Here is a 115343-nt window from a genome sequence, read left to right as displayed (position 1 = left end):
GGCCCGGGCGAAGGGATTTTTACGATGTACCCGCCGGCGTGGCGTCCCGGCCTTGAAGAAACCAGAATGGTATTGTGAACAGCGGGCTGGATCGCCATTTGCATGGCGCCTCACAAGCCCAAAGCAAAGCTCCAGCAAGAAGGCCAGCCTATCCATGCGGAAAAACCTGCTGTTCCCCCTGGGCGCACTCACGGGAGCGTGTCTAACCCTTCTGGTCGCCAGCCCGCACGGTGGAGTATGGGCGGCACGGGCGGCAGCGAGCGCGGATGATGCCTATTCCCGTCTCAATCTGTTCGGCGAAGTGTTCGAGCGGGTGAAGGCGAGCTATGTCGAGAAGCCCGACAATTCCAAGCTGATCGAAGGCGCGATCACCGGCATGGTGACCTCGCTCGATCCGCATTCACGCTACATGAACGACAAGGCCTGGACCGAGATGCAGGAGACCACCTCCGGCGAGTTCGGCGGGCTCGGCATCGAGGTCACGATGGAGGACGGCCTGGTCAAGGTCGTCTCGCCGATCGACGACACGCCGGCGTCCAAGGCCGGGATCATGTCCGGCGACCTCATCAGCAAGATCGACGGCGATGCCGTGCAGGGCATGACGCTCGAGCAGGCCGTCAACAAGATGAAGGGGCCGGTCGATACCCAGACCAAGCTCACCATCGTGCGCAAGGGCGCCGACGCTCCGCTCGACGTCGCGATCAAGCGCGAGATCATCCATGTGCGTCCGGTGCGCTTCCACGTCGAGAACGGCGACATCGGCTATATCCGCGTCACCTCGTTCAACGAGCAGACCACCGACGGCCTGAAGAAGGCGATCGCGTCGATCTCCAAGGAGGTCCCGCCGGAGAAGCTGGTCGGCTACGTGATGGACCTGCGCAACAATCCGGGCGGCTTGCTCGACCAGGCCGTGTCGGTGTCGAGCGCGTTCCTCCAGCGTGGCGAGGTCGTCTCGACCCGCGGCCGCAATCCCGAAGAGACCCAGCGCTTCACCGCGCATGGCGGCGACCTCACCAAAGGCAAGCCGCTGGTGATTCTGGTCAATGGCGGCTCGGCTTCGGCCTCGGAGATCGTCGCAGGCGCGCTGCATGACCACAAGCGTGCCACGATCATCGGCACGCGCTCGTTCGGCAAGGGCTCGGTGCAGACCATCATTCCGCTCGGCGCCGGCAATGGCGCGCTGGCGCTGACCACGGCGCGCTACTACACGCCGTCGGGCCGCTCGATCCAGGCCCAGGGCATCGCGCCCGACATCGAGATCCTCCAGGATGTGCCGCCCGAGCTGAAGGGCCGGATGGACACCATGGCGGAGTCCCAGATGCGCGGCCATCTGCAGGCCGCCGACGGCACCGAGCAGACCGGATCGCAGTCCTATGTCCCGCCGGAAGAGAAGGACGACAAGGCCCTGCATGCGGCCTACGACTTCCTGCACGGCGTGACCGCGAATGCGGTCGCCGCCAAGCCTGCGCCGAAGGCGGCGGTACCGAACTAAGCCTTACGACGTTCAGATATCGCCCGGGAGCGGATGACCGCTCCCGGGCGAATTCGTGCGGTGACGCTTCCAATTGTTGGGAAGACCGCCCTAGCTGGCCTCGCGGCGCCGGCTTCCTTCGCCACCGCGCTGGGCGAGGCGGCTGCGATGCAGCGCGAACAGCTCCAGCACCTTGCCGGCCGGTTTTGCGGCACTGAACAGGTAGCCCTGCATCTCGGAGCAGCCGAGCGCGCGGAGCAAGCGCTGCTGCTCCTCGGTCTCGACGCCCTCGGCCGTTGTGGTCATGCGGCGGGCGGCAGCCAGGTTAACGACGGCCTGCACGATGCTGGCGGAGCCGTCGGGACCGGCGATGTCGCTGACGAAGCAGCGGTCGATCTTGATCTTGTCGAACGGGAAGCGGTGCAGATAGCTCAGCGAGGAGTAGCCGGTGCCGAAATCGTCGAGTGCGATCCGCACGCCGATGGCGCGGAGCTGATGCAGGATCGCAAGCGCGGTGTCGTCGTCGCGGATCAGCACGGCCTCGGTGATCTCGAGCTCGAGCCGGCTCGCCGGCAAATTGGAGGCGGCAAGGGCCGCCATGATCTTCAGCGCCAGCGTGCCGCTCTTGAACTGCACCGGCGAGACGTTGACGGCGAGGCGGATGTCGTCGGGCCAGTTGGCGGCATCGCGGCAGGCGGTGGCCAGCACCCATTCGCCGATCTCGTTGATCAGGCCGGTGTCTTCGGCGATCGGGATGAACTCGGCGGGCGAGACCATGCCGCGCTCGGGATGGCGCCAGCGCACCAGCGCCTCGCAGCCGGTGATGCGGTCGTCCTTCAGGGCGAGACAGGGCTGGTAGTAGACCTCGAGCCCGCCTTCGAGCCCACCTTGGGCGATGGCATGGCGCAGATCGATCTCGAGCTGCCGGCGCTCCTGGACCTTGGCGTCCATCTCCGGCTCGAAGAAGCGATAGGTGCGGCGTCCGGCGGCCTTGGCGGCATACATCGCCATGTCCGCGTTCTTCAGGATCTGGTCCAGCGCGGTGCCGTGTCGTGGCGCCAGCGCGATGCCGATACTGGCGTCCGTGGTGAGATGATGGCCCATGCAGTCGAACGGCGCGCGGATGGCCTGGAAGATCCGCGCGACGAGCTCGTTGACCTGCTCCAGCGACGTCACCGCGCTCTGTACGATGGCGAATTCGTCGCCGCCGAGCCGCGCCACGAAGTCCTGCGGACCCTCGCAGCGGCTGAGGCTCGTCGCGATCGATTTCAACAGCTCGTCGCCGACGAGATGGCCGAGCGCGTCGTTGACGCCCTTGAACTCGTCGATGTCGATGTAATGCACCGCGATCTCTTCGCCACCGGCGATGGCGGCGAGCTCCGCGCGCAGGTGCTCGTGGAACATGGTGCGGTTGGGCAGGTCGGTCAGCGCGTCGTAATGGGCGAGGTGGGTGATGCGCTCTTCGATGCGCCGGCGCTCGGTGACGTCTTCGTGGGTCGCCACCCAGCCTCCGTCCGCGAGCGGCTCGTTGAGGATGTGGATCGAGCGCCCGTCGGAGGTGTCGACCACCATGGAGTTACGCACATGGATGTCGCGCAGCACACGGACGACATAGTCGCCGATGTCGCCAGTGAACGAGCCGGTCGCCTTGCGGTGGGCGATGATGTCGTGGAAGCTTGAGCCGGGCTTCACCACCTCGGCCGACAGGCCGTACATCTCGATGTAGCGCTGGTTGCAGATCACCAGCCGCCGCTCGGCATCGAACAGCAGCAGGCCCTGCGTCATGTTGTTGACGGCGCGGTCGAGGCGCTGCTTCTCCAGCGTCAGCCGCTCGCGGGAGGCGCGGTGCTGCTCCAGCAGCTTGCGCACGATCGCGATCAGCACGCCCGCGATGGCGAGCGCGGAGGCGCCCGCAACCGAGATCAGGATGCCGATCTGCTCGCGCCAGTCCGTTAGCGCCGCCGCGCGCGTCGTGGTGGCCATCATCAGGATTGGGAAGTGGGGCAGGGCACGCGAGGAGATCAGACGGTCTTCTCCGTCGACGGGGCTCATGATGCGGCCGGCGAAGTGATCGAGCCCGAATATCCTCTGCTGCTCGAACGGGCCGGTCTTGAAATTCCTGCCCATCTGCTCGCTGGAATGGGGATAGCGAGCGAGCAGCGTGCCGTCGCGATGCAGCATCGAGATCGTGGCGCCTTCGCCGAGCACGACGGAGGCGAAGAACTTCTCGAAATTGGCCGGTTCGATGCCGCGTCCGACCACGCCCATGAACTCGCCGTTCGGTCCCACGATCTTGCGCACGATCAGGATGGTCCAGGCGCCGGAGACGCGGCTGTGCACCGGCTCGATCAGCACGTTCGGCGAGTAAGGATCGTATTTGAAAGTACGAAAATAGGCGCGATCGGCGACGTTCACTTTGGGGGCCGGCCACGCCGTCGAGGAGTTGATGAGATTGCCTTCGGCATCGATGATGTTGACGCCGCCCATGTAGGGCAGCGCCTCGATCTTCGAGCGCAGCATCCGGTGGACGTCCTGGCCGGAGAGGCGCTTGCGATAGTCCTCGGCGCTTGCGATGCCGGTCGCGCGGACGTGGTCGACGAAATCCTTCTGGATGACCGCGAAATCCTGCAACTGCTGATCGAAATGATGAGCGAGCAGAAGGACGGTGTTTTCCAGCTCGCGCCCGCTGTTGCGCAGCGCGCGCTCTCGGAAATTCTGCGCCATCAGGACCGAGCCAATGGCGATGGCCGCGATCAGCAACGTGCCGCCCACGACCAGCCAGCGGATCGGTCCGCTGCGCACGAAGACCTGGTCAAAGAGGCGACTGCCGTATTTCGTCATCATGTCGATCGTTGCCGCGCACACGTCAGGATCGCTTCTTGATCCCGAGAACATCCATTGGTTTACGGAAACGATATGGAGGCGAAGTTAGGAAGCGCGGTTAATGCGACATGAACGGCCGCGCACAAAAGCAATCGATGCGCGCGACGCAAGACGTGCAGGAATTGCCGCAAGCTCTCGCGATGCCGGTCAATTCCTGCCGGTCGTGCCACGGTCAACCAAGGCTTAACCATCTAAGATGTTGGCGATCCTCGAGTCGGCATTGGCACGTGATTTGCGAACATGCCTGCCGACGACACAGAGAGGACACGAACGATGACAAACACCTTGAAGAACTTCCTGGCCGACGAGCGTGGTGCGACCGCGATCGAATACGGCCTGATTGCCGCCGGCATCGCGCTGGCCATCATTTCCGTCGTGAACGGCATGGGCTCCAAGCTTAACGCCAAATTCGGGTCGATCAGCTCTTCGCTGCGCTGATCGCGTGGGCTCCGCTGCGCGCCAGTATCGCCGCCACGATCAGCGCCGCGACGACGTTCGCGGCGGCGCTGATCAGGATCGGCAACGTATAGCTGTGGTTGACGTCATAGGCGAAGCCGGCCGCACTCGGACCAACCAGCGTGCCGAACGCCACGCTGGTGTAGAGAATACCGATGATTCCGCTGACGTTGCGTCCGCCAAAATAGTCCATGACCACCGCGGGCAGCACCGCGACCCAGCCGCCGTAGAACACGCCGTAGACGAAGGCAAAAGCGGCGAGGGTCCAGACATCGGCGGCGATGGCCCAGATCGCCATCGCGAACGCCATTCCGACCAGGACCATGATGAGCGAGCGATCGCGGCCCATCCGGTCGGCGAGCGCGCCGAGAAAGAAGCGGCCAGCGGTGCTGCCGGCCCCGATCACGCCGAGCAGCAGCACCGCAGAAGACGCCGCGACCCCGTGGTCGCGCGCGTAAGGCACGAGATGGACGAACGGGACGAAGGCGCCGAACGAGCAGACCAGACACGATGCGTAGAGGGCGATGAACCGCGTCGACCGGACGGCCTCGCGCACCGAAGCGCCGCCGGCATTGCTTGCGCCCGCGGCCTCGCGAGGCGGATCACCGTCGGGTCCGAGGCCGCGGTGCTTCGGATCGTTCTCGATCAGCAGCGACGCTCCGCCGCCCAGCACCAGCGCGATCGCGCCCAGCACCAGATAGGCGCCGCGCCAGCCCACCGATGCGATCAACAATGAGGCGAGCGGCGGCATCGCCAGCGTACCGAGCCCGATGCCGCTCACCGCGAGCCCGGAGGCGAAGCCGCGGCGCTTGACGAACCAGCGCTGCACCGCGCCGATCGCGGGAACATAGGCGCAGCCGAGGCCGAGGCCGACGCCCAGCCCGTAGGCGAGATAGACCTCGACAAGGGAACGTGCCGCGCTCGCGGCCGCAAGTCCGACCGCGATCAGGATCATGCCGGCTATGGCCAGCGGACGCGAGCCGAACCGGTCGGCGAGGGGACCGCTGACGAGTCCGAGCGCGAAGTACAGAAAGCCCGCAATCGAAAACACGAGCGAGATTGAACCGCGCGAGGCGCCGAAATCGCGCTGGAGCGGCTCCAGAAATGCGCTGAACGTGTAGGCGGAGCCGAAGCCGACAAACATGACGGCAAATGCCGCCGCGACGACGAACCAGCCATGGAAAATGCCTCGCTGAGCGAGCGTGGATTGAATGGTCAATGCTGCCTCCGCGAGGTGAGGGAAGGATGGCGACGGTGCCAGGACGTGGCACGCTGGAACGCCGCGCCGGCGCGCACGAGCATGGCCTCGCCGAGATGAGCGGCGACGAGCTGGAACGCGATCGGCAGTCCGTCTGCCGATGCACCACCCGGTAGCGTGATCGTGGGATGACCGGTCATGTCGAACGGACAGGTGTAGCGCTGCAGCTTCGCGATCAGATCCGGCTGCTCGCCGAGCGTCTGGATCATGGCGAGCGTCACCGGCGGGAACGGGTGTACCGGGATCAGCAGCAGGTCAATGGTCTCGAACAGCGCGGTGACGCGGCCGCGCAGCGCCAGCCGCCGCAGCAGGATCTTCTGATAATCGAGAGCGGACAGCGCGCGGCCGGCCTCGATCAGCGAGGCGAGCATCGGGCCGTACTCGTTCTTGCGGGCAGGATAGGTCGTCTCGTGCGCGACCGCAGCCTCCACCGCACAATTCGGTGTCCAGTCGGCAATCGCCTGCACTACGTCAGGAAATCTGACATCGACGATGTCGGCGCCTAGCGCGCGGAACGCGTCGATGGCGTCTGCCAGCACGTGCTGTGTCGTAACGTCCACGTCGTCGCTGTTCCAGGCGGCATCGACGCCGATCCGCAAGCCCCGCACGTCCTGTGCGGCCGCGGCCAGATAGTCGGGCACCGGATTGAACACCGAGGTGGGGTCGTTGGGGTCGTGTCCGGCAATGACGCCGAGCAGCGCGCCCGCATCGGCCGCGCTGCGGCCGATCGGTCCGACATGGTCGAGCGTCGCGGCCAGCTCGAAGGCGCCGTGTCGGCTGACGCGACCCCAGCTCGGCTTCAATCCGGTCAGCCCGTTGGCGGCGCAGGGCCAGCGGATCGAACCGCCGGTGTCGGAGCCGAGCGAGCCGAGGCAAAGCCCGGCAGCGGTTGCGACCGCCGAGCCACTGGACGAAATGCCCGGCCAGTAACTCGCATTCCACGGATTCTTCGGCGGCGTCACCAATGGATGGTGATCGGAATAGGCGCCCTCGGTGAGTTGCAGCTTGCCGAGTATCACGGCGCCTGCGTCCTTGAGCCGGCGCACGACGGTTGCGTCTTCGTGGGGACGAAAGTCGCGATGAAGCATGGTGCCGGCCGCCGTCGGAATGCCCTTGGTCCAGAACAGGTCCTTGAGCGCAATCGGCACGCCATGCAGCGGTCCGCGATACCGGCCCTGTGCGATTTCGGCGTCCGCGGCTTTTGCCTCTGCGATGGCGGTTTCCGCCATCACATGAACGTAGCTGCCGAGATCCCGGTCCATGGCGTCGATACGGTCGAGTTGCGCGCGCGTCACGTCCAGCGCGGAGATGTCGCGCGCCCTGAGGCGCGCTGCGAGCGCGGTGAGTTCGAGATAGTGCAGGGCATCGGCCATCGGCTCGGGGTCTCCGTTCTGGTGATCGCAATGGGCGCTCGATCCCGAAGGATTCGACACCAGTATAATTAGGATACAGGTGTCGCTTGCTGTCAACCAGTAAATCTGTTTTACTGGTGTTCCAATCTTTGGTGTTCCGATGTCGAAAGAGTCGCGCAAATTCCAGGTTCCCGACACGCTGGCGAACGTCTACGATTTCGCCAACACGCTCGATGTTCGCCACTTCATGCATTTCGGCGTGGAGCACCCGGAGAGCGATGAGCTCGGCGGGCCGAAGGAACTTGCGGACTGGATGCGGGAACGCGGCCTTGGCGCCGAGGGCGGGCGTGTCACGCCCGCGATGTTTGAGACCGCGCTACGACTGCGCGGCGCCTTGCGCGCCTATCTGCAATGCGAGCCCGCCGAGCGGTCCCGGAACAGGAGCGTTCTCGGCACGCTCAACGAGGCGCTCGCGCCGCTTCCGTTGCGGGTGGAGGCGCGCGCAGGCCGTGGCGCGATGCTGTCGGCAGCGCGCGAGGATGCGCTCGCAGGCCTGTCGGCCATCGCGATCGAGCTCCATGACGCGACGCTTGTGGGAACGCTGGACCGGCTGAAGATGTGTGCGTCGGAAGAATGCCGCCGGGTGTTCTTCGACCGCTCGAAACCATCGACGCGGCGGTGGTGCATGTCGACGCTGTGCGGCAACCGGATGAAGACGCGCGCCTATCGCGAGCGGCAGCGCGAGGCGAAATAGATCACGCGGCGCTCAGGCGCGGTAGTGGCCCGACTTGCCGCCGAGCTTCTCGACCAGATGGATGCCCTCGATGCGCACGCCGCGTTCGACCGCCTTGATCATGTCGTAGATGGTGAGGCAGGCGACCGACACCGCCGTGAGCGCCTCCATCTCGACGCCGGTCGGGCCCGTCACCTTCACGCTGGCGCGGACGAGGCAGCCTGGCAGTTTCGGGTCGGGCTCGATGTCGACCGTGACCTTCGACAGCGCGAGGGGATGACACAGCGGGATCAGCTCCGAGGTGCGTTTGGCGGCCATGATGCCGGCGATGCGCGCGGTGCCGAGCACGTCGCCTTTCTTGGCGTTGCCCGAGACGATGAGATCAAGGGTCGCCTTGGTCATGATGACGTGGCCTTCGGCGACCGCGAGCCGCTCGGTCGCGGGCTTGTCCGACACGTCCACCATCCGCGCCTCGCCGGAGGCGCCAATATGGGTGAGGGCAGGGCCGGCTTTCGCTTTGGATTGCCTGGCCTTGGCGGGCTTGCGCGCCATGTCAGCGCGTACCCGTCGCGCGCGGCGCGTTCTCGCGCGCGAGCAGCGTGCGCGTGGCGGCGGTCACGTCGGCCTGGCGCATCAGGCTCTCGCCGACCAGGAAGGTCGACATGCCGACGCGCTCAAGCCGGGCGAGATCGGCGGGCGTGAAGATGCCACTCTCGCCCACCATCAGCCGTTCCGCAGGGATCAGCGGCGCCAGCGTCTCGCTGGTCGCGAGCGTGGTCTCAAAGGTGCGCAAATTGCGGTTGTTGACGCCGATCATCGGCGAACGCAGCTTCAGCGCGCGGTCGAGCTCGGCGCGGTCGTGGATTTCGATCAGTACGTCCATGCCGTAGGTGAGGGCGGCGTCCTCGAGATCTTTGGCTGTGGCATCGTCGAGCGCGGCCATGATGATCAGGATGCAGTCGGCGCCGTGCGCGCGCGCCTCAATCACCTGATAGGTGTCGAACATGAAATCCTTGCGCAGCACCGGGAGCGACGTCGCCGCGCGCGCCGCCACCATGAAGTCGAGATGGCCCTGGAACGAGGGTGTGTCGGTCAGGACCGACAGACAGGCCGCACCGCCGGCCTCATAGGCCTTGGCGAGCAGCGGCGGATCGAAATCGGCACGGATCAGCCCCTTCGACGGCGAGGCCTTCTTGACCTCGGCAATCAGCGCGTAGTCGCCATTGGCGTGCTTGGCCTTGATCGCGCGGACGAAGCCGCGTGGGGCTCCCTGCGCCTTGGCCTTGGCCTCGACTTCCGAGAGCGGCTGCGCGCGCTTGGCGGCTGCGATCTCTTCGCGCTTGTAGGCTTCGATCTTGGTCAGGATGTCCGACATGTCAGGCTCAGCCGTTCGAGACCGCGATCAGATGCTTCAGCCGCGCGCTCGCCGCGCCGCTGTCGAGCGACTTCGCGCCGATCGCAACGCCCTCCTTGAGGTCCTTGGCGCGGCCGGCCACGACCAGCGCGGCGGCGGCGTTGATCAGCGCGACGTCACGATAGGGGCTCGGCTTGCCGTCGAGCACGCTTTGCAAGGCGATCGCATTGGCGTCGGCGTCGCCGCCCCTGAGCGCACCGGGATCGCAGCGCGGCAGGCCGGCGTCCTCCGGCGTCACCTCGAAATTCCGGATCTCGCCATTGTGGAGCGCGGAGACGAAGGTCGGGCCGGTGAGGGTGATCTCGTCGAGACCGTCGGAGCCATGCACCACCCAGGCGGATTCCGAGCCGAGGTTTTTCAGCACCTGCGCAAGCGGCTGCACCCATTGCCGCGAGAACACGCCGACCATCTGGCGCTTGACGCCGGCCGGGTTCGACAAGGGGCCGAGCAGATTGAAGATCGTGCGTGTCGCAAGCTCGACCCGGGTCGGGCCGACGTTCTTCATCGCCGGATGGTGGGCAGGGGCGAACATGAAGCCGATGCCGCATTCGCGCACACAGCGGCCGACCTGCTCGGGCCTGAGGTCGATCTTCACGCCGAGCGACGCCAGCACGTCGGCGGCGCCCGAGCGCGACGACAGCGCACGGTTGCCGTGCTTGGCCACCGGCAGGCCGGTGCCCGAGACGATGAAGGATGCGCAGGTCGAGACGTTGACCGAGCCGGAGCCGTCACCACCGGTGCCGACAATGTCGACGGCGTCCGCGGGCGCGTCGACCGTGAGCATCTTGGAGCGCATCGCCGAGACCGCGCCGGTGATTTCGTCCACGGTCTCGCCGCGCACCCGCAGCGCCATCAGCAGGCCACCCATCTGCGAGGGCGTGGCCTCGCCGGACATCATGGCGTCGAAGGCGGAAGCCGCTTCGTCACGCGACAGGCTGGCGCCGGTCGCCACTTTTCCAATGATCGATTTCAGGTCGTCCATCGCGTGCTTTCAACTCACTGGTTCGCGCCGGTCACCTGCGCGAAGGCGGCCTGATTAATGGTGGTCCCGATGTCGGTTTCAAGCTTGTTGACGTAGGAGGCGACCTGCTCGTCGGTCAGCGCGCGGTCGAGGCTGTCCTTCAGCTTCTTCACCGCGTCGGACGCGGCGTCGACCGCGGGTTCGACGATGTCGGTGACGCGGAAGACGATTACCTCGCTGCCGCCGCTCACGGCGGTCTGTCCGACCCCGTCCTTGGCGGTGCGGAAGGCGGCCGCAACGACGTTGGCGGGCACGCCGGCGGGCGAGTCGTCGCGCTTGAAGCCGGAGGCGGTCTCGACCTTGGCGTTGATCGCGGCGGCCTCGTCAGCGAGCTTGCCGCCCTGTTCGAGCTTCTGCACCATCTCGGTCGCCTTGGTCTTCAGCTTGGCGGCGATCTGGTCCTGGCGCCAGCGCGCCTCGACCTGGTCGCGGACCTCGTCGAGATTGCGGTCGCGCGAGGGCGTGATGGCGAGCACGTCGTACCAGACATAGCCGCCCTTGAACGAGATCGCGTCGTTGTCGACGCCGACATCGGTGTTGAAGGCCTGCGACACCACGTCGAGGCCCTGCGGGATGCTGGTGACGGGCTGGCCGTTCGGGGTACGGCCGGAGCGGTCGACGGCGTCGATGGTCACGGCCGTGAGGCCGAGCTTCTGCGCCGCATCGATCACGCTGGCGCCGCCGCCGCGCTCGTCTTCCATCTTGTCGCGGAGATCGTTGACCTTGACGCGGGCGCGCTCGGTGGCGATCTCGCGCTTGATGTCGCCGACAAGGCTGGCGTAGTTCGCTTCACTGCCCGGCTCGATCTTGTCGACCTTGACGATGGACGTGCCGAGACGGCCCTGGATCGGCTGGCTGATCTCGCCCGCGGGAAGCGCGAAGGCGGCATCGCCGACCGCGGGGTCGAGCGACGATTTGGTCACGAGCCCGAGGTCGACATCGGAGCTGCTCAGCCCGCGCTCCTTGCCGAGGTCCTCGAACGACATTCCGCCGGCGAGGCGCTCGCGTGCGGCCTGCGCCTCGGCGACGTTGGGGAATACGATCTGATGGATCTGGCGCTTCTCCGGCGTGCCGAGCCGGTCCTTGCGCTGGTCGAACACCTTCTTGGCGTCCTCGTCGGAGACCTCGCTCCATTTGCCGATCTCTTCCGGCGAGACCACGACGAAGGAAATCTTGCGATATTCGGGCGCGCGGAACTGGACCTTGTGATCCTCGAAATAGGCGGCGAGGGCTTCGGGCGAGGGAGCGTCGATGGTGCCAGCCTGCGCGGCGTCGAGCCTGACGAATTCGATCGCTCGCTGCTCGTTCTGGAAGCGCGTCAGTACGTCGATCATGGCCTTCGGCGGTTCGAGGCCGGCACCGATCGTGCCGGTGATCTGCCGGCGCAGTGACACCTTGCGCTGCTCGGAGACGTAGCGCTGCTCGGTATAGCCGAAATTGCGGATCACGGCCTGGAAGCGGTTCGGATCGAAGCTGCCGCCGACGCCCTTGAAGTTGGGGTCGTTCATGATGACCTGGCGGATCTGTTCGTCGGACTGGCCGAGCCCGAGCCGGCGGGCTTCTTCGTCGAGGGCGGCTTCCGCGATCGTCTGCTGAAGCACCTGGCGGTCGAGGCCGAAGGCACGCGCCTGGTCAGGCGTCAGCGGGCGGCCGAACTGGCGGCTGATCTGTTGCAGCCGGTCGGTATAGGTCTGCCGGAACTCGTTCAACGAAATCTCGGTGCTGCCGACCTTGGCCACCGTCGACTGCCCGAAGCCTTTGAAGATATCGGCGATGCCCCAAACGCCGAAACTGATGATCAACACGCCCATCACCACGGCCATAATGGACTTGCCGAGCCAGTTTGATGAGGCCTTGCGCATTCCTCGAAGCATTTGGTCCAACTTGTTTGGCAGGAGGGGAACGGGAGCGCGTCTTAATGCAGATTCCGCAAAAGCGCGTCACCAAATTGATCAATCATCATAAAGTGGCGGCTTTCCCCCCGCAACCTCGGGCCACGCGGTCCCTCGACGCTGCGGTTAAAAGCCTTAGCTCTCTGGAACTGCCGCGACAGCTCTGCTAGCGCATGCACAAACCTCATTTTGCTGGAAATTGACATGACCGACGCCATCCGACCGCTGATCGCCGGCAATTGGAAAATGAACGGCCTCAAGGGCTCGGCTGCCGAATTCGACGCCATGCTCAAAGGCGCGGCAGAGGTGGCCGCCAAGGCCGACCTGCTGGTCTGCCCGCCCGCGACCCTGATCGCGGCCTTCGCCGACAAGGCGCGCGGCAGCAAGGTCGCGGTGGGGGCGCAGGATTGCCACCCCAAGGCCTCCGGCGCCAATACCGGCGATATCGCTGCCGAAATGCTGGCCGATGCCGGTGCGACCGCCATCATCGTCGGCCATTCCGAGCGTCGCGCCGACCACGGCGAGGGCGATGCCCTGATCCGGCAGAAGGCCGAGGCCGCCTGGCGCGCCGGCGTCACCGCGATCGTCTGCATCGGTGAGACGCAAGGCCAGCGCGATGCCGGCCAGACACTGGACATCCTGCGCGGCCAGCTCGGCGGCTCGCTGCCGGACGGCTCGACCGCCGCCAACTTGGTCGTGGCCTATGAGCCGGTCTGGGCGATCGGCACCGGCCTGACCCCGACGGCCCAGGATGTCGAGCAGATTCATGGCTTTATCCGGGAACTCCTGACCTCCCGGTTCAGGGCGGACGGGGCCAGGATGCGGATCCTCTATGGCGGCTCGGTCAAGCCGTCGAACGCGGCCGAGCTGATGTCCGTGAAAAACGTCAACGGCGCGCTGGTCGGCGGCGCCAGCCTGAAGGCGGCCGATTTCCTTGCGATTGCGAAGGGCTGCCCCTAGCTAATCTCAAAGCGCGGCCGTGGCCGATCGGGGGGTGGCAATGCCTCTTCTGATCGTGTAACACCGCGCAACTTCAGGAAAACCCGCGAAGCGCGATCGGCCGCCGTCTCGGCGCTGTCGGCTTGTGACGGAAGGACACTATGCAGACTGTTGTCATCGTCATTCACCTCATGATCGTCGCCGTCATGATCGGCGCCGTCCTGCTCCAGAAGTCGGAAGGCGGCGGCCTCGGCATGGGCGGGGGCGCGGGCTTCATGTCCAGCCGCGGCACCGCGAACCTTTTGACGCGGACCACCGCGATCCTGGCTGGGGGCTTCTTCCTCACCAGCCTGTTCCTGTCCTGGCATGCCGGCTACAACCGGGCGCCTTCGTCGATCATCGGCGCGCCGGCGTCCCAGACCCAGCCGGCCGGAGGCGCCCCGATCGCGCCGCCGACCTCGGGCGGCATCCTGGATTCGCTGAAGAAGGCCGACGAACAGCAGCAGAACCAGGCGCCAGCCGGCCCGCAGGTGCCGCGCTCGCAATAAAGCAGGGGGGCCATGCAGGGCGGCTTCTACCGTCCTGCATCAAAAATCCCCATCAAGGCTCTGTCACCACTCTTAGTTTTGGCTCACCCACAGGCCCGCAAATTATTTGGGGCGGAATACGAATCGCTTTGGCGAATCGAATTCGAGGGATTAGAGGTTAAGTCCCATGGCGCGGTACATATTCATCACCGGCGGCGTGGTCTCTTCGCTCGGCAAGGGTCTGGCTTCAGCGGCACTGGGTGCCCTGTTGCAAGCCCGGGGCTACAAGGTCCGCCTCCGCAAGCTCGACCCCTATCTCAACCTCGATCCCGGAACGATGTCGCCGTATCAGCACGGCGAAGTGTTCGTGACCGATGACGGCGCGGAGACCGATCTCGATCTCGGTCACTACGAGCGCTTCACCGGCCGGCCTGCGACCAAGCAGGACAACATCACCACTGGGCGCATCTACCAGGACATCATCTCCAAGGAGCGGCGCGGCGATTATCTCGGTGCGACGATCCAGGTGGTTCCGCACGTCACCAACGCCATCAAGGAATTCGTCCTCTCCGGCAATGACGATTACGACTTCGTGCTGGTCGAGATCGGCGGCACCGTCGGCGACATCGAGGGTCTGCCTTTCTTCGAGGCGATTCGTCAGCTCAAGAACGAGCTGCCGCGCGATCATGCCGTCTACATCCATCTGACGCTGCTGCCTTACATCCCGAGTGCGGGCGAGCTGAAGACCAAGCCGACGCAGCACTCGGTGAAGGAGCTGCGCTCGATCGGCATCCAGCCGGACATCCTGCTCTGCCGCACCGACCGCGAGATCCCGAAGGAAGAGCGGCGCAAGCTCGGGCTGTTCTGCAACGTGCGCGAAAGCGCCGTGATCGAGGCGCGCGACGTCGACAACATCTACGCCGTGCCCGAGGCCTATCACAATGCGGGCCTGGACGACGAAGTGCTCGCCGCCTTCGGCATCGGCTCGCGGATTCCGCCGGAGCTGCGAAGCTGGCAGCAGATCAACGAGCGCGTCCGCAATCCCGAAGGCAACGTCACCATCGCCATCGTCGGCAAATATACCGGCATGAAGGATGCGTATAAGTCGCTGATCGAGGCGCTCTCGCATGGCGGCATCGCCAACAAGGTGAAGGTCAATCTCGACTGGATCGAGAGCGAGATCTTCGAGAAGGAAGATCCCGCGCCGTTCCTCGAACACGTCAACGGCATCCTGGTGCCGGGCGGCTTCGGCCAGCGCGGCGCCGAAGGCAAGATCCGCGCGGCGCAGTTCGCGCGTGAGCGCGACGTGCCGTATTTCGGCATCTGCTTCGGCATGCAGATGGCGGTGATCGAAGCCGCACGAAACCTCGTCGGCATCGAGGACGCCAACTCCACCGAGTTCGGCCCGACCAAGGAGCCGCTGGTCGGCCTGATGACAGAATGGCTGCGCGGCAACGAGCTCGAGAAGCGCTCCAAGGCCGGCGATCTCGGCGGCACGATGCGTCTCGGCGCCTATCCCGCGGCGCTCAATCGCGGCAGCCGCGTCTCGCAGGTCTATGGCGGCGCGACCGAGATTTCCGAGCGCCACCGCCACCGCTACGAGGTCAACACCGCCTACAAGGACCGCCTCGAGCAGCATGGGCTGAAATTCTCCGGCCTATCGCCCGACGGCGTGCTGCCGGAGATCGTCGAGTACGAGGATCATCCCTGGTTCATCGGCGTCCAGTTCCACCCCGAGCTGAAGTCGCGGCCTTTTGAGCCTCATCCTCTCTTCGCCTCGTTCATTCAGGCGGCGATGGTGCAGTCGCGGCTGGTGTGATGCCTCAGGGCGCGGCGGTGTAGTCGCGCACGAGGTGCATCGGCGCCGGCGCGACCGGCATTGAGGCATCAGGCGCAAGCGTTTCCGTGACGATCTTCATCTGCGGCCGTCGCGTCAGCTTGTAGACGGCGGCCGGCGGCATGTTCAGCAAGGCGCGATCCACCAGCTTTGCCCGCAAGCCCAGCCGGTCGAGCACCGGCCGCGGCACGGGGCAGCTCATCCCGTAGGTGAACTGATAGAACGCGCCTCCCGGGCGGACGTAACGGAACGCGCCGCCGATGATGGAGACGACCTTGCGCGTCGACATATTGAGCAGCGGCAGGCCGCTGACCACGGCGCCGACCGGCGCGCCGTCATAGAGCCGTTCCGTCGTGAGCCGTCCTGCATCCATCCACAACACGCGCGCGCCGGGAAAACGGATTTGCAGGAGCTTGGTGAAGTCCGAACCGTATTCGATCAGCGTGAGGTCCTGCTGGCGCACGCCGCGCTTCAGAAGCTTGTAGGTGAAAGCGCCGGTGCCGGGGCCGAGCTCGAGGATCGGGCCGGTCGTTGCGGTGATCTCGCGGGTGATGAGATCGGCTAGGGCAGCGCCCGAAGGCGCGATCGCGCCGACCCGCCGCGGGGCCGACATCCAGGACAGGAAGAATGAGAGGAAATCGTTGGGCATGCGCACTCCGGCATTTCGATTGCGCCTCGCAAATAAGAGGTGAGGCGGTCGAAGAGTCGCCTGAGCGCATTGCGACAGCATTGCGCTTGAGACGCAGAGACGAATTGAATCAGCCCTGTTGCAGGGGCGGCAGCGTCATCCTGAAGCACGCACCGCCGTTCGGTCCGTCCAGGACCGAAACGTGACCGCCATGGAGGAGCATGATCTCGTGCACCATGTTGAGGCCGAGGCCGGCGCCGCGATCGAGCGGCGTGAGCCGGTAGAACGGCTCGAAGATCAGCTCGCGCTGATCGGCCGGAATGCCCGCGCCCTCGTCGGTGACCTCGATGCTGGCGGGACGGCTGACGCGAATGACGATCGTGCCGCGGCGAGGGCCGTGCTGGATGGCATTCTGCACGAGGTTGGTCAGCGCGCGTTCGAGCGCGGCCGCGTCGCCGAGTACGTCGATCCGCGCCGCCGGTGCGTCGAAGGACAGCTCATAGCCAGCCGCGATCGCCAGTGGTGCGAGGTCGGCGGCAACGCCTTGCGCGACGGAGACCAGGTCGACCGACACGAATGGATGCCCGCAACGGTCGAGCCGCTGGATATCCAGCAATTGCTCGGCAAGTGTCGCGAGCCGCGCCGCATCCTCGATCAGGCGGGTCTTGTCCGGTCCCGACGGCAGCGATTCCAGCCGCGTGTTCAGGATCGCGATCGGCGTGCGCAGCTCGTGCGCGGCGTCGGCAACGAAGCGTTTGTGGCGGGCGTAACCCTGATCGAGCCGCGCGAGAGCGTCATTGACCGCGGCCACGAGCGGCACCACCTCGAGCGGAATCTGCTCCACCGACAGCCGCGCGCCGCGCTGATGGATATCGATCCGCCGGGCCTGGTCTGCGGTCGCGTCCAATCCTCTGAAAGCGCGCTGCACGACCATCGGCGTCGCGATGAACGTCGCGGTCCCCATCAACAGCAGGCCGGGGAGCGCGATGCCCAGCAACACGAGCGACGTCGTGAACACCGCCTTGGCGCCGCTGAGCTTCCCCTGCGTCGCCGTGATGACCTGCACGTTGCCGGCGGCCGTGTCGATGCGTTTCAACCGCGCCGCCGGCTTGCGTGGATCGTCCTCGAAGAGCTGCCAGCCGAGCCGCGCCTGGCTGATCTGGTCGAGGGCGCCGCCGATCCCGGCGAATTCGGCCGGCACGGAGCCTTCACTGAGCGAATTCCCCTGTCTGTCGCGAACCAGCAACCAGAGGTCGGGGGTCTCCTCGCGCAAGGCTTTCAGCTCCGCCGTCGGCCGCAGCGTCAGGCCGCCGGCTGCGTCGCGCGCGAGCGCGCTCTGCACGACGTCGATCACGCGGTCTTCGTCCCGTTGGACCAGCACGAAGCCTGTAGCGCACAGCGCGCCGATGATGACGACGACCAAAGCGACGAACAGCGCGGCCTGGAGCGAAAGCAGGCGCCAGCTCAGCCGAGAGCGCAGGCAATATGGGTCGGCGTGCCTGCTCACGGCAGTTTCTTCAGAAGATAGCCGACGCCGCGGATGCCGTGGATCTCCACGTACGCGTCGGCTTCGGCAAGCTTGCGGCGCAGTCGCGAGACATGCGTATCGAGTGCGTTCGACTGGATCTCGTCGTCGAAACTGTAGACCGCTTCCTCCAGCGCCGATCGCAGCACGGTCCGGCCCATACGGCGGACCAGGGCTTCCAGCACGAGGAGCTCCCGCCGAGGCAGTTCGAGCGGAGCCCCGTCGACGCTCGCCTCGCGATGGCCGAAGTCGAAGGCGAGGCGGCCGGCGCGAATGATGTCGGGCTGAACCCCGGCGGGCCGGCGCAACACCGCGCGCAGGCGCGCCAGCAATTCCTCCACCGCGAATGGTTTTGCCAGATAATCATCCGCCCCGCTGTCGAGCCCGGCGACGCGATCGGCGAGCTCGCCGCGTGCCGTCAACACGATGATCGGCACACCGTCGGCGCGCGCTCTCAGTTTCGGAATCAGGGCAAGACCGTCGCCGTCGGGCAGCTGGCGATCGAGCAGCACGGCGGCGTGCACGTCGGCGGAAATGGCCTCTTCGGCCTCGGCAAGCGTTGGCACGTGATCGACGATCATGTCGTACCGCTTGAGCGCCGAGGCCAGCGCCCCGGCCATCTCCGCTTCATCCTCGACGAGCAAAATCCGCATGATCCGCACCTGAGCCTCAACCGAAGCGTTGTAGCGGCAGTATCATTGCGGCAGCATTACGGGAACCGGGTGCGATCGGGGCCGGCAAGCCATGCGCCAGACGCCGCGGGCGGTATCGGGCGGGGCCGAAGACACCGTCACGGCCAGCCGTTATAACCCCCGACGTCATCAGGGAGGAACCAGAATGATCTATGAAATGCGCATCTACCGTTGCGTGCCCGGCCGCCTGCCGGCGCTCCTGAAGCGGTTCGAGACGGTCACGCTGAAGCTCTGGGAGAAGCACGGCATCAAGCAGGCCGGGTTCTTCACCACGCTGATCGGCGAATCCAACCAGGAGCTGACCTATTTCCTGGCGTGGGATTCGCTCGCCGACCGCGAAGCGAAGTGGGGCAAGTTCATGACCGACCCGGACTGGATGAAGGCGCGTGCCGAGAGCGAAGCGGACGGCCAGATCGTCGGCAACATCGTCAGCCAGCTCCTGACGCCGACCGCCTTCTCGGCGGTGAAGTAAGGGGCCGCCGGCGCAAGGGCCTCGCACGGAACCCCGGCGCAACCCTGATATTCGGGTGGCCCGGGGCGAATGGGGTTGATCCGACCCTGATGGCGGCTATGGTCGCGCCGAAACGAGGGACATTGGCCTTGAGCTCTTCGAATTCAGCGGCGCCGGTCGTCACCATTGGCACAGTCAGGTTCGGCAACGATCTGCCGATCTCGATCATTGCCGGGCCGTGCCAGCTCGAAAGCCGCCAGCATGCGCTGGAGGTGGCCTCTGCGCTGAGGGAGATCGCCGCGCGGCTGAAGATCGGGCTCGTCTACAAGACCTCGTTCGACAAGGCCAACCGCACCAGCGCGTCGGCGGCACGCGGTCTCGGGCTCGCACAGTCGCTGCCGATCTTCGCCGAGATACGCGCCTCTCTCGGCTTGCCGGTCCTGACCGACGTGCATGACGCCGCGCAGTGCGCCGAGGTGGCGCAAGCCGTGGACATCCTCCAGATCCCGGCCTTCCTGTGCCGGCAGACCGATCTGCTGCTGGCGGCTGCCGCGACGGGCAAGGTCGTCAACGTCAAGAAGGGGCAATTCCTCGCGCCCTGGGACATGGCCAATGTCGTGACCAAGATCACGACCGCAAGCAATCCCAACGTGCTCGTCACCGAGCGCGGCGCCTCGTTCGGCTACAACACACTGGTCTCCGACATGCGCGCGCTGCCGATCCTGGCGCGCACCACCGGCGCGCCCGTGATCTTCGACGCCACCCATTCAGTGCAGCAGCCGGGCGGGAAGGGGACGTCCTCGGGCGGCGAGCGTGAATTCGTGCCGGTGCTGGCCCGTGCAGCCGTCGCGGTCGGCGTTGCCGGCGTCTTCATCGAGACCCATCCCGACCCTGATCGCGCGCCATCGGACGGGCCCAACATGGTGCCGCTGCGCGAGTTCGAAGGGCTGATCCGCACGCTGATGGCATTCGACGCGGTGACGAAAAGCACAACGCGCTGATGTCCCCGCCTGCGACCGGGCCGTCGTCCGACCAGAAGTTTCCGCCCGCGATCAATATCATCGCGCTCGCTAGCTTCTCGGCGGCGTTATCCACGCGCGCGCTCGATCCCGTCCTGCCGCATGTCGCGGAAGATTTTTCGATCAGTATCACGACGGCCGCCAGCATCGCGGCCGGCTACGCCTTGATCTACGCGCTGGTTCAGCCGGTGATCGGAGCGGCTGCCGATCTGTTCGGCAAGGCGCGGTTGATGACGCTGTGCCTGGCGCTGCTTGGCGTCTCCTGCATTCTTGGCGCGGTCGCGACCACCTTCTCGGGCCTGTTCGCGAGCCGCATCCTCGCCGGGATCGCCTCCGGTGGCGTGTTTCCGGTCGCCCTCGGCCTGACCGCCGACCTCGTTGCACCCGCCAAGCGGCAGGTCGCGATCGGCCGCACGCTTGCAGGTTCGATGACCGGCAATCTGCTCGGTGCGACCGCCTCCGGCATCATCGGTGAACTCATCGGCTGGCGCGGTGTGCTCATGATGCTCGGCGCGCTCGGCCTGATCGCGGCCGTTGCGGTGGCCGCGGGCTTTCGCGGTGCCGCGCTGACGGCGCCGCCGAAGACGGATATGAAGGCCTTGCGGCAGGGCTACCGGACCATCTTCGCCAACCCCAACACGCGCTACTGCTACTCGGCGGTCTTCGTCGAGGGCTGCTGCGTATTCGGCCTGTTTCCGTTCATCGCCGCGCTGCTGTTCGATCTCGGCGAGAAGTCGCCGTCGATCGCGGGCATCGTGATCGCGGGCTTTGCGATCGGCGGACTGTTCTACACTTTCACGGTCTCACGCTTCCTGCCGTGGCTCGGCGTCAGGGGCATGATGATTGCGGGCGCGGGCCTCGTCGGACTGCAGCTCGGCGTGCTCGCCTTCGGTCCCGCATGGAAGCTGCAATTCGCCAGCATGCTGGCGATGGGCTGGGGGTTCTACATGATCCACGGCTGCCTGCAGGTGTTTGCCAGCGAGCTGTCGATCGGGGCGCGGGCGACGGCGATGTCGCTGCATTCGTTCTTCTTCTTCATGGGGCAGACCGTTGGCCCGATCGCCTATGGGCTTGGCCTCCAGCACGGTGGCAAGGTCTCGACCCTGCTCACGAGCGCCGCGATCATGGTGGCGCTTGGTCTCGTCTGCGCCCGGCTGCTCAAGCAGCGGGCACCCTCGGACGCACGGGTCTGAGGGGAGTATCGAACTACCGGTTTCCGTATTTTCCCGGAAGAGATTGGTAGCCAAAGCCGTTCAATCTTAAACCAAATCTCATCGTTCGCTCCGTAGATTGCCCGCGAACCGCGTCTTGGCGGCAATATGGATCAGTCGATGCAAAAGCAGCGTTCGGTCGCCCGCATCCTCGGGGCGGTGGTTGGATCTCTCGGTCTCGTCCTCGTCGTCATCTGCGCCTATGCGCTGAAGCTCGCGGTCACCCGCTACTCGGACAGCAACCGCATCGTCTCGCTCGCGGTCGCCAGCCGCGACCTGACCAATACGCTCGTGATTTTCCGCCTGGAGCGCGGTGACACGCTGAGCTATCTGGCGTCGGCTGCCCCCGCGCCCGACAGCGTCATGAGCAGTCTCGCCGACCAGCGAGCCACGGTGCAGAAGAATTACGCGCAGGCCTTGCAGAGCCTCGCCTCTGCTGAAGCGCCCGGTCTTGCCGAAAAGCTCGACAAGCTCCGCGGCATCTGGGCGCAGCTCGAGGAGCTGCGGCCGCGCGCGGTCACTGCGCTGAAGCAGGAGAAGGCGGCGCGCGACGCGAACCTGCAACCGAGCTGGGCCAAGATCAGCGACGCCTATATGGATGCGATCGGCGACGTCACCGCCCATGTCGACAACGCGATGACGCTGATCGATCCCGTGGTCGATCGCCTCTTGATCGCCAAGCAGGCCTCCTGGCAGGCCCGCGCCAACGCAGGTCAGACCATTCTCGTCCAGTTCTCCTCGATCCTCGCCAACAAGACCTGGACCGCCGCCGATGGCGTAACCTTCGCCGATCTGCGCGGCCGCATCCAGCAGTCCTGGGTGGTCGTGCGCGATCTCAGCCCGAATGTGGCCTCGCCCGAGCTGTTGCAGGCGATCCGTAACGCCGAGCCGGAAATCTCCGGCGCGCTCAGCGACGAACGCAATGCCATTGCGACCAAGCTGCTCGCCGGCGAGCCCGCCGGCGTCGCAGGCATCGACTACCGCGATCGTCAGCTTGTCGGCGCCAACAATGTTGTCATCGTCACGCAAACCGCGCTCGCCAACATGATCTCGCGGGCCGAAGACGGCGCCTCGCGCGCCCGCGTCAGCCTGATCCTGTTCGGCCTGCTGGTGCCGGCCTCGCTGGCGCTGACCATCGGCGGGCTGACGCTGATGCGCAACCGCGTCACCCGGCCGCTGACCGCGATCACCGGTGTCATGACCCGTTTCGCGGCGCATGATTTCGCCGGCGAGGTGCCGGGCCTCGGCCGCAATGACGAGATCGGCCGCATGGCCGCGGCGCTCCAGGTGTTCAAGGAAGCCATGATCAACGCCGAGCGCCTGTCCGGCGACCAGGCCGCCGAGCGCGTCGACAAGGAGAAGCGTGCATCCGAATTGTCCAGCCTCGTGCGGCAATTCGAGAGCCGCATCGGCCAGATGGTACAGACGTTGTCGAGCGCCTCGGGCGAGCTGGAGACGACCGCGCGCTCGATGTCGGGCACGGCAGCCGAGGCCCAGACCCAGGCCGGCTCGGCCTCGACGCTCGCCGACCAGGTCGGCGGCGGCGTGCAGACCGTGGCGGCTGCGGCGGAGGAGCTCAACGCCTCGATCCGCGAGATCAACCGTCAGGTCGAGCAGGCGACGCGCGCCACCGAGCAGGCGGTTGTCACCGTCAAGGAAACCGACAGCACCATGCGCGCGCTTGCCGACGGCGCCGATCGCATCGGCGAGGTCATCGGCCTCATCACCTCGATCGCCGGCCAGACCAACCTGCTGGCGCTGAACGCGACGATCGAGGCAGCCCGAGCCGGCGAGTCCGGTAGAGGTTTTGCGGTGGTGGCGAGCGAGGTGAAGAACCTGGCCTCCCAGACGGCGAAGGCGACCGAAGAGATCAGCGCCCAGATCACGGAGATCCAGGGGGCGACGCAGAAGGCGGTCTCGGCGATCGACGGCATCGTCAAGACCATCGAGGAGGTCTCGAGCATCAACCGCGTCATCGCCGCCGCCATCGAGGAGCAGAACAAGGCCACCGCCGAGATCGCAAACACCGTGCAGCACACGGCGGAAGCGACCTCGACCGTCACCCGCAACATCGCAACCGTGTCGTCAGCGGCGAACGAGACCGGCCGCGCCGCTTCCGGCGTGTTGAAGGCCGCCGCCAACCTGTCGAGCCAGTCGACCTCGCTGACGTCGGAGGTCGACGGCTTCATCAGCAAGGTGAGGGCGGTGGCGTAAGGGCTGCCGCGCGCTCTATCGAATGTCCTTGGCCCCCAGAGACGGCGCTTCGCGCCGCGCTGGGGTGGCACAATCAACGAGGGCGATGCGCGCGGGCGGCGATTGCTTGCGCGCGTTCGAGCAGCGCTTCGGCGCGCTGCACGATCGGAATATCAATCATCTTGCCGTCGATGGCGAAGGATGCGCGGCCCTCGGCAGCCGCCTGCTTGTTGAGCGCAACGACGCGCTCGGCGTCCGCTACCTCCTTGGCGGAGGGGCTGAAACCCTCGTTCAGGATCGGCACCAGCGACGGATGGATACAGGCAGAGCCCACGAAGCCAAAGTCCGCAGAGCGCCTGACGATCCTTGTGTATCCTTCCAGATCGGAGAAATCGGCGACTGAGCCGATGGTGCCGAGCGGCATGATGCCGGCGGCGCGGGCTGCCTGCACGACCTGTTGCTTCGGCATCAACAGGGTTTCTTCCGTCGGCTTGGCGCCGATGGCGGTGGCATAATCTTCCGCACCCAGTGAAATGCCGGCCAGCCGCGGGATCGATCGCGCGATCTCGTGAGCCCTAGAGAGAGGACCGGGCGCCTCGATCAGGCCGACAAACCAGATATTGCCGATGGGCAATCCGCGCTCGATCTCCAGTCTGGTCACCATCTCGTCGAGCAGGCGCAGATGCTCGGCGCCTTCGACCTTGGTGATCTTGATCGCGTCCACGCCGGCGATGACAGCCGCTTCCAGATCGGGCACCGCCAATTCGAGCGGCTGGTTGATCCGCACCATGACATCCGAACTTCCGGTGTCGCGAAAGCGCTTCACGATGCCCGGGATCAGCTTTCGAGCGTTGGCCTTTTCAGCCAGCGGCACGCTGTCCTCGAGATCGATGATCAGCGCGTCCGCGCCGCGCTCGACGGCCTTGACCACGAACCGCTCGACGTTCGCGGGTACGAACAGCGCAGAGCGCCAGACCGGGAATTTTCGTTCAACTGTCATGTGCTGGTTTCCTTCACAACGCCCGAGGCGAGGGCGGCATCGATGTCGTCAGGGCTGAGGCCGGCTTCGGCCAGGATGGTGCGGCTGTGCTGACCGAGGCGTGGCGCAGGCGTCCGGATGCTTCCGGGCGTCTCGGACAGGCGAACCGGGACGGCGTGCATCGGGAACGTTCCCATGTCCTCGTCGGGATAGTCGGCCAGCAGTCCCCGGGCCTGCACGTGGCGATCGTTCATCAAGCGGACGGTGTCGTTGACCGGACCGATCGTGACCTCGGCCGCCTCGAAGAAGGCGACGTTGTCGTCGACCGTTCGTGTCGCGATGAAATCGCCGATGATCTTGTCGAGTTCGGCGACATGGACGAGCCTCTGCTCGTTGGTCTTGAACTTTGGATCCTCGCAGAGCTCCGGGCGGCCGATCGAACGCAGCACCCGCATCGCCATGCCTTGCGTGGATGCCGACAGGCAAACCCAGCCGCCATCGAGCGTGCGGTAGACATTGCGCGGTACCGAGCCGCTCGAGCGGCTCCCGCTGCGCGGTTTGACCACGCCGGTCAAACGGTAATTTGCCGCCTGAGGCCCGAGCGAGTTGACGATCGGGTCGAGCAGCGGCAGGTCGATCACCTGTCCCTTTCCGCCGTTGATCTCGACCTCCCGAAGGGCCGCCATCGCGGCGAACGCTCCGGTGAGACCGGACAGGGCATCGGCCAGATACATAGGCGGCAATACCGGCTCTCGATCGGGGAAGCCGTTCATCTCGGCGAAGCCCGAAAAGCCTTCCACCAATGTCCCGAAGCCGGGCCGGCGATGATAGGGGCCGGTCTGCCCCCATCCCGATATGCGAACGATCACAAGCTTGGGCTCCAGCCGCAGCAGTTCCTCCGGCGAGAGCCCCATCTGCTCGAGCGTGCCGGGACGGAAACTCTCGACCAGCATCGCGGCGCCGGGAATCATCTTGCGGATCAGCGGCACCGCTTCGTCGTGACGGAATTCCAGGCAGATGCTGCGCTTGTTGCGCGAATGGATCTTCCAGTTGGTTTCGACACCCTTGGTGCGCCAGCCGCGCAGCGTATCGCCTTCGCGCGGCTCGACCTTGATAACGTCGGCGCCGAAGTCGGCGAGATGCTGGGTGAGCAGATTGCCTGCGACCAGCCTCGAGAGGTCGATGACGCGGAGCCCTGTCAGCGGGCCGCGGACACCGGGGGTGTAGTCGGCCTGATGCAGTCCGCTTTCGGGAGAGGTGGCGTCAGTGGGATTTGCCATGGTTCCGTTCTGTAAACAGGATGCCGCCGGTGACAGGCAGCCACAGGCGCAACTGGCGGTCAGTCATTGCCTCCTGGGTTTCGATGCGGATCTGATTTCCGCCGACGCTCAATCCGATTTGCCATCGGCCGCCAACATAGGAATGGCTGACCACGTCGGCTTCAACGATCGAACCTCCGATCGCCTGATCGTTGGCCGCCGCCAGGCGCATCTGCTCGGGGCGATAGGCAAACGTGACCTTGTCGCCCAGGGATGGACGTTTGTCGGACTTGATCAGAACGCGCTGACCATCGGCGAGACTGACCAGTGTCTGTCCATCGCCGTCGGGCGCCCCGACCACGTCGCCGTTGAGGAAATTGGTCGTTCCGATGAAGTCGGCGACGAAACTGTCTGCCGGCCGCGTGTAGATCTCTTGGGGCGAGCCGATCTGGCTGATGCGGCCGCCATTCATGACCACGATGCGGTCGGACAGAGCCAGCGCTTCGACCTGGTCGTGTGTCACGTAGATCGTCGTCAGGCCGAGGCGCGTGCGCAGTTCGGCAAGCCAGGTCCGGGCGCGATCGCGCAGCTTTGCGTCGAGATTCGACAGGGGCTCGTCGAGCAGGAGGATTTCGGGCTGGTAGACCAACGTTCGCGCGAGCGCGACACGCTGCTGCTGGCCGCCCGAGAGCTGATGCGGATAGCGGTCCTGAAAGCGCTCCATCTCGACGAGAGCGAGACTCTCCTCGACGCGGCGCTTGCAGTCGGCGGTCGATACCTTGCGCAGCTTGAGCGGAAACGCGACGTTGTCATAGACCGTCATGTGTGGCCACAAAGCGTAGCTCTGGAACACGAGCCCGCAATGGCGCGCTTCCGGCGGCAGGAAGATTCCCTTTTCTCTGTCGAAATAGGTCTTGTTGCCGACGCGGATGCGTCCGCTCGTCGGCTGATCCAGTCCGGCAATGGCGCCGAGCGTTGTTGACTTGCCGCACCCTGACGGCCCCAGCAGCGTGACGAACTCGCCATCGGCAACGTGGATGTTGACGTCGTCGATCGCTTTGACCGGTCCGTACCGCTTGTGCAGGTTCTCGATCAGCAACTCAGCCATAAAGCTTCACTCCGAGAAAAGCGCGCGCCGCCGTGACACAGACGCCGATCACCAGGATCTGGATGGTCGCCAGCGCGGACACCAGACCGACCTCGCCCTGCGTCCATGCCTGGAGCAGCGTGGTCCCGATCACTTCGCTGCCGGGAGCGAACAGGAAGATCGCGGTCGTGTATTCCTTGAAGAACGTGATGAAGAGGATGATGAAGCAGGCTACCAGCGCCGGGCGCAGCAAGGGCAAAACGATGCGCCGGCTCGTCGTCCACCAGTCCGCGCCCTGCGTACGGGCGGCGCGATCGAAATCCGGGCTCATCTGCAACAACATCGGAGCAACCGCACCGAGCCCCACAGGAATGAAGTGCATCGTGAAGGCGGCAACCAGAATCCAGATCGTGTTTCGGAGGCCGCCCAGGCCAGGCACGAGCGCAAACGCGTAGAAGAAACCGATGCCGGCGACGACGCCGGGCACGGCACGGGGAAACAGCGCGACGTAGTGTAGCGCGCCACGCCAGCGGAAGTCGGACCGCAGCACGATGATGGCGATCAGGGCGACCATCGCAGTGGCGACGACGCCACCGACCGAACTGACGATCAGCGAGTTCCAGATCGAACGCGGGTAGACCGGGTATTCGAGCATGTTGGCGAAGTTGCCGAGCGTCAGCACCTCGCTGATCGGCACCATCGGCGACAGCAGGCTCGTGAAGGCGCGCAGCAGCAGCGCGCCGATCGGCATCACGACAGTTGCGGTGATGTAGATCGCCGAGACGATGCAAAGCGGCCAGCGCAGGTTGTTCAGGCGGAAAGGGCGCGGTCGCGTGGCCTTGCCGCCGAGCGTGACGAAGCGCCTTGTATTGCCGAGCAGGCGTCCTTGTAGCCACACCAACACGCAGACGACGGCAAGCATCAGCACGGCAGCCGTTGCCACCAGCCCGTGATCGGGGCGGGCCGACGCCACGCCGTTGTTGTAGAGGAACGTGGTCAGCACAGTGATGCCGGCGGGATCTCCGAACACCAGCGGAATCGCGAGGAGCTCCAGTCCCACAGTGAAGTTCAGCACGGCACTATAGGCGATCGCCGGCATGAGGAGCGGCAGCGTGATCCGCCACAAGGTCCTCAAGGTGCCGGCGCCGGTCACGCGCGCGGCTTCCTCCAAAGTCGGATCGGTGATCGAGGCCGACGACATGCAGTAGATGTAGGCGACCGGTGCTTGCGAGACGCCCGCGATCATCGCCATGCCCGGCAGCGAGTAGAGATTCCAGGGCGCGCCGTCGAAGATCGACTGAACCAGAAGCGTGAGGTAGCCGGCCGGTCCGTAGATTGTGTACCAGCCGAACGACAGTACCAGCGCCGAGAGATAGATCGGCCACAGGAAGAGCTCGCCAAACAACCGCGCAAACGGCATGTCGGTGCGGCCGAACAGCACCGCCGCCAGCGTGCCCAGCGTCTGCGAAATCACGGTGGTGAGGGTGGCGAACACGAACGTGTTCCAGATGACGAGCGCGAAGCCGTCGGTGCGAAGCAGGCGCCCGAAATTGCCCAGCGTCAGTTGCTGGCCGGAATCGTAGAGCGCACGATCCAGGAAGGATTGATAGAGAACGGGCAGGAGAGGCGCTGCGATCAGGACAATTGTCAGCAGCGCCATTCCGTACTGGATGACGGTATCGCGGCCGGGCAGCGGCTTCGGCAAGGCGTCCGCGGCCGATGACCCCAGTGCGCTGCTTGCGTCAAGCGACATTGAAGGTCTTTTTCCAGCGCGCGAGGAAGCTGTCGTAGTCCCGCACCGCGTCCCGATCGTAGCCGATGTAGCAGATGTTCTGCTCGCCGACGGCTTCCACGATCGACGAGTAGGTGTGGCGGATTCCGTCGCCCGGCTTCACACCGGGGCGTGCCGGCGTCAGGCCGCCCCGTCCGAATGCGCGCTGACCGTCCTCCGAGACGACGTAGTCGAGCATCAGTTTTGCTGCGTTGACGTTCTTCGATCCCTTCGGAATCGCGATGCCACGCAGCACGACCGGCTGACCGTCTCCGATGAAGCTCCAGCCGAGGATCTTTGCCCGCGCCGGATCGTTCAGGCGCGGCCAGAAGGTGATGGCCGAAACGAAGAAGCCCATGGTGTATTCGCCGGAGGTGACCTTCTCGGTCATTGGGCCGCCGGAGCGCTCGAATCGGGGCGAGAGCTTTGCAAGTTGGGCGAACCAGTCCCAGGCCTTTTCGCCGTGCTGCTTCACGAACGCGTAGCTGATGCCGTAGCCGAAAGTTGTCTGATGCACGCCGTAGCTGGTGATGCGGTTGCGCCAGGTCTTCTCGTTTGCGACCGCAAGCTCGACGAACTCGGCAAGTGTCTTGGGACGCTTGCCGTCGGCCACCAGCGTGTTGTTCCAGATCAGCGCCATGGGGTCGGACGAGACGGTGTAGACGCCGGGAAACGGCTTTGACCAATCCGGCCAGGCCTTCGCTTCAGGCGATAGGTAGTCGAGGACTTCACCGCGCTCCTGGAAATCGATCCATCCGCCCGGATCGGCCGTCGCGATGAGGTCGCAGGTGCGGCTGTTGGTGCTCCGCTCGGCCAGATATCGCTCGAAGCTCTCGCGGGAGGCGGGGAGATCCAGGGTCTCGACCTTGATCTTCGGGTAGAGCTTGTTGAAGCCCTCGATCACGGGACGCCAGTTTTCCGGCGACATAATCGAGTAAATGAGGAGGCTGCCCTCGTTATGGGCGTCGTCGATGATCTTCTGATAGTTCTCGGGATACCCGTTCGGCGCCGCCTGGGCCGTGCCCCGGAGCCCCATCGTGGCGCCGAGAACCGACATCACCATTAAGCTTCTACGATCGATGCCCGACATCTACTGTTCCTCCGGCCGCCGCGATTTGTTATGCACATTTATTGGCGCCAATTTGTGCGCAATAGTTGCCGTGAGTCAAGCGCTCCAAAAAGGGAAGCAGCCATGAAAGTACGGAAGGAGCAGAAGAGGCTGTTGGCGGCGGAAATCGGTGCCGCCATCCTGCAAGGCGACTACCGGCCAGGCGAATGGTTGCGCCAGATCGACCTGGAAGAAGCCTTCGCTGCCAAACGGTTTGACGTCCGGAGTGCGCTGACCCAGCTTGCCGCAAGCGGGATGGTGACGCATGTCGAAAATCGTGGATACCGGGTCGCGCAACCCGACTTGAACGTCGTTCGCGAGATATTGGCGATCCGCACGCTGCTCGAAGTTGAAGCGGCAAGGCAGGCGCTACCGAATATCGGCCCCGACGAACTCAAGAAGATCAAGCAGGCTCAGCAAATCTTCGAAGATGCTGTGGCGCGCGGCAGCAAGGCGGATCAGGCAAATACCAACGCAGCCTTTCACGACGAGATCTATCGTCATGCAGCGAACCAATCGCTCGCCAGCCTCATCGTGGAAATCAGAAATCGCGCCAGACCAGGGCCGATTGCTTTGTGGCCCTCGAACGCCGAGCTGCAGAGAAGTGCTGCACACCATGTCGAGATCGTCGATGCGATCGAGTCTCGCGATCTCGCCGCGCTCGTTGCAGCAGTGCGACGACACATCGTCGAATCCGGCGCCAACTATCCGGCGCGCGATCTCGGTCCGGTCAAGAAGACCTCAGCAGCCTCCGATTGACTAAGAGTGGCGAAGCCAATCTGTTGAGGGCGTATCAGGAGCAGCGCCTGGAGAAGGCCTGCCTCAATTCGCGCTCCCCGCCGGGATCGGCTCCATCCCGCTTGCGATGATCGCTTCGCGCGCGGCGGGCGAGGCGAGGAATTTTATGAGGGCACGGCCGGCTTCGGGCTCCTTCGAACCGGCCGCGACCCCGGCCGAGAAGATCGTGATCTTCTGCAATTCGTTCGGCAGCGGTCCGACGATGTCGATGCCCTTCACGGGCTTCAGCTCGCTGATCTGCTGGAAGCCGAGCTCGGCCTCGCCGTGCGCGACGATCTCGCCGACCGGCGTTGCCGGAATCTTTCGTGCCTTGTCCCTCATGACGTCGGCGATGCCGAGCTTGTCAAACATCTCGGTCGAAACGTAGACGCCGCTGGCGCTGTCGGAATAGGCGATCGTCTTCGCCGCCAGCAGCGCGCGCTTGACCGCCTCCACCGAGCCGATGTCCGGCTTCGGCGCACCCGATTTCACGGCAACGCCGATCGGCGATCTGGTGAGGTCGACCTGGCTGCCGGCCACGACCTTGCCCTTGCCGGCGAGGTCAGTGAGGGCATAGCCCACCATGATCAGGACATCGGCGGGTTCGCCGCGCTCCAGCCGGACCGGGATCGCATTGGTGGTCGTCCCCATCGACGGCCCATATTCCGTCAGCACTTTGTTGCCGGTGGCCTTCTCGAATTCCGGCACGAGCGCCTTGTAGGCAGCCGTCAATCCGCCCGAGATCATCACATGGACCTCGGCAGCTTCGGCCGCGCCGGTCAGCCACAGGACGGTTAGAACGCCGAAGGCAATGTTGCGGAATGTTGCTGATATCGATGTCATCGTCATTCTCTCCAACTAACCCCGTCCGCGATACGGCGCGACGCCTTGCTCCGGCACCCACAATCCCTTCGGCACGCTGCCGGTCTGCCAGAACACGTCGATCGGGATGCCGCCGCGCGGATACCAGTAGCCGCCGATGCGCAAGAACTTCGGCTTGATCTCGCTCGCGATGCGCTTGCCGATCATGACGGTGCAATCCTCGTGGAATGCGCCGTGATTGCGGAAGCTCGCGATGTAGAGCTTGAGCGACTTCGACTCCAGCAGCCAAGGGCCGGGCGCGTAGTCGATCATCAGATGCGCGAAATCCGGTTGTCCCGTGACGGGGCAAAGCGAGGTGAATTCCGGCACGGTGAAGCGCACCAGATAGTCCGTGCCCTTTTGCGGATTGGGCACGCGGTCGAGCTGGGCTTCTTCCGGTGTGTGCGGCCACTCGACCGCGCGGCCGAGCTGGAGGGATTTCTTCGCCATCGTCGTCACATCCTGTTCGAGCATGATCCGGAAAAGTGGGCACCGGTTTCCGAAAGATCATGCTCAACTAAAAAACCGGAGCGCGATAAGATCGCGCTCCAGAGGGTGCCGGGATGGACGCAAATGTCGCCGTCGTCAACCAGCCGCGATCGTCTGGATCATGACGATCCGGTCGTTGCCGGACTCGCAGCCCCAGAGCTCGCCCGGGCGGCCGTCGAGCTGGCGCACATTGGCATTGGCCTTGTCGCTGGCGAAAACGTTGAACCGCTCGGTCGTGGGATCGAAGCGGACGATGGCATTGGCGGAGAAATCGGTCAGCCAGACCTTGTCCTTGTCGTCGACATAGACGGCATAGGTGCGAGGGCGATCGCCCGGCAGCTTCCAGGTTTTCCAGGAGCCGTTGGCGGGATCGTGCACCGAGACGTGACCGCTGTTCCACTCGCTGACCCAGATCCGGCTTTGCGAATCTGACCAGACCCGCCGCGACCCCTGGCTCGGCGTCGGCGGCTCGACAATGGCGGCATTGCCGGTCGCACGATCAATCCTCGCGATATGGCTCCCAGCCAGCGAGGCGTACCAGACCTCACCCTTGGGCGTCACCGCGATGCCGTAGGGTCCAACACCCTTGGGCGCCCTGAACACGTCCATCTCGCCCGATCCCGGCTTGAGCCGGCCGTAATAGCCGGACTGGCCGGTGAACCAGTAGGTACCGTCCTTGTCGAACACGCCGGTGTTGAGATTGGCGGAGGCGAATTTTTCGGGCAGGCGGAACAGCGTGACCTTGAGATCGCCGGGATCGACCCGGGCGATCGCGTTCTGGCCGCCCTCGGTGATCCAGGGGGCACCGTCGGGGCCGATCGTCACGCCGTGCGGTGCGGCGCCCTGGCCGAGGCTGACTGTCTTGAAACTGCCATCCCGGGGGTCGAGCCTGCCCAGCATGCCCTTGCCCTGCGCCGTGAACCAGACTGTGCCGTCGCGAGCGGGGGCGAGGTCGTGCAGGCCGATGCCGGCGCTGATGGGGAAATATTTTGTCCGGAACAGGCCCTCCTGCGCAAAACTTGGGCGGACGGCGAGGAGGGCAGCGCTCGAGGCAAGAAACTGGCGGCGGTTCATGGCGTTACCCCGACTGTTTCAGATTGAGGTTGGACGCGCAGAGCAGGCGACTTCAAGGATAGTCCGAGCCTGCTCACGCGTCAGTCGAAGCACGCCGTCCAAGCGTTCACATTTGCTTGCGGCCCGTGTAAGACCCCCGGCACCGATCAGCCCTAACGAACGGAAGTGCACATCATGACCGCCATCATCGACATCATCGGCCGCGAAATTCTCGACAGCCGTGGCAATCCCACCGTCGAGGTCGACGTCGTGCTGGAAGATGGTGCGCTCGGCCGTGCCGCGGTGCCGTCCGGCGCCTCCACCGGCGCCCATGAGGCGGTGGAACTGCGCGATGGCGACAAGGCCCGCTATCTCGGCAAGGGCGTCACCAAGGCGGTCGGCGCCGTCAATGGCGAGATCTTCGAGGCCCTGAGCGGCCTCGATGCCGAGCAGCAGGCCCAGATCGACCAGATCATGATCGACCTGGACGGCACGCCGAACAAGAGCCGGCTGGGCGCCAATGCCATCCTCGGCGTCTCGCTTGCCTGCGCCAAGGCTGCCGCAAACTCGCTCGACATGCCGCTCTATCGTTACGTCGGCGGCACCTCGGCGCGTCTGTTGCCGGTGCCGATGATGAACATCATCAATGGCGGCGTGCATGCCGACAATCCGATCGACTTCCAGGAGTTCATGATCCTTCCCGTCGGCGCGTCGTCCTTTGCCGAGGGCCTGCGCTACGGCGCGGAGGTGTTCCACACCCTGAAGTCGGAATTGAAGAAGGCCGGCCACAACACCAATGTCGGCGACGAGGGCGGTTTCGCCCCGAACCTGCCGTCGGCGGACGCCGCGCTCGAATTCGTCATGAACGCGATCGGCAAGGCCGGCTACAAGGCCGGCACCGACATCGTGATCGGCCTCGACTGCGCCTCGACCGAGTTCTTCAAGGACGGCAAATACGTCTATGAAGGCGAGGGCAAGACCCGCTCGATCTCCGAGCAGGCCAAGTACCTCGCAGACCTGGTGTCGCGCTATCCGATCGTGACCATCGAGGACGGCATGTCGGAAGACGACATGGACGGCTGGAAGGAGCTCACCGACCTCATCGGCAAGAAGTGCCAGCTCGTCGGCGACGATCTCTTCGTCACCAACGTCAAGCGCCTGGCCGAAGGCATCAAGGCCGGCCGCGCCAATTCGATCCTGATCAAGGTCAACCAGATCGGTACGCTGACCGAGACGCTCGCTGCCGTCGAGATGGCGCACAAGGCCGGCTATACCTCGGTGATGTCGCACCGCTCCGGCGAGACCGAGGATTCCACCATCGCCGACCTCGCGGTCGCCACCAATTGCGGGCAGATCAAGACCGGCTCCCTTGCGCGTTCGGACCGCACCGCCAAATACAATCAGCTCCTGCGCATCGAGCAACAGCTCGGCAAGCAGGCGCTCTACGGCGGCAAGGCGGCATTGAAGGCGCTGGCATAAGCCGGCGCTCCAGCTAGGACAGGGGAGGATCGACATGAGCGACGGCAAGACCGGACTGCAACTGCGTTCGCTGATCAAGAAGAGCGGTGAACTGGAAATCTCGCTCGTCGACGTGCCGACTCCCGAGCCCGCCGCGGACGAGGTCGTCGTCCGCGTCGAGGCGGCGCCGATCAACCCGTCCGACCTCGGCCTTCTCGTCGGCGCGGCCGATATGAGCACGGCGAAGGCGTCCGGCAGCAAGGACGCTCCCGTCATCACCGCGAAGGTGCCGGAGGGCGCGATGCGGGCGATGGCCGGCCGGCTCGACGAAGCCATGCCGGTCGGTAACGAAGGCGCGGGCGTCGTCATCAAGACCGGCTCGTCGGATGCCGCGAAGGCATTGATGGGCAAGACCGTCGCCATGATCGGCGGCGCGATGTACGCGCAGTACCGCACGCTGAAAGTGCGCGAGTGCCTGCCGCTGCCGGCGGGCACCACGCCGGCTGAAGGCGCCTCCTGCTTCGTCAATCCGCTCACGGCGCTCGGCATGACCGAGACCATGCGGCGCGAGGGGCACAAGGCGCTGGTGCACACCGCGGCCGCCTCCAATCTCGGCCAGATGCTGAACAAGATCTGCATCAAGGACGGCATTCCGCTGGTCAACATCGTGCGCAGCAAGGAGCAGGCCGACATCCTGCACAAGATCGGCGCCAAATACGTCGTCGATTCCACCGCACCGAGCTTCCTCGGCGATCTCACCAATGCGCTGGTCGAGACCGGCGCCACCATCGCCTTCGATGCCATCGGCGGCGGCAAGCTGGCCGGCGACATCCTCAACTGCATGGAAGCTGCGATCAACAAGACCGCCAAGGAATACAGCCGCTACGGCTCCAACGTGCACAAGCAGGTCTACGTCTACGGCGCGCTCGATATCCGCCCGATCGAGCTGCCGCGCGGCTTCGGCATGGCCTGGGGCGTCGGCGGCTGGCTGCTGTTTCCGTTCCTGATGAAGATCGGGCAGGCGGACGGAGCCAGGCTGCGCCAGCGCGTCGTCGACGAATTGAAGACGACCTTCGCCAGCCACTACACCAAGGTGGTGTCGCTTCAGGAGGCGCTCGATCCCGCCAACATCGCGGTCTACGCCAAACGGGCCACCGGCGAAAAATTCCTCATCAACCCAAATAAATCTTCGTGATGTGCCACGGCACACCATCCAAAGAAGGACTTGCCTTCTGAGCGAAGCGGGGGAACATTTGCGCCGCAATTGAAAGCGGGGCAACCGCAAGCAAAGAAGGGGACACTTCCATGACTGATCTGAATCGCCGCGACCTGCTCGCGGGCGCTGCCGCTATGGGCGCGGCGGCCGTAACCGGACTTGGACCGACCACCGCCAGTGCCTCGGTGCCGCAAAGCGGGGCACAGGCGCCCGGCTTCTATCGCTACAAGGTCGGCAGCTACGAGTGCACCTCGATCAACGACGGCGCGCGCACCTTCCCGATGCCGGACAAGTTCGTCGTCAACCTGCCGAAGGAGGAAGCGCTGGCCGCGGGCGAGGCGGCGTACATGCCGAAGGGCATGGTCACGGTGCCGTTCAATCCGCAGCTCATCAACACCGGCTCGAAGCTGGTCCTGATCGACACCGGCAACGGTGTTGCCAATCTCGAGCCGAGCAAGGGCGCGGTCGGCCGTACGCTGCAGAACCTCGCCGCTGCCGGCGTCGACCCGAAGCACATCGACGTCGTGCTGCTGTCGCATCTCCATCCTGATCACACCAACGGTATTCGTCTGGCCGACGGCGCGCTCGCGTTCCCGAATGCGGAGATCATGGTGCCGGCGAAGGATTGGGAGTTCTGGGCGAGCGACGAGAACGCGGCCAAGGCGCCGAACGACATGACGAAGAACTACTTCGCCAACGTGAAGAAGACCTTTGCCGGCCTCGAATCCAAGGTCACGAAATACGAGTGGGGCAAGGAGGTCGCGCCGGGCATCACCTCGATCGCGACGCCCGGCCATACGCCGGGTCATACCTCGTTCGCGGTGGCCTCCGGCGACAAGAAGGTGCTGATCCAGTCTGACGTCACCAACATTCCGGAGTTCTTCCTGCGCAATCCGGATTGGCACGTGGCGTTCGACAACGACGGCGCGATGGCGCAGGCGACGCGCCACAAATTCTACGACATGGCGGCAGCCGAGAAGGCGACCGTGATCGGCTTCCACTTCACCTTCCCCTCGGTGGGGCATGTCGAGAAGGACGGCGCGAAATACCGCCTGATCCCGTCGGCCTGGAATCCGACGATCTGAACCGAGCCAGGGGTTTGCGAGAAACGTCAGGCCGCCTTCGGGCGGCCTGATTGTTTTTGGATCGTAGCGACCATCTGCTTTCGAGAAACTCAGCGTTTCCAAACAAAACCGGTTCATGCACTTGCATCCATCGACCCGGATCGCTTAAGTGCCGCCCCGGAACTTCCGCTCAAGCCCCCAAGGACAATCCATGGCCTACAACATCGTCGTGATCGCCGGCAGCCTGCGCAAGGACAGCTTCTCGCTGAAGGTCGCCAACGCGCTCGCAAAGCTCGCGCCGGCCTCGCTCAAGCTCGAGGTCATCACGCTGGCAGGCATCTCGTTCTTCAACCAGGACCTCGAGGGCGCGCCGCCCGCGGACTGGCTGGCCTTCCGCGAGAAGCTGCAGAAGTCGGACGGCGTCATTTTCGTCACCCCCGAATACAACCGCGCCATCCCGGGTGTGCTGAAGAACGCCATCGACGTCGCCTCGCGCCCCTACGGCAAGAGCTCGTTCAACGGCAAGCCGGTCGGCATCATCTCGAACTCGCCGGGCCCGCTCGGCGGCGTCAGCGCCGCCAAGACGCTGCAGAACATCCTGCCGGGCATTGCCGGACCGATCCTGCAGCAGCCGGAGATCTATCTGAACGCGGTCGGCGATGCCTTCGATGCGGAGGGGAACCTGACCAAGGAATCTCTGAAGGCCGTCCTCCAGGCCTATATCGACGCGTTTGCTGCGCACGTGGCCAAACACCACGGCTGACGTCTTTCTTCGTCATGGCCGGGCTTGTCCCGGCCATCCACGTCTTGGCTCGTGGTGACGAAAAACGTGGATGCCCGGCACAAGGCCGAGCATGACGGCTGGGGGTAGGGACTGGAACGCGAAGGGGGAAGCGATTAGCACTCCCTTAACCAACCTGCCGCATCTTCCCAAGATGGTCTCCCGCGCGCGCCTGAAATCGATCCTGACCGGCCTTGCCCTCTATGCGATGGCGGCCGCTATCGTCGGCTATTTCGGCGTCAACGCCTACACCGGCAAATACGGCCTCAACGCCCGTCAGGAACTCGACCAGGAGATCATCGCGCTGACGAGCGAGCTGGCCCAGCTCAAGCGCGAGCGCGCGAAGAGCGAGCAGCGGGTGTCGCTGCTGCGGACGTCGCGGATCGATCCTGACATGCTGGACGAGCGGGCGCGCTATCAGCTCGACTATGTCAATCCACACGATCTCGTTCGGATGATCCCGGCGAAGTAGCGTTTGCCGCTGCATTCGAAACCGGCATCGAAAGCCGCTGCCGAAATCCGACAATCGTGTAGCAATTCTACCGAAAGTCTTAGGCTTGGAACCGGGCTGCCGCCTTGACGGCAACGCAGCAACGGCCCCATGGCTTCTGCCGCCGTCTGCCTGAGTTGACGCAGATCAACCGGGCCATGCCGGCGCAGCCTAGACTGCCACCCGGAGGAAACAGTGATGAATGGGCCAATGTCCCGGCATCACGCGGCCCGCGTCGAGGCCGCCATTGCGTCAGGCCAGGCCGCGCGCTCCGCGCTGGTGGCCTCATGGCGCCGTTCGTCCCGATTGCATCATCTCGATCCCGCCGGTCGTAGCGCGCCGATGCGGCTGAGCGATGTCGAGTTGCGGCAGGCGCGCGAGCGCGTCGCGCCGCTGCTCGCCGCCGCGCAAGGCGCGATGGACCGGCTCTATCAGGCGGTCGGCGCGAGCGGCTGCTGCGTGCTGCTCGCCGACGGCGCGGGCGTGCCGGTCGACCGCCGCGGCACAGCGGTGGACGATGCGACGTTCCAATCCTGGGGCCTGTGGACCGGCGCGCTCTGGAGCGAGGATCATGAAGGCACCAACGGCATCGGCACCTGCGTCGTCGAGCAGCGCCCGCTGACGATCGACCGCGACCAGCATTTCTTCACCCGCAACACGCTTCTGAGCTGCACCGCCGTTCCGATCTACGACCACGAGGCGGCGTTTGCGGGCGTGCTCGACGTCTCCTCCTGCCGCGCCGACCGGACCGATACGTTTTCCAATCTGATCGCGCTCGCGGCAGGTGAGGCGGCGAGGCGCATCGAGGCCGATCTGTTTCGCCGCGCCTTCGCCCATGCCCGCATTGTGCTGACGCAAGGCGCGGACGGCCAGGCCGGCGGCCTCGTCGCGGTCGATGCAGATGATCTCGTGATCGGCGCGACCCGGTCCGCGCGGGTGGGACTCGGGATTGCGCCCGGCCGTCCCTTGCAGCCGGTGCCCGCGGCTGACCTCCTCGGCGGCGAACCCGCGCATGACCATCTTGCCGGCGGCCAGCGCGCGGTGTTGCAGCGGGCGCTGCTGCGCGCGGACGGCAATGTTTCGGCCGCCGCCAAGGCCCTCGGCATCAGCCGTGCCACGCTGCACAGGAAGCTCAAGCGGTTCGAGCTGAAGCACTGAGGGCCCTTGCCTTGCCCACGACTGTCGCAGAACTGCGACAGGTTACCCCGGCCATCGCTGACGCCCGGGCTGACAGGAAAACGCTCCCGCGACATCGTTGGCGCAAGTCGTGAACACGCGACGAATTGCGCAAACAGCAAACATCGGGAGTGATCAATGAACAAGGTGGAATTCCTCGGCGTCACCCAGGTTCTGTTCGCCGAACGCTATGACAATTTCATCGGCGGCAAATTCGTCGCGCCAATCTCCGGCAAGTACTTTGACAACGCCTCGCCGGTGAACGGCCAGATCGTCTGCAAGATCGCGCGTTCCGATGCGCAGGATGTCGAGGCCGCCCTCGATGCGGCGCACGCCGCCAAGGCCGCCTGGGGACGCACCAGCGTCGCCGAGCGCGCCGCGATCCTGAACCGGATCGCCGACCGGATGGAAGAGAATCTGGAGCGCCTTGCGGTTGCGGAGACCTGGGACAACGGTAAGCCGATCCGCGAGACCCGCGCTGCCGACCTGCCACTCGCGATCGATCATTTTCGCTATTTCGCCGGCGTGGTGCGCGCACAGGAAGGCTCGATCGGCGAGATCGACCACGACACCATCGCCTATCATTTCCACGAACCGCTCGGCGTGGTCGGCCAGATCATCCCCTGGAACTTCCCGCTGCTGATGGCATGCTGGAAGCTCGCGCCGGCGCTTGCCGCCGGCAATTGCGTCGTGCTCAAGCCGGCCGAGCAGACGCCGGCCTCGATCATGGTCTGGGCCGAGATCATCGGCGATCTCCTGCCGCCCGGTGTCCTCAACATCGTCAACGGCTTTGGCCTCGAGGCCGGCAAGCCGCTCGCCTCCAGCCCGCGGATCGCGAAAATCGCCTTCACCGGCGAGACCTCCACGGGCCGGCTGATCATGCAATATGCCAGCCAGAACCTGATCCCGGTCACGCTGGAGCTCGGCGGCAAGTCGCCGAACATCTTCTTCAACGACGTCACCGCCGAGGACGACGACTTCTTCGACAAGGCGATCGAAGGCTTTGTGATGTTCGCGCTGAACCAGGGCGAGGTCTGCACCTGTCCGAGCCGGGCGCTGGTCCACGCCGATATCTATGACCGCTTCATGGAGCGGGCGCTGAAGCGCGTCGCCGCGATCAAGCAGGGCGACCCGCGTGCGGCCGACACCATGATCGGCGCGCAGGCATCTAGCGAACAGCTCGCCAAGATCCTCTCCTATATCGACATCGGCAAGCAGGAGGGCGCCAAGGTGCTGGCCGGCGGCGGTCGTGCCGAGCTCGGCGGCGATCTTTCCGGCGGCTTCTACGTCCAGCCGACGGTGTTCGAGGGCCACAACAAGATGCGAATCTTCCAGGAGGAGATCTTTGGTCCCGTCGTCTCGGTCACGACCTTCAAGACCGATGACGAAGCGCTCGCGATCGCCAACGACACGCTCTATGGCCTGGGAGCCGGCGTCTGGAGTCGCGATGCCAACCGCTGCTACCGCTTCGGCCGGGCCATCCAGGCCGGACGGGTCTGGACCAACTGCTACCATGCGTATCCTGCGCATGCCGCGTTCGGCGGCTACAAGCAGTCGGGCGTCGGTCGCGAGACCCACAAGATGATGCTCGATCACTACCAGCAGACCAAGAATCTGCTGGTCAGCTACAGCCCGAAGAAGCTTGGCTTCTTCTGATCGGGCAAGATCTGATTGGGCAAGATCTGATGGGGCAAGATCTGATCGGGCAGGAGAGGGCGGCGCAATCTTGCGCTGCCCTCTCCGTCGTCATCCGTCTGTCAGAGTCTTGAGACAAGACGACAGAGCCGACCGTATCCGGTTCGGCGCCCGCGGCATTCGAAGCGATGCCGGGCAAAGACGGAGGCTTGGTGATGCGGAACAGTCGTTCAGGACGGACAATGGGTGTCGCAGCGATGCTGTTCGGCGCGGCGGTGCTGCCGCTGTCGATGGCCTTTGCACAGTCCGGCGCGGCGCCAGCTGGCGCCAAGCCCTTCCTGACCGTCGATGGAAAGGCGCCACTGGTCCTTGGACATCGCGGCCTGCCGGGCCTGGTACCTGAAGAGACCGAGGCGTCGTACGACCTCGCCGCGGCGCTCGGGACCGATGCGCTCGAAGAGGATTTGCACCTGACCAAGGATTGCGTTCTGGTCGTGCGTCATAACCCCTGGCTGAGCGACAACACCAACATTGCCGAGGTGGCGAAGACCAATGCGGCCGTCGCCGCCCGCAAGCGAACCGTGCCCGGTGTGCGCGTCAAGGCCCCGTCGGCCACCGGCGTGCCTGCCGACTACCTGACGGATCTGAGCGATCCGGCCGATCCCAAATCGGTGCTGAAGTCGCTGATCGTCGACGGCGAGGATCATACCAACGACTGGTCGATCAGCGATTTCACCATGGCCGAGCTGAAGCAATGGATCGGCGGCACCACCTATGACGCGGCCAACGAGCGGCCGAAAGTCTTCAACGGCAAGCTCCCGATCATCAGCTTCCAGGACGTCATCGACATCGCCAAGGTCAAGAGCAAGGAGACCGGGCGGTCCATCCTCGTCTATCCCGAAACCAAGAACCCGACCTGGAACAATGCCCAGGCGATCGCCAATGGCTGCGGCGCGGCCGGCAGCCGTCCGCTCGAGGATGCCCTGATCAAGATCATCAGGGATAACGGCCTCAACACCAAGGACGCTCCCATCCTGGTCCAGAGCTTCGAACCCGGCAGCCTGAAATATATGCGCAGCCACGGCCTCCAGACGCGGCAGGTCCAACTCGTCGACGGCAACGGAATCGACTTCAAAACCGGCAAGGTTCTCCTCAACAACATCACGAATTCGCGCCCGTTCGACTGGACGGTTGCAGGCGATGCGCGCCTGTACGATGCGATGCTGACGGCCGAGGGGCTTGCCGAGATCAAGACCTACGCCGACGGCATCGGCCCGTGGAAGGCCTATATCGTTCCGCTCAAGATCGCGCCGTGGAAGGACGCAAATGCCGACGGCACGCCCTACAAGGGATCGACGCCGGAGGCTTCGACCCAGGACGCGACCAGCCTTGTCGCGGACGCGCACAAGCTCGGTCTTTTCGTGCATGTCTTCACGTTTCGGAACGAGAAGAAATATCTTGCCGCCGACTATCGCGGCGACCCGAGCCTTGAATATCTCAAATTCTACCGGCTCGGCGTCGATGGGGTCTTCAGCGACTTCACGCACACCGGCGTTGCCGCCCGTGCGGCGTATTTGCGCGAGTTGGGCTGGTAAGGCTGGCACGGCGAATCGGACGCGCGTGGGATTTCGGATACAAAACGGCGCGTCCGATTTCTCTGCGTTGGCTGCCCACGTTCCCTTCGCTGACCGGTGAGCTAAAGTTGCCCGATCGGCGGCAAAGGTTTTGCAAAGTTTCGGCCACGTTGCAGTGCGGCATAATGAAAGTCGCGCCATGCCGCCGCGGTCCTTTCCAAGGGCGTTTGACTTGGGTTAGAGAGGGCTGAAGTTTTCTCTGACCCGGAATTCCCATGGCCGCACCCAAGAAAGCCGCCGCAAGCACTCCACAGGACAAGACCGACGGCGGTTCGCCCCCGGAATTCACCAGAGAGCAGGAGCTCAAAGCGCTCCGCGACATGCTCCTGATCCGGCGGTTCGAGGAAAAGGCCGGCCAGCTCTACGGCATGGGCGCGATCGGCGGCTTCTGCCACCTCTATATCGGCCAGGAAGCCGTGGTGGTCGGCATGCAGATGGCCCTGAAGCAGGGCGATCAGGTCATCACCGGCTATCGCGATCACGGTCATATGCTTGCCACCGGCATGGAGGCCAACGGCGTCATGGCCGAGCTCACCGGCCGGCGCGGTGGCTATTCCAAGGGCAAGGGCGGCTCCATGCACATGTTCAGCAAGGAGAAGCACTTCTACGGCGGCCACGGCATCGTCGGCGCCCAGGTCTCGCTCGGCACGGGTCTGGCCTTCGCCAACCACTATCGTGGTAACGACAATGTCAGCGTCACCTATTTCGGCGACGGCGCGGCCAACCAGGGCCAGGTCTATGAGAGCTTCAACATGGCGGAGCTCTGGAAGCTGCCGGTGATCTACGTCATCGAGAACAACCGCTACGCCATGGGCACCTCGGTGTCGCGCGCTTCGGCGCAGCAGGATTTCTCCAAGCGCGGTGCGTCCTTCAACATCCCCGGGATGCAGGTCGACGGCATGGACGTCCGCGCCGTGAAGGCCGCGGGCGAGGAGGCGGCGGCCTGGTGCCGTGCCGGCAAGGGCCCCTTCATCCTGGAGATGCAGACCTACCGCTATCGCGGCCACTCGATGTCCGACCCCGCAAAGTACAGAACGCGCGAAGAGGTCGAAAAAGTCCGCCACGACCAGGACCCGATCGAGCAGGTGCGCAACCGCCTGCTCGCGGCCAAGGTGAGCGAGGCCGATCTCAAGGCGATCGACGCCGAGGTCCGCGACATCGTCAATGCGTCCGCCGACTTCGCCCAGCATGATCCCGAGCCGGATGCCGCCGAGCTCTGGACCGACATTTATCGCTGAACGCGCGCAAGCTTTCTTTTGGAGTCGATATGCCAATTCAAGTGCTGATGCCCGCGTTGTCGCCCACGATGGAGAAGGGCAACCTTGCCAAGTGGCTGAAGAAAGAGGGCGAGACGATCAAGTCCGGCGACGTCATCGCCGAGATCGAGACCGACAAGGCGACCATGGAGGTCGAGGCGACCGATGAAGGTACGCTCGGCAAGATCCTGATCCCCGAGGGCACCGCCGACGTTGCCGTCAACACGCCGATCGCGACCATCCTCGCCGATGGCGAGACGGCCGCCGATCTCGCCAAGGCGCCGGCCGCGCCCGCGCCGAGCGTCGCGCAGGAAGTCGCCGAATCCCGCTCGCCGGTCGGCGAAGGCAAGCCGATGATCTCGGCGCCGAAGGCTGCGGCTGCCCCTCAGGTCGTTGCCGAGCCCGATCCGGAAGTGCCCGCCGGCACCGCGATGGTGACGCAGACTATCCGCGAGGCGTTGCGCGATGCCATGGCCGAAGAAATGCGCCGCGACGCCGACGTCTTCGTGATGGGCGAGGAAGTCGCTGAATATCAGGGCGCCTACAAGGTGACCCAGGGCCTGTTGCAGGAATTTGGCGCCAAGCGCGTCATCGACACGCCGATCACCGAGCACGGCTTTGCCGGCATCGGCGTCGGCGCTGCCATGACCGGGCTGAAGCCGATCGTCGAGTTCATGACCTTCAACTTCGCCATGCAGGCGATCGACCAGATCATCAACTCAGCGGCCAAGACGCTCTACATGTCCGGCGGTCAGATGGGCTGCTCGATCGTGTTCCGCGGCCCGAACGGCGCCGCCGCGCGCGTCGCCGCCCAGCACAGCCAGGACTACTCGTCCTGGTATTCCAACGTCCCGGGTCTCAAGGTGGTCGCGCCGTTCTCCGCAGCGGACTACAAGGGCCTGCTCAAGGCCGCGATCCGCGATCCCAATCCGGTGATCTTCCTCGAGAACGAGGTGCTCTACGGCCATACCGGCGAAGTGCCGAAGCTCGATGACTTCGTGATCCCGATCGGCAAGGCCCGCATCGTGCGTTCGGGCAGCCATGTCACCATCATCTCCTGGTCGAACGGCATGACCTATGCGCTGAAAGCCGCCGACGAGCTCTCCAAGGACGGTATCGAGGCCGAGGTGATCGACCTGCGCACGCTGCGGCCGATGGATACCGAGACCATCGTCAACTCGGTCAAGAAGACCGGTCGTGCGGTCACGGTGGAAGAGGGCTGGGCGCAGAGCGGCGTCGGCGCCGAGATCGCCGCGCGCATCATGGAGAACGCCTTCGACTATCTCGATGCGCCGGTTGCGCGCGTCTCCGGCAAGGACGTCCCGATGCCCTATGCCGCGAACCTGGAGAAGCTCGCGCTGCCGTCGGCAGCCGAAGTGGTCGAGGCCGCCAAAGCCGTCTGCTACAGGTAAATCATGGCGGGCCCGAAGGAGCAGCCATTGCCACCCGACGTCCTCGCCCGCGACGATGCGGTCGAGATCCTGCGCGTATTCGTGCTGGACGGCGGGCTGTCGATGGCGTTCCAGCGCGCCTTCGAGGAGCCCGATATGTGGGGCCTCCTGCTCGTCGATCTCGCCCGTCACGCGGCGCGCGCCTATGCGCGCGAGAGCGAATACACCGAGGAGGATGCGCTGAGCCGGATCCTCGAGATGTTCCAGGCGGAGATTGAACGGCCAACCGATACGGGCACGACGACACCGCGCGGGAAGGGGCACTGATCGTGGCGATCGAAGCCCATCATTTCGATTTCATGCTGGAGGCGATCCGCGAGGCGGAGGCCTCGATCGCGCAGGGCGGCCTGCCGATCGGCGCCGTGCTGACGCGCGGCAACGAGATCATCGCCCGCGGCCACAACAACCGTGTGCAGGAAAAGAACGTCATCCTCCACGGCGAGATGAGCTGCCTGCGCGAGGCCGGCGTGATCTCGTTCCACGACACCGTCATGTACACCACACTGTCGCCATGCTCGATGTGCGCCGGCGCACTCGCTCTGTTCAAGGTGAAGCTGGTGGTGATCGGAGAATCCGTCACCTTCCCGGGCTCCAAGGACATCCTCGACAAGTTCGGCATCCCCTGGATCGACCTTGCCGACGACCGCTCCATCACCATGATGAAGAATTGGCGTTCCATCCCTGCCAACGAGCGCCTGTGGCAGGGCGACATCGGCAACTAAACCTGGTCGTCTTCGCTGTCGGAGACGACGTATTGCAAAGTTCTTCTTGAGGTCAGCATGCCCATCAACATCCTGATGCCCGCTCTCTCGCCGACAATGGAGAAGGGCAACCTCGCCAAGTGGCTGAAGAAGGAAGGCGACAAGGTCAAATCCGGCGACGTCATCGCCGAGATCGAGACCGACAAGGCGACCATGGAGGTCGAGGCGATCGACGAAGGCACGATCGCCAAGATCCTCGTGCCCGAGGGCACGCAGGACGTCCCGGTCAACGACGTGATCGCCGTGCTCGCCGGCGAGGGCGAGGACGTGAAGGCGGCTGGTGCCGCCAAGCCCAGTGCCTCGGCCGCACCTCCGAAAGCTGCTGAAGCGCCCACCGCCGCGCCGGCTCCCGCAGCCGCGCCCAAGGCTGCGCCGCCTGCCGCCGCACCGGCGCCGCAGGCCGCAGTTCCGGCCGCGCAGAGCAACGGCCATGGCGGCCGCGTGTTCTCATCGCCGCTGGCGCGCCGTCTCGCCAAGGATGCAGGCATCGACGTGTCGATGGTGACGGGCACCGGCCCGCGCGGCCGCGTGGTGGCGCGTGACGTCGAGCAGGCCAAGTCCGGCAAGGGTCTGAAGGCGCCTGCCGCTGCGCCGTCCGGCGCGCCCTCGATCGCACCGACCATGTCGGACAAGCAGATCCTGTCGCTGTTCGAGCCCGGCTCCTACGAGATCGTGCCGCATGACGGCATGCGCCGCACGATCGCGCAGCGCCTGACCGCGTCGATCCAGAACGTCCCGCACTTCTACCTCACCATCGACTGCGACATCGGCAAGCTGCTCGCCGCGCGCGAGGAGATCAATGCGGCTGCTCCCAAGGACAAGGAGAAGAAGCCGCTCTACAAGATCTCGGTCAACGACTTCGTGATCAAGGCGATGGCCGTTGCGCTCCAGAGGATCCCGAACTGCAACGTCAGCTGGACTGAAAGCGGCATGGTCAAGCACCACCATTCCGACGTCGGTGTTGCCGTGGCGATGCCCGGTGGCCTGATCACGCCGATCATCCGCAAGGCAGAGACCAAGACGCTCTCCACCATCTCCAACGAGATGAAGGATTTTGCCGCGCGCGCCCGCTCGCGCAAGCTGAAGCCGGAGGAATACCAGGGCGGCACCACCGCGGTCTCCAACCTCGGCATGTTCGGCATCAGCCACTTCACCGCCGTGATCAACCCGCCGCATGCAACCATTCTCGCGGTCGGCACCAGCGAGGAGCGGCCGGTCGTCCGCGGCGGCAAGATCGAGATCGCGCACATGATGAGCGTGACCTTGTCCTGTGATCACCGCGCCATCGACGGCGCGCTTGGCGCCGAGCTGATCGGCGCGTTCAAGCAGCTGATCGAAAATCCCGTCATGATGATGGTCTGAGATGGCGCATGACGACGCGCTGGCCCTGGATCTCGATGCTGGTCTCGCTGATCCTCACGCTCAGCCCGCTCGGCCGCGACATCGTTGACTCCGCCTTCTTCGCCGGCGAGGCGCTGTCGCGCAACATCTGGGCGCCGATCGCGCTCACCATCTTCGCCGTCATGGCGGCCGCCATTCTCTCGGAATGGCTGATCAGAACCTACATCCGCAATCGCCGCGCCCGCGGCGCAACGACCGCTTGAGTTGAACGGGAGCCACCATGGCCGACACATCCTTCGACGTCATCATCATCGGCTCTGGTCCCGGCGGCTATGTCACCGCGATCCGCGCTGCCCAGCTCGGCTTCAAGGTCGCGATCGTCGAGAAGTCCTATCTTGGCGGCATCTGCCTGAACTGGGGCTGCATCCCGACCAAGGCGCTGCTGCGCTCCGCCGAGATCTACCACTACATGCAGCACGCCAAGGATTACGGCCTGTCGGCGGAAAAGGTCTCGTTCGACCCGAAGGCGGTGGTGCAGCGTTCGCGCGGCGTCTCGAAGCGGCTGAACGACGGCGTCGGCTTCCTGATGAAGAAGAACAAGGTCAGCGTGATCTGGGGCGCGGCCTCCATCGACGCGCCCGGCAAGGTCACGGTGAAGAAGTCCGACGTCGAGGGCCCCAAGGGAGCGCTGGGCGAGGGGGCTTACCTGGCCAAGCACATCATTATTGCAACCGGTGCGCGGCCGCGCGTGCTGCCGGGGCTCGAGCCCGACAAGAAGCTGATCTGGACCTATTTCGAAGCGATGGTCCCGGAGAAGATGCCGAAGTCGCTGCTGGTCGTCGGCTCCGGCGCGATCGGCATCGAGTTCGCCTCGTTCTTCCACACCATGGGCTCCGACGTCACCGTGGTCGAGGTGCTGCCGCAGATCCTGCCCGTCGAGGACGCCGAGATCGCCGGCCTGGCCCGCAAGCGTCTGGAAAAGCAGGGCATCAAGATCATGTCCTCGACCAAGGTCACGAAGCTGGAGAAGAAGACCGACAGCGTCGTCGCCACCATCGACGATGGCAAGGGCAAGCCCGTCACCACCGAGTTCGAGCGCGTGATCTCGGCGGTCGGCGTCGTCGGTAATATCGAGAATCTCGGCCTGGAAAAGCTCGGTGTGAAGACTGACCGGGGCTGTATCGTCATCGATGGCTACGGCAAGACCAACGTCCCCGGCATCTACGCCATCGGCGACGTCGCCGGTCCCCCGATGCTGGCGCACAAGGCCGAGCATGAAGGCGTGATCTGCGTCGAGGCCATCAAGGGCCTGCATCCGCATCCCATGGACAAGAACCTGATCCCGGGCTGCACCTATTGCCAGCCGCAGGTCGCCTCCGTCGGCCTCACCGAAGCCAAGGCGAAGGAAAGCGGCCGAGAGATCCGCGTCGGCCGTTTCCCGTTCGTCGGCAACGGCAAGGCGATTGCGCTGGGCGAGGATCAGGGCCTGGTCAAGGTGATCTTCGACAAGAAGACTGGTCAGCTCCTCGGCGCCCATATGGTCGGTGCTGAAGTCACCGAGCTGATCCAGGGCTACGTCGTCGCGATGAACCTGGAGACGACCGAAGAAGAGCTGATGCACACGGTGTTCCCGCATCCGACCCTGTCGGAGATGATGAAGGAAGCTGTGCTCGATGCGTATGGAAGGGTTTTGAATATTTGATGGGCGCCATCGCCGCCCGCCGCTGTCATTGCGAGCGCAGCGAAGCAATCCAGACGGCCTCTGCGGAAAGATTCTGGATTGCTTCGCTGCGCTCGCAATGACGAGCAGAGAGCCGTTTGCAAAATAAGAAGGAAACCAACCCATGCACGATAACGACAACCTGACCATCGAACGCCCGACCTTCGTCACGCACCTGGAATGCGCGATGGAGGGCGATCATTACGCCGCCGACCAGGTCCACAATCTCTCCAAGGCCGGCAAGCCGCTTTTGGTGCGCTACGACCTCGCGGGCGTGAAGAAGGCGCTGACCAAGGACGCGCTTGCCCAGCGTCCTGGCGACATGTGGCGCTACCGCGAGCTCTTGCCCGTGCGCAAATGCAAGGACATCGTCTCGCTCGGCGAGGTCACCACGCCGCTGATCCGGCTGCCGAAGCTCGGCGCCAGGCTCGGCGGCGGCGAGATCATCGTCAAGGACGAGGGACGCCTGCCGACCGGCTCGTTCAAGGCGCGCGGCCTCGTGATGGCGGTGTCGATGGGCAAGGCGCTCGGCATCAAGCACATGGCGATGCCGACCAACGGCAATGCCGGCGCGGCGCTCGCGGCCTACGCGACCTCCTGCGGCATCAAGACCACGATCTTCTGCCCGGCCGACACGCCCGAGGTGAACGTCAGCGAGATCGAGCTTCAGGGCGCGACCGTCTATCGCGTCAACGGCTATATCGACGATTGCGGCAAGATCGTCGGCGAAGGCAAGGCGAAGGTCGGCTGGTTCGATACGTCCACGCTCAAGGAGCCGTACCGTATCGAGGGCAAGAAGACGATGGGCCTGGAGCTCGCCGAGCAGCTCGGCTGGGACGTGCCCGACGTGATCTTCTATCCGACCGGCGGCGGCACCGGCCTGATCGGCATGTGGAAGGCTTTCGACGAGCTGGAGAAGATCGGGTTCATCGGCTCCAAGCGCCCGCGCATGGTCGCGGTGCAGGCGTCGGGCTGCGCGCCGATGGTGCGGGCCTATGACGCCGGCACCGAACATGCGACGCGCTGGGAGGACGCCCACACGATCGCGTCCGGCATTCGCGTGCCGCAGGCGATCGGCGATTTCCTGATCCTGCGCGCGGTGCGCGAGAGCAAGGGTTTTGCCATTGCGGTGGACGACGACAAGATCTCGGCGGCGCTGAACGAAGTCGCACGCGAGGAGGGGCTGCTGCTATGCCCCGAGGGCGCCGCGACCTACGCCGCCTACAAGGACAGCCTCGCCGACGGCCGTGTCAGCAAGACCGACCGCGTGATGCTGTTCAACTGCGCGACCGGCCTGAAGTACCCGCTGCCGCCGGTCACCCGCACGCTCGATCGCCACAAGCCGATCGACTACACGCAGTTCTAGGGACGGCAAGACCGCCGGAGCGCGATGATCGCGCTCTGGCGCGTCATTTCGTCTCTTCACGACCGATCCCTCTTCCCGTACGCGGGAGGGCACAAAAACAACAAAGACATCGCTGGGGAGAAGACAATGAAGAAGGCCATCTGGGCCGGGCTGCTCGGTATTCTCGCTCTCACCGGCGTCGCCCGCGCCGATGACTATCCTTCGCATCCCATCACCGTCATCGTTCCCTTCGCCGCCGGCGGCCCGTCGGATGCGATGGCGCGCGTGCTCGCCGAGCGCATGCGGGTGACGCTCGGCCAGCCGCTGGTGATCGAGAATGTCACGGGCGCGGGCGGCTCGATCGGCGTCGGTCGCGCCGTGCAATCGGCGCCGGACGGCTACACCATCTCCTTCGGCCATCTCGGCACCCATGTTGCCAACGGCGCCGTCTACAAGCTCAAATACGACCTCGTCGCCGATCTCGAGCCGGTGGTGCTGCTGCCGAGCAATCCGATGATCGTGGTGAGCAAGAACGCGGTGCCCGCGACTTCGCTGAAGGAGCTCATCGAGTGGCTGAAGTCGCGACCGTCGCCGCCGACCGCCGGCACCGCCGGCGCCGGCTCCGGCAGCCATATCGCCGGTGTCTATTTCGAGAGCGTCAGCGGCATCAAGCTGCAATATGTGCCGTATCGCGGCACGGCGCCCGCGCTGAACGATCTCATCGCCGGCCAGATCGACGTCATCATCGATCAGACCTCCAACTCCATCAACCAGGTCCGCGCCGGCACGATCCGCGCCTATGCCATCACCGACGACAAGCGGCTCTCGTCGGCGCCGGACATTCCGACGGCAGCCGAGGCGGGGCTGAAAGGCTTCAACATGACGTTGTGGTCGGGCCTGTGGGTGCCGAAGGGCACGCCGAAGGAAATCGTCACCAAGCTCAATGCGGCCGCCGTGGAAGCGCTGAACGATCCCGCCGTGAAGAAGCAGCTCGAAAGCCAGGGCCTCGAGATGACGCCCAAGGACCAGCTCACGCCGGAAGCGCTCGGCGCCCGCCAGAAGGCGGAAATCGCAAAATGGTGGCCGATTATCAAGGCCGCCGACATCAAGGTGGATTGAGGCGGATTGCCTCTTCGGATGCGGCCACAACGTCAAGTGGCCGCCCCCGTGGAGCAATCAGGTTCACGCGGCGCCGCGTTACGTCTTGGCTTCGCTCTGCTTCGACAGGGCCGCCTCCAGACAATTGATCAGAGCCGGCGTGGAAAACGGCTTCGCGAGAAAGCAGATGGCGCCAGCTTTCAGTGCGCGGTCGCGCACGGCATCGTCGGGAAAGGCGGTCATGAAGATAAACGGCGTGCGGTGACCAAGGCCGCGCATATGCATCAGGAGATCAACGCCGCTCATGACCGACATCTGCACATCCGCGATCACGCAGGACGTCGTCCTCAGTTCGGCCGACTGGAGAAATTCGAGAGCGGAGCCAAAGATGTAGACGGTGTATCCCCGCGACGTCAGCAGATTGTTGGTCGCAAGGCGGACGGATGGATCATCGTCAATGACGGAAATGACCGAAGGGACTGACAAGATGATCGCTCCTGATCGGGGAGCGGCCGCGCGCGGCGCAGCCGCCCATCGGAAAATGGGCCCCCGGAGCGACCTTGGAAAGCATACTTAGGTTTGCACCTTTCCCCCCGGGCGTGGAATTCCGAGCACCTCGGTCATTCTGACGAGATCGGCCAATGACTTCGCACCCATTTTCCGCATGATCTGCCCGCGATAGATCTTGACGGTAATCTCAGCCAATCCAAGCTCGGCAGCGACTTGCTTGTTCATCAGGCCGGACGCAACCAGGGCGAGAATGTCGCGTTGACGCGGCGTCAGGCCTTCAAAGCGAGCGCGCACGCTTGAGACCGACTTCTCGGCATCGCGCCGCTTGCGATCGCGTTCGATCGCAGCCTGGACCGCGTCCAGCATGTCCTGGTCGCGCACCGGCTTGGTCAGAAAATCGATGGCGCCACTCTTCATGGCCCGGACGGTCATGGGGATATCGCCATGACCGGTGATGAAGATGATAGGCGTGCGAATGTCGGCCTTCACGAGGTCCGCCTGGAGGTCGAAGCCGCTCGAGCCGGGCAGGCGGATGTCGAGCACGAGGCAACTGGGGACCACCGGCGGCTTGGCTTCCATGACCTCCGCCGCCGAGCCGAAGGCCTCCACCCTGAGGCCGACCGATTGGAAGAGATTGGTGAGCGCACGCCGCATCGACGGATCGTCATCGACGATCAGGACGATCGGATCATCGGCCCCCGCCTGTGCCTGCGCCTGCGTTGGCTTGGCGTGGTCGGTCACGACGCGGCCTCGTGTGGGAAGGGCAGGGCAATCTGGAATGTTGCACCGCTCCCCTCATTTGGGAATGCCGAAAGCCGGCCCGCGTGAGCCTCGATGATCGATCGGCAGATCGATAGTCCCATCCCCAGGCCGCTCGACTTTGTGGTGAAGAACGGCATGAACATGCGGTCTGTCACGTCGCTGTCAAGGCCGAGACCGCGATCCGTCACGGTAAGAAGCAGGTGCTCGTCGCCGTCTCGACTGGAGCGAATTGCCAGCTCGCGCGGGAGCTCGACATTGGCTTGCATGGCTTCGATCCCGTTCATGACGAGGTTGATCAGCACCTGCTGGAGCTGGATCCGATCGCCGCAAATGTTGGGCAGGCCCGACGACAACTCCATCCGCACCGACACGGCATGGGTAGCGAGCTCGCGCCGAACGAGGGCCATCACCTCCCTCACGACCTGATTGATGTCGACTGGGACCATCTCGATTTCGGTCTTTTTCGCGAGCGCCCGGATCCGGCGGATCACCTCGCTGGCCCGATTGGCGTCCTCGACGATCCATTCGACGGAACGGCGCGCAGCGTCGAGATCGGCCGGGTCGCGGCCGAGCCAACCGATGCAGGCGTCGGCATTGGAAATGACGGCGGCGAGAGGCTGGTTGATTTCGTGGGCAATCGAGGCGGTGAGCTCGCCGAGCGTCGTGATGCGCGTGACATGAGCGAGCTCGGCTTGCGCTTTGCGCAGGGCATCTTCGGCCTGCTCGGTGCGGATTGCCGCCGTCACATCGCTGCTGACGCCCCTATAGCCGAGAAAGTTGCCATTCTCGTCATGGAAGGGCTTGCCGCTGGTGCGCACGTAAATCTGAGATCCGTTGCGATCCCTGCTGCGGTAAACCAGGTCGCGGAACGGAAGGTGGGCATCGAGCGCCGCGCGATGCTGCTCCCACTTCTCGGGCTCGAACTCGGCATCGGGCGGAATGTCCCAACGGGTCAGCCCGATCAAGCCGGTCGGCACCGGACTGGCCGTATCGGCGTGTTCCGATATCCGGGTGATGCGGTGATCCGGCCCGGTCTCCCAAAACCAGTCCGATGCGGTTTCGGCATAGTCGCGGAAGCGCTGCTCGGATTGCTTGAGCTCGTCAAAGGCCTTTTGCAGTGCTTCTTTTGCGGCGAACTGCTCGGTGACGTCCACGTGCGTGCCGATGATTTCCATCACATCGCCATCGCCGCCTTTGACAGGATGTCCCTCCGTATGGACACGTCGTATCGAACCGTCCGGACGCGCAATCCGAAAGTCGATTTCGAAGGGCTCCCCTTGGTAGATTGCGCGACGTTCAACGTCGGCAATTCGTCGAAAGTCATCGGCGAGGATCCGTTGCTGGAAAGCCCGCGCCGGGACATCGATCTGGTCCGGCTCAAATCCGAACAGGCGGTAGAGCTCAGCCGATCGGTAGGCAAACTCCTGACGACGCACGTCCCAGGCCCAGCTGCTCGTATGGCTGAGGCGCTGGGCTTCGGCCAGATAGGCCTCACTGCGGCGCAGCCTCTTCTCTGTTTCCTTTGCAATCGTGACATCGGTGACAGCGCCGGCGAACTCGATGCGCCCGGATGCACGTCTCACCGCGCGTGCCACGGAATGGAGATATTTGATGGATCCATCCGGCATCAACAGGCGATATTCATGGTCGAAATCCTCCGCCTCGCGGAAAGCTCGATCAAGGGTCTTGCGGACCGCATCGCGGTCCTCCGGATGGATGCGCTGAAACACAAAGCCCAGGTTCGGCTGCATGGCCGGGTCACATTGGAAAATGCGAAACGTTTCCCTCGACCAGAAGATCTCGTCGGTCGTGGGGCTCAAGCCGAAGCTGCCGGTGCGGCTCAGTTCCTGAGCCTGGGCGAGGTAGGCCTCGCTCTGCCGCAGCGCATCCTCCGCCTCCTTGCGCTGGGTGATGTTTTCGCAGGCGACCAGCACGACCGGCGTGCCGTCGCCGCGCAGCATCGCCTTGGCGTTTTCACGGACCCAGAGAACCGAGCCGTCTTTGCGGATCTTGCGAATCTCCCAGGTGTGCGACTGGTCCACGGTTTCCAGGCACAACCCTACGCATTGACGGACGAAGTCGCGGTCTTCCTCGAAAAAGACGTTCAGCACGGATTGGCCGGTCAACTCGGTCGCCGTGTAACCCAATTGTGCGGCGCCAAACGTGTTCACGTTGAGCACCGTCCCGGCCGGATCGACCATGAAATACATGACCGGATTATGCTCGAACACCTCGCGCCACTGCTTCACGGCGTCGCGTAGATCGACGATGTCCTGTCGCGAGTCATCACCGACCGCGGAACTGTCCTTCTCGCCGGTGCCGAAAGATCGAAGCGCCGCGAGGCCGCCGAGCAGCAATTGTGCGGCCGAATTACCAAATTTCGCGATTTGGCCAGGCATCATCGCGGGCGTCCCGGCTCGCAGGGGTCGAAGCAAGTAGAGCACTTTGCAATCAGGGGAGCAATTCCCTCCGACCAAAGTAGACTCCGCGCCGAAACTCGCGGCAGCCGTGCAGCCTGCCGGCCTTGCGCCGTCTCGTTGCGAAGGTGCGGCGAAGGCCCGGAAAACTACGGGACAAACCTACGTATAGCTCGCGCATCCCAAGTCATAGCGCACATTTACCTCCGTACAATTGAGTCGTCCGTTGCATGCGGACTAGTCTCACAACCATCGAAGGGACGCGATGTGCAAGGCCACAAGCCGGCGATTAGCTCGATGTGCTGCCGATAGCTCCGCGTCCATTGCCCGACCTGCCGCACGATTGGCTGGTCGCGATTGAGAGGCCGCATTTCAGTAACGAGCGTGGATGGCCGGGCGTCAGCGTACGCGCGAAGCCACGACCATGAGAGCCGGAAGGAGAGCATGATGTGCGATACGCCTGAACACTCCGAGCGTGGCCCTGCCGTAAAAGCTTGCGCTGTCTGTAGCGGCAAATTCGGCCTGATCCGATATTATTCGTGGCGAGCGCCGCTGTGCTCCAGAAAATGTCTCGATCGCTTCAGGGCGCGCCGCGAACGCGACCGCCGATGGTTGTTTCGATTTCAGGCGGCATGAGGATTAGCCCTTCGATCGGCTCCATTCGGCAATTCTGAACCGGAGGCTGCGTGCTGAACCGTGCTTGCAAGCTCCTCTTGATGATCGCGCTGCCGCTTCCGTTGGTAACGGGAGTGAAGGCCGACGAGCTCGGACAGGATGGTGCACACCGTCATCATCCGCTCCAGGATCAGCTCCTGCACGAGAAGTTCTATTCCAGTTGGCACATGCCCGATAATCCCGTGCTCAGCTGCTGCAACAGTGCGGATTGCTACCCGACCGAGGTGCGATACGTCGACGGCCGGATCTACGCGCGGCGCCGGGAAGACGGGAAGTACATTCTCATTCCATCCCAGAAGGTCGAGCGAAACAGGGACAATCCCGATGGCCGCAACCATCTTTGCGCGCCGCCGCCGTCCGCCTCTCTGGTCGACACGGTCTACTGCTTCGCGTTGGGAGGTGCCACGTGAGATTCATATTGGTGAACGGCAGGACCCCTTTCCGCAAGACGTTCTGTCTATGGTGCTGCGAGGAGATCAGCGGCGGCTATCTGCGCGACGCGAAGACGCTGCTGCCCTATTGCGGCTACGAGTGTTACGCGCTCCATCACGAAGCGGCGCCGTTGATCGAGAGGCGAGCGCAAGCGGCGTCTTGAGCTGACGGGTGGGCGAGGCGCATCGGCCGATGCGACTGCTGGCAGGGGAGGACAGAACGTTGAAATTCATGCTCGTCAACCAGGACCAACCGCATCATGGCGTCTCCTGCAGCGCGTGCGCCCGGCCGCTGGGCTCGAGCTACGTCCGGCATGTGTCCACGCAACGGCAGTACTGCGAGTATGATTGCTACCGCAGATATCAGCAGACGAGCATGGAAGCGCTCTGGCCTTACCGCAGTTCGCTCGAGATGGTCACGGTGTTGGCGGCCATTTCGAGCTGGAGCTGGATGATGCAATTCGGCGCGCTCTCGGGCGCGCTGACGGAAGCATTTCTGCGCGCGCACGAACCTTCTGACCACGGAAGGAGGTGACGGCTAGCCTAACGATGCGGGCCGCGCAGAGTCGGCGGCCGCAGTCACTGCATCCAGCTTCGCGCCGCGTCCAGCCCCGGCGTTGCGAAGCTAGGGCGCGGCGGCTGCGGCCGCTGCCGTGGGTGCCGCGCTGACTTCGTGCGTCGTGACGCGTTGCTCGGACTTCGCCGTGGCCGTGCCACTGCCCTCGAACCGGGCGCGGTAGACCAGCACATTCTCCATCACGCGCTGGACGTAGTTGCGCGTCTCCGACAGCGGGATGCGCTCGACCCAGTCGACCGGATCGACCTTGGGATCGCGCGGGTCGCCGCGCGCCTGCACCCATTCGCGCACCCGGCCGCGGCCGGCATTGTAGCCCGCGAAGGTCATGATCTGGTCGCCGCGATATTCCGACAGCAGCGCGCTGAGCTCGGCCGCGCCCATCTGCGTGTTGTAGACGGGATCGGACACCATCCTGTCCCAGTCATAGGTCAGGCCAAAGCGCTTTGCGGTATCGCGGCCCGCCTCCGGCGTCACCTGCATGAGGCCGACCGCGTTGGCGGGTGACTTGTCGCGCTGGTCGAACGAGCTTTCGGTGCGCGCCACCGAATAGATCACGCTGGTCTCGATTGCGGGCGCGACCTGCTTGTGCTCGGGAATGCCGATGGTCGGGAAGGCGTAATGGTCGAGCGCAAGCCCGTGCGCCAGCGCCGACTTGCCGACCTCCAGCATCACGCGCGCATCGTTGCGCCGGCCGGCGAGCTCGCCGAGCGCTTCCAGGGCTGCGACGTCGGTGCTCTCCTTGGCAAAATCCTCGGCGTAATAGAACACCATGTCGCGCTCGCCGATGCCGTAGAGCATCTCGGCAGCGCGGACGCGCTCGTCCGCGGGCTGTGTCTCGGCCGCGGCCAGCACGGGCGAGGGCGGGCGCAGCTCGATCCCGTCGAGGCCGAGCCTGGCGCGTGCGAGCTGGCCGTAATAGGCGGTCGGATAGCGCGCCGCCGCCTGATAGCTCATGCGCGCATCCGCCGTCGCCCCCATCGCCTCGGCCGCGCGGCCGCGCCAGTAATGCGCCCGCGACAGCGCGATCGGATTGGCCGAGCCTTCGTCGATCGCGGCGAAATGCACCATCGCCGCCTTGGGATCGTCGAGATAGCGCAGCGCGATCCAGCCGCACATGAAGTGGTAGTCGACGCGATAGACTTCCATCGCGGGCACCGCCGCCGCGCGCACCACGTCGTAGGCGGTCTTGAACTTGCCCTGGTCGAGCAGCTTTCGCGCGAGCAGGCGCCGCTCGCGCCACCAGGCATCGGTGTCCTGGGCCGCCATCGTGTCGGGCGCGGCGGCGAGGATCACCTCGGCGGCGTCGTCGATGCGGTCGTTCTGGAGATGCCACTGCGCGCGGCAGAGGACGTAGCCGAGATCGCGGCGTGCTTCGGTCGAGACGTCCTCGAGATAATCCTTGGCCTTGTTGGCCTTGCCGGTGACGGCCGAGCAGGCCTTGACGATCGCGAGCGCATCTTCGCCAAGCCGTTTTGCGGCGCGCCTTGCACCGGCGTAGTCCTTGGCGCCGAGGCGCTTGTCCATGCGGGCGCGATGATCGTCAGCGGTCAGGAGATCGCGGAACGCCTCGTAGGAATCCTCCTCGCTGCGCTCGGATAGTTCGTCCGTGCGCCAGGCCTCGCGCACCAGGCGCGTAGCCCTGTCATTGTCGCCTTCACCCAGGAGCACGCGGGCGAGCGCGAACTTGCCCTTGGCGCTGGTCGGCCGGTCCATGGTGAACTTGTGCACGGTCGCCGCGTCGCTCTTCTCCTGCCACAGCCGCGCTTCGGCGCGGCGGCGGAGCAGGGCGCTGCTCGGCCAGTCCGGATTGGCGGCCAGGAAGCCGGCGTAGCGCTTGAAAGGTGCCGTGCTCTCGGAATGGCGCAGCATGAACCAGTCGGCGAGCTTCTGTCCGGCCAGGTCGGCAATGCGGTCGCGCGCCGCGCTCGCATCGTCGGTCTTGCCCTTGCGCGCGAGATCGATGGCGTCCTTCAGCGCGGCGAGGTCGCCGGTGAGCGGCGGCGGCGCCGGCTTGTCCGAGGGCTCGTCGTCCTTCTTGGACTTGCGCTTGGCGTCGGCATGCTTGCCGTGGCGCGACTTCGCGGCAGCGTGACGCTGCTTGCCGCCGGCTTTCGTCTCATGCGTTTTCTTCGACGCCGACGATTTGTGACTGCTCTTCGCTGCCAACTCGGCAGGAAGAAGGGCCAATGCGGCCACGGCAACGACACACGCGAGCGAGCGTAGGCACTGGTTCATTCGATGGTCCCCCTGCGAAACCACTACAAACCAAGGTCCGCGACGACATGCGGCTTGAGAATCAAAGACGACACCCAAAACGATGCCACGACATCGTTTCGCAGTCCTCACGCTCCTTCAACAATGCGGCAAAATACCGATGGGAACTCGGGAACTTCCGAAATGGCGGAAAGGGCAATGCCTTCAACCTTTGTTAACGAATAGGGCTCGCGCGACGGTTGCGCGCGGTTCAGGGCGCCGCGAAGGCCAGATTGCGCGTGTTCCCGCGTCCAAATCCGGTGTATTGAGTTCCCAACCGATCCTTTCAGCTCTTACCCCCACCGCTCATGCCACTTTTCAACCAGTCGATCAGGCGCAAGATCGTCGGGATCGCCCTCGGATTGATCGTCCTGATGCTGGTCACCGCGATTCTTTCGATGGTGATGTCGAGCCAGGTCGGCGTCCTGCTCGACGAGCTGACCGATCGCTACATTCCGGCCTACGGCCATCTGGCGCGCGCCAACATCCGCTCGCTGGAGCGCTCGGTGGCGCTGCGGCGGATGGTCATGATGAAGATGCAGGCCCCCTCGGAGGAGGAGGCCTATGCGGCGCGCCTGCGCGAATTCGAGGAGGCCGATCGGAAGATCGACGAGGAAGCCGAGGCCGCGCGCACGCACATCAACGCGATCATCGACGACAAAAGGACGCCTTCCGACAATGCCGGGCTGGCGCGGATCGAGACCCGCATCGAAACCACTCTCACCGAGCTGCGTCACGACATGAATGAGGACCACGCAAAACTCCTCAAGCAGGTCGAAGGCAAGCAGATGACGGAGGCGCGCGGGACCCTGGAGCATCTCGACACCATACGCGACCAGTTCAACCAGAAGATCGACGCGATCCGCGCCGACATGCTGAAGCAGGTCTTCGCCAGTACGGCGACAGTGATCGGTCGCCAGCGCCAGGCGATGATCATTTCGGGCATCGTCACCATCCTCGCGGCGGTGGTCGGATTTGCTTTCGCGCTCCTCGTCTCCAGTGGCATCACGCGACCGGTGCGGCTGTTGCTCGCCGGCACCCGCGAGGTCGAGGCGGGCCGCTTCGACAAGACCATCACGGTCTCGACCCAGGACGAGATCGGCGAACTCGCCGCCGCCTTCAATCGCATGATCGAGCAGCTGCGGCACAACGAGCGGATCCGTGAGACCTTTGGCCGCTATATCGATCCCAAGGTGGCGCAGGGGCTGATCGACCGACCCGAAGTTGCCATCGACGGCCAGCGCCGGGTGATGACCATCATGTTCTCCGACATGAGCGGCTTCACCTCGATGAGCGAGGGCATGACCCCGCGTGGCCTCGTCAAGGTCATGAACCACTATTTCACGGTGATGTCCGCGCCGATCCGGAGCCATCGCGGCGTTATCGATAAATATATCGGCGATGCCATCATGGCCTATTGGGGCCCTCCCTTCATTGAGGAGGACGAGCCGGCGCTGTTCGCCTGCTACGCCGCCATCGACATGGCCGATGAGGTGCCGGCGTTGCAGAAGCAATTGCCTGACCTGCTCGGTATCCGCGCCATGCCAGGCCCTTGCGATCTGCGCATCGGGATTGCCACCGGCGAGGTCCTGACCGGCAGCATCGGCTCCGAGCTGATGATGAGCTTCACCGTGATGGGCGATGCCGTGAACCTCGCTTCGCGGCTCGAACTGGTCAACAAGATCTACGGCACGCGGATCCTGATCGCGCAGGCCACGGCGGACGCGATCGGCTCGAACCTCGAGCTGCGCGAGATCGATCGTCTGGCGGTGGCCGGCCAAAGCGCATCGCAGGCCATTTTCGAGGTGATGAGCAAGGCGCACGGGCTCAGCGTCCCGCAGGAGAGCCTGCGCGCGCGCTACGCCGAAGGCCTCGCCGCCTACCGCGCGCAGCGCTTCGACGAGGCTCGCGCCGCGTTCAATGCAGCGCTCGAAGCCGTGCCCGGCGACGGTCCCTCGCGCACGCTGCTCGGCCGCATCGCGCAGTTCGAGGCCAATCCGCCGGACGCCAATTGGGACGGCGCCTGGCGGCTGGAGCAGAAATAGCTGTTCTTGCTGGGCTTGCACCGCCCTTGCTGGAAAAAACGTTTCTACTCGATAACGATGTTCGCCGTGACCTATTTCTCAGGCTTAGGTTTGACGTCCCTTGTGGCGTTTGATGGGGACACGCCGATGACAGAACTTCATGACAGGCTGGAACGGTTCGAGACGCTCACCGCCGAATGCGAGCTGATTGCCAAGCTCGCCACCGACAGCACCAAGCGCGAGTTCTATCTGAGACTCTCGGAGCAGTATCGTCAGCTGGCGGTGGATATGCGGAAGGCGATCGCGACCAAGGCCGCGGCCTGACGCCGCCTGCAATCCGTTCTTAATGTTTGGCGCGCATCCTTTGAGGATGCGAGCGTCGCGATCATGATTGCTCGCATTGGGAATGCCGAGGTCCGTTGCGGTGCAGCGCATCTCGCTGACGTCGCTTTGCCGCTCCTCACCAGGGCAATCCCATGCGCCTTCTCGCAGTCCTCATCTTCGCGCTCATGACGGCCGCCTGCAACCAGGAGCAGGACATCACCGGCTCGACCCCGGTCTGTGCGATGCGGAACTACAGCTCCTACAATCCCCGCGACATGAACCAGTGCGTTGCCGCCTGCAAGGCGTGCGACCACGGCAACACCGTCACCTGCACCACGTCATGCACCCTCAAGGGTGCCCACTGAGCGGCGGCGCTGCGTGAAGCTGAGGAGCAGACGGTGCTCGGGCACCGGAACGATTCACATGGGTTAGTCATTGAAGGGGCAGGCAGGACGCGGAGTCCTATGGAATGGGTATGCTCGATCCCGGTCGGTTCCTGGTGTCGTGCTCGCATTGCGATGCATGGCCGATGGCGGCCAACGTCAAACGTTCGAGCTGGTCGGCGTCGCCGCACGAGGTCCGCTTCGTATGCCCGCGCTGTCGCCGCGAGGAGACCGCCATCATCTCGGCCTCCGGTGAGCTGACCCCGATCCGGCGCATCGACGCTCCGCTGCGCGATGTCACCGCGGCCTGGGCTCAGGCCCAGCGGCCAAGAGGTCGGGCGTAGCCCGCCCGTCACAGGACCAAGAGATCGGGCGTAGTCGGCTCTGCGCAACGCCTTGCGCGGTCCGTTTTTGGAACCCAGCCTACGCCGACGCGTTTCCGCTCCGACATCAACGCACCGAGGCCCTGCGAATGATCAGCGAGCATTTCGACACCCGCACCCGGATCAACATGAAGCTGGCGCTGGATCGGGTCTGCCGCAATCGCCCGGTCGGCGAGGACCATTGCTTTCGCAGGTCCGTTGCCGAGAACATCATCCGCTGCGCGCTCACGGGCCGCACCGGCATCGGCCAGCTCGTCGATGCCGGCGAGCGGGCGGTGATCAGGACGCGTTCGGAGCGGGAGCCGGCCTGATTGCGCCGGCTCAATCTCCGGTGCGGTGCTTTGCCCGTCATGCAACCGGCCGATTGACTCTCCGCTTGCCCGCCCCGTAGATTGGCCGGTGACGGTTCTCCTCACGGAGATCAAAAGGGAACGTGGTGCGAGGTTTTCCCGATACCGGGATATTCTCAACGCCACGGCTGCCCCCGCAACTGTAAGCGGTGAATCTTTCGTCATATGCCACTGGGAATCTCGGTCCTGGGAAGGCGACGTAAGGTAACGACCCGCGAGCCAGGAGACCTGCCGTCAGCCGTGGTCACACGCGAAGATGTCGGTCGGGGAGTACAGACATTAGCTTCACGGGAGCAATCGAACGCTCCGCCGTGAAACCTCGTTCGCTGTGACGTGCCACTGACGTCATACCGAGGTTACAAGAGTGTCCCGTATTGTCTTTGCCGCCAGGCGCTTCCGCGCCGGCGTTGTCGCGTTCGTTTCCCTGTATTCGCTCGATCTGTCCATTGCCCAGGCCCAGCAGTCGGCATCGCCCGATCTGCTGCCGCCGGTCGAGGTCGCGCCGACCGAGCGTGCGGCCAAGCCGCGAGCCGCGCGGCCTGCGCCCGACCAGCCCGAGCAGCGGCGCGTCGCTCGGCTGCCGAAGCCCGAGCTGGTGCCGGCGTCGCCCCCGGTTGCCGGGGTATCCGCGGCCAACCTGTTTCCGACGGTCGTCGTCAGTCCGACGGGCGTTGTCACTCCGACCAATCTGGTTGCGAGCTCGGTGACGGTTCTGACCGCCAGAGACATGGAGCGCGATCAGCGCCGGACCGCATCCGATGCGCTGAGCGCGGTTCCTGGCCTGAACCTCGTGCAGACCGGCGGTCCGGGGGGACAGACGTCGATCTTCATGCGCGGAACGAATTCCAACCACACCAAGGTCCTGATCGACGGCATCGATGTCAGCGATCCCGGCAACCCGAACCGTTCGTTTGATTTCGGCCAGTTGCTCACCTCCGACATTCAGCAGATCGAAGTCCTGCGCGGTCCGCAGGGCGGTCTCTACGGCGCAGACGCGCTGGGTGGCGTGATCTCCATCGTGACGAAGAAGGGCGACGGTCCCGCCCGCGCCACCGGCTCGGTCGAGGGAGGCTCGTTCGGAACGTTCAATCAAACTGCAGGTCTGAGCGGTTCACAGGACCACTTCAACTATGCCTTCAACGTCGCGCATTTCCACGCGAACGACGTGCCGGTGACGCCGGTCGAATTGCTGCCGCCGGGGCAGAAGGCGATCGGCAACAACTACGACAACATGACTTATTCGACGAAGCTTGGCGCCGAACTGAGCGAAAACCTGACGCTCAATGGCGTGGCGCGGTACACCGACGCTACCCTGCGCTTTACCGGAGACACCTTCGATCCCGTCACATCCGCGAGCTTTCCCGCGGCCGCGCAAAGCACGCAGACGGTGCACCAGCTCTTCACGCGCGGGGAGGCGGTCTGGTCCGCTCTCGACGACCGGATGAAAAGCTATTTCGGCGTCAACTACACCAATCACTGGAACTACAACATCTCGCCCGGCGACGTGATGGCCACGATTACGACCGGCGACCGCGTCAAGTATGATTGGCACACCACGACCCAGCTCGCGCCCAACAACAATGTCATCATTGGTGCGGAGCATGAGACCGAAACACTGCAAACGGCGACGGTCTCGGCGCAAAACGTCAACAAGGCCGGGTATATGGAGCTGCAGTCCCAGTTCCGGGATCGAGTCTTCTTCACGGCCAACGTCCGGCAGGACGACAACGAGCGGTTTGGAGAGCATCCGACCTTTCGTCTGGCGTCTGCCGTGATCGTGCCGGTCACGGATACGAAGTTCAAGGGAAGCTACGGCACGGGGTTCAAGGCGCCCACGCTCGACCAGCTTTACGTGAGCTTTCCCGCGTTCTTCTTCTTTGCAAATCCCAACCTCAGGCCCGAGGAAAGCGTCGGATATGACGCCGGCTTCGAGCAACCCTTGTTTGGCGATCGCGTTCGCTTCGGCTCGACCTACTTCCGCAACAACATCACGGACCTGATCCAGAGCACGTTCGATCCCGTGACGTTCGCGAGCACCAACACCAATATCGGCAAGGCGATCACGGAGGGCACGGAGAGCTTCGTCGCGGCTGCGATCACGGACCGGCTTCGCGTTCGTGCCGACTACACTTTTACCCGCGCGGTGGATGCGACGGCGGGACTGGAGCTGCTGAGGCGTCCGAAGGAGAAGTGGAGCGCAAATGTCATCTGGAATCCGATCGATCCGCTGACACTTTCCGCAACCGTGTTGCACGTCGGGAGTTTCGTCGATGGTAACCGCGACTTCAGCATTCTGCGTCTGCTGGCTCCAGCCTACACTGTCGTCAACGTCGCAGCCGAATATCTGGTCACCGACCAGGTGAAGGTGTTCGGCCGGGTCGATAATCTCGCCAATGTGCACTATCAAAATCCGACCGGCTTTCTGCAGCCGGGACTGGGCGTCTATGGCGGCATTCGCCTGGCGAATTACGACGTCAGATAGCGAGAGAGAGAAGCCTCATGACGACGGCCGATCCGCTCATGGACCTGATCGCAAGCCAGCTTGCCGACGCTGAGGCCGGCTGGAGCGTCGGCACGTTCGGTGCCATTGCCGAGTTCACACGCGAGCCCGGTGAGGCCTTCGATATGGAGCAGTCTCGCAACGGGATCAGCGCCGTGACGCAGAAGGGTGGGATACGCGTTGTCTCCCACCCGGATCTGCGCCTGATCGCATCGGAATCGCCGACCACGGAGAGCTGGAGCCACCGCATCGCGCTGTGTCTTCCGCATGAAGCCAGCGCCATGAGTGGTCGTACCGTGCTGACCGAGCTCGGTCCGGATATCGAGGCGCTCCTGACGAGGGATCGCAGCGGCATCCTGTTCGACCTTGGCCTCGGAACGTTGCAGGTCGACGCCTGCATCCGTGTCAGCGATGCCGATGCCGTCGCCGCGCTCAGGAGCCGCACGGGCCAATCCGTGTTCGCGCCCGAAAGCGACGCCATGCGGATCATTCTGGCCGCCAATCCGCACCGCGTCTTCATCAGCCGCATCGGGCGCGCCGAGGTATTCCAGCCGATCCCGCCGCCGGGCGGGCAAAGCCCTGACGGCCCGCACACCCACGTCTCGCCAAAGCTGCTTGCGCATCGCCGCACCCATGCCGCCACCGAGCCGCTGCCTGAGGGGTGGATCCCCTGCGCGCATCTCTATCCGGCCCATCCGCTCCGCGATCAGCTCGGCCGCAAGCGCGCTTTTCGGCCGGATCATCACGCAGCCTTCCAGGCGCTGCTCGAACTCTATGGGCTGCCGGAGCTGACGGCGTGCAAGAGGGCCGTGGTCGAGGCGGTCGCGAAGGGGCGGGGATCTGAGACGGCGACGCTTCCGCCCGATCGCACGGCGCGCGCCACCGTTCGCGTGGCCTTGCGCCAATTGGCGGCCAAGGAGCCGCACACCGTGACACTCGCCGCCTGGCTTGCCGCCTACGACCGGCGCGATCCAGCCGAGACTGAAGATCCCATGGAGGCTCTTCACTGAGTCAGACGTGATGCCGCGTTCCAGCAAAATTGTGCTACAAATCCCACAAGGAGATCGTTCCATGACTGTCACCATCCTGCCGCCCCACGCCGACCGTTTCCGCCTTCATCCGGTCGCGTCGCGCATCGCGCCGATGTTCTGCTTTGCACTGCTGACGGTGTCATGCGCGCTCGCGAGCTTCGCGCTTGCCTGCGCGACGCCGTTTGCGGCGTTCGCCGTCGTCGCCGCCGCGATGCTGCCGATGCGTCCGGCGCTGCTCGTCGTCACCGGCGCCTGGCTCGTGAACCAGACCATCGGCTTTGGCGTGCTGCACTATCCCATCGATGGCAGCACCATCGCCTGGGGCTTTGTCATCGGTGCTGCCGCGTTGCTGTCGACGGCAGCGGCATCGACCGTTCTCCGCCTGCTGCCGCAGGGCCGCACGCCGCTGATGCTGGCCATCGCGCTCGTCGCCGCCTACGCCGCCTATGAGCTCGCGCTGCTTGCCGCGACGCCGTTCCTTGGCGGAGAGGGCGCGTTCACTGCGGCCATCGTGACGCGCATCGGGCTGACCAGCGCCGTCTGGCTCGCCGGCCTCGTCGCCGCCTGCGAGATCGTCCGCCTGGTCGATCCGTTCGGGCGCGCGATGCGGAACGCGTAATGCTGGATGTGCGTCATCCCAAGGGTTGCGCGAGCCAGGCGGGAACTCCCGCATTCCACAGGGAACACCGCTTCCGGCCCGCAACGAATCGTTGACACCCGGCTGCATATGTCACCACATGTGGGCGTCACGGTTCCGCTGGATCGCAAGATTTAGTGGCTAAGAGGGAAGCCGGTGAACCGCGCGAGAGCGCGGAATTCCGGCGCTGCCCCCGCAACTGTCAGCAGCGAGCTGCTTCCGAACAATCGTCACTGGTGCCTTTCGCGCCGGGAAGACGGGAAGTGGGCGACGACCTGCGAGCCAGGAGACCTGCCGCGACGATCTGAACGTCCACGGGCGGGGTGTCCGGCGGTCGCTTGCACGCACCGCCCGGCAACTCTGCCGCCGGCGTTTCTGCAGCGTCCTTCCTTACAGCCCCGTTCAAACACAACGCGCGCATCACGGGGCCCTTTGATGTCACTCAACCTGCACGACGCGGACACCGCTTCCGCACCCATCGTTCATTTGCGTCCACAATCGCTTGCGCCTGCTTCGAGCGAGCCGGCCATGCAGATCATCCGTCGCAACGGCAAGGTCTCGCCGTTCGATTCCGCGAAGATCGCGGTCGCCATGACCAAGGCGTTTCTTGCGGTCGAAGGCACCAGTGCGGTCGCCTCGCGCCGCGTCCATGAGAGCGTGGAGCAGCTGACGGCCGAAGTCGTCGCTGCGTTGATGCGGCGGGCAGGCGAGGGACGCACCTTCCATATCGAGGATGTGCAGGACCAGGTCGAGCTCGCCTTGATGCGGAGCGAGCACCACAAGGTCGCACGCGCCTATGTGCTGTACCGCGAGGAGCGGTCGCGCCAGCGCGCCGAGGAGGCGGCCGCGGAAGCGACGCCCGCTGTCGCGCCGGCACTTCATGTCACGCTCGCCGACGGTTCGCGCGTTGGTCTCGACACCAAGCGGCTTGCGCTGATTATCGGCGAAGCCTGCGCCGGTCTCGACGGCGTCTCCGCGGCACCCGTGCTCACCGAGACCACCCGCAATCTCTACGACGGCATCAGCCAGGACGAACTGACGCTGGCCTCGATCATGGCCGCACGCACGCTGGTCGAGCAGGAGCCGAATTATGCTTATGTCAGTGCGCGCCTGCTGCTGGACAAGCTCCGCGGCGAGGTGCTGTCCTATGTCCATGCCGGGCCGACCTTCGCCTCGCAGGCCGATATGGCTGTGCGCTATGCCGAATATTACCCGGCCTACGTGAAGACCGGCATCGCTGCCGAACTGCTCGATCCTGAACTGGCCCGCTTCGACCTCGGCCGGATCGCGGCTGCACTCAAGCCCGAGCGCGACCTGAACTTCCAGTTCCTCGGCCTCCAGACGCTGTACGACCGCTACTTCCTGCACGTCCGCGGCAAGCGGATCGAACTGCCGCAAGCTTTCTTCATGCGCGTCGCGATGGGTCTTGCGGTGCGCGAGATCGACCGAGAGGCCAGGGCGATCGAGTTCTACGATCTGCTGTCATCGTTCGACTTCATGGCCTCGACGCCGACGCTGTTCAATTCGGGTACGCTGCGTCCGCAATTGTCGTCCTGTTTTCTCACGACAGTCTCGGACGACCTCGACGGCATCTTCAAGTCGATCAAGGACAACGCACTGCTGGCAAAATATTCCGGCGGCCTCGGCAACGACTGGACGCCGGTCCGTGGGCTCGGCGCCCACATCAAGGGCACCAACGGCGAGAGCCAGGGCATCATCCCGTTCCTGAAGGTTGCCAACGACACCGCGATTGCCGTCAACCAGGGCGGCAAGCGCAAGGGCGCGGTCTGCGCCTATCTGGAGACCTGGCACGTCGACATCGAGGAATTCCTCGACCTGCGCAAGAACACCGGCGACGACCGCCGTCGTACCCACGACATGAACACCGCCAATTGGGTGCCGGACCTGTTCATGCAGCGCGTCGATGCCGATGGCGAATGGACGCTGTTTTCGCCCGACGAGACGCCCGATTTGCACGATCTATACGGCGGGGCGTTCAAGACGGCTTACGAGGCCTATGAGGCCAAGGCGAAAGCCGGCGGCATGCGCGTCTTCAAGACCGTGCGCGCGAGCGACCTCTGGCGTCGCATGCTGACCATGCTGTTCGAGACCGGTCATCCCTGGATCACCTTCAAGGACCCCTGCAACCTGCGTTCGCCGCAGCGGCACGTTGGCGTGATCCACTCGTCGAACCTCTGCACCGAGATCACGCTGAACACCTCCGCCGACGAGGTCGCGGTCTGCAATCTCGGCTCCATCAACATGCTCAACCATGTCGGGCCTGATGGTGTCGACCAGGCCAAGCTGAAGCGGACGGTGACCACCGCCGTCCGGATGCTCGACAACGTCATCGACATCAATTTCTACACCATCCCGGAGGCGCGTCGCTCCAACATGCGTCATCGTCCCGTCGGGCTCGGCCTCATGGGCTTTCAGGAAGCGCTTCAGGTCCAGCGCATTCCGACCGCGTCCGACGCGGCAGTGGCGTTTGCCGACACCAGCATGGAGGCAATCTCGTTCCACGCGATCGAAGCGTCGTCCGATCTCGCCGCGGAGCGCGGACGCTATCCGAGCTTCGAGGGCTCGCTGTGGTCGAAGGGCGTCTTGCCGCTCGACTCCATCCAGCTTCTCGCCGACGCGCGCGGTGGTCTCGACGTCGATCGCTCCGCAACACTCGACTGGGATCGCCTCCGCGAGAAGGTCACGTCCAGCGGCATGCGCAACTCGAACGTCATGGCGATCGCGCCGACGGCGACGATCTCCAACATCTGCGGCGTCTCGCAGTCGATCGAGCCGAACTATCAGAACCTGTTCGTGAAATCGAACATGTCCGGCGACTTCACGGTCGTGAACGAGTTCCTGGTGCGCGACCTCAAGGCGAGGGGGCTTTGGGACGAGGTGATGGTCTCCGACCTCAAATATTTCGACGGCAGCGTCGGCCAGATCGACCGCGTTCCTGACGATCTGAAGGCGCTCTACGCCACCGCCTTCGAGATCGACAGCGCCTGGCTGATCGAGGCGGCCGCGCGCCGGCAGAAATGGATCGACCAGTCGCAGTCGCTCAACCTCTACATCGCCAATCCCTCCGGCAAGAAGCTCGACGCGCTCTACCGGCTGGCCTGGCGGCGCGGCTTGAAGACGACGTACTATTTGCGCTCGCGCAGCGCCACGCATGTCGAGAAATCGACGTTGAAGGGCACCGACGGAAAGCTCAATGCGGTGTCCGCGTCTGTGGCGGTGTCGCACGCGCCGATCGTGATCCCGACCGCAGCGGCACCGGACCTCGACGGCATCAAGGCCTGCCGGATCGACGATCCCGAATGCGAAGCGTGCCAGTGAGGAGATGACGATGCTCGACTGGTCCGATACCGAAACCACAGCAGCCGCTCCGGCCGCCTCAAGTCTAGCCACTGCACTGCGTCCGCAGAGCCAGCTCAAGCTCGAGCCGGCCGACCCGACCGGCCTAGGTGCGATCGACCGCGCCGGCGGCCGCGTCTCCGTCGACGAGAAGCGGATGATCAACTGCCGCGCCGACGTCAACCAGCTGCTTCCGCTGAAGTACAAATGGGCCTGGGAGAAGTATCTCTCAGGCTGCAACAATCACTGGATGCCGACCGAAGTTTCGATGCAGGCCGACATCGCGCTATGGAAGTCGCGGGACGGGCTGACGGAGGACGAGCGGCGCGCGATCAAGCGCAATCTCGGCTTCTTCGCAGCCTCTGAATCGCTCGTCGCCAACAACATCGTGCTGGCGATCTACCGTCACCTCACCAATCCGGAGTGCCGGCAGTACCTCCTTCGGCAGGCCTTCGAGGAGGCGGTGCACACCCACACCTTCCAGTATATCGTCGAAAGCCTCGGCCTCGACGAGGGCGAGCTGTTCAACATGTACCGCGAGGTGCCGTCGATCACGGACAAGGCGGCCTGGGCGCTCAAGCACACGCAGCACCTGGACGATCCGTCGTTCCAGACGGGGACGCCGGATAGCGACCGCGCCTTCCTGCGCGATCTCGTCGCCTTCTATGTCGTGTTCGAGGGGATGTGGTTCTATACCGGCTTCGCGCAGATCCTGTCGCTTGGCCGCCGCAACAAGATGGTCGGCATCGCCGAGCAGTACCAGTACATCCTGCGCGACGAGAGCATCCATCTCAACTTCGGCATCGACGTGATCAACCAGATCAAGATCGAGAACCCGCATCTGTGGACGGCGGCATTCCAGGACGAGGTTCGCGGCATGATCCGTGATGCGGCCGAGCTGGAGGCCGCTTACGGACGGGACACGATGCCGCGCGGCTTCCTCGGCCTGAATGCGGCGCTGTGCGAGCAGTACATGCACTTCATCGCCAACCGCCGCTGTGCGCAGATCGGGCTCGCTCCGGTGTTCGCCGAGGTCGAGAACCCGTTCCCGTGGATGTCGGAGGCGATGGACCTGAAGAAGGAGAAGAACTTCTTCGAGACCCGCGTCATCGAATACCAGAATGGTGGTGCGCTGACTTGGGAATAGCACCGATCATGACTATGCCGCGGGCGTGCCACCTGTGCTTAAACGGTGGCACGCGTGCGACAGCAGGGGGATGAGGTGGAGATCAGACGAGACGATCCGACGGCGCCCTATGTCGCCGACTTGTTGGCACATCATCTCGAGGAGCTGCGCAGCGTCATGGCCGAGCGCGCCTTCGCTCTCGATGCCACCGGCCTTTCGGCTGCCACCGTGACCTTCTGGACGGCTTGGCAGGACGATGTCCTGCTCGGGTTCGGTGCGCTGAAGGAGCTGGATCATACGCATGGCGAGGTGAAGTCGATGCGTGCCGCGCCGGCTGCGCGGGGCACCGGGGTAGGGCGCGCACTGCTGAGCCATATCATCGCTGAAGCCCGCAGGCGGCGTTACGTGCACCTCAGCCTGGAGACCGGCACGGCGGCCCTGCACGCGCCCGCCATCTCGCTCTATCGCAGCGCCGGTTTCGTCTCCTGCGCGCCGTTCGCCGACTATGAGGCAAGCCCGCACAACCAGTTCATGCGGCTCGACCTGACGGTTTGAGCTGGGCGCTTCGCGCTCATCACTCCCGCCTCAGGATGACGGGGTTGGTACTGCGGGCCGCCGCGACTCAGGTGAGGCACGCTCCGTTCCCGAGACCCGCGCTGGGGAGCGCCGGAGCGGCTTTGAAATCTCAGGTTGTGAATTGTCATAATCACGAGGGTATCGCAGTAAGCCAACCCGTGTCTTCCCGGTAACGATTGTGCTGTCCCTGCAACACTCATCTTGGATTAAACCCTTATCTCCGTCCGTTCGCATCAGCGCCGCTTTTTAGCCACACCCGAACATGAATAAAATCGCTCTAAAGTTTGAAGGGCATCGGCGGTCTTCGAAGGACGGGAAATCCCAAGGTCGATTCAAATCTTGGCTCTGATTTTTCGGGTCTGAAAGGGTTGGCCGGGGAAACTGGTTTGCGATGGACGCAAAGACCGACATCAAGCAGAGGCTGCCGAGCCGTCACGTGACGGAAGGCCCGACGCGCGCGCCGCACCGGTCCTATTTCTACGCCATGGGTCTGACCACCGAGCAGATCCACCAGCCCTTCGTCGGCGTCGCCTCCTGCTGGAACGAGGCCGCCCCCTGCAACATCTCCCTGATGCGCCAGGCCCAGGCGGTGAAAAAGGGCGTTGCATCCGCCGGCGGCACCCCCCGCGAATTCTGCACCATCACCGTCACCGACGGCATCGCCATGGGCCATGACGGCATGCGCTCGTCGCTGCCGTCGCGCGAGTGCATCGCCGATTCCGTCGAACTGACCGTGCGCGGCCACGCCTATGATGCGCTCGTGGGCCTTGCCGGCTGTGACAAGTCGCTGCCGGGCATGATGATGGCGATGGTCCGTCTCAACGTGCCCTCGATCTTCATCTACGGCGGTTCGATCCTGCCCGGCAATTTCCGCGGCCAGCAGGTCACCGTCCAGGACATGTTCGAGGCCGTCGGCAAGCACTCGGTCGGCGCCATGTCGGACGAGGACCTCGACGAGATCGAGCGCGTGGCGTGCCCCTCGGCGGGTGCCTGCGGCGCGCAGTTCACTGCCAACACCATGGCGACCGTCTCCGAGGCGATCGGCCTGGCACTGCCGTACTCGGCCGGCGCCCCGGCGCCGTATGAGATCCGCGACGCTTTCTGCACGACCGCGGGCGAAAAGGTCATGGACCTGATCGCCTCCAACCTCCGGCCGCGCGACATCGTCACGCGGAAGGCGCTGGAGAACGCCGCCGCCGTGGTCGCGGCGTCCGGCGGCTCGACCAATGCTGCACTGCACCTGCCGGCGATCGCGCATGAGTGCGGCATTAAGTTCGACCTGTTCGACGTCGCCGAAATCTTCAAAAAGACACCATATGTCGCGGATTTGAAGCCGGGTGGCCGTTATGTCGCCAAAGACATGTTTGAAGTAGGTGGCATACCGCTTCTGATGAAGACGCTGCTCGACAACGGATTTCTCCACGGCGACTGCATTACGGTCACCGGTCGAACGATCGCCGAAAACCTCAAAAGCGTTAAATGGAATCCGCACCAGGATGTGGTGCACCCGGCAGACAAGCCGATCACCGTCACCGGTGGTGTGGTTGGTCTGAAGGGCAATCTGGCGCCAGAAGGTGCGATCGTGAAAGTCGCGGGAATGTCTAACCTGAGGTTCACCGGTCCGGCGCGATGCTTCGACCGGGAGGAGGACGCCTTTGAGGCTGTCCAGAACCGCACCTACAGGGAAGGCGAGGTCATCGTGATCCGCTACGAGGGCCCCAAGGGCGGTCCCGGCATGCGGGAAATGCTCCAGACCACCGCGGCGCTGACGGGCCAAGGCATGGGCGGCAAGATCGCGCTCATCACCGACGGCCGCTTCTCCGGCGCCACCCGCGGCTTCTGCATCGGCCATGTTGGGCCGGAAGCCGCCATCGGCGGCCCGATCGGGCTGCTCGAGGATGGCGACATCATCGAGATCGACGCGGTCGCAGGTACCCTTAACGTAAAATTGAGCGACCAAGAGCTCGCCCAGCGCAAGACCAAATGGAGCGCTCGCGCGACTAACCACACGTCGGGTGCGCTCTGGAAGTATGCTCAGCAGGTTGGACCAGCGGTCGGTGGGGCAGTGACCCATCCGGGCGGCGCGCACGAGAAACAGTGCTATGCGGACATCTAGGCGTGCCATAGTTGCGTTTGTGTTGGGGGTCGGTGCGCTGGCCGCGCCGGCGCTCGCCTTTGACGGCTCGGCCAGCAAGGATGCGGCCCTCCCGGTCGTGACCACCTTGCCGGGCGCCGCGGGTGCCGTGCGCAGCAAGGTGGCGGCACCGGCGACCACGCCCCAGGAAACCTCGCTCAGCGCCCTGCAATATGCCGCCGAAGGCGGTCATCCCGGCGCTCAGTTCAAGCTCGGCCGCATGTATGCCGATGGCGACGGCGTCGCCCAGGACGATGTGCGCGCCTTCGAATATTTCAGCCGCATCGCCAATGCGCATGCCGAGGACAGCCCGTCGGCGCCGCAGGCGCAGGTCGTGGCCAACGCCTTCGTCGCGCTCGGCCGCTACTATCTGAGCGGTATCCCGAACTCGAAGATCAAGTCGGATCCGGACCGGGCGCGGGAGATGTTCTCCTATGCGGCCTCCTATTTCGGCAATGCGGATGCGCAGTACGATCTCGCCCGGCTGTATCTGAAGACCCCGGACGCCTCGCGCGAGGATTTCCGCTATGGCGCGCGCTGGCTCGGCCTTGCCGCCCAGAAGGGCCAGCACGAGGCGCAGGCGCTGCTCGGCCAGATGCTGTTCAATGGCGACCGCCTGCCGCGGCAGGCCGCGCGTGGCCTTATGTGGCTGACGCTGGCGCGTGACAGCGCCGGTATCGAGGAAACCTGGATCAAGGAAAGCTACAACCGCGCTTTCGCCAAGGCCTCGGACGACGACCGCGCCATGTGCCTGCAAATGCTGGAACAGTGGGTGCAGGGCGTTCAGGGCCGCCGGTAGTAGGTACCCCCGCCGGGTAGGTTAGCCCGCGGCTGCGCAAAGCGCAGTCCGCTGGCTGCGCGAAGCGCAGTCCGCCGGCGCCATCCAGCACCTCCAGGCATCTGCTCAAGCCGCCTCCAGATCCAGATCCGCCCATACCGGCACGTGGTCCGACGGCTTCTCCCAAGCCCGCACATAGCTGTCGATGCCGACATTGGCGAGCCGGTCGCTGGCCTGCGGCGACAGCAGCAGATGGTCGATCCTCAAGCCATGGTTCTTCTGCCAGGCGCCGGCCTGGTAGTCCCAGAAGGTGTAGAGCCCGGGCTCGTCGGTGACCGCGCGCAGCGCGTCGGTGAGGCCGAGGCCCAGCAGGGACTGAAAGCTCTCCCGCGTCTCGGCCTTGAACAGGGCGTCCTCGGTCCAGGCGGCGGGATTATGGACGTCGCGGGCATGCGGGATGACGTTGAAGTCGCCTGCGAGGATCAGCGGCTCCTCGGCCTTGAGGCGCTCCCTCGAATACTCAAGAAGCCGCGACATCCATTTGAGCTTGTAAGGATATTTCTCGGTCCCGACCGGATTGCCATTGGGCAGATAGAGGCAGGCGATGCGCAGCACGCCGTGCTTGAGCGTGACCACGCCCTCGAGGAAACGGGCATGAGCATCCTCGTCGTCGCCGGCGAGGCCCGACTTGGTCTCGTCGAATCGGAGCTTCGAGAGCAAAGCGACGCCGTTGAAGGTCTTCTGACCGTGGGTGACCACGTTGTAGCCCAGCGCCTCGATCTCCAGCCGCGGGAAGGCCTCGTCGACGCATTTGATCTCCTGGAGGCAGACGATGTCCGGCTGGCATTCCTTCAGCCAGGTCAGCAGCAGGTCGATCCGCTGCCGGACCGAGTTCACGTTCCAGGTAGCAATTCTGATGGGCATTGGTGGGGCTCCGGGCAGGGGCCATGGTTAGAACAAACTGCAAACGCGCCCGTCAAGGACGCCGCAAAATCTCCCACAAAATTAACCCGGCTTAAGCCGGGCTCGGGCCATTGATACCGAAAAGGTTTTTCGAATGGGATGGCCGGACAAATCCATGAAGCAAGCTGAGCCGCGCGACGGCCTGATCGGCGCGTTCCTGTACTGGCTCGGCGGCTTCGAGATCGAGGACGGCCTGACCGCCGATCTCAGCGAGCGCGAGCTGCGCCGCATCCGCGCCAAGCAGATCGACGCGGTGATGCGCGCGATCCCGGTGACCATGGCCGTCACCATGCTCAACGTCGCCATTGTGCTGATCCTGTTCTGGGGCAGGGGCTGGAACGATTTCCTCGCGATCTGGGGCATGACCCTCGCCGTCACCGCCTCACTTGCCGTGCGCGCGTGGCGGCGGTCGCATCAAAGCCCGCCGCAGGAAGCGTCACCGCGCGCCGCGCGGCAAATGCTGCGGCAGGCGTTCTTCCTCGCGGCGATCTGGGGCACGCTGCCGCTCGCGCTGTTCAGCCGGGTCGAGCCGACCAGTCAGCTCATCCTGGCCTGCCTGATGGTCGGCATGATGTCCGGCGGCGCCTTCACGCTGTCGACCTTCCCGCGCGCGGGCCTCGTCTATCTTGCGACCGTGACGATGGCCTGCGCCGGCGCGCTGTTCTTGTGCGGCACCGGCCCGTATCTGCTGACCGCGGTGTTCCTGCTGCTGTTCGCGTTCTTCATGGCGCGCAACATCGTCTCGCAGGGCAATCTGTTCCTCGGCAATCTCAAGGCCCGGCTCGAGCTCGAACGTCAGACCGAGATCATCTCGCTGCTGCTGAAGGACTTTCAGGAGAACGCCAGCGACTGGTTGTGGCAGACCGACGCCGAAGGGCATCTCGTCGACGTGCCCCAACGCTTCGCCGAAGTGGCGCAGCTTCCGCTTCCGCTGCTGAAGGGCTCGCATTTCGTCGACGTGCTCGACATGCTCTGTCCCGACGACAAGAGCGCAGCCTACAACGTCGTCGGCCTGATGGAGCAGAGCGAGCCGCTGCACGAGATGAACCTCAAGGTCGTCGCCGGCGGCGAGGCGCGGCTGTGGTCGCTCACCGCGAAGCCGGCCTACGACCGCGACGGCCAGTTCCTCGGCTATCGCGGCTTCGGCCGCGACGTCACCGAGCGCTGGCGTGCGGAAAAGGCGGAGGCCGAGAGCCGCGCGAAGTCCGACTTCCTCGCGGTGATGAGCCACGAGATCCGCACGCCCATGAACGGCGTGCTCGGGCTTGCCAGCATGCTGCTGGAAACCAGGCTCGATCCGGAGCAGCACGAGGCCGTCACTTCGATCCGCGAGTCCGGCGACAATCTCCAGCGCATCCTCAACGATATCCTCGATCTGTCCAAGCTCGAGGCCGGACGCTTCGCGTTCGAGGCGATCGACTTTGCGCCGCAGGCGCTGGTCGAGACGGTTGCGACCGTCGTGCGCGCAGGCGCCAAGAGCAAGGGGCTCGCCGTCAAGGTCGAGCTCGACCCGAACCTGCCGCCGACGCTGCGCGGTGATGTCGCGCGGATCCGGCAGGTGCTGCTCAACCTCGCCTCCAACGCGGTAAAGTTCACCGACGAAGGCGAGGTGACGATCAAGGCCACCTGCCAGGCGCGCCGCGATCTGCTTGCGACCGTCGAATGGACCGTGACCGACAGTGGCATCGGCATCGCGCCTGAGAAACTCGGGGAGCTGTTCTCCGACTTCGCGCAGGCCGACGCCTCGATCAGTCGCCGCTTCGGCGGCACCGGGCTTGGGCTTGCAATCTCCCGGCGCATCATCGAGCAGATGGGCGGCACCATCGGCGTCACCTCGACGCCGGGCGAGGGCTCGACCTTCCGCTTCACGCTGGTGCTGCCCTGGAGCCAGGCTCAGGCCTCCGACCAGGCCGCGGGCAGCGATGAAGCCGACGAGCTCAAGGCGCGGATCGCGGGGCTCGACCGGCCGCTGAAGGTGCTGGTGGCCGAGGACGACGCCGTCAACCGCATGGTCGTGACCAAGATGTTGGGGGCGTTCGAGGTCGAGCTGCGCGTCGTCACCGACGGCGTCCAGGCGGTCGAGGCTGCATCGGAGAGCGATTACGATGTCGTGCTGATGGACGTGCGCATGCCGGACATGGACGGCCTTGCCGCGACGCGGGCGATCCGCGCGCAAGGCGGGCGCTTCGAAGCCTTGCCGATCGTCGCGCTGACCGCCAACGCCTTCCCCGAGGACGTCAAGATCTGCCGCGAGGCCGGCATGTCGGATTTTTTGGCAAAGCCGTTGCGTAAGCCCGCACTCGCCGCCGCCTTGCTGCGCGCGCTCGACGGCCACATGATGTCGGAGGACGCGTCGCTTCAGCCGGAGCTGACGCCGCTTGATGTCGCGTGGACGGACGAGGAAAGGCAGATGACCGGCATCTAGCCGGTCAGATCGAGAAGCTGGTCCCGCTGAGCTACTGGCGCGTGCGCCGGCAATGTAACGCGGCGCCGCTACAGTTTTCCATAGACGCGCCCGGCGACCGCCTTCAGGCGTTCGACCGAGGCGGACTCGGGATGCGGCTTGACCGGCGCGAACAGGATCGAAGCCTGCCTGCCGTTCTTCCAGACATAGATGTTGACGGCGTTGCCGTTGCCCTTGGTGCAGGAATGCTCGCCGAACGCTTCACTGCCGAGCTCGGGTATCGCCAAATGTTTGCACGGGCCCGCGCGCTTCATCACGCTGATGACGGTGTCGCGCGACATCGCGATCACCGCGACGGTCATGGTGTTGGCCTCGCGATCGAACATCATGCAGCTGCCGGCGCCGGTCCGCTGGACCGTCAGCGTGCTCTTGTCGAGAAAGCCGTCGGCATCCGCGGCCGTGAGCCACTCGCAATTGCCAAACCGCTCGCTGCTCTTGCTCACGTTGGCGATGGCAACGCGCGCGGCTTCGGTGATCGGCCCGAGCAGCGCGTCGTCGGCACGCCGGCCGATCGGATAGACGCTGATCTGCAGAATGTAATCGCCGGACAGGGCGACGACCGAGGCCTCCTGGCGCTCCGCGCCGGCGGTGCTCGTTCCGCCCTGGCCTTCGTCGCCGATCCCCGCGACTGCGTTCAGCGGCATGCGCTCACCAAGCGTCTTGACGAAGGTCGCGTACAATTCCCTGGCGCGGTCCTTGTCGGGATTGCGGAACACGGTCAACATCATCGTGTCGCCGCGCCCGCCCTGGTAGATGCAGCCGCGGCCGTCCTGATTTGAAATCAGTGACCATTTGAGCGCCGGCATCGCACGGGCGAGCTCCTGGGCGCTGATGAACGGGCAGGTTTCGGCCGCGCGCGCGGGAAGCACCGGGACGGCTGCGATTGCAAGGAATAGAGCGAGGCAAGAGAACAGACGATCAATAATGCGCATTGGATAATTTAATACCGCTATTGGCGCCGCTGACGAGATTTAAGCTTTCTAGAATGATTGGACAGGGGCCGCTTCGGCGTCAGACTGTATCGGACGGACCCGCCGAGCCCCCTTGGGGACCTCGCGATGATCACAAATTACCCCTGATTTGCCCGACGCGTCAAACGATTTTCGTAAAGTCCGAAATGCATCGTGCCGGCTCCCGGCTACTTTGCATGGGGTTGTTTTTCAGATTTTAAGTCGGGCTAGATCGAGAAGCTGGTCCCGCACCCGCAGGACGCCGTCGCATTGGGATTGTTGACGCGGAACGAGGCGCCGATCAGATCGTCGACGAAATCGACCTGCGAGCCCGCCAGGAACGGCTGGGAGGCGGAATCGACCAGCACGACGGCATTCTCCTGCTCGATCACAAGATCGTCGTCGGTGCGGTCGCGGTCGATGTCGAATTTGTACTGGAAGCCCGAGCAGCCGCCGCCCTCGACGGAGATGCGCAGCATCGCGCCAGAACCTTCGCCCTTGAGGATCTCCCCAATCCGGCGTGCGGCGCGGTCACTGATGGTCACGTCAGTCGTCATAGCTCGTCTCCGATAGTCCCGCGGTCATACCAACTTCACTTGCCCAATTCATTTGGTATCCCGCGTCCGGCATAGTTAAGTGCAAGCATACGCAGAATCAAATGGATAGGGACTAAATTCGTCGTGTCCGTCGGAATGGCAGCCCCCCGTGCGCCCTATGCCTGCGACCCCGACCGCAGCCGCGGCCGGCTGGTCGTGGAGCCGCCGAGCCGGACCCGCAGCCCGTTCCGGCGGGATTGCGACCGGGTGATCCACTCCACCGCGTTCCGCCGCCTGAAGTACAAGACCCAGGTCTTCGTGTTCCACGAGGGCGACCACTACCGCACCCGGCTGACCCATTCGCTGGAGGTGGCGCAGATCGCTCGCGCCCTGGCCCGGCAGCTCGGGTTGGACGAGGACCTCACGGAAACGTTGGCGCTGGCTCATGATCTCGGCCATCCGCCGTTCGGCCACGCCGGCGAGCGGGCGCTGGATGCCTGCCTGAAGGATTTCGGCGGCTTCGACCACAACGCCCAGACCTTGCGGGTCGTCGCGTCGCTCGAGCATCGCTATCCGGAGTTCGACGGTCTCAACCTGACCTGGGAGTCGCTGGAGGGCATCGTCAAGCACAACGGCCCGCTGACGGATCGCAGCGGCGCGCCGGTCGGGCCCTATCGCGAGCATGGCATTCCGGTCGGCATCGCCGACTACATCAAGACCTACGATCTCGAATTGTGGAGCTTCGCCTCGCTGGAGGCGCAGGTCGCCGCGATCGCCGACGACATCGCCTATGACGCCCATGACATCGATGACGGTCTGCGCGCCGGCCTGTTCCATCTCGATGATCTCAAGGTGATGCCGCTGACCGCGGAGATCATCGCCGAGACCTCAGCGCATTATCCCGATCTCGAAGACGTCCGGCGCGGCGCCGAGCTGGTGCGCGAGCTGATCTCACACCTGATCGGTGCGGTGTATTCGGAGGCGCAGAAGAACCTCGCCGTCGTAAAACCGCAATCAGCCCAGGACGTGCGCCGGCAGAGCCGGGCGCTGGTCACGTTCCCGGCGGCGGTTGCCGAGGAGGAGGCCGCCATCAAGCGCTTCCTCTATCAGCACATGTACCGCCACAAGCGGGTGATGCGGGTGATGGGGGAGGCGGAACAGATTCTGTTCGACCTGTTCGCAAAATACCTGACATCCCCCGGTGAGCTGCCACCGGAATGGCTGCTGGGGGCGGAGGCGGACAATGAGGGCGACCGGGCCCGCCGGATCGGCAATTTCATTGCCGGAATGACCGACCGTTTCGCCCTGACCGAGCACCAGCGGCTCTTTGACTCGACCCCGGATTTGCGTTAGGCGGCGGCCATGCCCGACACATCCTCAGCACTGCACCTGTTCGCCGACGTGCTCGCACGCGTGCACGCCGCCTGCCGCGCGCTCGCAGCGGACGCCAACTGGCCCGAGGGTATCGATTTCTCGCGCGTGGTGGTCGAGCCGCCGCGCGACGCCTCCCATGGCGACATGGCGACCAACGCCGCCATGGTGCTTGCGAAAGAGGCAAAGGCAAAGCCCCGCGACCTCGCCGAGCAGATCGCCGAGCGGCTCCGTGCCGACGTGCTGATTGCCAAGGTCGATGTCGCCGGTCCCGGCTTCATCAATCTGACGCTGAAGCCGGCCGCCTGGGCCGAGGCGTTGCGGACGGTGCTGCGCGAGGGGGCCGACTACGGCCGCGTCCGCGGTGGCTCCAAGGTCAATGTCGAATACGTCTCGGCGAACCCGACCGGACCGATGCATGTTGGCCATTGCCGCGGCGCCGTGTTCGGCGACGCGCTGGCAAGCCTGCTCCAGTTCGGTGGCCACGACGTCACCCGCGAATACTACATCAACGATGCCGGTGCGCAGGTCGACGTGCTCGCGCGTTCCGCCTTCCTGCGGTACCGCGAGGCACTTGGCGAAAGCATCGGCGCGATCCCGGAAGGGCTGTATCCCGGCGACTATCTGAAGCCGGTGGGCGCGGCGCTGGCGAAGGAGCACGGCGACAAGCTCCTTGCGATGAGCGAGGCCGAGTGGCTGCCGACGGTACGCGCCAAGGCGATCGCGATGATGATGGACGAGATCAAGGACGATCTCGCAGCCCTCAACATCCGCCACGACGTGTTTTTCTCCGAGCGCTCGCTGATCGAGACCGGCAACAACAAGGTTGCCGAGACCATCGATTTCCTGAAGGCCAAGGGCGACATCTATGAAGGCCGCCTGCCGCCGCCGAAGGGCGCGCCGGTCGAGGATTGGGAAGACCGCGAGCAGCTCCTGTTCAAGGCGACCGCTTACGGCGACGATGTCGATCGTCCGCTGATCAAGTCGGACAATTCCTACACCTACTTCGCCTCGGATATCGCCTACCACAAGAACAAGTTCGATCGCGGCTTCGCCGAGATGATCGACGTCTGGGGCGCCGACCATGGCGGCTACATCAAGCGGATGCAGGCGGCGGTGAAGGCGACGACATCCGGCAAGGGCGCGCTCGACGTCAAGATCGTCCAGCTCGTGAAGTTGCTGCGCAACGGCGAGCCGGTGAAAATGTCGAAGCGGAGCGGGGACTTCGTCACCTTGCGCGAAGTGGTGGATGAGGTCGGCCAGGACGCCGTCCGCTTCATGATGCTCTACCGCAAGAACGATGCGGTGCTCGACTTCGACCTCGCCAAGGTCATGGAGCAGTCGCGCGACAACCCGGTATTCTACGTCCAGTACGGCCACGCCCGCGGCCACTCGATCTTCCGCAACGCCCGGGCCGAGGTGTTCCCGGAACTGCCTGAGGATACCGGCAAGCGGATCGCGTGGCTCGGCGAGTCGGCGGTGGAACGGCTGTCGGACCCGGTCGAGCTCGAGCTGCTCAAGCGCCTCGCAATTTTTCCGCGCATGCTGCAGGCCGCCGCCGCGGCCCATGAGCCGCACCGAATTGCCTTCTATCTCTATGACTTAGCGAGCGAATTTCACGCACTTTGGACGAAGGGGCGCGATTTGCCCTATTTACGCTTCATTATCAATAATGATGCAGATCTTACAAAGGCGCGACTGGCCATGGTCCAGGGCGTCGTCTCTGTCCTGGCATCGGGCCTCGCCATCCTCGGCGTCCATGCTCCGGACGAGATGCGGTAGTTTGGGGCGAACTACTTAAGGGGAATTTTGGGGGTAACCGGCAGAAGCCGGACCGCTTAGACTTGGTTGAATGCCTTGTGGGTCGAAAGCCGCGCCTTGGTCGAGGGGCGCGCGGCTTTCCCGAAGGGACGCATCATCACGATGGCCGAACGATATCAGGACAGAACGTTTCCTTCCGATGGCTATGGTCGCGGTGGCGATCAGCATGGGAAGGCGGACAACGATCCCTTGGCCGAACTCGCCCGCCTGATCGGACAGACCGATCCATTCGCAGCGCAGGGACGGCCGAGCGCGCAGCCGCCGGCACCGCCAACGCAGAGCTATCAGGACCACGACTATCCGCAGGACGACTATCGGCAGGATTATGCCGAGCAGGCGCCGCCGGCTCAGCCCGGGCCGCCCTCATGGATGCGGCGCGCCAACGTGCAGCCGCAGCCCGCGCCCGAGCAGCCCGACTATCCCGTTTCTGTGAACCCGGTTCATCCATTGCACCGCTATTCAGCTCAGCCGACCGCGCCCGAGCCTGATTTCCATCAGCCGCAGGCCTATCAGGACCACGCTTACCAGGATCAGGCCCATCAAGCGCAGGCCTATCAGGATCAGGCCCATCAGGGCCGCGCTCACCAGCAGCATGATCAGGCTTACCAGGAGCAAGCCTATCAGGAGCCGCATCAGCCACCTGATCCGGCACGCTACGACGATGCGCTTTATGGACGGCTGGAGGGCGGCGAGCAGGATTATCAGCGCGATCCCGCCTATCCGGACGATCCTTACGCGTTCCAGAGCGACTATCCCGAGGCCGATCTCGACGAGCCGAAGAAGCCGCGCGGCGGCATGATGACGGTCGCAGCGATCCTCGCGCTTGCCGTGGTCGGCACTGGCGCGGCCTTCGCCTACAAGACCTATGTCGGTTCGCCTCGCAGCGGCGAGCCGCCGATCATCAAGGCGGACAACACGCCGACCAAGATCGTGCCGGCGCCGACCGACTCCTCGGCCAAGGTGCCGGATCGCATGGCGAGCGGCGATGGCTCCGAGAAGATCGTGCCGCGTGAAGAGGCGCCTGTCGACGTCGCTGCCAAGGCGGGCGGTCCGCGCGTGGTGTTCCCGCCACTGAACCAGAACGCGAACCCGCCAACGGTCGCGAGCGTGTCGCCGTCCACGATCCCGCCGCCAAGCGCGGGTCCAATCCCGAGCAACGGCACGCTGCCGGCCAACACGCCGCGCTCGATCAGGACTGTGGCCGTGAGGGCCGATCAGACCGATAGCACCGCGCCGCAATCCGCGGCCGCCAAGCCGGCGGCAGCCGCGCCGAAGCCCGTTGCCGCGCCCGCCGCACCGCCTGCGCCGCGCAATCCGCCGACTTCGGCCAATGCCAGTGCCAACCAGCCGCTCTCGCTTGCGCCGCAATCGACGCCGGTTGCGGAGGTGCCGCAGCGGATGGCTGCGACCAACCCGACGCAAATCACGCCCGCCAGCAATGGTGGTGGCGGCTACGTCGTGCAGGTCTCCTCGCAGCAGAGCGAGGACAGCGCGGCCGCGTCCTACCGGGTGCTTCAGAGCAAATATGGCAGCGTGCTTGGATCGCGCTCGCCGGTGATCAAGCGGGTCGATCTGACCGACAAGGGCAAGGGGGTCGTCTATCGCGCTTTCGCCGGACCCTATGGTTCGGCCGAGGAAGCGACGCAGGCTTGCAACAGCCTGAAGTCCGCTGGCCTGTCAGCCTGCTTCGTCCAGAGGAATTAACGGCCGTTTCCTTGACCCCCTCGCGGGGCAGGGTTAATCGGCCGTTATGAGCACGCGGGCCTTCATTACCGGTGTATCCGGAACGGAACTAACCGCCGCCGAGCGGGAGTTTATCCGTGCCGAACGCCCATGGGGCTTCATCCTCTTCAAGCGCAATGTCGAGGCGCCGGCTCAAGTTGCTGCGCTGGTTGAGGAATTGCGGGCGGCTGCGGGCGCGGCTGACGCGCCTGTCCTGATCGACCAGGAGGGGGGCCGGGTGCAGCGGCTGGGCCCGCCGCACTGGCCGGTCTATCCGCCGGGCGCGATTTTCTCGACCTTGTACGACGCTGATTCGGTACTCGGATTGACGGCTGCGCGCCTCAGCGCCCGGCTGATTGCGTCGGATCTCACCGATCTTGGCATTACCGTGGATTGCTTGCCGCTGGCTGACGTGCCGGTGCCGGGTGCCGACGCCGTCATTGGGAACAGGGCTTACGGCACTGAGCCGGGCAAGGTTGCCGCGATCGCGCGCGCGGTCACCGAGGGCCTGGAGCAGGGCGGCGTGCTGCCGGTTCTGAAGCACATTCCCGGACATGGACGCGCCACCGCCGACACCCATTTCAAACTGCCGACGGTCGATGCTCCGAGGGATGAGCTCGACCGGACCGACTTTGCGGCATTCAAGCCGCTGGCCGACCTGCCGATGGCCATGACTGCACATGTTGTGTTTAGCGCGGTCGACCCCGCCCATCCGGCGACGACTTCTGCGACAATGATCACTCAGGTGATTCGCGGCGTGATCGGGTTCCAGGGTTTGTTAATGAGTGATGACGTGTCGATGAACGCGCTGTCGGGGGATATCGCCGAACGGACCCGCGCCATCTTCGCGGCCGGCTGCGACATGGCCCTGCATTGCAACGGCAACATCGAGGAGATGCGCGAGGTCGCCGGCCAGACACCTGAGCTGTCCGGCACGGCGCTGGCGCGCGCGAAGGCCGCACTTGCGTCGCGCAAGGCACCGCAGCCGTTCGACCGGGTGGCCGCACGCGCCGAACTGGACGCATTGATCGCACGGGCAAACACGGCATCCGCATGACCGCAGAAATCCTATCGTTTGAAACCGGGCGGCCTGCAGAGCTCGCCGAGGGTGAGCCGGCGTTGGTTGTGGACGTAGAGGGCTATGAGGGCCCGCTCGACCTGTTGCTCGCGCTGGCGCGGCAGCAGAAGGTCGATCTCGCCAAGATCTCGATCCTGGCGCTGGCCGACCAGTACCTCCACTTCATCGAAGCCGCGCGAAAGATCCGGCTGGAGCTTGCCGCCGATTATCTCGTGATGGCGGCTTGGCTTGCCTTCCTGAAGTCGCGCCTGCTGCTGCCGGAGCCGCCCAGTGCGGAAGGCCCGAGCGCAGAAGAGATGGCGACCGCGCTCGCCAACCGCCTGCGCCGGCTGGAAGCCATTCGCGAAGCCGCCAACCGGCTGATGAACAGGCAGCAATTGCTGCGCGACATCTTCCCGCGCGGCGAGCCAGAGCAGATCGCGGAGATCAAGCACCCGAAATACACCGCGACGCTGTACGACCTGCTCACCGCCTATGCCGCGCAGCGCCAGTCGCGCGTGCTGGCGAGCGTGCATCTGGCCAAGCGCACGGTGTGGTCGCTCGCTGAGGCACGCGCCACGCTGGAGCGGCTTGTCGGCAGCATCAGCGAACAGGACGACTGGGGCGTTCTCGACGACTTTCTGCTCCGGCACGTTGCCGATCCGACGCAGCGCGCGACGGTGCTCGCCTCGAGCTTTGCGGCTGCGCTCGAACTGGTGCGTGAAGGTCAGCTCGAGTTGAACCAGAAAGAGGCGTTCGCGCCCATCTATTTCCGGAAGGGGCGCCCGAAACCGGTCGTGGACGCAGCTCCTGCGCCTGATGCGCCGGTCGGTTAAGTGCAAGAAGGAGAAGCTACCATGGCAAGCCTGGCTGAAGTGCGGGTAGAAGAGGCCGAGCCGATGGAGAACGAGTCCCAGGCACGTCCTGAAGAGCTGCGGCTGCTGGAAGCGCTGCTGTTTGCTTCGAATGAACCGCTGGACACCGCGACGCTGGCCAAGCGCATGCCTGATGGGGTCGATGTCAAGGCTGCGCTCGAACAGCTCCAGGCCGACTATGCCTTGCGCGGCGTCAATCTCGTGCGCGTCGCCAACAAATGGACCTTCCGTACCGCCGGCGATCTCGCCTGGCTGATGACGCGGGAGAGCACCGAGACCCGCCGCCTGTCGCGCGCCGCGATCGAGGTGCTGGCGATCATCGCCTATCACCAGCCGGTGACGCGCGCCGAGATCGAAGAGATCCGCGGCGTCGTCACCTCGAAGGGCACGCTCGACGTGCTGCTGGAGACCGGCTGGATCAAGCCGCGCGGTCGTCGCAAGACGCCCGGCCGCCCCTTGACCTTCGGAACCACCGAGGACTTCCTGTCGCAGTTCACCCTGGAACAGCTTGGCGATCTGCCGGGCCTGGAGGAGCTGAAGGGCACGGGCCTGCTGGATTCGCGCCTGCCGACCGGATTCAGCGTGCCGACCCCGTCGGATGACCCGCAGCTGCGCGAGGACGAGGATCCGCTGGAACCGGGCGAGGACCTGGATCTGGCGCTGGCGCCTGCGGTCGAGCCCGAGACGCCGGAAGGCGGCAATGAGGGCGGCGAGGGTGGCAGCGAGGACTGACGTCCCGGCCGCTTAGAGGCTCCCTGCGACCAGTTAACACTGGCAAGATTACGTAGCGCCAACAGCGAATTGGCGCTGCCTTGGTCCTTGTTTTTGAGGCCTGCCAAGCCTAGGTTTCCGGGAAGATCGGCCGGGTCCCCGGCCAAGTGTGTTTGGAGGGTTGCAGGATGGGTTCGCTTAGCATTTGGCACTGGATCCTGGTGATCGCAGTCGTCCTGCTGCTGTTCGGCCGCGGCAAGATTTCGGATCTGATGGGCGACGTGGCCCAGGGCATCAAGGCCTTCAAGAAGGGCATGCAGGACGACGACAAGGTCGCCGACAAGCCCGAGCCGGCCAAGTCGATCGAGCACGCCGCCGCGCCGCCGACCGCGGCCCGGTCCGACGTCGGCAGCAAGGCCGTCTGAGTAAGCGTACGCGAGACGCGGGTGACGGCGCCGATCCTAAGCGCGAAGGATTGGGCCGGTCGCGGCTGGCGTGAACGGAAGGCCTCATGTTCGACATCGGGTGGAGTGAACTGGTCCTGATCGGGGTCGTGGCTCTGGTCGCCATCGGCCCGAAAGAGCTGCCGGGCGTGCTGCGCATGGTCGGGCAGTGGATGGGCAAGGCCCGCAAGATGGCTGCCGAATTCCAGGGCCAGTTCCAGGAAGCGATGCGCGAGGCCGAAATGGCCGACCTCAAGAAGAGCTTTGACGAGGTCAAGGAAGCCGCTTCCGGCTTTGCCGGCAACAATCTGATGACCTCGCTCCAGAAGGATGTCAGCGACGCGCTCCGCGTCGATGCGCTGGACAAGCCGGCCGAGACCACCACGACCACCGCCGTCGAAGCGCCGGCGACTTCAAGCGAAGCGCTGGCGATTTCAACCGAAACGCCGGCGACACCGACCACGCCGGAAGCGCCGACGCCCGAGACCTTCGTGGAAGCCGAGGCGCATGCGGCCGTGAACGAGCCGCTCGCGATCACCCGCGAGGTCGAGCAGGCCCAGGTCATTCAAGACACTGCGCCACCTGAGGCGATCAAGGACGTCAAAGCGTCATGAGCGACGCCGATATCGAGGCCAGCAAAGCCCCTCTGATGGACCACCTGATCGAGCTGCGATCGCGGCTGATCAAGGCGCTGCTCGGCTTCGGCGTGGCCTTCATCTTCTGCTTCTTCTTCGCCAAGCAGATCTACAACGTGCTGGTCTGGCCGTTCGTGTGGGTCGCGGGTCCCGAGAATTCGAAGTTCATCTACACGGCGCTGCTGGAATATTTCATCACCCAGCTCAAGCTCGCGTTGTTCGGCGCCGGCTTCATTTCGTTCCCGATCGTCGCGACGCAGATCTACAAGTTCGTCGCGCCCGGACTCTACAAGCACGAGAAGCAGGCCTTCCTGCCGTATCTGGTCGCCACCCCGTTCTTCTTCGTGCTGGGCGCGGCGCTGGTCTATTTCGTGGTGCTGCCGATGCTGGTTCGCTTCTCGCTCGGCATGCAGCAGGCCGGCAGCGACGAGACCGCGCAGATCCAGCTCCTGCCCAAGGTTGGCGAATACCTGTCGCTGATGATGTCGCTGATCTTCGCCTTCGGCATCGCCTTCCAGCTTCCGGTGATCCTGACGCTGCTCGGGCGTATTGGGATCGTGACCTCGAAGATGCTGCGCGAGAAGCGCCGCTATTTCATCGTCATCGCCTTCGTCATCGCGGCCGTTCTGACGCCGCCCGACGTGCTGAGCCAGTGCTCGCTGGCGATCCCCCTGCTCCTGCTCTACGAGGGCTCGATCATCGCGGTCGGGATGGTGGAGAAGAAGGCGGCGGCGTCGAAGGCCGCCACCGGCACTGATGTGTCGACGCCGGCTAATCCGGCGGAGTAGGGCGCCACGTCCACCGGTGTCATTCCCCGCGAAGGCGGGGAATCCAGTACGCCGCAGCCTCTCGGGGAATCACGGGCGCCTCTGGAATACTGGATCGCCCGCTTTCGCGGGCGATGACAGCTGTGCTAGGGGGAACGCGCTGACGTACAACGTTCGCCGTTGTAGGTTTATGCGCTGATCCAGGACCACCGCCATGCACGACATCAAATCGATCCGCGACAATCCGCAAGCCTTCGACGCCGGCCTCGCCAGGCGTGGCCTGAAGCCGTTGTCGGCGTCGCTGCTCGCGATCGACGAGAAGCGGCGGGAGGCGATCCTGGCCTCGGAGCAGGCGCAGGCGCGGCGCAATGCGGCCTCCAAGGAGATCGGCGACGCCAAGAAGGCGAAGGATGACGCGCGTGCCGCCAAGCTCATGGCGGAGGTCGCCGAGCTCAAGACCACGATGCCGCAGCTCGAAGCCGTTGCGAAAGCCGCCGACGAAGAGCTTGCCACGGCGCTGTCGGCGATCCCCAATCTGCCGCTCAGCGAGGTGCCCGACGGCGTCGACGAGCACGGCAATGTGCAGCGCCATGTCTTCGGCAACCGGCGCAACTACGCGTTTGCGCCCAAGCCCCATGATGATCTCGGCGGCGCGCTCGGTGACATGGATTTCGAGACGGCGGCCAAGCTCTCCGGCGCGCGCTTCGTCGTGCTGAAGAAGGGGCTGGCGCGGCTCGAACGCGCGCTCGGCCAGTTCATGCTGAATCTGCACATCGACGAGCACGGCTATACCGAGATCAATCCGCCGCTGCTGGTCCGCAACGAGATCATGTTCGGCACGGGACAATTGCCGAAATTCGAGGATGACCAGTTCTGGGCGATCAAGGGCGAATTGCTCGCCGCACCCGATCTGGAGCGGCTGCGGACGGAGCGTCTCGGCATCATTCCGACAGCGGAGGTGGCGCTTACCAACCTCGTTCGCGAATCCATCCTCGATGAGAAGCAGCTGCCGATGCGCTTGACTGCGCTGACGCCGTGCTTTCGCGCGGAGGCGGGCGCCGCAGGACGTGATACCCGAGGCATGATCCGCCAGCACCAGTTCACCAAGGTCGAGCTGGTGTCGATCACGACGCCGGAGACCAGCAAGGACGAGCATGAGCGGATGCTGGCATGTGCCGAGGAAGTGCTGCGCCGGCTCGATCTGCATTACCGTGTGATGACGCTTTGCACCGGAGACATGGGCTTTTCGTCGCAAAAAACCTATGACATCGAGGTCTGGATGCCCGGGCAGGGCGAGGGCGGCGCGTTCCGCGAGATCTCGAGCTGCTCGGTCTGCGGTGACTTCCAGGCCCGTCGCATGGACGCCCGCTCGCGCGGTCCGGACGGCAAGCCACGATTCGTGCACACGCTGAACGGCTCCGGCACCGCGCTCGGCCGCGCGCTGATCGCCGTGATGGAGACTTATCAACAGGAGGACGGCTCGATCGCCGTCCCCGACGTGCTCCAGCCCTATATGGGCGGGCTGAAGGTGGTCGCGCGCGAGTAGGGCGTTTTCGAGCGAAGTGGATACCGGTTCGCGTCGAGAATGCGCGTCAAACAAGATAAAAATCTGAAGTCCCGTTCCGATTCTATCGGAACGCGAACCCGGTGCGTGTTGCCCGGCTGTCACGCAGAAACGTTTGGTTGCGAAGATCGGGCGGCTGGTTATTCTGCCGGCCATCCGACAATGCGAACTCACTGTTCATGGCCTTGCACAGCGACATCTTCTGGGTCGGCAGACAATGGGCGGTGACAGGTGCCGGTATCCAGGCTGTCGATCAGCGTCTGCGTGGTGTGCTCGACATCGCGATCGCGCGGCTCTGGGATGACGATCTCGTGTGCAGCCGGCGGGCCAAGCCCGGCGTGAATGCTGCGGATTTCGACAAGGCGCTGACCGTGGCGCGCGAACGCTTTCCGCAGACGCGGGAGCCGGAGCCGATCCTCGCGCAATTGGAGGCGCTCGGGGTGATCGAGGCTCCGGTTGTGAGCCTGGTGGTGCCGGCGATGAAGCTGCGCGCGGAAGGCAGGCTCGCACGCTTCCTGCCGCAATGGCGCATCCGCAGGTAGCAGGACCAGGCTGGGAACCCGCCGCCGGACCCAGTCGGCCGGTTTGCCTGATCGGCCCCGGCCGGATAAGACGGCTCAGACCCGCTTCAGGAACGATTTTTAATATGCGCATTCTCTGCACCAATGACGACGGCATTCACGCCCCCGGCCTCAAGGTCGTGGAGGAGATCGCACGCGCATTGTCCGACGACGTCTGGGTCGTGGCGCCCGAGCTCGACCAGTCCGGCGTGTCGCATTCGCTCTCGCTGAACGATCCGCTGCGCCTGCGCGAGGTCGGACCAAAGCACTTCGCCGTGCGCGGCACGCCGACCGACTGCGTCATCATGGGCGCGCGCCATATCCTCGGCACCAAGCCACCGGACCTCGTACTGTCCGGCGTCAACAAGGGCCGCAACGTCGCCGAGGACGTGGTCTATTCCGGCACCATCGCCGGCGCGCTGGAGGGCACCATCCTGGGGCTGCCGTCTTTCGCCCTGTCGCAGGAGTTCAGCGTCGAGACGCGCGAGCGCCCGCTTTGGGACACCGCGCTCAAATTCGGACCCGACATCCTGCGCAAGGTGATCGCCGCCGGCATCCCGAAGGACACCGTCATCAACGTCAATTTCCCGGCATGTACACCGGAAGAGGTGCTCGGCATCCGCGTCACGCGCCAGGGCAAGCGCAATCTCGGCTTCCTCAGGATCGACGAGCGCAGGGACGGCCGCAACAATCCCTATTTCTGGATCGGCTTCGAGCGTGCCGCGATGATGGATACGCCTGCCGAAGGCACCGATCTGGCGGCGCTGCGCGAGCGCTATGTCTCCGTCACGCCGCTCCGGCTCGACCGCACCAATGAGGCGTTTTCCGAAGCGCTGAGCGCGACGCTGAAGTAATCGCTAGCCGCCGCGAAGGGCGGCTTCGATGGTCTTGCCGAGCGCGTCGAGCTGGAACGGCTTCTGCAGAGCCGGCCGGTCGCGGTACTGCTCGGGCAGGCCGGAGGAGCCGTAGCCGGTGGCGAAGATGAACGGGCAGCCCTTCGCCCTGATGACATCGGCGACCGGAGAGATGACCTTGCCGTTGACGTTGACGTCGAGGATGGCGATGTCGAACTCGGTCGCCTGGGCGAGCCGCAGGGCCTCGGTGATATCGCCGGCCTCGGCAGCCACCTTGTAGCCGAGCTCTTCGAGCATATCCGCGACCATCATCCTGATCATCACCTCGTCCTCGACGAGGAATACAGAGCGGCCCGAAGGTCCGGTCGCGGTCATAGTCGTTGAGTCCTTGCCCATTTGCGGAAAACGTTCGCAGATAACGCGAATCGACGCAATGCGCGTTTCGGCGAGCGGACACCTGAAAATGGTCTTTGCAGCCAACCCGTTGCAAGCCGATTTATGGTCCAATACCGCGCCCGAACGGCTATCATGGGTTCCTGGGTAGGAACAGGATTCCTGCCCCGGGTCTTAACGAGACACGTGGCCCCGGACCCGACGAGACGATAAGCAGCGATGACCTCCGATCAGCACCCGCCGGAAAAGATGATGTTTCAGCTCTCGCTGAGGCGGCGGGGCATCAGCGATCAGGCGGTGCTACGAACCATGGAGGAGGTGCCGCGCGATCTGTTCGTCGAGGAGACCGATCGCGACGCCGCCTATCGTGACAGCGCGCTGCCGATCGCCTGCGGGCAGACCATCAGCCAGCCCTTCGTCGTCGCCTACATGACCGAGCAGCTGCAGCTCCAGAAGAAGCACCGCGTGCTCGAGATCGGCGCCGGCTCGGGCTATCAGGCCGCCGTGCTGTCGCGTCTCGCAGGCCAGGTGCTGACCGTCGAGCGCTACCGCAAGCTCGCGGAGGCGGCACGCGCCCGGCTCGAAAAGCTAAACTGTCACAATGTCGAGGTGATGCTCGGCGACGGCCTCAACCTGCCGGCCAATATCGGCCCGTTCGACCGCATCATCGTCACCGCCGCGATGGAGCAGCTTCCGGAGAACCTGGTCGAGCGGCTGGAGGTCGGCGGCATCCTGATCGCACCCATCGGCCCGCACCATGGTGTGCAGACGCTGGTCCGCTTCAGCCGGACCGAAGCCGGGATCGAGCGCAAGGAACTCGTCGAGGTCCGCTTCGTGCCGGCGCTGCCCGGGGTGGCGCGGGAGCTGTAGATTTCCGGATCGGCTGTGCCGCCAACATCTTATTGGGAGGGTTAAGCCGTTATTTACTCGCGACGTGTTTACTTAAAAGACCAGTTCTGTTGCGTACGAGTGAGTAACCATGTCTGTAGTCGCCGAGTTGCTTTACTCGCGCCGCGTGCCGCAGGTTGCGGTCTTGGCGCTGATCTCGTTCAGCTTCGCAGGGTGCAGCGCCGACATGCAGTCGCGGCTGTCCCAGTCGAATTTCTCCAATCCTTTCGCGTCTGAGCAGACCGGCTCGGTGCAGCAGGCACCGCCGCCGCAGCGTGAGCTGCCGCAATATTCGCGGCCGCAGACGCAGCCCGGTTATTATCAGTCGCAGCCCTTGCCGCCGCCGGCGGTCTCCGCGCCGCAATCCTATCCGGTTGCGGCGGGTGGCGGCGTGTCCGGAGGCGGTCGCGGCGTCAGCTCCTACGCGCCCCCGGCGCAGCCGCATCTGGAGACCACGGCCACCGTGCCGCCGCGCTCGGTCGCGGCCGCCCAGCCGGCCGGCGGGACCAAAATCATCGTCGGTACCAGCGACACTCTCGACGTGCTCGCCAAGCGCTATCGCGTCACGCCGCAGGCGATCCTCGCCGCCAACGGCTACAAGGGCCCGCGCGCGCTCTCGCCCGGCCAGCAATTGATCATCCCGCATCCGGCCACAGCGGCTGCGCCCGCACCGGCGATGGCTCCTGTCGCGGCGGCTCCCGCGATGGCGCCTGCTGCGAAGCCGGTTGCAGCTGTCGCCGCGCCGCCGAGCACGCACTTCGTCAACCACGGCGACACGCTCGCCAGCATCGCCCGCAAGAACCATATCTCGCCTGTCGAACTCGCCCGCGCCAACGGTCTTGCTCCGTCGGCCAAGCTCAAGCTCGGCACCAGGCTGACCGTGCCGGGTGCCAAGACCGCCGCCGTCGCGGCGCCGGTTGCTGCGGCTCCTGTCGCGGGCACGCTGCAGCCCGTTGCAGTTGCTCCCGCGCCCGCCACCAAGATGGCCGCTGTCGCCGCACCCGTGCAAAGCGCGCGTCTGGCCCAGGCCACGGCCAATGTCGAAGAGAAGGCCGCGGAGGCTCCGGCGAAAGCTGCGGAGACCACGAGCGCGCTGCCGACCTTCCGCTGGCCGGTGCGCGGCAAGGTGGTCACGAGCTACGGCGCCAAGACCAATGGCAAGTCCAATGACGGCATCAATCTCGCGGTGCCCGAGGGTACGCCGGTCAAGGCGGCAGAAGACGGCGTCGTCGCCTATTCAGGCAACGAGCTCAAAGGTTACGGCAATCTGGTCCTGGTTCGGCACTCCAACGGCTACGTCACCGCATATGCCCATGCGAGTGAGCTGATGGTGAAGCGCGGCGATACCATCAAGCGCGGTCAGGTCATTGCCAAGTCGGGTCAATCCGGGGAGGTGGCGTCGCCGCAGCTCCACTTCGAGATCCGTAAGGGATCGAGCCCGGTTGACCCGCTTCAATTCCTGAACGGGGCGTGAGGCGCGGGCCCGCAGAGTAGGGCACGCAATCACCACGAGTATGCTGTCATCGCCCGCCTTGTGCACATTGCGCACTGGTGCGGGCGGTCCAGTATTCCAGAGGCGGCGGTCGCCAAGCCGAGAAGCTGCCTCGAACCGTGGCGTACTGAGGCTTTTGTGGCCGGACAATCAATTTTCGAAAAACAACCCCATGCAAAGTAGCCGACGGCTGCCGGTGAAATGTCCTAATGTCCTGAAGCTGCTTCAGTTTCGATGGCGCAGCGGACTTGGCAGCCGGACCGTCAACGTTGTGACCAGGACCCTTTGATTTAGATCAACCTGGAAGTCTGTCGTTCCGTTTCCGTAGCAGCGCAGGCCAATGACGCACGGGTCCGGAGTTCGGCATGAAGCTGGCTGATACGAAATCGCCGCCTGATTCCGGACAATCGTACCAGCATCCAACAGGTGAGGGGATGCTGTTCGTGCCGGGTGGCACGTTTCGCATGGGTTCGGATCGGCACTATCCGGAAGAAGCGCCGGTCCACCGTGTCACCGTGGATGCGTTCTGGATGGATTGCCATCCAGTGACCAACCGGCAATTCAAGGCGTTCGCCAAGGCTACCGGCCACGTCACCGTTGCCGAGATCGCGCCCGATCCAAAGGACTATCCGGGAATACTCCCGCACATGGTCTATGCGGGCTCGCTGATGTTCTCTCCGCCCGCGCATCCGGTCAGTCTCCGGGACTTCAGCCAGTGGTGGACCTTCGCCAAAGGCGCGAACTGGCGGCATCCCTACGGGCCGGGCAGCGACATCCGTGGGCTGGACGATCATCCCGTCGTGCATGTGGCCTTCAGCGATGCGATCGCCTACGCAAAATGGGCCGGCAAGGATTTGCCAACCGAAGCGGAATGGGAGTTCGCGGCGCGCGGCGGACTGGACGGCGCCGAGTTCGCATGGGGAGATGAATTTGCGCCCGGGGGCCGTCACATGGCCAACACCTGGCAGGGCGAATTTCCACGCCAGAACACCAGGGACGACGGATACGAACGGACATCGCCGGTCACCGCATTTCCGCCGAACGGTTACGGGCTGCACGATCTGATCGGCAACGTCTGGGAATGGACGTCCGACTGGTACTCGCCTCGGCATGAGGCCGACGCTGCAAAAGCCTGCTGCATTCCAGAGAACCCGCGCGGCGGCCGCGAGGCCGACAGCTACGACCCCAGAACGACCAACGTCAAGATTCCACGCAAGGTCATCAAAGGCGGCTCGCATTTGTGCGCGCCGAACTACTGCCGACGCTACCGGCCGGCTGCGCGGCATGCGGAGCCGATCGACACATCCACGAGTCACCTTGGATTTCGGTGCATCAGGCGAGGTGTCTCTATCGCATCATAATGGGAGAGCGAGGCCATGTTGAATTGCATATTCAATGACAAGCCACCCTTTGCCGCAATTCCACCGTTCAAGACGTCCAGTTGCCACAAGAGGTCCTGCGCCTCGCTGCTTGGCGCGACGATATTGATGTCGCTGTCCGGGGCAGCCAGCACGCCGGCGACCGCACAGCCGGCACAGAAACCCAATATCCTCTTCATCATGGGTGACGACATCGGCCTGTACCAGCCGAGCATCTACCATCGCGGCCTGATGGTCGGCGAGACGCCCAACATCGATCGCATCGGCAACGAAGGCGCGATCTTCACGCATTACTATGCCGAGCAGAGCTGCACCGCCGGTCGCAACGCCTTCTTCACCGGCATGCATCCGCTGCGCACCGGCATGATTCCTCCGCAACTTCCAGGCAGCCCGTCCTATCTGCGGCCCGGCACCCCGGCGCTCGCCAAGTTCCTGCTCGATCTCGGCTACAACACCGGCGAATTCGGCAAGAACCATCTCGGCGATCACACCGACGCACTGCCGACCGCGCACGGCTTCCAGGAATTCTGGGGCTACCTGTATCACCTCGATGCGATGCAGGGCGTGAGCTTCCCGGACATCAACAAGTCCCCCACCCAGCAGACTGTTGCCCCGCCATGCAAGAATACGCCGATCCCCGGCATCCCGGAGGTACCGGGCGCGGTCGATCCGAAAACGTCGGTTTGCCTGACGCCTCCGCGCAACGTCCTGTCGTGCAAGTCCGATGGTACGTCCAGGACTCAGCAGTGCATCGACCAGGGCCCGCTGACACTCGAGCGATCGAAGGGTGTCGACGAGGAAATCTCGGCCAAGGTCATCGACTTCATCGATCGCAACGATCCGAAGACGACGGGCAAGCCTTTCTTCGTCTGGTACAACCCTGCGCGCATGCACATCACAACCGTGCTGAATGACAAGTACGCGGCCATGGTCGGCGAGCCCGGCGGCAAGGATTGGGGCCTCAACGAGGCCGGCATGAAGCAGATGGACGACAACATCGGCTATGTGCTCAAGAAGCTCCAGGACATGGGCCAGCTCGACAACACGATCATCGTGTTCACGACAGACAACGGCGCCGAGACCATCACCTTTCCGGACGGCGGCACCACTCCGTTTAAGGGCGGCAAGCTGAGCACCTGGGAAGGCGGCATGCGCGCTCCGGCGCTCGTTCGCTGGCCGGGGGTCATCAAGCCCGGCACCATCAAGAACGACATATTCGCGTCACTCGACTGGCTGCCCACATTTGTCAACATCGCCGGTGGTGCAAAGGGAGACGCGCTGAAGAAGCGCATCGAGGCCGGCCAATATCCCGGCATCGTGAAGACGACGCTCGATGGCGTCGATCAGGCCGAATACCTCTCCGGGCGTTCGGAAACGTCGGCGCGCGATACCTTCTTCTACTATTCGGGCAAGGATCCGTCGGCGGTGCGCTACAAGAACTGGAAGATCTACTTCACGATGGTGTCCGACAACCCGGCGGGCTTTATTGCCGGAGCGCTTCCCTATCACTGGGCCCAGGTCGTCAACATCAAGCGAGACCCGTTCGAGACTTCGATCGGTTCACAATACAAGACGCTCATGGGCCAGGGCGGCACAATCGGCTCCCCTTCGACAGCCTACATCTACGATTGGAACATGCTGCCCATCGGCCAGGCGCTCTGGCTGAAGGAACTCGAGAGCTATATTGCGTACCCGCCGCTGCAGGACCCGGCGAGCTACAATCTCGATCAGGTGATGCAACAGATCAAGCAGGCCAAGACTGCCGGTCGCAGCGACTAGCTGCGCGCCACGAGCGTGATCCGACGAAGCGGGCGCCCCAGGGCGGGGCGCCCGCCAACGGAATGGCAAGCAAGTGATCAAGCAGGCCGCGCCGGGCCAGTAGACACCTCCACAAGCGTCGTCGGCTTCCGGTGCATCAGCGAACAGCGCCAATTGCATAACAACGGGAGGAGCACGTCATGAGTAGCAAGCTTCCGCCAGAAGAATCCCACGACGTTGCGCCGCAATCGGGCGGCGGAATGAAACGCCGCGATCTGCTGCTGAGCGGCAGTTCGCTTGTGGCCGCTTCGGCGCTCTCGGCCGTCGGACTGACAACGCCGGCACAAGCGCAGCAGCCGGCTCCAGCGCCCGCAACGGGGGGACAACGGCCGAACATCGTTTTTATCATGGGTGACGACATCGGCTGGTTCAATATCGGTGCCTATCATCAGGGCATCATGGCGAGCCGGACACCAAACCTCGACAAGCTCGCCGCGGAGGGCATGCGCTTCACCGACTATTACGCCGAGGCGAGTTGCACGGCGGGCCGTGCCAATTTCATCACAGGAGAATTGCCGATCCGCACCGGGCTAACCACGGTCGGCCAGGCTGGCTCCCCGATCGGAATGCCGGCGCAGGCACCGACGATCGCGACCGCACTAAAATCCATGGGCTACGCCACGGGGCAGTTCGGCAAGAACCACCTCGGCGACCTCAACGAATTCCTGCCGACCATGCACGGCTTCGACGAGTTCTTCGGCTATCTGTACCACCTCGACGCGATGGAAGACCCGGCCCACCGCAACTACCCGCAAGCGCTACTGGCCACCGTCGGTCCGCGCAACATGGTTCATTCCTGGGCGACCGACGTCGACGATCCGACGGTGCAGACGCGCTGGGGCAAGATCGGCAAGCAAAAGATCGAGGACTCCGGACCGCTTTATCCAAAGCGGATGGAGACGGTGGATGACGAAATCCTGAAGATCACGTTCGACTTCATCGACAAGGCCAAGCGGGACAACAAGCCGTTCTTCGTCTGGCTCAACCCGACGCGCATGCACGTCGTCACGCACCTTTCGGAAAAATACGAGAACATGCGCAACTCCGAAAACGGCTGGTCGGTTTCCGAGGGCGGATTCGCCCAACTGGACGATATCGTCGGCGCCGTCATGAAGAAGCTCAAGGACGAGGGCTTCGACGACAACACGATCGTCGCGTTCACAACCGACAATGGCGCGGAGAACTTCACCTGGCCTGATGGCGGACAGACGCCATTTGCAGGCGGCAAGGGAACGGCCATGGAAGGCGGTTTCCGCGTGCCCTGCATGATCCGCTGGCCGGGCAAGGTGCCGGCGGGAAAGGTCGAGAACGGCATTATCTCCGGACTCGACTGGTTCCCGACCTTCGTCGCCGCAGCGGGCAATCCGAATATTGCCGACGAGTTGAGGAAAGGAAAGCAACTCGCCGGCAAGACCTACAAGGTCTACCTCGACGGATACAACCAGATGGACCTGATTACCGGAAAGGGCCCGTCTGCCCGCCACTCGGTCTTCTATTTCACCGAGGGCACACTGAGCGCGGTGCGTATCGACGACTTCAAGTATCGCTTCACCGATCAGCCAAGCGGCTGGTTGGGCGCCACGGTCAAGGTTGATTGGCCGATCCTCACCAATATCCGCCTTGATCCCTTCGAACGCACGAACATGCCCAACGGCGCGCAGGGGTCGTTGGCATTCTATAACTGGTTTGTTTACGAGTTCTGGCGGTTCCAGTTCGTGCAGCAGGAGGTCGGCAAGCTCGCCCAGACGGCGATCGAGTTCCCGCCGATGCAGAAGGGGGCGAGCTTCAATCTGGAAGCGGTCAAGGAGCAGATCGAAAAGGCCATGCAGTCGCAGGCTGGCAAGTAGCAGATAAATATGAGGTGAGCGGGCGCTCCGCGTCGGAGCGCCCGCCAACGGAATAGCGAGCAAGTGATCCAAGAGGCCGCGTCGGGCCGGTCACCACCTCCACAAGCCACGCCGGCTTCCGATGCGTCAAGCGAACAGAGCCAATTGCGTAACAACGGGAGGAGTACGTCATGAGCAATAAGCTTCCACCTGGAGATTCCCACGACGCTACTCCACAATCGGGCGGCGGAATGAAACGCCGCGATCTTTTGCTGAGCGGGAGTTCTCTTGTCGCCGCTTCGGCGCTCTCGGCTGTCGGGCTGACAACCGCGGCACAGGCGCAGCAGCCGGCACCCGCGCCAGCCGGGCAGCGGCCGAACATCGTCTTCATCATGGGTGACGACATCGGCATGTGGAATATCGGCGCTTATCACCGCGGCCTGATGGCCGGCCGGACGCCCAATCTCGACAAGCTCGCCGCCGAAGGCATGCTGTTCACCGATTACTATGCCGAGGCGAGCTGCACGGCAGGTCGCGCCAACTTCATCACCGGTGAATTGCCAATCCGCACCGGCATGACCACGGTCGGCCAGGCCGGCGCTGCCATCGGCATACCCGCGCAGGCCGTGACCATCGCCACGGCGTTGAAAGGAATGGGTTACGCCACCGGCCAGTTTGGCAAGAATCACCTTGGCGACAAGAATGAATTCTTGCCGACGGTGCATGGCTTCGACGAGTTCTTCGGTTACCTCTATCACCTCGACGCCATGGAGGACCCCGCGCACCCGAATTACCCGCAGGACCTGCTGAACGTCGTCGGTCCGCGCAATATGCTCCATACATACGCGACCGCCGTGGACGACCCCACCGTGGATCCACGCTGGGGCAAGGTCGGCAAACAGCGGATCGAGGATGCCGGAACGCTTTATCCAAAGAGGATGGAAACCGTAGATGACGAAATTCGCGATCTTGCGCTGAAGTTCATCGAGAAGGCCAAGGCCGACAACAAGCCGTTCTTTCTATGGCTCAACCCGACCCGGATGCACATCGTCACGCATCTTTCACCAAAGTACGAGGCAACGCGCAACTCCAGGAACGGCTGGTCGATACATGAAGCCGGCATGGCGCAGCTCGATGACGACGTCGGCATGGTGATGCAGAAGCTCAAGGATATGGGCGTGGACGACAACACCATCGTGGTCTTCACCACCGACAACGGCACCGAGGTCTTCACCTGGCCTGATGGCGGGCAGACGCCTTTCGCGCAGAGCAAAGGCACCGTCATGGAAGGTGGCTTCCGTGTGCCCTGCATGATCCGTTGGCCGGGCAAGGTGCCGGCCGGCAAGGTCGAGAACGGCATCATTTCCGGTCTGGACTGGTTTCCGACCTTGCTAGCGGCCGCCGGCAACCCGAACATTGCAGAGGAGCTGCAGAAGGGCAAACAGATCGGTGACACGACCTATAAGTGCTATCTGGACGGCTATAACCAGATGGACATGATTACCGGCAAGGGGCCGTCGAACCGGCACGAAATCTTTTACTTCGGAGAGAGCGAACTCGGTGCCGTGCGCATCGACGACTTCAAGTATCGCTTCATCGACCAGCCAAAAGGCTGGCTCGGCGAAAAAACCAAGGTTGACGTGCCCTATTTGACCAATCTTCGCCTCGATCCATTCGAGCGCACGGGCTGGCCCGATAACGGGAGTAAAGAAGGCGCGCAGCAATACTTCGACTGGTTCAAATACGAATTCTGGCGCTTTGTATTTGTTCAGCAGCAGGTGGAAAAGCTGGCGATGACGGCGATCGAGTTTCCGCCGATGCAAAAGGGCGCGAGTTTCAACCTCGATGCCGTGAAGGCGAAAATCGAGGCGGCCCGGGCGGCGGTGGGCAAGTAGCGCCTGGCATCGACTGGTTTCATGGCGGGCGCACCGAATTTCCGTGCGCCCGCTGGGCAATGGAAAGGCGTCGACCATGAAGCCGATCATCCGTTTACCTGCTATCGATCGTCGCGTCCTTCTCTCGTCCCTGGCGATGCTTCCGGTACTGTCCGTTTCACTCCGTTCCAAATCCGCAATGGCACAAGCGCAGAGCGATCCACTGCCATCATGGAACGACGGCGCGACCAAGGCCTCGATCCTCGACTTTGTTGCGCGCGTCACGACGCAGAATGGGCCTTATTTCGTCCCGGTCGACCAGCGCATCGCGACCTTCGACAATGACGGCACACTATGGGTCGAGCAGCCGATGTACGTGCAACTGGCCTTCGCCCTCGACCGCGTGAAGGCCATGGCGCCAATGCATCCGGAATGGAAGACCAAGCAGCCGTTCGCGGCGGTGCTGGACGGCGACCTGAAGGCGCTTGCGGCTTCAGGCGAAAAAGGATTGGTCGAAATCATCGCCGTGACACATGCCGGCATGACCACGGCGGAGTTCGAGAAGATTGTCACGGATTGGTTGGCGACCGCGCGCGATCCCCGCTTCAAGCGGCCGCATACTGAACTGGTCTACCAGCCGATGCTCGAACTGCTCGCCTATCTCCGGGCCAGCGGCTTCAAGACCTTCATCGCGTCGGGCGGCGGCATCGAATTCATGCGGCCCTGGACCGAGCGGATTTACGGAATACCTCCGGAGCAGGTGGTCGGATCGTCGATCAAAACCCGATTTGAGATCAAGGACGGTGCGCCAACGCTCTTCCGGCTGCCCGACATCAATTTCATCGACGACAAGGCGGGCAAGCCGATCGGCATCAACGAGCACATTGGCCGGCGTCCGATCGCCGCCTTCGGCAACTCCGACGGCGATCTCGAAATGCTGCAATGGACGACGCTCGGCGCCAGTGGCGCGCGGTTCGGCCTGATCGTCCACCATACCGATGCGGAACGCGAATATGCCTATGACCGCGACTCGCATTTCGGGAAACTCGACGTCGCGCTCGACGCCGCGGCCGTCAACAAGTGGGCGGTCGTCGACATGAAGAAGGACTGGAAGCGCATCTTTGCCTTCGACTGACATCCTCTAAGGACCCATAAGTGCCATCTGGACGGCAATAGCCAGTGGACATGGTTACCGGCAAGAGGCACCCAACGCATTCCGGACTTGTACACCGACCATCTTTGTCGCCTGCGGCACCGCGTTCGAGGCGCGGACGTCCGCTGTTAACGCAAGAAGGACATCAGCAGGACGTTGGGCGCCGCCTTGGGCGGCACCACGGTCGGTGGCCAATAGGGTTTGGAACCCTTGGCATCCATATTGATCGTTCCGCCGAACGGCGCGGGCGGGTTTGGGAGATATTTGCCGTCTATCGTCGTCGTGGCGCTGAGTGAGCCCGGCGTTCCCGAGATCTGCTGGGCGAAGGTCGGGCCAATTGTGAGAGCCAGAACGGAGGTCGACCATACCAATGCGCGCATGGTGGGAGTGATGTTCATGGTCAGACTCCCTCGAATTGACTATTCGAAGCTAAACCTGCGAACAGCATGCGCCATACGCTTCAGGATGGCCGCATCGTCATCGACCACAATCACGAAGCGCCATCATGTCCGTGTAGCCCCGGTACGGGCGTGCGCCAAGAGTCTTGGCCGACCGTTGATCCAGATCAATGGAATAGTCCACCGTGAGCACAACGAAGGGTCGTTGTTATAAAGGCGGGCTTTGCCGACGGGCGCTGAGAATGTCCGGTGATCGGGACCGACCGGACGCGGCTGGCCTCGCGGTCGGTTGCTGACGAGGCGACGACGTCTTCTAAAAGCGAACATTTCCGGACTAGTGATCAAAGAAGTCTGCACGATGTCGGACCGTGAACCCATTCTCAAGCCCGTTGCGATCGCAGACCTGCGCCCGACCCAGATGACGGTCGGCATTCGGGAGGTCAAGGAGAAGCGCAAGCGCTGGCGCGACGAGAGCAAAGAGAAAGGAGCCGAGTTCCTGGGTAAGCACATGATCCCCGTCGTGCTTGGCCCAAAGGACCGCCACTACGTCATCGATCATCACCACCTGGCGCGTGCGCTCCATGAAGAAGGGGTCGAAGAGGTATTGGTTACCGTGGTGAAAAACCTCAGGACGCTGGAGCCCGATTCGTTCTGGTTCGTCTTGGACAATCAAAGCTGGATGCATTCGTACGACGACGAGGGCCGTCTGCGCCCTTACAAGGATTTGCCGAAGACCGTGGCCGGGCTTATTGACGATCCGTTCCGCTCGTTGGCGGGCGAACTGCGGCGCGCCGGCGGGTACGCCAAGGACACGACGCCGTTCAGCGAGTTCTTGTGGGCGGATTTTTTGCGTCGCCGGGTCAAGCGCAAAACCGTAGAGACCCACTTCGAGGCCGCTCTCGAGCAAGCCCTGGAATTGTCCAAAACCGAGGAGGCGAGCTACCTGCCCGGCTGGTGTGGTCCCGTCTTGGAGGATTGAAGGCATGCCTATCCCGCTCGAAAAATCCGCAAGCGCGCCGAAGACCCGAGGAGCCGTGCTGGCCCGGTGCGAGAGGCTAACGGACAGCGGCATCGACTAGAGGAAAGAGCAGCTCATGGCGCAAACAGAGGCCGACAGAACACTGAGCCATCTGGATCACGAGCTTGTCGCGTCGCTAAACGACTTCCACGATCCGAACCAAGAGTGGCGCCGCCTCTTCTCGGAGCTGCTCGGAACGTTCTTCCTCGTCCTCGTGGCCGCCGGTGGCGGCATGATGGGGCAGGCCTTTCCCGGCACGATCAGCCGTGCCGCTGCGGTCGTCGCACCCGGTCTGATGGTGATGGCGATCATCCTCTTCATGGGCAAGGTGTCCGGCGCTCATCTCAATCCCGCGGTCAGTATCGCGTTCTCGGTGCGTGGCGACTTCCCATGGCGTCGCGTACCGGGATATATCGTCGTGCAGTTGATCGGGGCGACGCTCGCGGCACTGTTCCTGCACGCCGTGATCAACGTGTCGGCCAGCTACGGGTCGAACTATCCCGCGTCGGGATACTCCGCGTCCGATGCGTTCTTGATGGAGGCCGTGCTGACCCTCGGTCTCGTCAGTGTCATTCTCGGCACGGCATCAGGCGCTCAGAACATCGGGATCATCGGCGCGATCGGCGTCGGCGCGTACATTGCACTTGCCGGGCTGTGGGGGAGCCCTATCTCGGGAGCGTCGATGAACCCAGCGCGCACGTTCGGCCCGAACCTAATCGCGACCGACTTCACGAGCTATTGGGTGTATGTCGCAGGTCCACTCGTGGGTGCAGTTCTCGCAGTGGGTGCAGCGTGGGTGCTCCGCGGTGCCGGCGGCGGCCGCGCAGGCTCAGGTGCGGCACAGGGGAGCCTTTTCACCGAAGTCGAGCACCCGGAGAAAGGGTGAGGCGCAGGCATAATGGGTCATGAACTCTCGCTGTTCGTGGGTACGTTCGCGACTTTGCTCGCGATAATAAATCCGTTCGAGGTCCTGCCGGTCTATCTGAAGATGCTGGAAGGCAAGGACGCCGCCACACATCGCAAGGTGGCATGGAAAGCTTGCCTCTATGCGCTGCTTCTATCTCTCTTTTTCTTGATCTTCGGAACGCTGATCCTACGCTTGTTCGGCGTGCCGCTGAGCATGGTCCGCATCGTTGGCGGGATCATCCTGATGAAGATCGGCTTTGAACTATTTTCACCATCCGCTTCCGGTGGCGTGATTCCGGCCAGCGGCGCGGATCAGAGCGGTAACATAGCTTTCGTGCCGCTTGCGATGCCGCTCATGTGCGGACCAGGCGCTATCGCCACCATCCTCGGCATGACTGCCACGATTAAGCGATCATCAGCGGAACTGGCCTCTTTCGTAGCGATCGTCGTGGCTATTTTCGCGACGATGGTCGTCACCTACCTGTGTCTGGCATATGCCGGGAAACTTTTCGACAGGCTCGGCGCAATGGGGATCGATGCTATCACCCGAATAGTTGGCTTCTTCGTCTCTGCGATGGGCGTTGCGCTGATCTTCGACGGTATCATCGAGGCATTGCAGACGCATGGTGTGACGATTCTGCGTTGAACTAGCTGTTGGTGGCGCCACGCAAATTCCGGGGCGATCTTGACCTCGGATGTATTCTGCCAATCGGAGATGTGTTATGAACCGAACCGAGTCCAAGGTGGACCGTATTACGCGGCGTCGGGAAGTTGTCCGCCCACAGTACAAAGGACGCGATCATCCACTTCGGACACCGAGACACAAGTCTCGTTGCGCGCCAGGTTGCCGTGTCAATTAACCGGGAACAGCAACGCGACAGTAGTTCGCAGTGACCAGGCCGGAGCGCCAGTCGGACGTATCACGTTGTAATAGGCTTGAATCGATGCGTTGATCGGTTGATCACCCACTCTGAAAACCCGACCGATACCGCCGCCAACCGGCACTGTCCACCGCTCCCCCGACGCCGCGAGCCAATCCGCGGTGATGATGGGTGACGTGTTCAGGTACCAGCCGTGCGCCATGTTGTAGTTGGCGAAGGGCTGGGCGAGGAAGGCGTTGACGGGCGGTCGCAGCGGATTGCCGCCGACCGACCACTGGTTATTGAGCAATACACCGATCACCCAATGTGGCGGCGTGACCACTAACACGGCCGTTGGGCCGAACAAGAATTTACCGGTCCCGAGGATGGGGTCGTTTGCGGACGGAACGGTGAAGACTGGTCCCACGCCCCAGATCAGCGGTCCGGGGTGCACGGGGGACACAAACAACGATTGAGTAATGTCGCCAATCCCGTTGGTGTTGCTGTCGAAGAACGGACTTGGCTGGCTCACCAACGGAATGATGGTACGTGAGATCACGTTCCAGTCTTCGTTTAAATGCATGGGCACGACGGGTTGAATGTTGAGTACTTCCTGGGTGCGATTGAATGGTCCGGTATTGAAATTGGTGTTGCTCTGAAACGGCACGCTGACCAAATCCGCGATCGGGTTTTGTGATTTCTTCTGTAGATCTTCGTCGTCCGAAGGCTCGTGGGAATGCTTCGGCGCCTCGGCCACCGCAGGAAGGCCGCTTTCGAATTTATAATTGATGCCAGCTTTGACCATTTGTAGGTCGCGGTTCAAAGCGACCGAGGGGACGGTGGGAGAACGCCAGTTCGATAGCCCAAGATAATCGTATTCGAGTTTGACGGTCCAATGCGACTTGAAGCCGTATTCGATGCCAGCGCCCGCCAACCAGCCGGTGTTCGTGCTGGTCCCGTTCCAAGTGGCGCCGGGGAGGTTCAAAGTAGCGCTGCTGTTGACCCAGCCGCCGCCAAGCTTGCCGAATACGAGCCATCGATCATTCACGAGGCCGACACGGCCCGCCACGGTGCCGATCCAGTGCTGGTCTACAAAGGCTAATGTCGGAGCAGGAAGGACCGGATGACCGAAGCCGGCTCCATCGAACTCACCTTCGACACCAAACAGAAAGTGACCGGCCTGGAAGTTATAGCCCGCCTGCACGCCTCCAACGAATTCGGTCAGGCCGCCATACAGATTGTTGCCGGGAATGTTCAGGCTGCCGTTGGACCATCCTCCACCGAAGTTGGCACCAACATAAAACCCTCCCCAATTATACAATGGTGCCACGATTGGTGCTTTGTATATCGGAGCTTTGACGGGCAGGTCGGACGCAAGAGCGGGTCCGCTCAACAATCCTGCCGCGATGCAAATGAGGAAAACTTTCTGCACCGTCGCCTCCTCAAGGTCGGCCACAACTCGCAAACATATGACCAAGAAGGTCTCTGACCAATCAACTTGTTTGACCTGCATCAAGCCTAGCTTGCAATGTCGATGCAGGTGACATTTCGGCAACAACGAAATTGAGGATCTTCGTGCCGCTTCGTGTTCTTTAAGTGAACATTGTTGTCTGACTTTGCGATCGTCTCCTGTTTGAGAACGCGCTGGGCGATCTGGCAGTGAAGCATTGGAATTTGTGCCCATGGTGGTCATCCGCACCGCAATAGAAGTTTCGGCTAGCGGGGAGGTTGCTGCGTAGCCGGCTTCCCCATGCCTTGGCCGTACAGGGCCTTGGCGTAATCGCCTCTGGCGTGAGCATCGACGGCATCCTCGAATAGGCCAGCGGCCACAGGTGCGGCGAAGACTGACGCTAGAACGACGCCGACGAGCGTGAGTTTGAGGTTCATCGTCTGGCAACTTTGCTCTTGGTCACACTCGATTACCAATAAGCAGTCGTGAGGCTTATGCGACCTAACAACGGTTGGCATCGCGTTGCAGCAAGAGACGCCGGCGAACGGCGATGCGAGCTTGCTTTTCTCACTCGTTGTTGGGGTCCGAAAATAGAATCAGTGGCACAAAATGCATACTCAACAATTCCAGCTATGAGAGGGTTGCAGTAGGTCTGCCGTGGCGCCCGATCGGACTTGGGTTACCGAATGTGGCTCTTTGGTCGCAGCATTGATCTTTCTTGCGATAGATCTATCCCCGTTGAATTTTACATGATGAGCCCCGATCGCCTCGGGGGTACGCTGTCGCCGGATTGTATTCGGAGGTAACACATCTTACGAGGCACGACATGACAGTGAGCATTGCACTGGCGGCGGGGCAGAGTGAGCGATCGAAATCAGCACGTCGACGCAGACTTGGCGTTGCTGCATTCGTCCTGACGTCCGCGATCGTTGGTTTTTCCCATTGTGCGTTGGCCGATGAAGGCGGCGTCAGCTTCTGGGTCCCCGGTTTCTTTGGAAGTCTGGCGGCCACGCCGCAGCAGCCGGGTTGGTCGCTGGCAAACATCTACTATCACACCTCTGTCTCCGCCGGCGCCGACGTCGCGCGTGCGCGCGAGTTCACGCTCAACAGGGTTCCGGCCAATGTTACCCTCGACGCAAAACTGAATTTGAACGTCAACGCCACGGGCGATCTTGGCTTTGTGATCCCAACCTATGTATTCGCGACGCCGGTTCTCGGCGGCCAGGCGTCGGTGTCCCTGTTAGCAGCCTACGGCGTCGTCGGCACCAGCCTGGCAGGCACCTTGTCAGGCGTGCTCACGGGCCCTCTCGGCAACAACGTCCCCTTCGCGCGGTCCGACACCATCAGCGACACCACATGGGGCTTTGGGGATGTCGCGCCGGTATTTCAATTGCGCTGGAACGCCGGGGTCCACAACTACATGACCTATATCATGGGCGACATCCCGGTTGGCGCTTACCAATCCGATCGCCTGTCGAATATAGGCATCGGACACAGCGCGATCGACGTCGGCGGCGGCTACACCTATTTCAATCCGCAGACCGGCCACGAATTCTCCGGCGTGCTCGGCTTCACCTACAATTTCAAGAACACTGCAACGCAGTATCAGAATGGCGTCGACATGCACTTCGACTGGGGTGCATCGCAATTCCTGTCGAAGCAGGTCATGGTTGGCCTCGTGGGCTATGTCTACAAGGAACTCGGCTGCGACAGCGGTTCAGGTGACCGTGTCGGCTGCTTCCAGTCCCAAGTGGTCGGCATCGGCCCCCAGATTGGATTCCTGTTTCCGGTCGGCGACATGCAGGGCTATCTCAATTTGAAAGCTTACGGCGAGTTCGCTGCGGAAAACCGGCCATCGGGCTGGAATACCTGGGTCACCTTCTCTATCTCGCCGCCCGCGCCCGGAGCACCTCCGACGACAAAGCCCATCGTCAGAAAATACTAGCAGCAATCAAGCTGCGGCTGTCAGTTTGCTGATCATTCTTTGCAACACGCGGGCAACCGGTGGCACCTGGTCCCCGTCGAAGCTCGTTCCGGTGACCACCACCGATGCCGTAGTGCCGGCGCGTAGCAGGCGTCGCCTTCGCGCGCGATTCATTTGCGATCTCGCCCGCCGCGCCTGAAAGTACCGTCACGCCGACCCGGCACATGGTGACGAAGCAAGGCACGCGCCCTTGACCCTCGCCTTCGAGGAAGGGCGGCACCTAGCCAGGTGGCGATCCGACCGCTAATTCACCGTCAGCTTCACGCCGAGCCGCCCCGCAAGCTCCTGCACGAACTGCCAGGCAACGCGGCCCGAGCGGGAGCCGCGCGTGGTCGACCATTCCAGCGCCTCGCGCTCCAGCGCCTCGTCGTCGACCTCAATGCCGAAATGGCTGCAATAGCCCCGCACCATGGCGAGATATTCGTCCTGGCTGCAGCGGTGGAAGCCGAGCCACAGGCCGAAGCGATCGGACAGCGAGACTTTTTCTTCGACGGCTTCGCCAGGATTGATCGCGGTCGAGCGCTCGTTCTCGATCATCTCGCGCGCCAGCAGATGGCGGCGGTTGGAAGTGGCGTAGAGGATGACGTTCTCGGGCCGGCCCTCGATGCCGCCTTCGAGCACGGCCTTGAGCGACTTGTAGGACGCATCATTGCCGTCGAAGGAGAGGTCGTCGCAGAACACGATGAAGTAGAAGGACGAGGCGCGCAGCTGCTCCATCAGCGCGGGCAGGCTCTCGATGTCCTCGCGATGGATCTCGATCAGCTTCAGCTTATCGGCGGCCTTGCGCTCCGCGTTGATGCTGGCATGCGCCGCCTTCACGAGCGACGACTTGCCCATGCCGCGCGCGCCCCAGAGCAGGGCATTGTTGGCCGGCAGGCCGTTGGCGAAACGCTCGGTGTTCTCCATCAGGATGTCGCGCATCCGGTCGACGCCTTTCAGCAGGAACAGCTCGACGCGGCTGACCCGCGGCACCGCAGCGAGGCGGCCGTCCGGGTGCCAGACATAGGCGTCCGCCCGCTCGAACGATTCGCGTTCGACGGCCGGCTTGCCCTGGGCGGCGAGGTGCGCCGCGATCGTCTCCAGCGCGCGGACGATACGATCCTGGGAGAGGTCCGGGGCTGCCTTATCGACTGCCTTGGGGGTTGCCTTGGGACGTTTTGCCGCGACGCGGGCAGGCGTCCTGGCAGGGGTGCGGGGGCCTTTGCCGGCCGGGCTTTTGCTTGGTTTTTTGGGCATGTCCGAAGTTCCTGAGAATGCAGCCTTATCGGGCCTGAGGGCGCGCCGCAAGATGGCCAAATCGACGGTCTGGCAGCGTTGCAATTGGGGCAATGGCCGCTATAGTCCGCGCGAATTTGACCGAACCGGTCGCCTTTGAGGGCCTGACCGGTTTTCCCCCGTTTCCACGAGGATCGTCCGAATGTTCATTACCCCTGCGTATGCCCAGGCCGCGGGCGCCGGCGACACCAACAGCATGTTGATGTCGCTGCTGCCGTTCGCCCTGATCTTCGTGATCATGTACTTCCTGATTCTGCGCCCGCAGCAGAAGAAGGTGCGCGACCATGCCGACCTCGTGAAGAACATCCGCCGCGGCGACACCGTCGTGACCTCGGGCGGCCTCGTCGGCAAGGTCACCAAGGTCGTCGACGACGACCAGATCGAGTTCGAGATTTCCGACGGCGTGCGCGTGCGGCAGATGCGCCAGATGATCTCGGGCGTGCGCGCGAAGGGCGAGCCGGCGAAGGAATCCAAGGATAGCAAGGAAGCCGCCAAGGACGACGCCGCGTCGAAGTGAGCGCTTCCGCGAGCATCCCAATCTCCTGATCTGACAGGTCCAGTCGATGTTGTATTTCACGCGGTGGAAGGCGCTCGGGATTATCCTGACGGCGCTGATCGTGTGCCTCTGCGCGGTGCCGAACTTCTTCCCCGAAGCGCAGGTCAAGACCTGGCCCGCCTGGGCGCAGCGCCGGCTCGTGCTCGGCCTCGATCTCCAGGGCGGCTCCTATCTGCTGCTCGAGGTCGATTCGAGCTATGTGAAGAAGGAGAGGCTGGACCAGGTCCGCGACGACGTCCGCCGGACCCTGCGCGATGCCAAGATCGGATTCACCGGCGGCGTGACCGTGCGCAACGACGCGGCCGAGGTTCGCATCACCAAGGAATCCGACGTGCAGCCGGCGCTCGCCAAGCTGCGCGAGCTGTCCCAGCCACTGGGCGGACTGATGGGATCCAGCGGTCAGCGCGACCTTGAGGTGACCGATGCCGGCGGCGGCGTGATCCGCCTGGCGATTCCGCAGGCTGCGATGCTCGACCGCATGCGCAAGACCATCGAGCAGTCGATTCAGATCGTCGAGCGCCGCGTCAACGAGCTCGGCACCGTCGAACCGGTCATCCAGCGCCAGGGCAACGACCGCATTCTGGTGCAGGTCCCAGGTCTTCAGGATCCGACCCGCCTGAAGGAATTGCTCGGCAAGACCGCGAAGATGGAATTCCGCATGGTCGATGCGTCCGTGCCGCCGGATCAGGCGCAGCAGGGACGGTTGCCGCCGGAATCCGAGCTGCTGATGAGCGCCTCGCCGCCGCCCACGCCCTATGTGGTCAAGAAGCAGGTGCTGGTCGCCGGTGGCGACCTGACCGACGCCCAGGCGAGCTTCGACCAGCGCACGGGTGAGCCGGTCGTCAGCTTCAAGTTCAACACCTCGGGCGCGCGCAAATTCGCGCAGGCCACGCAGGAAAACGTCGGGCTGCCCTTCGCGATCGTGCTCGACAACAAGGTGATCTCGGCGCCCGTCATCCGCGAGCCCATCACCGGTGGCCAGGGCCAGATCTCCGGCAATTTCACGGTGCAATCGGCCAACGATCTCGCGATTCTCTTGCGCGCCGGCGCGCTTCCGGCCCCGCTCACGGTGGTCGAGGAGCGCACCGTCGGTCCGGGCCTCGGCCAGGACTCGATCGAGAAGGGCGAGCTTGCGGCTTACGTCGGCTCGATCCTGGTCATCATCTTCATGCTGCTGACCTACCGGCTGTTCGGCGTGTTCGCGAACATCGCGGTGGCCATCAACGTCGCCATGATCTTCGGCCTGTTGTCGCTGCTCAACGCCACGCTGACGCTGCCCGGCATCGCCGGCATCGTGCTCACCGTCGGCATCGCGGTCGACTCCAACGTGCTGATCTACGAGCGCATCCGTGAGGAGTTGCGGGGTGGCCGCAATGCGATTTCGGCGATCGACGCCGGCTTCAAGCGGGCGCTTGCGACCATCCTCGATTCCAACATCACCACCTTCATTGCTGCCGCCGTGCTGTTCTACATCGGCACCGGCCCGGTGCGCGGCTTTGCCGTGACGCTCGGCATCGGCATCATCACCACGGTGTTCACCGCCTTCACGCTGACCCGGCTGATCGTAGCCTGGTGGGTGCGGTGGAAGCGGCCGCAGAGCGTGCCGATCTAGGAGCTAAGACCGTGACTCACTACGTTCTCATCGGGCTTGGCATTCTCATTGCCGTTCTCACCGTGGTCGCAGCGCTCGGGCTGCTGCCGTCGCTGCGCATCGTCCCGGACGATACGCATTTCGACTTCACGCGCTTCCGCCGGATCAGCTTCCCGATCTCGGCGGCGCTGTCGATCGTCGCGATCACGCTGTTCTTCACCCATGGCCTGAATTTCGGCATCGACTTCCGCGGCGGCACGCTGCTGGAAGTGCAGGCCAAGTCCGGCGCCGCCGACATCGCCGCGATGCGGACGACGCTCGATGCCTTGCATCTCGGCGAAGTCCAGTTGCAGCAGTTCGGCGGCCCCGAGAACGTCCTGATCCGCGTCGCGGAGCAGCCGGGCGGCGACGCTGCCCAGCAGGAAGCCGTGCAGAAGGTGCGCGGCGCGCTCGGCGATTCCGTCGAATATCGCCGCGTCGAGGTGGTGGGACCGCGCGTGTCCGGCGAACTGCTGGCCTATGGCATGCTCGGCCTGATGCTCGCGATCGTCTCGATCCTGATCTACCTCTGGTTCCGCTTCGAATGGCAGTTCGCGCTCGGCGCCATGATCGCCAACGTGCACGACATCGTGCTGACGATCGGCTTCATGTCGATCAGCCAGGTCGATTTCGACCTGACCAGCATCGCGGCCCTTCTGACCATTCTGGGCTACTCGCTCAACGACACCGTCGTCATCTACGACCGTATCCGCGAAATGCTGCGCCGCTACAAGAAGATGCCGATGCCGCAGCTGCTCAACGAGTCGATCAATTCGACCCTGTCGCGTTCGATCATCACCCACTTCACCGTGACGCTGGCGCTGTTGGCTTTGCTGCTGTTCGGCGGCCATGCCATCCACAGCTTCACCGCGGTGATGATGTTCGGCGTGGTGCTGGTCGGCACCTATACCTCGATCTTCATCGCGGCCCCGATCCTGATCTATCTCGGCGTCGGCGAGCATCGCGAAGATGCGCCCGATACGGCTACGCCGGCGAAGAAAAACAAGGCATGATCCGAACCGCATGCCCTCGCAGGCGTTTGCGAGGGCAGTAAGCTCATTCGGACGAAGCACATGGCCGGCGATCCCAACGCACCGCATTTTCCCCGCTCGGCGCCGATCGAAGCCTATGGCAAGGGCGGCTTCGCCTTTGCCGGCATGTCGCATCGGGGATCGCTGCTCTGCCTGCCCGACGCGATCTGGGCCTGGGACGTGACGGACCCGACGAAGATCGACCGCTATTCGCTGGATCGCGTCTTCACGGCGGCCAACAGCATCGACACGCTTCTGATCGGTACCGGAACCGGCGTCTGGTTGCCGCCGCCGGACCTGCGGCAGGCGCTGAAGGCGGTGAGGGTGGTGCTGGATACGATGCAGACCGGTCCCGCCGTGCGCACCTACAACATCATGATCGGCGAGCGGCGCCGCGTCGCCGCGGCGCTGATCGCCGTGCCATGAGCAGCGCTGCGCCTCCGGCCGATTCGGTCGCCTTCTGCGCCGGCCTCGTGCGCAGCCATGACTTCCCGCGCTATGCCGCAACGCTGTTTGCGCCGGCCGCCGAGCGCCAGGCGCTGCTGGCGCTCTATGCCTTCAATGTCGAGATCGTCCGCGTCCGCGACCAGGTGAGCCAGCCCTTGCCCGGCGAAATCCGCCTGCAATGGTGGACCGACATGCTGTCGGGCCACGTCCACGGCAGCGCCGAGGGCAACCCGGTGGCGGCGGAGCTATTGCGTGCGATCAGCGATTTCGACCTGCCGGTCGAGCCGTTGTCGCTGCTCGCCGACGAGCATCAGTTCGATCTCTACAACGATCCGATGCCGACCATGGCGGCTCTGGAGGGTTATCTGGACGCGACCTGTTCGGCATTGTTTGCCCTCGCGGCGCGGGTCATGGCGCCGCCTTCGGAGGCGGCCGAGCATGTCGCAAGGCATGCCGGGCTCGCCCAGGGCATCGCGCAGGTGATTGCGAATCTGCCGCGCGACTCGGCGCACCGGCAACTGTTCCTGCCGCAGCAGCTGCTGGCGGCCCATGGCTGCCAGATGGAGGACGTGTTCGCCGGCAAGGAGACGCCAAATCTGCATGCGGTGCTGGGCCAGCTCGTGGGCGAAGCCGAGCAGCATTTGACGACGGCCTTGTCGTTGTTGCCGGAGGTGCCGGCGCCGGCACGGCCAGCGTTTCTGCTGCTGAGCCAGGTGCGGGGTGACCTCAAGCGCCTGTCGCAACCCGGGCGCAATCCGTTTGCGCCGCAGCCCCCGTCGCGGCTGCGCACGCTATGGACGCTGTGGCGGGCTTCACGTTCCCGGGAATTTACCAAATAGCGGCCGGTTTATCGCCTCAAACGGTCAAATGCTCTATGCTGTCCTATGGCTGAGTTGTCCCAAAACACGTCCCCCGATCTTAGCGGCCTTCCGGTCGCTCTGGGCGACATTCATGCCGCCGCCGACACCATCCGCGGCGCCGTCGTCGAGACGCCCTGCAGCTACAGCCGCACGCTGAGCAACATCTGCGGCTGCGACATCTGGCTGAAATTCGAAAACCTCCAGTTCACCTCCTCGTTCAAGGAGCGGGGTGCGCTCAACCGGCTCACCGCGCTGACGCCGGAGGAGCGTGC

General features: G+C 64.2%; 102 protein-coding genes, 1 pseudogene and 2 riboswitches (1 of these 105 running past the window's edge). Of the genes and pseudogenes, 74 read left to right on the top strand and 29 right to left on the bottom strand.

Features of this window, described 5'->3' with window-relative positions:
• Nucleotides 1-154 precede the first annotated feature (154 nt).
• Nucleotides 155-1492, top strand: a complete 1338-nt coding sequence (locus tag AB7535_RS17080; protein ID WP_028149630.1) for a S41 family peptidase — start codon at nucleotides 155-157, stop codon at nucleotides 1490-1492.
• A gap of 90 nt (nucleotides 1493-1582) precedes the next feature.
• Here the strand turns inward: AB7535_RS17080 and AB7535_RS17075 are convergent, their stop codons facing one another.
• On the bottom strand, nucleotides 1583-4315 hold the full coding sequence (locus tag AB7535_RS17075; RefSeq protein WP_354077798.1) for a bifunctional diguanylate cyclase/phosphodiesterase: 2733 nt from the start codon (nucleotides 4313-4315) through the stop codon (nucleotides 1583-1585).
• A gap of 312 nt (nucleotides 4316-4627) precedes the next feature.
• Here AB7535_RS17075 and AB7535_RS17070 point away from each other — a divergent pair, with 312 nt between their 5' ends.
• Nucleotides 4628-4792 (top strand): Flp family type IVb pilin, encoded by a 165-nt coding sequence (locus AB7535_RS17070; protein ID WP_028149628.1) that lies wholly within the window; start codon nucleotides 4628-4630, stop codon nucleotides 4790-4792.
• Here the strand turns inward: AB7535_RS17070 and AB7535_RS17065 are convergent.
• Together AB7535_RS17065 and AB7535_RS17060 are read right to left on the bottom strand one after the other, a co-directional pair.
• Entirely contained in the window at nucleotides 4773-6029 is a 1257-nt protein-coding gene (locus tag AB7535_RS17065; RefSeq protein WP_135213793.1) for an MFS transporter, read from the bottom strand. The two genes, AB7535_RS17070 and AB7535_RS17065, sit on opposite strands and share 20 nt — an antisense overlap.
• A complete protein-coding gene (locus AB7535_RS17060) occupies nucleotides 6026-7441 on the bottom strand; it encodes an amidase (RefSeq protein WP_439036691.1) in 1416 nt (471 codons plus the stop codon). Before AB7535_RS17060 ends, AB7535_RS17065 begins: the two co-directional genes overlap by 4 nt.
• A 139-nt stretch (nucleotides 7442-7580) precedes the next feature.
• Between AB7535_RS17060 and AB7535_RS17055 the strand changes: the two genes are divergently transcribed.
• Nucleotides 7581-8174, top strand: a complete 594-nt coding sequence (locus AB7535_RS17055; RefSeq protein ID WP_135213791.1) for a CGNR zinc finger domain-containing protein — start codon at nucleotides 7581-7583, stop codon at nucleotides 8172-8174.
• Nucleotides 8175-8186: 12 nt separating this feature from the next.
• Here AB7535_RS17055 and moaC read toward each other — a convergent pair whose 3' ends face one another.
• The 4 genes from moaC to AB7535_RS17035 are packed head-to-tail and all read right to left on the bottom strand — an operon-like array spanning nucleotide 8187 to nucleotide 12462.
• Nucleotides 8187-8705, bottom strand: a complete 519-nt coding sequence (gene moaC / locus AB7535_RS17050) for a cyclic pyranopterin monophosphate synthase MoaC (protein ID WP_135213790.1) — start codon at nucleotides 8703-8705, stop codon at nucleotides 8187-8189.
• A 1-nt stretch (nucleotide 8706) separates the two neighbouring features.
• Entirely contained in the window at nucleotides 8707-9528 is an 822-nt protein-coding gene (gene trpC / locus AB7535_RS17045; RefSeq protein WP_135213789.1) for an indole-3-glycerol phosphate synthase TrpC, read from the bottom strand.
• Between the two features lie 7 nt (nucleotides 9529-9535).
• Nucleotides 9536-10549: an anthranilate phosphoribosyltransferase gene (trpD, locus tag AB7535_RS17040; RefSeq protein WP_166341966.1), complete on the bottom strand. Its 1014-nt coding sequence runs from the start codon at nucleotides 10547-10549 to the stop codon at nucleotides 9536-9538.
• A 14-nt stretch (nucleotides 10550-10563) separates the two neighbouring features.
• Entirely contained in the window at nucleotides 10564-12462 is a 1899-nt protein-coding gene (locus AB7535_RS17035) for a SurA N-terminal domain-containing protein (protein WP_135213787.1), read from the bottom strand.
• A 222-nt stretch (nucleotides 12463-12684) separates the two neighbouring features.
• Here AB7535_RS17035 and tpiA point away from each other — a divergent pair, with 222 nt between their 5' ends.
• The 3 genes from tpiA to AB7535_RS17020 all read left to right on the top strand — a co-directional run bounded on the left by tpiA (nucleotide 12685) and on the right by AB7535_RS17020 (nucleotide 15765).
• On the top strand, nucleotides 12685-13440 hold the full coding sequence (gene tpiA / locus AB7535_RS17030; protein WP_354077746.1) for a triose-phosphate isomerase: 756 nt from the start codon (nucleotides 12685-12687) through the stop codon (nucleotides 13438-13440).
• A gap of 140 nt (nucleotides 13441-13580) precedes the next feature.
• Nucleotides 13581-13967 (top strand): preprotein translocase subunit SecG, encoded by a 387-nt coding sequence (gene secG / locus AB7535_RS17025; protein WP_063983061.1) that lies wholly within the window; start codon nucleotides 13581-13583, stop codon nucleotides 13965-13967.
• Between the two features lie 166 nt (nucleotides 13968-14133).
• Nucleotides 14134-15765 (top strand): CTP synthase, encoded by a 1632-nt coding sequence (locus AB7535_RS17020; protein WP_014494987.1) that lies wholly within the window; start codon nucleotides 14134-14136, stop codon nucleotides 15763-15765.
• A gap of 4 nt (nucleotides 15766-15769) precedes the next feature.
• Here AB7535_RS17020 and AB7535_RS17015 read toward each other — a convergent pair whose 3' ends face one another.
• The 3 genes from AB7535_RS17015 to AB7535_RS17005 all read right to left on the bottom strand — a co-directional run bounded on the left by AB7535_RS17015 (nucleotide 15770) and on the right by AB7535_RS17005 (nucleotide 18589).
• Complete coding sequence (locus AB7535_RS17015) at nucleotides 15770-16432, bottom strand: class I SAM-dependent methyltransferase (RefSeq protein ID WP_167767912.1); 663 nt, start codon at nucleotides 16430-16432, stop codon at nucleotides 15770-15772.
• 109 nt (nucleotides 16433-16541) lie between these two features.
• Nucleotides 16542-17918 (bottom strand): sensor histidine kinase, encoded by a 1377-nt coding sequence (locus AB7535_RS17010; protein WP_135213784.1) that lies wholly within the window; start codon nucleotides 17916-17918, stop codon nucleotides 16542-16544.
• On the bottom strand, nucleotides 17915-18589 hold the full coding sequence (locus tag AB7535_RS17005; protein ID WP_135213871.1) for a response regulator transcription factor: 675 nt from the start codon (nucleotides 18587-18589) through the stop codon (nucleotides 17915-17917). The genes AB7535_RS17010 and AB7535_RS17005 overlap by 4 nt, the downstream gene beginning before the upstream one ends.
• 184 nt (nucleotides 18590-18773) lie before the next feature.
• On the opposite strand from AB7535_RS17005, the gene AB7535_RS17000 reads away from it, so the two are divergent.
• From AB7535_RS17000 to AB7535_RS16985, 4 genes are all read left to right on the top strand, one after another.
• Nucleotides 18774-19100: an NIPSNAP family protein gene (locus AB7535_RS17000; protein ID WP_063983065.1), complete on the top strand. Its 327-nt coding sequence runs from the start codon at nucleotides 18774-18776 to the stop codon at nucleotides 19098-19100.
• A gap of 128 nt (nucleotides 19101-19228) precedes the next feature.
• Complete coding sequence (gene kdsA, locus AB7535_RS16995) at nucleotides 19229-20080, top strand: 3-deoxy-8-phosphooctulonate synthase (RefSeq protein ID WP_135213783.1); 852 nt, start codon at nucleotides 19229-19231, stop codon at nucleotides 20078-20080.
• The gene (locus AB7535_RS16990; RefSeq protein WP_135213782.1) at nucleotides 20080-21291 is read left to right on the top strand and encodes an MFS transporter; all 1212 of its coding nucleotides are present in this window, start codon (nucleotides 20080-20082) and stop codon (nucleotides 21289-21291) included. The genes kdsA and AB7535_RS16990 overlap by 1 nt, the downstream gene beginning before the upstream one ends.
• A gap of 138 nt (nucleotides 21292-21429) precedes the next feature.
• Complete coding sequence (locus AB7535_RS16985) at nucleotides 21430-23523, top strand: methyl-accepting chemotaxis protein (RefSeq protein WP_135213781.1); 2094 nt, start codon at nucleotides 21430-21432, stop codon at nucleotides 23521-23523.
• A gap of 73 nt (nucleotides 23524-23596) precedes the next feature.
• Here AB7535_RS16985 and AB7535_RS16980 read toward each other — a convergent pair whose 3' ends face one another.
• Genes AB7535_RS16980 through AB7535_RS16960 form a run of 5 tightly spaced genes read right to left on the bottom strand, consistent with a single transcriptional unit; the run spans nucleotide 23597 to nucleotide 29688 of the window.
• A complete protein-coding gene (locus tag AB7535_RS16980) occupies nucleotides 23597-24502 on the bottom strand; it encodes an HpcH/HpaI aldolase/citrate lyase family protein (protein WP_135213780.1) in 906 nt (301 codons plus the stop codon).
• Nucleotides 24499-25761, bottom strand: a complete 1263-nt coding sequence (locus AB7535_RS16975) for a CaiB/BaiF CoA transferase family protein (RefSeq protein WP_028156065.1) — start codon at nucleotides 25759-25761, stop codon at nucleotides 24499-24501. Before AB7535_RS16975 ends, AB7535_RS16980 begins: the two co-directional genes overlap by 4 nt.
• Nucleotides 25745-26848 carry an ABC transporter ATP-binding protein gene (locus tag AB7535_RS16970; RefSeq protein WP_439036690.1) on the bottom strand — a complete coding sequence of 368 codons (1104 nt, stop codon included), beginning with the start codon at nucleotides 26846-26848 and terminating at the stop codon, nucleotides 25745-25747. The genes AB7535_RS16975 and AB7535_RS16970 overlap by 17 nt, the downstream gene beginning before the upstream one ends.
• Nucleotides 26841-28580, bottom strand: a complete 1740-nt coding sequence (locus AB7535_RS16965; protein ID WP_135213778.1) for an ABC transporter permease — start codon at nucleotides 28578-28580, stop codon at nucleotides 26841-26843. The genes AB7535_RS16970 and AB7535_RS16965 overlap by 8 nt, the downstream gene beginning before the upstream one ends.
• The gene (locus AB7535_RS16960; protein ID WP_245344247.1) at nucleotides 28570-29688 is read right to left on the bottom strand and encodes an ABC transporter substrate-binding protein; all 1119 of its coding nucleotides are present in this window, start codon (nucleotides 29686-29688) and stop codon (nucleotides 28570-28572) included. Before AB7535_RS16960 ends, AB7535_RS16965 begins: the two co-directional genes overlap by 11 nt.
• Before the next feature lie 102 nt (nucleotides 29689-29790).
• Here AB7535_RS16960 and AB7535_RS16955 point away from each other — a divergent pair, with 102 nt between their 5' ends.
• Nucleotides 29791-30465, top strand: a complete 675-nt coding sequence (locus tag AB7535_RS16955; protein WP_167767911.1) for a GntR family transcriptional regulator — start codon at nucleotides 29791-29793, stop codon at nucleotides 30463-30465.
• Nucleotides 30466-30528: 63 nt separating this feature from the next.
• Here AB7535_RS16955 and AB7535_RS16950 read toward each other — a convergent pair whose 3' ends face one another.
• The 3 genes from AB7535_RS16950 to AB7535_RS16940 all read right to left on the bottom strand — a co-directional run bounded on the left by AB7535_RS16950 (nucleotide 30529) and on the right by AB7535_RS16940 (nucleotide 32907).
• A complete protein-coding gene (locus AB7535_RS16950; protein WP_167767910.1) occupies nucleotides 30529-31326 on the bottom strand; it encodes a substrate-binding domain-containing protein in 798 nt (265 codons plus the stop codon).
• Between the two features lie 15 nt (nucleotides 31327-31341).
• A complete protein-coding gene (queF, locus tag AB7535_RS16945; protein ID WP_439036689.1) occupies nucleotides 31342-31818 on the bottom strand; it encodes a preQ(1) synthase in 477 nt (158 codons plus the stop codon).
• A 111-nt stretch (nucleotides 31819-31929) separates the two neighbouring features.
• Entirely contained in the window at nucleotides 31930-32907 is a 978-nt protein-coding gene (locus tag AB7535_RS16940) for a Vgb family protein (RefSeq protein ID WP_135213775.1), read from the bottom strand.
• Between the two features lie 174 nt (nucleotides 32908-33081).
• Here AB7535_RS16940 and eno point away from each other — a divergent pair, with 174 nt between their 5' ends.
• The 17 genes from eno (at nucleotide 33082) to AB7535_RS16855 (ending at nucleotide 51333) form a co-directional block, all read left to right on the top strand.
• Complete coding sequence (gene eno, locus AB7535_RS16935) at nucleotides 33082-34365, top strand: phosphopyruvate hydratase (RefSeq protein WP_085404746.1); 1284 nt, start codon at nucleotides 33082-33084, stop codon at nucleotides 34363-34365.
• Between the two features lie 34 nt (nucleotides 34366-34399).
• Nucleotides 34400-35539, top strand: coding sequence for a zinc-binding dehydrogenase (locus AB7535_RS16930; protein ID WP_085404612.1), 1140 nt, complete (start codon nucleotides 34400-34402; stop codon nucleotides 35537-35539).
• 110 nt (nucleotides 35540-35649) lie between these two features.
• Nucleotides 35650-36645 carry an MBL fold metallo-hydrolase gene (locus AB7535_RS16925; RefSeq protein ID WP_135213773.1) on the top strand — a complete coding sequence of 332 codons (996 nt, stop codon included), beginning with the start codon at nucleotides 35650-35652 and terminating at the stop codon, nucleotides 36643-36645.
• Between the two features lie 190 nt (nucleotides 36646-36835).
• A complete protein-coding gene (locus AB7535_RS16920) occupies nucleotides 36836-37387 on the top strand; it encodes an NADPH-dependent FMN reductase (RefSeq protein WP_439036688.1) in 552 nt (183 codons plus the stop codon).
• A 172-nt stretch (nucleotides 37388-37559) separates the two neighbouring features.
• Nucleotides 37560-37877, top strand: a complete 318-nt coding sequence (locus tag AB7535_RS16915) for an FtsB family cell division protein (RefSeq protein WP_028149600.1) — start codon at nucleotides 37560-37562, stop codon at nucleotides 37875-37877.
• 216 nt (nucleotides 37878-38093) lie between these two features.
• The gene (locus AB7535_RS16910) at nucleotides 38094-39053 is read left to right on the top strand and encodes a helix-turn-helix domain-containing protein (protein WP_167767909.1); all 960 of its coding nucleotides are present in this window, start codon (nucleotides 38094-38096) and stop codon (nucleotides 39051-39053) included.
• A gap of 156 nt (nucleotides 39054-39209) precedes the next feature.
• A complete protein-coding gene (gene adh, locus AB7535_RS16905; protein WP_439036687.1) occupies nucleotides 39210-40727 on the top strand; it encodes an aldehyde dehydrogenase in 1518 nt (505 codons plus the stop codon).
• A gap of 221 nt (nucleotides 40728-40948) precedes the next feature.
• On the top strand, nucleotides 40949-42301 hold the full coding sequence (locus AB7535_RS16900) for a glycerophosphodiester phosphodiesterase family protein (protein ID WP_135213769.1): 1353 nt from the start codon (nucleotides 40949-40951) through the stop codon (nucleotides 42299-42301).
• A 254-nt stretch (nucleotides 42302-42555) separates the two neighbouring features.
• Nucleotides 42556-43578: a pyruvate dehydrogenase (acetyl-transferring) E1 component subunit alpha gene (pdhA, locus tag AB7535_RS16895; protein WP_063983080.1), complete on the top strand. Its 1023-nt coding sequence runs from the start codon at nucleotides 42556-42558 to the stop codon at nucleotides 43576-43578.
• Between the two features lie 29 nt (nucleotides 43579-43607).
• Complete coding sequence (locus AB7535_RS16890) at nucleotides 43608-45008, top strand: pyruvate dehydrogenase complex E1 component subunit beta (RefSeq protein ID WP_135213768.1); 1401 nt, start codon at nucleotides 43608-43610, stop codon at nucleotides 45006-45008.
• Between the two features lie 3 nt (nucleotides 45009-45011).
• Nucleotides 45012-45314: a DUF5076 domain-containing protein gene (locus AB7535_RS16885; RefSeq protein ID WP_028149595.1), complete on the top strand. Its 303-nt coding sequence runs from the start codon at nucleotides 45012-45014 to the stop codon at nucleotides 45312-45314.
• A 2-nt stretch (nucleotides 45315-45316) separates the two neighbouring features.
• The gene (locus AB7535_RS16880) at nucleotides 45317-45769 is read left to right on the top strand and encodes a nucleoside deaminase (RefSeq protein ID WP_014495015.1); all 453 of its coding nucleotides are present in this window, start codon (nucleotides 45317-45319) and stop codon (nucleotides 45767-45769) included.
• Between the two features lie 57 nt (nucleotides 45770-45826).
• Nucleotides 45827-47170 (top strand): pyruvate dehydrogenase complex dihydrolipoamide acetyltransferase, encoded by a 1344-nt coding sequence (locus tag AB7535_RS16875; protein ID WP_135213767.1) that lies wholly within the window; start codon nucleotides 45827-45829, stop codon nucleotides 47168-47170.
• Between the two features lie 8 nt (nucleotides 47171-47178).
• Nucleotides 47179-47412 (top strand): hypothetical protein, encoded by a 234-nt coding sequence (locus AB7535_RS16870; RefSeq protein WP_014495017.1) that lies wholly within the window; start codon nucleotides 47179-47181, stop codon nucleotides 47410-47412.
• Between the two features lie 17 nt (nucleotides 47413-47429).
• Nucleotides 47430-48851 carry a dihydrolipoyl dehydrogenase gene (gene lpdA, locus AB7535_RS16865; RefSeq protein WP_354077762.1) on the top strand — a complete coding sequence of 474 codons (1422 nt, stop codon included), beginning with the start codon at nucleotides 47430-47432 and terminating at the stop codon, nucleotides 48849-48851.
• Nucleotides 48852-48993: 142 nt separating this feature from the next.
• Nucleotides 48994-50235 carry a threonine synthase gene (locus AB7535_RS16860; protein WP_135213765.1) on the top strand — a complete coding sequence of 414 codons (1242 nt, stop codon included), beginning with the start codon at nucleotides 48994-48996 and terminating at the stop codon, nucleotides 50233-50235.
• Between the two features lie 126 nt (nucleotides 50236-50361).
• Complete coding sequence (locus tag AB7535_RS16855) at nucleotides 50362-51333, top strand: tripartite tricarboxylate transporter substrate binding protein BugD (protein WP_063983086.1); 972 nt, start codon at nucleotides 50362-50364, stop codon at nucleotides 51331-51333.
• Between the two features lie 78 nt (nucleotides 51334-51411).
• On the opposite strand, the gene AB7535_RS16850 is transcribed toward AB7535_RS16855, so the two are convergent.
• The 3 genes from AB7535_RS16850 to AB7535_RS16840 all read right to left on the bottom strand — a co-directional run bounded on the left by AB7535_RS16850 (nucleotide 51412) and on the right by AB7535_RS16840 (nucleotide 54986).
• On the bottom strand, nucleotides 51412-51798 hold the full coding sequence (locus AB7535_RS16850; protein ID WP_135213764.1) for a response regulator transcription factor: 387 nt from the start codon (nucleotides 51796-51798) through the stop codon (nucleotides 51412-51414).
• A gap of 87 nt (nucleotides 51799-51885) precedes the next feature.
• Complete coding sequence (locus AB7535_RS16845) at nucleotides 51886-52563, bottom strand: response regulator transcription factor (protein ID WP_135213763.1); 678 nt, start codon at nucleotides 52561-52563, stop codon at nucleotides 51886-51888.
• Complete coding sequence (locus AB7535_RS16840; RefSeq protein WP_167767908.1) at nucleotides 52560-54986, bottom strand: PAS domain S-box protein; 2427 nt, start codon at nucleotides 54984-54986, stop codon at nucleotides 52560-52562. Before AB7535_RS16840 ends, AB7535_RS16845 begins: the two co-directional genes overlap by 4 nt.
• 701 nt (nucleotides 54987-55687) lie before the next feature.
• Here AB7535_RS16840 and AB7535_RS16835 point away from each other — a divergent pair.
• The 3 genes from AB7535_RS16835 (at nucleotide 55688) to AB7535_RS16825 (ending at nucleotide 56642) form a co-directional block, all read left to right on the top strand.
• On the top strand, nucleotides 55688-56086 hold the full coding sequence (locus tag AB7535_RS16835) for a hypothetical protein (RefSeq protein WP_014495024.1): 399 nt from the start codon (nucleotides 55688-55690) through the stop codon (nucleotides 56084-56086).
• The gene (locus tag AB7535_RS16830) at nucleotides 56083-56271 is read left to right on the top strand and encodes a hypothetical protein (protein WP_084795121.1); all 189 of its coding nucleotides are present in this window, start codon (nucleotides 56083-56085) and stop codon (nucleotides 56269-56271) included. The genes AB7535_RS16835 and AB7535_RS16830 overlap by 4 nt, the downstream gene beginning before the upstream one ends.
• A 68-nt stretch (nucleotides 56272-56339) precedes the next feature.
• Complete coding sequence (locus AB7535_RS16825) at nucleotides 56340-56642, top strand: hypothetical protein (protein WP_193560865.1); 303 nt, start codon at nucleotides 56340-56342, stop codon at nucleotides 56640-56642.
• 90 nt (nucleotides 56643-56732) lie between these two features.
• On the opposite strand, the gene AB7535_RS16820 is transcribed toward AB7535_RS16825, so the two are convergent.
• Nucleotides 56733-58919 (bottom strand): lytic transglycosylase domain-containing protein, encoded by a 2187-nt coding sequence (locus tag AB7535_RS16820; RefSeq protein WP_135213759.1) that lies wholly within the window; start codon nucleotides 58917-58919, stop codon nucleotides 56733-56735.
• 326 nt (nucleotides 58920-59245) lie between these two features.
• On the opposite strand from AB7535_RS16820, the gene AB7535_RS16815 reads away from it, so the two are divergent.
• The 13 genes from AB7535_RS16815 to AB7535_RS16755 all read left to right on the top strand — a co-directional run bounded on the left by AB7535_RS16815 (nucleotide 59246) and on the right by AB7535_RS16755 (nucleotide 74561).
• Nucleotides 59246-60982: an adenylate/guanylate cyclase domain-containing protein gene (locus tag AB7535_RS16815; RefSeq protein ID WP_135213758.1), complete on the top strand. Its 1737-nt coding sequence runs from the start codon at nucleotides 59246-59248 to the stop codon at nucleotides 60980-60982.
• Between the two features lie 126 nt (nucleotides 60983-61108).
• Entirely contained in the window at nucleotides 61109-61285 is a 177-nt protein-coding gene (locus tag AB7535_RS16810; RefSeq protein WP_166341944.1) for a hypothetical protein, read from the top strand.
• A 152-nt stretch (nucleotides 61286-61437) separates the two neighbouring features.
• Nucleotides 61438-61650, top strand: coding sequence for a hypothetical protein (locus AB7535_RS16805; protein WP_063983092.1), 213 nt, complete (start codon nucleotides 61438-61440; stop codon nucleotides 61648-61650).
• A gap of 104 nt (nucleotides 61651-61754) precedes the next feature.
• A complete protein-coding gene (locus AB7535_RS16800; RefSeq protein WP_071913574.1) occupies nucleotides 61755-62012 on the top strand; it encodes a hypothetical protein in 258 nt (85 codons plus the stop codon).
• Between the two features lie 128 nt (nucleotides 62013-62140).
• The gene (locus tag AB7535_RS16795) at nucleotides 62141-62362 is read left to right on the top strand and encodes a hypothetical protein (protein ID WP_071913576.1); all 222 of its coding nucleotides are present in this window, start codon (nucleotides 62141-62143) and stop codon (nucleotides 62360-62362) included.
• A 75-nt stretch (nucleotides 62363-62437) separates the two neighbouring features.
• Nucleotides 62438-62651, top strand: a riboswitch (cobalamin riboswitch).
• A 114-nt stretch (nucleotides 62652-62765) separates the two neighbouring features.
• Complete coding sequence (locus AB7535_RS16790; protein ID WP_439036686.1) at nucleotides 62766-64883, top strand: TonB-dependent receptor plug domain-containing protein; 2118 nt, start codon at nucleotides 62766-62768, stop codon at nucleotides 64881-64883.
• Nucleotides 64884-64900: 17 nt separating this feature from the next.
• Nucleotides 64901-65911, top strand: coding sequence for a DUF6925 family protein (locus AB7535_RS16785; protein WP_135213757.1), 1011 nt, complete (start codon nucleotides 64901-64903; stop codon nucleotides 65909-65911).
• Between the two features lie 61 nt (nucleotides 65912-65972).
• Nucleotides 65973-66551, top strand: a complete 579-nt coding sequence (locus tag AB7535_RS16780) for a hypothetical protein (RefSeq protein ID WP_135213756.1) — start codon at nucleotides 65973-65975, stop codon at nucleotides 66549-66551.
• Nucleotides 66552-66664: 113 nt separating this feature from the next.
• Nucleotides 66665-66882: riboswitch (cobalamin riboswitch) on the top strand.
• A 122-nt stretch (nucleotides 66883-67004) separates the two neighbouring features.
• Entirely contained in the window at nucleotides 67005-69908 is a 2904-nt protein-coding gene (locus AB7535_RS16775; protein WP_354077773.1) for a ribonucleoside-diphosphate reductase subunit alpha, read from the top strand.
• Nucleotides 69909-69918: 10 nt separating this feature from the next.
• The gene (locus tag AB7535_RS16770) at nucleotides 69919-71073 is read left to right on the top strand and encodes a ribonucleotide-diphosphate reductase subunit beta (RefSeq protein WP_135213755.1); all 1155 of its coding nucleotides are present in this window, start codon (nucleotides 69919-69921) and stop codon (nucleotides 71071-71073) included.
• Nucleotides 71074-71148: 75 nt separating this feature from the next.
• Nucleotides 71149-71607, top strand: a complete 459-nt coding sequence (locus AB7535_RS16765) for a GNAT family N-acetyltransferase (RefSeq protein WP_135213754.1) — start codon at nucleotides 71149-71151, stop codon at nucleotides 71605-71607.
• A gap of 412 nt (nucleotides 71608-72019) precedes the next feature.
• Nucleotides 72020-73744 carry a dihydroxy-acid dehydratase gene (gene ilvD / locus AB7535_RS16760; protein ID WP_071913594.1) on the top strand — a complete coding sequence of 575 codons (1725 nt, stop codon included), beginning with the start codon at nucleotides 72020-72022 and terminating at the stop codon, nucleotides 73742-73744.
• Nucleotides 73731-74561 (top strand): tetratricopeptide repeat protein, encoded by an 831-nt coding sequence (locus tag AB7535_RS16755; RefSeq protein WP_071913596.1) that lies wholly within the window; start codon nucleotides 73731-73733, stop codon nucleotides 74559-74561. Before ilvD ends, AB7535_RS16755 begins: the two co-directional genes overlap by 14 nt.
• A 105-nt stretch (nucleotides 74562-74666) precedes the next feature.
• Here AB7535_RS16755 and xth read toward each other — a convergent pair whose 3' ends face one another.
• Entirely contained in the window at nucleotides 74667-75464 is a 798-nt protein-coding gene (xth, locus tag AB7535_RS16750; RefSeq protein WP_135213753.1) for an exodeoxyribonuclease III, read from the bottom strand.
• Between the two features lie 133 nt (nucleotides 75465-75597).
• On the opposite strand from xth, the gene AB7535_RS16745 reads away from it, so the two are divergent.
• Nucleotides 75598-77928, top strand: coding sequence for a hybrid sensor histidine kinase/response regulator (locus AB7535_RS16745; RefSeq protein ID WP_135213752.1), 2331 nt, complete (start codon nucleotides 75598-75600; stop codon nucleotides 77926-77928).
• A gap of 68 nt (nucleotides 77929-77996) precedes the next feature.
• Here the strand turns inward: AB7535_RS16745 and AB7535_RS16740 are convergent, their stop codons facing one another.
• On the bottom strand, nucleotides 77997-78899 hold the full coding sequence (locus AB7535_RS16740; RefSeq protein ID WP_135213751.1) for a hypothetical protein: 903 nt from the start codon (nucleotides 78897-78899) through the stop codon (nucleotides 77997-77999).
• A 245-nt stretch (nucleotides 78900-79144) separates the two neighbouring features.
• A complete protein-coding gene (gene erpA / locus AB7535_RS16735) occupies nucleotides 79145-79474 on the bottom strand; it encodes an iron-sulfur cluster insertion protein ErpA (protein ID WP_014495044.1) in 330 nt (109 codons plus the stop codon).
• Nucleotides 79475-79597: 123 nt separating this feature from the next.
• On the opposite strand from erpA, the gene AB7535_RS16730 reads away from it, so the two are divergent.
• The 12 genes from AB7535_RS16730 (at nucleotide 79598) to surE (ending at nucleotide 91833) form a co-directional block, all read left to right on the top strand.
• Nucleotides 79598-80806, top strand: a complete 1209-nt coding sequence (locus tag AB7535_RS16730) for a deoxyguanosinetriphosphate triphosphohydrolase (protein WP_354077778.1) — start codon at nucleotides 79598-79600, stop codon at nucleotides 80804-80806.
• 9 nt (nucleotides 80807-80815) lie between these two features.
• The gene (argS, locus tag AB7535_RS16725; RefSeq protein ID WP_439036685.1) at nucleotides 80816-82606 is read left to right on the top strand and encodes an arginine--tRNA ligase; all 1791 of its coding nucleotides are present in this window, start codon (nucleotides 80816-80818) and stop codon (nucleotides 82604-82606) included.
• A 141-nt stretch (nucleotides 82607-82747) separates the two neighbouring features.
• Nucleotides 82748-84349, top strand: a complete 1602-nt coding sequence (locus tag AB7535_RS16720) for an SPOR domain-containing protein (RefSeq protein ID WP_354077801.1) — start codon at nucleotides 82748-82750, stop codon at nucleotides 84347-84349.
• A 46-nt stretch (nucleotides 84350-84395) separates the two neighbouring features.
• Nucleotides 84396-85424, top strand: coding sequence for a beta-N-acetylhexosaminidase (nagZ, locus tag AB7535_RS16715; protein ID WP_135213748.1), 1029 nt, complete (start codon nucleotides 84396-84398; stop codon nucleotides 85422-85424).
• Nucleotides 85421-86260 (top strand): segregation and condensation protein A, encoded by an 840-nt coding sequence (locus AB7535_RS16710; protein ID WP_063983110.1) that lies wholly within the window; start codon nucleotides 85421-85423, stop codon nucleotides 86258-86260. The genes nagZ and AB7535_RS16710 overlap by 4 nt, the downstream gene beginning before the upstream one ends.
• Nucleotides 86261-86281: 21 nt before the next feature.
• Nucleotides 86282-87031: an SMC-Scp complex subunit ScpB gene (gene scpB, locus AB7535_RS16705; protein ID WP_063983111.1), complete on the top strand. Its 750-nt coding sequence runs from the start codon at nucleotides 86282-86284 to the stop codon at nucleotides 87029-87031.
• A gap of 167 nt (nucleotides 87032-87198) precedes the next feature.
• Nucleotides 87199-87435, top strand: a complete 237-nt coding sequence (locus AB7535_RS16700) for a twin-arginine translocase TatA/TatE family subunit (RefSeq protein ID WP_028156107.1) — start codon at nucleotides 87199-87201, stop codon at nucleotides 87433-87435.
• Between the two features lie 86 nt (nucleotides 87436-87521).
• A complete protein-coding gene (tatB, locus tag AB7535_RS16695; RefSeq protein WP_259257410.1) occupies nucleotides 87522-88067 on the top strand; it encodes a Sec-independent protein translocase protein TatB in 546 nt (181 codons plus the stop codon).
• Nucleotides 88064-88876 (top strand): twin-arginine translocase subunit TatC, encoded by an 813-nt coding sequence (gene tatC, locus AB7535_RS16690; RefSeq protein ID WP_063983113.1) that lies wholly within the window; start codon nucleotides 88064-88066, stop codon nucleotides 88874-88876. The genes tatB and tatC overlap by 4 nt, the downstream gene beginning before the upstream one ends.
• 193 nt (nucleotides 88877-89069) lie before the next feature.
• The gene (gene serS / locus AB7535_RS16685; RefSeq protein ID WP_439036684.1) at nucleotides 89070-90401 is read left to right on the top strand and encodes a serine--tRNA ligase; all 1332 of its coding nucleotides are present in this window, start codon (nucleotides 89070-89072) and stop codon (nucleotides 90399-90401) included.
• Nucleotides 90402-90598: 197 nt separating this feature from the next.
• Nucleotides 90599-90961, top strand: coding sequence for a hypothetical protein (locus tag AB7535_RS16680; protein WP_135213745.1), 363 nt, complete (start codon nucleotides 90599-90601; stop codon nucleotides 90959-90961).
• Nucleotides 90962-91065: 104 nt separating this feature from the next.
• On the top strand, nucleotides 91066-91833 hold the full coding sequence (surE, locus tag AB7535_RS16675; RefSeq protein WP_063983116.1) for a 5'/3'-nucleotidase SurE: 768 nt from the start codon (nucleotides 91066-91068) through the stop codon (nucleotides 91831-91833).
• A 3-nt stretch (nucleotides 91834-91836) separates the two neighbouring features.
• On the opposite strand, the gene AB7535_RS16670 is transcribed toward surE, so the two are convergent.
• On the bottom strand, nucleotides 91837-92208 hold the full coding sequence (locus AB7535_RS16670; protein WP_028152469.1) for a response regulator: 372 nt from the start codon (nucleotides 92206-92208) through the stop codon (nucleotides 91837-91839).
• Between the two features lie 237 nt (nucleotides 92209-92445).
• On the opposite strand from AB7535_RS16670, the gene AB7535_RS16665 reads away from it, so the two are divergent.
• From AB7535_RS16665 to AB7535_RS16635, 7 genes are all read left to right on the top strand, one after another.
• Complete coding sequence (locus AB7535_RS16665; protein ID WP_028152470.1) at nucleotides 92446-93096, top strand: protein-L-isoaspartate(D-aspartate) O-methyltransferase; 651 nt, start codon at nucleotides 92446-92448, stop codon at nucleotides 93094-93096.
• Nucleotides 93097-93205: 109 nt separating this feature from the next.
• Nucleotides 93206-94588, top strand: coding sequence for a LysM peptidoglycan-binding domain-containing M23 family metallopeptidase (locus AB7535_RS16660; RefSeq protein WP_135213743.1), 1383 nt, complete (start codon nucleotides 93206-93208; stop codon nucleotides 94586-94588).
• Nucleotides 94589-94971: 383 nt separating this feature from the next.
• Entirely contained in the window at nucleotides 94972-95967 is a 996-nt protein-coding gene (locus tag AB7535_RS16655; protein WP_439036683.1) for a formylglycine-generating enzyme family protein, read from the top strand.
• 126 nt (nucleotides 95968-96093) lie between these two features.
• Nucleotides 96094-97764 (top strand): arylsulfatase, encoded by a 1671-nt coding sequence (locus AB7535_RS16650; protein ID WP_063986350.1) that lies wholly within the window; start codon nucleotides 96094-96096, stop codon nucleotides 97762-97764.
• 239 nt (nucleotides 97765-98003) lie between these two features.
• Nucleotides 98004-99650 carry an arylsulfatase gene (locus tag AB7535_RS16645; RefSeq protein WP_167767926.1) on the top strand — a complete coding sequence of 549 codons (1647 nt, stop codon included), beginning with the start codon at nucleotides 98004-98006 and terminating at the stop codon, nucleotides 99648-99650.
• A 230-nt stretch (nucleotides 99651-99880) separates the two neighbouring features.
• Complete coding sequence (locus tag AB7535_RS16640) at nucleotides 99881-101524, top strand: arylsulfatase (RefSeq protein WP_135213869.1); 1644 nt, start codon at nucleotides 99881-99883, stop codon at nucleotides 101522-101524.
• Between the two features lie 136 nt (nucleotides 101525-101660).
• Nucleotides 101661-102638, top strand: coding sequence for an HAD family hydrolase (locus tag AB7535_RS16635; RefSeq protein ID WP_244623060.1), 978 nt, complete (start codon nucleotides 101661-101663; stop codon nucleotides 102636-102638).
• Between the two features lie 161 nt (nucleotides 102639-102799).
• Here AB7535_RS16635 and AB7535_RS16630 read toward each other — a convergent pair.
• Nucleotides 102800-103036, bottom strand: a pseudogene (locus AB7535_RS16630) (hypothetical protein); the annotation flags it as partial.
• A gap of 376 nt (nucleotides 103037-103412) precedes the next feature.
• Here AB7535_RS16630 and AB7535_RS16625 point away from each other — a divergent pair.
• The 3 genes from AB7535_RS16625 to AB7535_RS16615 all read left to right on the top strand — a co-directional run bounded on the left by AB7535_RS16625 (nucleotide 103413) and on the right by AB7535_RS16615 (nucleotide 105624).
• Nucleotides 103413-104033, top strand: a complete 621-nt coding sequence (locus AB7535_RS16625; RefSeq protein ID WP_135213739.1) for a ParB-like protein — start codon at nucleotides 103413-103415, stop codon at nucleotides 104031-104033.
• A gap of 115 nt (nucleotides 104034-104148) precedes the next feature.
• Complete coding sequence (locus AB7535_RS16620; protein WP_071917433.1) at nucleotides 104149-104958, top strand: MIP/aquaporin family protein; 810 nt, start codon at nucleotides 104149-104151, stop codon at nucleotides 104956-104958.
• A gap of 12 nt (nucleotides 104959-104970) precedes the next feature.
• Nucleotides 104971-105624: a MarC family protein gene (locus AB7535_RS16615; protein WP_135213738.1), complete on the top strand. Its 654-nt coding sequence runs from the start codon at nucleotides 104971-104973 to the stop codon at nucleotides 105622-105624.
• A gap of 206 nt (nucleotides 105625-105830) precedes the next feature.
• Here the strand turns inward: AB7535_RS16615 and AB7535_RS16610 are convergent, their stop codons facing one another.
• On the bottom strand, nucleotides 105831-107270 hold the full coding sequence (locus tag AB7535_RS16610) for an outer membrane protein (RefSeq protein WP_244623044.1): 1440 nt from the start codon (nucleotides 107268-107270) through the stop codon (nucleotides 105831-105833).
• An 844-nt stretch (nucleotides 107271-108114) separates the two neighbouring features.
• Here AB7535_RS16610 and AB7535_RS16605 point away from each other — a divergent pair.
• Entirely contained in the window at nucleotides 108115-109233 is a 1119-nt protein-coding gene (locus AB7535_RS16605; RefSeq protein ID WP_244623043.1) for a SphA family protein, read from the top strand.
• A 282-nt stretch (nucleotides 109234-109515) separates the two neighbouring features.
• Here the strand turns inward: AB7535_RS16605 and AB7535_RS16600 are convergent, their stop codons facing one another.
• On the bottom strand, nucleotides 109516-110508 hold the full coding sequence (locus tag AB7535_RS16600; protein WP_135213737.1) for an ATP-binding protein: 993 nt from the start codon (nucleotides 110506-110508) through the stop codon (nucleotides 109516-109518).
• A 181-nt stretch (nucleotides 110509-110689) separates the two neighbouring features.
• On the opposite strand from AB7535_RS16600, the gene yajC reads away from it, so the two are divergent.
• The 6 genes in view from yajC to AB7535_RS16570 are tightly spaced (at most 60 nt apart) and all read left to right on the top strand, a layout consistent with a single transcriptional unit that may run on beyond the window.
• A complete protein-coding gene (gene yajC / locus AB7535_RS16595; RefSeq protein ID WP_071913636.1) occupies nucleotides 110690-111064 on the top strand; it encodes a preprotein translocase subunit YajC in 375 nt (124 codons plus the stop codon).
• A 46-nt stretch (nucleotides 111065-111110) separates the two neighbouring features.
• Nucleotides 111111-112715 (top strand): protein translocase subunit SecD, encoded by a 1605-nt coding sequence (gene secD, locus AB7535_RS16590; protein WP_071913639.1) that lies wholly within the window; start codon nucleotides 111111-111113, stop codon nucleotides 112713-112715.
• Between the two features lie 11 nt (nucleotides 112716-112726).
• Nucleotides 112727-113746 carry a protein translocase subunit SecF gene (gene secF, locus AB7535_RS16585; protein WP_028152341.1) on the top strand — a complete coding sequence of 340 codons (1020 nt, stop codon included), beginning with the start codon at nucleotides 112727-112729 and terminating at the stop codon, nucleotides 113744-113746.
• 60 nt (nucleotides 113747-113806) lie between these two features.
• A complete protein-coding gene (locus AB7535_RS16580; RefSeq protein ID WP_028152342.1) occupies nucleotides 113807-114190 on the top strand; it encodes an Mth938-like domain-containing protein in 384 nt (127 codons plus the stop codon).
• Nucleotides 114187-115050: a phytoene/squalene synthase family protein gene (locus tag AB7535_RS16575; protein ID WP_135213736.1), complete on the top strand. Its 864-nt coding sequence runs from the start codon at nucleotides 114187-114189 to the stop codon at nucleotides 115048-115050. Before AB7535_RS16580 ends, AB7535_RS16575 begins: the two co-directional genes overlap by 4 nt.
• 45 nt (nucleotides 115051-115095) lie before the next feature.
• Nucleotides 115096-115343, top strand: the beginning of a protein-coding gene (locus AB7535_RS16570; RefSeq protein WP_063983131.1) for a threonine ammonia-lyase. The gene runs 997 nt beyond the window's last position; the window shows 248 of its 1245 coding nt (coding positions 1-248); its start codon is at nucleotides 115096-115098; its stop codon lies beyond the right edge, outside the window.

Origin of the sequence: Bradyrhizobium sp. 956_D2_N1_4 (genome assembly GCF_052076025.1) — a bacterium.
GTDB lineage: Bacteria > Pseudomonadota > Alphaproteobacteria > Rhizobiales > Xanthobacteraceae > Bradyrhizobium > Bradyrhizobium barranii.
The sequence above is the reverse complement of the archived record's forward strand: the minus strand, read 5'-3'. Positions and strand labels throughout refer to the sequence as shown.

Bases quoted from the DNA above. Each gene is read 5' to 3' on its own strand.
- AB7535_RS16920 (WP_439036688.1), top strand. From the start codon at position 36,836: ATGGCCTACAACATCGTCGTGATCGCCGGCAGCCTGCGCAAGGACAGC.
- adh (WP_439036687.1), top strand. From the start codon at position 39,210: ATGAACAAGGTGGAATTCCTCGGCGTCACCCAGGTTCTGTTCGCCGAA.
- AB7535_RS17015 (WP_167767912.1), bottom strand. From the start codon at position 16,432: ATGCCCAACGATTTCCTCTCATTCTTCCTGTCCTGGATGTCGGCCCCG.
- AB7535_RS16980 (WP_135213780.1), bottom strand. From the start codon at position 24,502: ATGACAGTTGAACGAAAATTCCCGGTCTGGCGCTCTGCGCTGTTCGTA.
- AB7535_RS16645 (WP_167767926.1), top strand. From the start codon at position 98,004: ATGAAACGCCGCGATCTGCTGCTGAGCGGCAGTTCGCTTGTGGCCGCT.
- AB7535_RS17060 (WP_439036691.1), bottom strand. From the start codon at position 7,441: ATGGCCGATGCCCTGCACTATCTCGAACTCACCGCGCTCGCAGCGCGC.
- AB7535_RS16720 (WP_354077801.1), top strand. From the start codon at position 82,748: ATGGCCGAACGATATCAGGACAGAACGTTTCCTTCCGATGGCTATGGT.
- AB7535_RS16970 (WP_439036690.1), bottom strand. From the start codon at position 26,848: ATGGCTGAGTTGCTGATCGAGAACCTGCACAAGCGGTACGGACCGGTC.
- AB7535_RS16800 (WP_071913574.1), top strand. From the start codon at position 61,755: ATGGGTATGCTCGATCCCGGTCGGTTCCTGGTGTCGTGCTCGCATTGC.
- trpC (WP_135213789.1), bottom strand. From the start codon at position 9,528: ATGTCGGACATCCTGACCAAGATCGAAGCCTACAAGCGCGAAGAGATC.
- AB7535_RS16665 (WP_028152470.1), top strand. From the start codon at position 92,446: ATGACCTCCGATCAGCACCCGCCGGAAAAGATGATGTTTCAGCTCTCG.
- AB7535_RS16900 (WP_135213769.1), top strand. From the start codon at position 40,949: ATGGGTGTCGCAGCGATGCTGTTCGGCGCGGCGGTGCTGCCGCTGTCG.
- secD (WP_071913639.1), top strand. From the start codon at position 111,111: ATGTTGTATTTCACGCGGTGGAAGGCGCTCGGGATTATCCTGACGGCG.
- AB7535_RS16625 (WP_135213739.1), top strand. From the start codon at position 103,413: ATGTCGGACCGTGAACCCATTCTCAAGCCCGTTGCGATCGCAGACCTG.
- AB7535_RS16985 (WP_135213781.1), top strand. From the start codon at position 21,430: ATGCAAAAGCAGCGTTCGGTCGCCCGCATCCTCGGGGCGGTGGTTGGA.
- AB7535_RS16870 (WP_014495017.1), top strand. From the start codon at position 47,179: ATGACGACGCGCTGGCCCTGGATCTCGATGCTGGTCTCGCTGATCCTC.
- AB7535_RS16825 (WP_193560865.1), top strand. From the start codon at position 56,340: ATGCTCGTCAACCAGGACCAACCGCATCATGGCGTCTCCTGCAGCGCG.
- moaC (WP_135213790.1), bottom strand. From the start codon at position 8,705: ATGGCGCGCAAGCCCGCCAAGGCCAGGCAATCCAAAGCGAAAGCCGGC.
- AB7535_RS16780 (WP_135213756.1), top strand. From the start codon at position 65,973: ATGACTGTCACCATCCTGCCGCCCCACGCCGACCGTTTCCGCCTTCAT.
- nagZ (WP_135213748.1), top strand. From the start codon at position 84,396: ATGAGCACGCGGGCCTTCATTACCGGTGTATCCGGAACGGAACTAACC.
- AB7535_RS16620 (WP_071917433.1), top strand. From the start codon at position 104,149: ATGGCGCAAACAGAGGCCGACAGAACACTGAGCCATCTGGATCACGAG.
- AB7535_RS16810 (WP_166341944.1), top strand. From the start codon at position 61,109: ATGACAGAACTTCATGACAGGCTGGAACGGTTCGAGACGCTCACCGCC.
- AB7535_RS16580 (WP_028152342.1), top strand. From the start codon at position 113,807: ATGGCCGGCGATCCCAACGCACCGCATTTTCCCCGCTCGGCGCCGATC.
- secG (WP_063983061.1), top strand. From the start codon at position 13,581: ATGCAGACTGTTGTCATCGTCATTCACCTCATGATCGTCGCCGTCATG.
- AB7535_RS17020 (WP_014494987.1), top strand. From the start codon at position 14,134: ATGGCGCGGTACATATTCATCACCGGCGGCGTGGTCTCTTCGCTCGGC.
- AB7535_RS16915 (WP_028149600.1), top strand. From the start codon at position 37,560: ATGGTCTCCCGCGCGCGCCTGAAATCGATCCTGACCGGCCTTGCCCTC.
- AB7535_RS17070 (WP_028149628.1), top strand. From the start codon at position 4,628: ATGACAAACACCTTGAAGAACTTCCTGGCCGACGAGCGTGGTGCGACC.
- lpdA (WP_354077762.1), top strand. From the start codon at position 47,430: ATGGCCGACACATCCTTCGACGTCATCATCATCGGCTCTGGTCCCGGC.
- AB7535_RS16770 (WP_135213755.1), top strand. From the start codon at position 69,919: ATGCTCGACTGGTCCGATACCGAAACCACAGCAGCCGCTCCGGCCGCC.
- AB7535_RS17035 (WP_135213787.1), bottom strand. From the start codon at position 12,462: ATGCTTCGAGGAATGCGCAAGGCCTCATCAAACTGGCTCGGCAAGTCC.
- AB7535_RS16605 (WP_244623043.1), top strand. From the start codon at position 108,115: ATGACAGTGAGCATTGCACTGGCGGCGGGGCAGAGTGAGCGATCGAAA.
- AB7535_RS16805 (WP_063983092.1), top strand. From the start codon at position 61,438: ATGCGCCTTCTCGCAGTCCTCATCTTCGCGCTCATGACGGCCGCCTGC.
- AB7535_RS16650 (WP_063986350.1), top strand. From the start codon at position 96,094: ATGTCGCTGTCCGGGGCAGCCAGCACGCCGGCGACCGCACAGCCGGCA.
- surE (WP_063983116.1), top strand. From the start codon at position 91,066: ATGCGCATTCTCTGCACCAATGACGACGGCATTCACGCCCCCGGCCTC.
- AB7535_RS16575 (WP_135213736.1), top strand. From the start codon at position 114,187: ATGAGCAGCGCTGCGCCTCCGGCCGATTCGGTCGCCTTCTGCGCCGGC.
- AB7535_RS16875 (WP_135213767.1), top strand. From the start codon at position 45,827: ATGCCCATCAACATCCTGATGCCCGCTCTCTCGCCGACAATGGAGAAG.
- pdhA (WP_063983080.1), top strand. From the start codon at position 42,556: ATGGCCGCACCCAAGAAAGCCGCCGCAAGCACTCCACAGGACAAGACC.
- AB7535_RS16855 (WP_063983086.1), top strand. From the start codon at position 50,362: ATGAAGAAGGCCATCTGGGCCGGGCTGCTCGGTATTCTCGCTCTCACC.
- AB7535_RS16955 (WP_167767911.1), top strand. From the start codon at position 29,791: ATGAAAGTACGGAAGGAGCAGAAGAGGCTGTTGGCGGCGGAAATCGGT.
- AB7535_RS16990 (WP_135213782.1), top strand. From the start codon at position 20,080: ATGTCCCCGCCTGCGACCGGGCCGTCGTCCGACCAGAAGTTTCCGCCC.
- queF (WP_439036689.1), bottom strand. From the start codon at position 31,818: ATGCTCGAACAGGATGTGACGACGATGGCGAAGAAATCCCTCCAGCTC.
- eno (WP_085404746.1), top strand. From the start codon at position 33,082: ATGACCGCCATCATCGACATCATCGGCCGCGAAATTCTCGACAGCCGT.
- AB7535_RS16740 (WP_135213751.1), bottom strand. From the start codon at position 78,899: ATGCGCATTATTGATCGTCTGTTCTCTTGCCTCGCTCTATTCCTTGCA.
- AB7535_RS17055 (WP_135213791.1), top strand. From the start codon at position 7,581: ATGTCGAAAGAGTCGCGCAAATTCCAGGTTCCCGACACGCTGGCGAAC.
- AB7535_RS16640 (WP_135213869.1), top strand. From the start codon at position 99,881: ATGAAACGCCGCGATCTTTTGCTGAGCGGGAGTTCTCTTGTCGCCGCT.
- AB7535_RS17000 (WP_063983065.1), top strand. From the start codon at position 18,774: ATGATCTATGAAATGCGCATCTACCGTTGCGTGCCCGGCCGCCTGCCG.
- AB7535_RS16635 (WP_244623060.1), top strand. From the start codon at position 101,661: ATGCTTCCGGTACTGTCCGTTTCACTCCGTTCCAAATCCGCAATGGCA.
- AB7535_RS16700 (WP_028156107.1), top strand. From the start codon at position 87,199: ATGGGTTCGCTTAGCATTTGGCACTGGATCCTGGTGATCGCAGTCGTC.
- erpA (WP_014495044.1), bottom strand. From the start codon at position 79,474: ATGACGACTGACGTGACCATCAGTGACCGCGCCGCACGCCGGATTGGG.
- AB7535_RS16975 (WP_028156065.1), bottom strand. From the start codon at position 25,761: ATGGCAAATCCCACTGACGCCACCTCTCCCGAAAGCGGACTGCATCAG.
- AB7535_RS16785 (WP_135213757.1), top strand. From the start codon at position 64,901: ATGACGACGGCCGATCCGCTCATGGACCTGATCGCAAGCCAGCTTGCC.
- tatB (WP_259257410.1), top strand. From the start codon at position 87,522: ATGTTCGACATCGGGTGGAGTGAACTGGTCCTGATCGGGGTCGTGGCT.
- AB7535_RS16885 (WP_028149595.1), top strand. From the start codon at position 45,012: ATGGCGGGCCCGAAGGAGCAGCCATTGCCACCCGACGTCCTCGCCCGC.
- AB7535_RS16795 (WP_071913576.1), top strand. From the start codon at position 62,141: ATGATCAGCGAGCATTTCGACACCCGCACCCGGATCAACATGAAGCTG.
- AB7535_RS16615 (WP_135213738.1), top strand. From the start codon at position 104,971: ATGGGTCATGAACTCTCGCTGTTCGTGGGTACGTTCGCGACTTTGCTC.
- argS (WP_439036685.1), top strand. From the start codon at position 80,816: ATGCCCGACACATCCTCAGCACTGCACCTGTTCGCCGACGTGCTCGCA.
- yajC (WP_071913636.1), top strand. From the start codon at position 110,690: ATGTTCATTACCCCTGCGTATGCCCAGGCCGCGGGCGCCGGCGACACC.
- AB7535_RS16820 (WP_135213759.1), bottom strand. From the start codon at position 58,919: ATGAACCAGTGCCTACGCTCGCTCGCGTGTGTCGTTGCCGTGGCCGCA.
- AB7535_RS16930 (WP_085404612.1), top strand. From the start codon at position 34,400: ATGAGCGACGGCAAGACCGGACTGCAACTGCGTTCGCTGATCAAGAAG.
- xth (WP_135213753.1), bottom strand. From the start codon at position 75,464: ATGCCCATCAGAATTGCTACCTGGAACGTGAACTCGGTCCGGCAGCGG.
- AB7535_RS16655 (WP_439036683.1), top strand. From the start codon at position 94,972: ATGAAGCTGGCTGATACGAAATCGCCGCCTGATTCCGGACAATCGTAC.
- trpD (WP_166341966.1), bottom strand. From the start codon at position 10,549: ATGGACGACCTGAAATCGATCATTGGAAAAGTGGCGACCGGCGCCAGC.
- AB7535_RS16710 (WP_063983110.1), top strand. From the start codon at position 85,421: ATGACCGCAGAAATCCTATCGTTTGAAACCGGGCGGCCTGCAGAGCTC.
- AB7535_RS16660 (WP_135213743.1), top strand. From the start codon at position 93,206: ATGTCTGTAGTCGCCGAGTTGCTTTACTCGCGCCGCGTGCCGCAGGTT.
- AB7535_RS16910 (WP_167767909.1), top strand. From the start codon at position 38,094: ATGAATGGGCCAATGTCCCGGCATCACGCGGCCCGCGTCGAGGCCGCC.
- AB7535_RS16745 (WP_135213752.1), top strand. From the start codon at position 75,598: ATGGGATGGCCGGACAAATCCATGAAGCAAGCTGAGCCGCGCGACGGC.
- scpB (WP_063983111.1), top strand. From the start codon at position 86,282: ATGGCAAGCCTGGCTGAAGTGCGGGTAGAAGAGGCCGAGCCGATGGAG.
- AB7535_RS16965 (WP_135213778.1), bottom strand. From the start codon at position 28,580: ATGTCGCTTGACGCAAGCAGCGCACTGGGGTCATCGGCCGCGGACGCC.
- AB7535_RS16960 (WP_245344247.1), bottom strand. From the start codon at position 29,688: ATGTCGGGCATCGATCGTAGAAGCTTAATGGTGATGTCGGTTCTCGGC.
- AB7535_RS16600 (WP_135213737.1), bottom strand. From the start codon at position 110,508: ATGCCCAAAAAACCAAGCAAAAGCCCGGCCGGCAAAGGCCCCCGCACC.
- tpiA (WP_354077746.1), top strand. From the start codon at position 12,685: ATGACCGACGCCATCCGACCGCTGATCGCCGGCAATTGGAAAATGAAC.
- AB7535_RS16940 (WP_135213775.1), bottom strand. From the start codon at position 32,907: ATGAACCGCCGCCAGTTTCTTGCCTCGAGCGCTGCCCTCCTCGCCGTC.
- AB7535_RS16755 (WP_071913596.1), top strand. From the start codon at position 73,731: ATGCGGACATCTAGGCGTGCCATAGTTGCGTTTGTGTTGGGGGTCGGT.
- AB7535_RS17005 (WP_135213871.1), bottom strand. From the start codon at position 18,589: ATGCGGATTTTGCTCGTCGAGGATGAAGCGGAGATGGCCGGGGCGCTG.
- AB7535_RS16815 (WP_135213758.1), top strand. From the start codon at position 59,246: ATGCCACTTTTCAACCAGTCGATCAGGCGCAAGATCGTCGGGATCGCC.
- AB7535_RS17080 (WP_028149630.1), top strand. From the start codon at position 155: ATGCGGAAAAACCTGCTGTTCCCCCTGGGCGCACTCACGGGAGCGTGT.
- AB7535_RS16890 (WP_135213768.1), top strand. From the start codon at position 43,608: ATGCCAATTCAAGTGCTGATGCCCGCGTTGTCGCCCACGATGGAGAAG.
- AB7535_RS16840 (WP_167767908.1), bottom strand. From the start codon at position 54,986: ATGATGCCTGGCCAAATCGCGAAATTTGGTAATTCGGCCGCACAATTG.
- serS (WP_439036684.1), top strand. From the start codon at position 89,070: ATGCACGACATCAAATCGATCCGCGACAATCCGCAAGCCTTCGACGCC.
- AB7535_RS16925 (WP_135213773.1), top strand. From the start codon at position 35,650: ATGACTGATCTGAATCGCCGCGACCTGCTCGCGGGCGCTGCCGCTATG.
- ilvD (WP_071913594.1), top strand. From the start codon at position 72,020: ATGGACGCAAAGACCGACATCAAGCAGAGGCTGCCGAGCCGTCACGTG.
- AB7535_RS16950 (WP_167767910.1), bottom strand. From the start codon at position 31,326: ATGACATCGATATCAGCAACATTCCGCAACATTGCCTTCGGCGTTCTA.
- AB7535_RS17075 (WP_354077798.1), bottom strand. From the start codon at position 4,315: ATGATGACGAAATACGGCAGTCGCCTCTTTGACCAGGTCTTCGTGCGC.
- AB7535_RS16860 (WP_135213765.1), top strand. From the start codon at position 48,994: ATGCACGATAACGACAACCTGACCATCGAACGCCCGACCTTCGTCACG.
- tatC (WP_063983113.1), top strand. From the start codon at position 88,064: ATGAGCGACGCCGATATCGAGGCCAGCAAAGCCCCTCTGATGGACCAC.
- AB7535_RS16680 (WP_135213745.1), top strand. From the start codon at position 90,599: ATGGCCTTGCACAGCGACATCTTCTGGGTCGGCAGACAATGGGCGGTG.
- AB7535_RS16670 (WP_028152469.1), bottom strand. From the start codon at position 92,208: ATGACCGCGACCGGACCTTCGGGCCGCTCTGTATTCCTCGTCGAGGAC.
- AB7535_RS16775 (WP_354077773.1), top strand. From the start codon at position 67,005: ATGTCACTCAACCTGCACGACGCGGACACCGCTTCCGCACCCATCGTT.